Origin of the sequence: Enhygromyxa salina (assembly GCF_002994635.1) — a bacterium.
GTDB classification, from domain to species: Bacteria; Myxococcota_A; Polyangia; order Nannocystales; family Nannocystaceae; genus Plesiocystis; species Plesiocystis salina_B.
The window spans coordinates 56,643-171,985 of record NZ_PVNL01000147.1; the positions used below are offsets into that span (position 1 = coordinate 56,643).

Genomic DNA, 115,343 nt, shown 5'->3' on the forward strand with positions numbered 1-115,343 from the left:
ACCGTCGCGTTCACGCTGTTCTTGGACCTCATGGGGTTCGGGATCATCCTGCCGATCCTGCCCTTCTATGCAGAGTCGATGCACGCGAGCGCGACCATGGTCGCGCTGCTGTCGACCGCGTTCTCGGCCGCGCAGTTCGTGATGTCACCGGTGCTCGGGGGCATCAGCGATCGCTACGGTCGACGCCCCGTGATGTTGGTGTCGATCGCCGGCTCAGCCGTCGCTGCGCTGGTCCTGGGGTTCGCCCACGCGCTGTGGCTGGTGTTCCTCGCCCGGATCGTCGCGGGCTCGTCCAAGGCCAACATGTCGACGGCCCACGCCTACGTCGCGGATCTGATCCCGCCGGATCAGCGCGCCAAGTACATGGGCCGGATGGGCGCGGCGATGGGCATGGGCTTCGTGTTTGGTCCCGGGATCGGCGGGCTGCTCGGGCAGGTGTTCACCGAGCTCCCGTTCTTCGTGTCGGCGGCGCTGTCACTGGTCAACTTGATCATGGCGGCGCTGTGGCTGCCCGAGACCCACTTTCGCGACGTCAAGGACAGCGGCGATCATGTGCCCGCGACCAGCCAGACCAACCTGCAGGTTCGGGCCAAGCTGCTGAGCGCCGAGGGTCTGTCCCGCGCGGTCCGCAGCGTCCGCGGCACGCACATGGCGTGGCTCGTCGCCATCGTGTTTTGTTTCTACCTGTCGTTCTCCGCGATGGAGTCGACAATGGCGCTGTTCGGCGAGCAGGTGTTCGGCTGGGGCTATGGCGAGACTGGGCTATTCATGACCTACATTGGCGTGAACATGGTCGTGTTTCAGGGCCTGGTCGTCGGCCGCGCGGTCACGCGATTTGGCGAGGGCGGGACCCTCTCGATCGGCTTGATCATGGTCGCGGCCGCGCTGATCCTGCTCGGTGGCGTCGACCACTTCTCGCGGTGGCTGGGGTTCTCGCTGGTCGACGCCGAAGGGGCCACGAGCGTGGCCGCGCTGGGGTTCTACGCGGTCGGCGGCCTGTTGCTCGCGGGCGGCAACGGGTTCACGAGCGCGACCACGAGCTCGCTGGTCTCGCGGATCTCGAGCCGCGAGGAGCAGGGCTGGAACATGGGCGTGAAAGAGTCGGCGTCCTCGCTCGCGCGGGTCACGGGACCGATGGTCGGCGGTCCTCTGTTTCAGCATGTCGACCCTGGCGCGCCGATGGTCGCGGGTGGCGTGATCGCGCTGATCACGTTCAAGGTCTCGCTGTTGTTGCGTTCGCGCCTCAAGCGAGACGGGTTACAGTAGGCGCGGATGCAGATGTCGGACGCGGCGACCACGGAAGGTCGCGAGCCGCTGTGGAGTCGGGCCTTCGTGCTCGCATGGATCGCCAATTTCATGCACAGCACGGGCTTCCACGCCTATGTGCATTGGCCGGGCTGGCTCGAGCAGCGCGGCGCCGGAGAGGTGATGATTGGGGTGCTGGTCGCGGTCATGGCGATCGCGGCGATCCTCGCCCGTCCGGTGGTCGGTCGGGTCATGGACACCCGCGGACGCAAGCTGATGCTGGTCGTCGGCGGGCTACTGCACGTCGCGTCCCCGGCGCTGTACCTGCTCGTCGACACCGTCCCCGAAGCGGGGTGGGCCGCCGTCGTCGGCGTGCGCATCGTCCATGGCCTCGCGCAGGCGGCGATGTTCTCGGTGCTGTTCACCGTGGCCGTCGACCTGGTGCCGGCCGATCGCCGCGCCCAGGGTATCGCGCTGTTTGGGGTCTCGGGCATGATCCCGATGGCGGTCGGCGGGCTGCTCGGTGACTGGGTGATCGTCGACGGGGACTATCGGACCCTGTTCATGGTCACCGGGGCCTGCGCGCTGGCGGGGCTGCTGCTGACCCTGCCGCTGCCGGAGACCCGTCGCGGCGGGCCCTCGCGCAGCTTCTTTGCGGCCTTGCTCGCGCCCGAGCTGCGACCGCTGTGGTTCGTGGGCGCAACCTTTGCGATGGGGCTGGCGGCGTACTTCGTGTTCCTGAAGACCTACCTGCTCGAGGCCCCGCAGCTCGGGACGATGGGCATGTTCTTCTCGACCTACGCGGTGTCGGCCGTGCTGCTGCGCGTGTTCTTCGGCTGGGTGCCCGAGCGATTTGGGCTGATCCGCGTGCTCATCCCCTCGCTGCTGGCGGGTGCGGGCGGGCTGGCCCTGGTCGCGCTGGCGAGCTCGCACGTGCACCTGATCGGCGCGGCGGTGCTGTGCGGGATCGGGCATGGGTTCGCGTTTCCGATCATCTCCGCGCTGGTGGTCACCCGCGCGCAGCCGGACGAGCGCGGCAGCGCGATCGCGCTGTTCACCGCGATGTTCGATCTGGGCGTGCTGCTGGGCGGCCCGAGCTTTGGGGTCGCGGCCCACGTCGCTGGGTATCCGGCGACGTTTGGATTGGCGGCCGGGCTGGTCAGCGTCGCCACGCTGGTGTTCGTGGTGTGGGATCGTCGGCTGGTCGGAGCCTCGTGAGGTCTCGGGCCTACTCCTGCTCGCAGCAGCACTTCACCGCGCCGTTGAGCTGCCAGTCGATTGGCTCGTCACATTCATTCACGAGTTGGATACCGTGTAGAGCACATGCATATGTCCTGCATCGAGTGCTACGGCGCGGTGTTCCGCAGGCAAAATGGTGTATAGATGACCATGGAGCTCACGCTCGTTCGCCACGGGGAGACCGTCGGCCAGTCTTCGATCCGACTGTACGGGGCAACCGACGTCGCGCTCGCCCCAGAAGGTGAGCAGCAAGTCCGCGCGACGGCCCGGCGCCTGCTCGATCACCGCTTCGACGCGGTGTTCACCAGTCCGCTCGCGCGGGCGCACCGATCCGCGCAGGTCATGCTGGCGGCGATCGAGCACCCCCAGATCGACATCGAGGTGGTCGAGGGCTTCCGTGAGATCGACTTCGGCACCTGGGAGGGTTGGACCTGGGACGACGTCCGCGAGCGGGATCCCGAAGGCCACGCGCGCTGGGCCAGCGAGGGTCCCGCGTTTCGGTTTCCGGCCGGCGAGGCTCGGCAGGCGTTCGTCGCTCGGGTCCAGGCTGGGGTCGGCCCCAGCATCCGCGCCCGGTTCTCGGCTGGCGCCACGCGGATCCTGACGGTCGTGCACAAAGGCGTGATCAAGGCGATCGCGGCCGACCTGCTCGGCGTGCCGTTCGCCGAGCTCGACCAGCTCGATCTCCCGCTCGGGGCGCTCGCCCGGCTGCGTGGCGACACCAGCGGCTGGACGCTCGATCTGGCGTCCGCGGAGCCAGCAACCGGAAACAACCCGACCACCACCAACGAACAGCGCACGGAGCCAAGCACTTGAATTTCTTTTCACACGCTGTAGTCGCCGCGCGCCGGTCCGAAGATCCCCGCTGGATCCTCGGCTCGATGACGCCCGACTTCGTGTCCATGGCTGGGCTGCGGCTGGAGTCGGTGACCGGCGACACCCCGCTCGAGCGCGGCGTCGCGTTTCATCACACCTGCGACGACGCGTTCCACGGCGCGCCCATGTTCATCGACATGATGGAGCAGGCCCGCGAAGAGCTCGAGCAGCAGGGTCTCGACAGCGGCCCGGCCATGGCGATCGGTCACGTCGGCGTCGAGCTGCTGCTCGACGGTCACCTCGTCGAGCAAGGTGGGGTCACGTCGGGCTACCGGGCCGCGATCGAAGAGGCCGGCCACGTCGGCATGCTGCTACGATTTCAGGGCCTCGACCCGGAGCAAGGCGCCTCGCGCTGGCGGCAGATGGTCACCCGCCTGGCCGCGGCGCCGGTCCCCGAGCGCTACACGGAGCCCAGCTTCGTCGCCAACCGCCTGGTGTTCATCTTGGCGACGCGCCCGCGGCTGGCCGTGCCGTTTGGCCGCGAGCCGCTGGTGTACGCCTGGGCCGAGCGGGCCGCACCGCAGGTCGCCAAGCAGGCCAAGGCGCTGTTCGAGCAGGTCGAGGCCAGGCTCGCGGCCGCCGGGGCGACCCCGCCTGTGTGACCGCGTCCCATTCGGGTCTCCGCTGCATCCGGCTTGGTCCGCTCTCCCCCAGATGCGCCCGAATTACCCGCCAGACGGTCCAAAGTCGACCGGCGGCCACAAACCACTGTCGTGATTGGATCCCAGCCCGTAGTATGGGCTGATGCTGCGTCTTGATACCCGTGTGCTCGCATTGAGCTGTCTCGCTGTGGCCGCGTGTGCCAGCGGCGGGGACCCCAGCGCCGACACGCTCGATCCCACATTTGGAGATCAGGGCAACGACACCACCGGGGATGGGGACCCGGGCGACGGCGACGGCGACGGTGACGGCGACGGCGACCCGGGTGACGGCGACGGCGACCCGGGTGACGGCGACGGCGACCCCGGTGCATGCGGCAACGGGCAGGTCGAGCTGGGCGAGGACTGTGACGCGGGCGACCTCGGCGGCCAGACCTGCATGACCCAGGGCTTTGGCGGCGGCGGGTTGGCTTGCAACGACGATTGCAGCTTTGACACCAGCAATTGCAATGCATGCGGCAACGGCGTGGCCGAGGAGGCCGAGGAGTGCGACGGCGACGACCTTGGCATGAGCTCGACCTGCGCGGATCTTGGGCTCGGCAGCCCCGACGAGCCGCTGGGCTGCACGCAGGCGTGCATGTATGACTTCGCGGATTGCAGTGGCTGCGGCGACGGGGTCGTGACCGCGCCCGAGCAGTGCGAGCCGGCCGGCGAGCTGCTTGAGAAGGCCGAGCTCGACGGTCAGACCTGCGTGAGCCTGGGCTTTGACGACGGCCTGCTCGACTGCACGCAGGGCTGCACCTTCAACACCGACAGCTGCTACGCGTGCGGCGACGCGGTCCAGCAGGGTCAAGAAGAGTGCGACGGGGCCGACTTCGACGACGCGATGTGCTCCGACTACAGCTCGATGTCGGGTGATCCCTTCGCGTCCGGCTCGCTGGTCTGCGAGGACGACTGCACGATCAGCACCGACAATTGCGCGCTGTGTGGCGACAGCGTGATCTCCGGGGCCGAGGTCTGCGATCCTGGCAACCTCGGCGGAGAGACCTGCATCTCGCAGGGCTTCGACGGCGGCGCGCTCAGCTGCAATGACGACTGTAGCGGCTTTGACGACTCGGCCTGCACCGATTGTGGCGACGGGATGATCGAGGGCGCCGAAGAGTGCGACTTCAACAACCTCGGCGGCGAGACCTGCGTGACGCAGGGGTTCCCCGGCGGCGGCAATCTTCAGTGCACCTTGAGCTGCGTGCTCGACACCAGCATGTGCGCCAACAACTTCTGCGGCGACGGCCAGGTCAACGGCATGGACCAGTGCGATTGTGGCAACCAGGGCCAGAATTGCACGGCCGCCCAGCTCGACAACCAAAGCTGCGTGGGCCTGGGCTTTGACGGTGGGTCGCTGGCCTGCAACAGCCCCAACAACTGTAATTATAATGTCAGCGGCTGCTACGAATGTGGCGACGGGAACATCGACCCCGGCGAGCAGTGCGACACCAACAACCTCGGCGGGGAGACCTGCATCTCGCAGGGCTTCCCCGGTGGCGGGCAGCTCGGCTGCACCAACAGCTGCGGGCTCGACACCAGCGGCTGCGTTCAGGTCAGCAACCCGTTCACGCTGTGCACCAGCCCCAACCTGGGGATCCTCAGCAATGCCACGGTGATGTCCATGATCAACGTGCCTGACAATGGGACGATCACCGACGTCAACCTGTACACCGACATCCTGCACACCTGGGTCGGCGACGTTCACTTCACGCTGAACCACGGCGGCAGCACCCCGATGATGCTGGATCGGCCCGGGGTGCCGGGCAGCACCTACGGCTGCGCCAACGACAACATCGACGCGACCTTCGATGACGAGGGGGCGGGCAACGCCGAGGTCGCCTGCGCCGTGAACCCGGCGATCTTCAGCCCGCCCAGCTATGATCCAGTCAACCCGCTGACCGTGTTCGACGGCCAGAACATGGCCGGGCCGTGGACGCTGGCGATCACCGACAACGTCGCGGGCGACGACGGCACGCTGCTGCAGTGGTGCGTGACGATCGCGTGGCAGTAGTTTAGGGTCCGGTCGTGTCCAGCACCCTCGCCCGCGTCCGCGATCGCTTCGAGGCGACGCCCCGCTCCCTCGACGACGAGCAGCTGAGCCGGATCGCCCGGGGAGATCGCGGGTGCCTCGGTGACCTGGTGTCGGGCGTCGGCGCGGTCTCGCTGGTCGTCGCGGTGATCCTCGGCGCGATGGAGACGATCTCGTTCACGTGGACCTACGTGGGCGTGGGGCTGTGGATCGCCGGCTTCGTGTGGGGCACCGTCAGCCAGTCTCGCTCGGGCGCGCGCCGCAAGCAGGCGCTCGAGTCGGGTCCGCTGGTCGTCGCCGTGGTCCTGCGCAGTGAGGCGTGGCTGCAGCGGCCGGGTAAGCGGGTCGGGCGGGCGGTCGTGGTGTTCACGACGGCGCAACCGCACCGGTTCGATCGAGACTGGGTCGAGCGGGCGGCGCTGGCTGTCCAGGACACCCTGGAGGCCAAGGCTGGCGGCTCGACCTGGGTGCCGCTGCGCGCGTTGCTCGTCGATCAGGACTCGTTTGGGATGCACCGGGTTCCGCCAGAGCTGCTGCCCGAGGCCGATCCAGACGCCGAGCCCGCGCCCGTGTACATCGCAGCCATGCACGTGGATCCCGAGCGGCTCGACAGCGCCTATCTCGGCGGCGATGACGATCGTGAGGCGGGAGAGCTCGACGTCGACATCGACGCGCCCAGGCGCGCCCCGCATGTGCTCGTGATCGTCGACCCCGAGCATTCGTTCATCGAGCATGTTCCGCAGGTGCCGCAAGCGGCCGAATAGCGCGGAAAAATCTACCCGTTGAGGCGGCGCGTTCCGCTGATATCTTGATCTCGATGGGACGCCCGCTCGCACGAGCTCAGGCCCGGGCTCGGCAGCCGCTGCGCTTCGAGCTGCCGCTCGCCCCCGAGCGCGTGATCGCCGAGCTGCTCGCCGACCCCCGCGTGGCCGAGGCCCGGCTATCGACCCTCGGCGCCGTGCGGGGTGCGAGCACGCGCTTCGTGCTCGAGCGAGCTGAGCAGGGCTTCGTGCTCGCCGGTCGTGCGTCGGAGCCGGGGGTCTGGGAGCCGGGCGCCTACGCGGTGCTCGATGGTCGGATCACCCACCGCAAGGGCGGCGGCAGCGAGCTGACGCTGCGCTTTCGGCTGCACCCGCTCACGCGCGCCGCGTACCTGAGCGTGGCCAGCATCGCGCTGTTGATCATTCCCCTGCAGTTTTGGACCACGGGGCTGTTGCTGGGAACCGCGATGATGTTCCCGATCGTGCTCGCGGCGATGGTCGTCGGGCTCGACAGCGGCCGGCTTGGGGACCAGCGCGCGAGCTTGCAACGGCTGGTCGAAGAGGTGTTCGCTCCGCTCGCGCTCGCGCGCGAACCCGGCGAGCGCTGTCCATTTAGGCGCGACGCCGAATGTCGCCCCAATGTCTTGATTTCGCGGTCTTGACGACATTCACCCGGTCGTCGCGGGCTCGAGATCGAGCTCCGGGTAGCGACGAAAGATGCCGCTCTCGTTGAACGGCAGGCAGCGAGTCGACGCGCGGTAGGCCGCGATGTTGGGCAGCGCGTCGACGTGATCGCGCAGCGCCAGCAGCCCCGGGGTGGTCGCGGTCACGCTGGCGAACGCCCGCGGAAACGCATAGTCCAGCCCGCGCAGCAGCTGGTTCATGGACAGGTCGACGTAGCTGAGCGCGTCACCGATCAGGCAGCGCCCGCCGCCGCCCGCGTTGGCCTGCAGCACCGCCTCGAAGTAGCGCAGGAACTTGCCAATGCGCTGATCGACGAACCCCCGAGCGTAGCGCAGCGCCTCTGGCTTCTGATCCTCGTAGTACGCCCCCTTGGCGACGGGGTGGTGCGTGTCGTGGGCCTCGGCGACCAGGTCGGTGATCGTGAGCTGCAGCTGCATGGCCTCGGCGCGCCCGGCCGGCTCGACCGGCGCGAGGCCGTGGCGCTCGCCCAAATACGCGCAGATGTTGGGCATCTGTGCGAGTCGGACCTCACCATGGACCAGCACGGGTGGCGCGAGCACGCGCAGCCCAGGCCCCGCGACGCGCAGCTGCTCGACCACCGCCGACGGGCCACCCCCGTCTTGTTTGGAGCGGCGGGCGACGTCGTCATAGGCCACCCCCGCCTGCTCGAGCACGAGCCGAACAAACTCACCGCGCCCGGGCAAGAACGGCCAGTAGTAGAGCTGATAGGGCTGCGCGAGCGAGTCAGAGGCCTGGTCCGAGCTGAGAGGTGCTGACGTCATCGCGTTGATACTCCACTACACGCAGGGAAGATCCAAGTTGAAGCGGGTCCACTCGCCAAGCTTGGTCTCGACCGTGAGATCGCCGCCGTGCTCGTTGGCGATCCCGTGTGAGACCGACAGACCCAGACCGGTGCCCTGGTCGCGGCCCTTGCTGGTGAAGAACGGATCAAACACGCGCGGCAGCACGTCGGGGGGGATTCCCGTGCCCTGGTCCTCGACGATGATCCGAACCCAGCGCTGCTGCTCACCCGGCTTTGGCTCGCGCACGCGGGCGCTGATCGTGATCGTCTTGCGCTCGTCAAACCCGCGGTAGACCTCGTTGAGGGCGTCGCGGGCGTTGGCGACCAGGTTCATGATGATCTGCTGGATCTGCTGCAGCCGGCAGTGGACCAGCGGCAGATCGTCGGGGATGTCGAGCTTGATCTGGATGTGGTCCTTGCGGATCACCGCCCGCACCAGCGACAGCGTGGCCTCGATCAGCTTGCAGATGTCGGTGTCCTCCATCCGAGCCTCTCGCTCCTGCCGCGAGAACTGCAGCAGGTTGCGGACGATCGAGGCCACGCGATTGGACTCGTTGGTGATCTCCCCGGCGAACTCGCACACCAAATTGTAGTTGTCGAGGTTCTCGGTGATGAGCTCGGCGTAGTTGAGGATGCCCTGCACGGGGTTGTTGATCTCGTGGGCGACGCCGCTGGCCAGGGTTCCGATCGACTCGAGCCGCTGTTGCTGACGCAGCTGGTCCTCGAGCGCGTGCCGCTCGAGCTCGGCTTGCTTGCGCTCGGTGACGTCGGTTGCGACCGCGACCGCGCGACGGGTCCCCACACCCAGCTCCCCGCCCAGTCCCTCGCTCCACCCGGCACCGGAGCCTTCGCCCGACCCGACGGCGCTCGGCGAGTCGACCTCGATCGGCGCGAGCCGGGCGACGTACCAGCGCCGGCGTGACTGTTCGTACTCGACCTCGATCTCGAGCTCGCGCTCGACACCATCGCGCAACACCTGGGCCACGGCCTCGCGCCACTGGGCGCCCGCGGCCGAGCTCAAGAACAGCTCGAACAGCTGCGCGCCCCCGCCCGCGACCGACAGGTTGCTGCGATTGACAAACTCGACCTCGCCGCGCTCGTTGAGCAGCGCGATCGCGTCGGGGGCCCCGTCGACGAGCGAGCGCCAGCGGGCCTCGCTGCGGCGCAGCGCCGTGTAGAGCCGGGCGTTGTCGAGCGCGGTCGCGGCTTGGCCCGCGATCAGGCTCAGACCCTCGAGCCGCTCGGGGGTGAAGCACGACGCGCTGAGTCGGTTCTCGAGCACCAGCGCGCCGAGCTGGCGCTTGCCCTTGAAGATCGGCATCCCGAGCAGCGACTGCACGCCCGTGCGAACCACGTAGGGATCGCCCGAGAACCGCGGATCCGTGCGAGCGTCACCGATCACCAGGGCCTGCTCGGTGCGCGTGACGAAGTTGATCAGCGTGGTCGGGCACAGCTGCGCGGCCTCGCTCGCGGGCGGCGGCGCGGCGAAGATCACCAGCTCGTGGTCGACGCTGGCTTCGGCGACGATCCCGAGCACGCCGTCGCGCTCGAGCAGCAGCAGGCCCCGGTCGGCGCCGACGTTGGTGATCGCCGCGTCGAGCACCCGGCCCACGACCTCGTCGAGCCGAAGATCCTCCGTCATCGCGCTGACCGCTTGCAGCACGCTCTCGAAGTCGAGCGACTCGGCGCTGGTGGCCCCGTTACGCGGGTGCAGGATGTTACGCGGCTGCAGGATGTTACGCGGCTGCAGGATGTTACGCGGCTGCCCGTTGCGCGGGTGCATGTTGCGAGGGCGCGTGATCGGGCGCTGGCGAGCTCGCGGAACGTCGTGGGTCCCGCTGGCGCTCGCGGGGTCCTCGAACTGCTCGGGATACGCCACGCACAGCTGCGCGAGCTTGGCCCCGGCGCCCCAGACATCGTAGGCCTCCCACGCGCGCGACCGGGCTCCAGCGGCGAACGCCAGCAGGCCCTCTCGCGCTGCCACGTCGCCGAGCCGCTCGGCCGCGAGACCCTCGACCCACCGACACCCCTGCGCGCCCGCGTGCACACGCGCGCGCTCGAGCAGGCGCATGGCCTGGTTGGGTCGCCCCTGCAGCGAGGCGTACAGCCCCTTCACCAGATCATCGTAGTGGGCGTAGTTGTCTGGGGCGTGGCGGACCCAGCGTTTGATGATCCGCATGCCCTTGATCATGCCCGCGTGGACCTCGGGCGGGACGGACCCACGCGTCTCGATCTCGCTGGCGGTCGCGACCACACAGATCAGCGCGACGCGGGGCACCATCCAGTTGGCGAGCATGACCTCCTCGACGTCGTCGATGACCTCGAGCGCGAGCTCCATGGCCGCCCGCGAGTCGCCGAGCAGCACGCTACACAGCGCCTGGTTGATCGTCGCCGCGTAGACCGAGACCCGGCTGCCCCCGCGACGCGCGATGACCTGAGGGTCGAGGGCCATGTGCACGTCGCTCGCGTCGGCGCCCGCTGGCTGGCGCCCATGCTCGGACTCGCTGCCGGCCAGCGCGACCGCGAGGCCACGCACCATCCACGTGACCAGGACCATGTCGTGGGAGCCCCAGCGCCCGATGTCGTGCTCGAGCCGCCCGCTCAGGCGCTCGAGCACGCGCAGGTGCGTGCCGACCTCGAAGTGCATCGACAGGCCCAGCGCGCCCATGAACCCCGCGCTCTCGAACTCACCGGCCTCGAGCGCGCGCCCGTAGGCGTCGTCGAGCGCCGCGATCAGGCCCGTGAACGGGCGCCCGAGGTGGCCCATGAACAGGTGCGCGGCGGCCTCGGTCGGCGCGACACCGGACGACGACGACAGCCGCTGGGTCAGGGCCAGGCCCTGCTCGCACAGCCGCTTCGCGTCTTTGACCTGCCGCAGCCCCGAGCCCACGCTGATCGCCAGCTGCGCGAGCGCCTGCGGGCAGCTGGGGTGGAACCCGGCGCGCAGGAACAGGCGAACCTGGAGGCTCGTCAGCAGCGTCGACAGGCCCGGGTCGACCGCATGGGCGGCGCTCGTGCTCGCCAGCGCGATCTCCTGGGCCGCGCTGGCGCGGGGGTCTTCGCACTCGGGCAGGGCCATCAGCTCGGGGAGCGTGCGTCGGCGCATCGACAGCCACGCCCGGACCAAGGTGACGCTAATGCGCAGCTTGCCGGGCTTGCGCGGGAGCTCGTGGCCACAGCGGGCGAGCGCCTCGAGCCCGAGCTCGACCGCCTCGTCTGGGCGCTCGGCCAGGCTCAGCAAGCGAATCCGTCGGGCCGCGACGCGCCCGTAGTTCGCAATGTCCAGGCGCCACCCCAGCAGCTCGGCGAACGCGTCGCGAGCCTCCGCGTTGCGTCGCGCCAGCGCCAGGGCTTGCGCGCGCCCAAACGCCAGCCCCACGACCAGGTCATAGTGCGGCGCACCCGGGCCCTGCGCCGCGACTGGGCCCCGGTGCTCCACGGAGAACTCGATGCCGATGTCGAAGTAGCGCAGCGCGGCGTCGTACGACGCGGCATCGAGCGCGCGGTTACCCGCCCGGAGATTGAGCGTGGCGAGCTCGAGGCACGCGGCGGCATCGAGCTCGTCGAGCGCCTCCGCGTCGCCCTCGCTGGGGATCCCCGCGTCGAGCTGATCGACGACCTCGAACAGGTGCTCATCAGACACCTCCCCCGCACGCTCGACCGCGGCCCGACCCAGCCGCCAGTGCAGCTTTCGCCGCTCGGCCCCTGGCAAATAATTGTGCGCGGCGTCCTGGATGCGGTCGTGGACGAACCGGTACTCGCCACCCACGACCGCGAGCAGGCCCGTGTCGACCAGCTCGTGAAGCAGCGCGGCCTGCTCGGCGCGGGGTTTGCCCGTGACGACCTCGAGCGCGGCCAGGTCGAAGCGCGTGCCAACGCAGGCCGCTCGGGCCAGCAGCGAGCGCGCGCGCGCTGACAGCCGCTCGAGCTTGGCGGCCATGACGTCGAGCACGTCATCGGGGATGTCCGCGGCCTCGATCGCGGCTTCGTCCCAGATCCAGCCGTCGGCGCCTGGACGCAGCAGCTCCTGCTGGGCGAGGTGGCCCAGGAACTGCTCGATGAAGAGCGGGTTGTTGTCGGTCTTGCGGCCGACGATCTGCGCGAGCTGATGGACCTCGGCCACGGGCCGGGCCAGGGTGTCGGCGAGCAGGGTGTCGATCGCCTCGAGCTTCAGCGGGCGCAGCCGCACGAGCCGAACGCGGCGGTGCTCGAGCAGCGCGTCGATCAACCCGCGTAGCGGATGATCTGCGCGGACGTCTCGATCGCTGAAGCTGCCGAGGATCAACAGCGCGCCACGCCGACCGCCGTTGACCAGCGCCTGCAGCAGCGCGAGGCTGCTGCGATCCGCCCAGTGCAGATCGTCGAGGACCAAGACCAGCGGTCGCTCGCTGTCGTAGAACGCCGACAAGAACCGACCGACGGCCAGGTGCAGGCGGTTGCGGGCCTCGTGGGGCTCGAGCTCGGGGACCGGCGGCTGCGGGCCTATCACCAGCTCGAGCGTGGGAACCAGCTCGCACATGATCCGCCCGACCCCGCCCAGCGCCTCGGTCAAGCGGGCGCGCCAGTGCCCCAATCGCTCCTCGCTCTCGGTCAACAGCTGCTCGGTCAAGGTCCCGAACGCGTCGACAAAGCCCGAGTAGGGCAGCTCGCGGAAGCCGTCGAACTTGCCCCGCGCCAGGTACCCGCCGAACCCGGCGACCGGACCCTCGAAGTCCGCGAGCAGCGAAGACTTGCCGACGCCCGGCGGGCCCTCGAGCAGCAACACGCGTCCGGTCTGGGTTCGCATGACCCGCTCGAGCTCGTCGACCAGCTCGTGGCGCTCTTGCATGCGCCCGTAGAGCTGGTGCGGCAGCTGCAGCGTGCGCGAGAAGTCACCGCGCCCCAGGATCAACCCGCGACCGTCCTGGCCGATCTCGACCAGCTCACGCAGCTTGCGTAGATCGACCGCGAGTCCGACCGCGCTCTGATAGCGGTGCTCTGGCGCCTTGGCGAGCAGCTTCATGACCAGCCGCGACAGCCCGGCCGGCAGCTCGGGGCGCAGCGAGTCGGGCGAATCGGGGCTGCGGGCCAGGTGCGCGTGCAGCAGATCCAGGGGCGCGGAAAACTCGAAGGGACGGCGACCCGTCAGCAGCTCGTAGAAGGTCACGCCGAGCGAGTAGAGATCACTGCGCGAGTCGACGCTGCGCCCGGTTCGCCCGGTCTGCTCGGGCGATATGTACGGCAGCGTGCCCGTCAGCACCTCGGGGTCGTAGATGCGGCGGCGCTCGGCGTCGAGCAGCGTCGAGATCCCGAAGTCGGACAGGCACACCCGCCCCGTCTCGCCGTCGACCAGGATGTTGGCCGGCTTGATGTCGCGGTGGATGATGCGTCGCGCGTGGACCCTGCCGAGCACCTCGGAGATCTGGATTGCGATCGAGAAGAACCGCTCGAGGTCCAGGGGTTTGCGCTGGGTGAGCGCGGCGAGATCCTGGCCGCGGAACCGCTCGAGCAGCAGCACCAGGTGTTCGCCGACCTGCTGAAACCCCAGCGCCTTGACCACGCCCTCGACATCCAGGGCCTTGATCAGCTCGAACTCATGCTCGACGCGGGGCTCGACGTCGCTGGTGCCGAGATCGAAGACCTTGGCGATCACGACGACGCCGTCGGCCTCCCGCACGGCCTCGTAGACCCTCGCGTGCTCGGAGGATCGCAACAACCGTGTCGTTCGGTAGCCGGTGAGCGATACCCCCATAGGCGCGTAGATTGTACTCTCTGGATCGGGCCTAGAAATCGCCGACCAGCTGGAACACGAAGCGATCGTTGTAGAGCTGGTTGGCGCGGCCACCGTCCTCGCGGATCAAGGTGTAGTCTGCCTTGATCGTGAAGCGCGGGACGACCAGCCAGCGCAGGCCGAAGCTGTGGCCGAGCTGGGTCTCGTCATAAACGTACGCGTCCGCGTGATTGGACACCAGTGGCACGCCCGCGACCCGCCCTGGAACGGCCGAGTCTGGGTCGGCCCAGTCGATGCGATACTGCAGCATCAAGCCTGGCAGGTTGCTCCGCTTGCGGCGATACAGCGGCTGGGCGATCTGAGCGTAACCGCCCATTACCCAGCGATCTGCGAGGGTTTGTGGCTGCCCCTCGCGCGGCTCGGGGGCCGCGTCGGATCCAACGATGAACTCGCCGCGCAGCATCGGTAGGGGGTAGGCACTCGAGACCATGCGGTCCAAGTCGAGCGCCAGGTGAGCGCCAGCGCGCCAGCTCGCGGCCTGGGGCACGTCGATCGTGGTCCGGCCCGCGGCGCGCTCGTCGAAGTCGAGCAGGCGCGGGTGCCTGCCCCACGCGAGCGAGCCGCCGAGCTGGAGATCGGCCAGCGGGAACACGCTCAGCCGCGCGATCAGTGACTTGTTCTGATTGTTGTCGGGTCCGACGCCCAGGAACCCGAGATCGGCTCGGGGATCGGCGCCACCACCACCGGCCCCGACTCCGTCGGGCAGCTCCTCAGGGCGCCGGACTCGCTCACACGGGGCGACCAGCCCGGTGGGGTTGTAGAGCGAGTCGGTCCAGCGGGTCTGGGTGCACGGATCACCGTTGACCAGGCCGATGTCGATCTCGAGCGGGCGGATCGGTCGGTGTTCGCGAAAGCTCGGGCGAAATTTCAGGACGGCTCCGATGTCGCTCCACGTGCCAGGGTACACCCGGCCGTTGGTCATCGAGCGGGCCCGCGTCGTGAACCAGTTGACGGGGGCGGCGTGCTCCTCGTCCTCGATCCCGAACGGCACGATGAACACGCCCGCGGTGACCTTGAACCCCTCACGAAACCACCGAGGCGCTCGCTCTGCCCAGAAGAACGGGTTGATCTCGAGCGCCGCGGACTCGACGAGCAGCTGCCGGTTGGCCGGCGCGAGGATGTCTTCGGTGCCCGAGGTGACACGCGGGATCGCCAGGTACTCGAGCGAGATCCGAGCGTAGATCGCGTCGGCCCAGATCGCCGCGCCCACGTAGAGCGTCGCCGTGCCTGCGCCAAAGAACGGCAGCGGCGCGACCCGCTCGAAGTTGCCCGCGTCGGTCAGCTGGCGAAGGTTGGTGCGCTCGGTCGTGATGAACGACGCGCCGACGAACCCGCGCAGCTGAACGATGCCGCCGCCGCCGGGCCCGGTCTCGCCGAGCTTGCCTGGATCGAAGAAGCTGCCGCCCTCGCTGCCCGCCGGCTCGCGCGCAGGGTCGAACACGATCACCGGACGCTTGCCCGCGGGCCCGGGATCGCTGGCTGACGCGTCCGCTTCCACGCCCGGCGCCGAGTCGGGATCGCGCGACGGCAATTGCTCGATCTCCGGCATCGGGGGCGCGCTGGACTGACCTGATTCGACCTCGCTCGCGAAGAAGCCGGGATCTTCACTCGCCGCGTCCTCGACATCGGGCAGCGTGGTCGGCTCGGCGGGGGCCGGGCTGGACGAGGGGTCGGGCGCGGGCTCGGGTGGCGCCTGGATCAGCAGCGCGGTCAGCAACAGCGTGTAGATCGGCATTCGCGGGCCGCGACTCTACCCCACGGGCGCGCGGCTGTGGTATCCGCGAGAGGTGAGTCGAGCCTACGTCAGCGCGGTCGCTCGTCGTGCGTGGCTGCGCGGCAGCATCGCCAGCATCGCCATCGCCAGCGCCTCGTCGCTCGGGTGTCGCTCGAAGCCCGCCGAGCAGGCCCCCGATGGCACCATGCTCACGCCGTATCTGGGGATCGGTGAGATCCTCGCGGAGGATCAGCTCGACGGCGTCGCGCAGCTCGGGGCCCAGCTCGTCATCGCCAGCGAAGGCCACGGCGACGAGCCCGGGGTCGCCGAGATGCTCGCCGCCGCCGGGCGCATTGGCGGCGCCAACATCTCGACCGCGCGCCTGGCCTTTCGCAAGCTGAGCGAGGGCATGATCGCCTGGCTCGCCGCCCACCCCGATCAGCGCGCGGGCCTGCTGCTGGTCCACTGCCCGATGGCGTTCACCAACGAGGGCGCGTACTGGGTCCAGCGCAGCGGGCAGCTGTTCAACCCCTACGAAGGTGCAATGATGCTGCGCTGCGGCGCCAAGCTGGCCTGGAGCGATCACCGTCGGGGCGCCCCCCCGGCCGGCGACGTCACGCTGGAGGGCATGGACGAGTGACCGCGATGGTTCGATTGCGTGCGCTCGGCTTCGGGCTCGTCGTCATGCTTCCAGCTGTCGCCCACGCGGGCAACGGCGCGCACCCACGCACGCCGGTCGACTGGTCCAACGCGCCGTGCATGACGATCGTCGATCGCAGCCAGGACCCCATCCACGCGCTCAGCTACGCCATCCCGCTCGAGGACGTCGACGTCACCCCCGACGAGGTCGTCGACAGCCGCACGCATCAGTTCTTTGGGTTTTGTCGAGATCGCCACCTCGAGGACATCCTCCCGGGCTGGATCACCGAGGCCGAGGTCATCGCCGCCGGGGCCAAGGGGCTGGGCGATCCAGGCGTCGTCGATCTCGAACTCGAGGTGCTGGAGAACGCGCCGGACTGGGCGGACTGCTGGGTGCGGATCACCGACGACGACGAGCGCCGACCGATCACCTTCGCCGCCGCCGCGCAGCCGGTGTTGTGGGACACGAGCATGCTGGCGCCGGGGACCTGGTCGGTCGAAGGCTACACTTATGAGCCGTGGTTCAACCTGTGGAGCCCGCACCCGGGGGTGTTCAAGATCGTCGACGATCCCGATCCGGCCGCGAGCCCGCCCGCGGCGGCCTTGACCTTTTTTGAGCAGACCGTGTCGATCAACGAGCAAGCCAGCATCACTGGTTGCGTTGACGCGATGGCCGGCTCGACCATGAGTTTCTCGTGGTCCAATGGTAATATTAATGGTGAGCCTAATTGGGAGGTGTTCAGCGCGGACATTCCGGCCGAGCGCGGCAGCTTTGATCTGCCGTTCGCGCCGCCGCTCGCGGCTGCTTCAAATTCTGTGATGATTCGGCTGGAGATCGTCGATCCGATCGGGCGGGAGTGGACGGCGTATAGTCGTCACTATATTGCGGTGGTCGACGATGTTGGCGAGACCGGGTGTGACGATGGTGGCGGCTTTGTCGGCAACCCCTGCGACGACGGCGGGTCTGACACTGGGACTGGGACCGAGGGTGGGTCGGAGAGTGGGGATCCGGGCGCGGACTCGGCGAGCTCGACGGGGCCCGGGGCGAGCGACGCGGGCGACGGCGGGGGGGGCTGCAGCTGCTCGAGTCGCGGGGCACCTGGGTTTGGGCTCGCGTTCTGGAGCGTGCTTGGGCTGGTGTTGGTCGGTCGCGCTCGGCGTCATTGTTCACCTTCGAGGTCGTCGAGCAGGGCGACGAAGCGCGAGGGGACTCCGTCGGGCGAGACGATGAGCCCGCCGATGTAGGTGTCGACCTCGCTCACGGCCAAGGTGGGAACCGTCAGATGATTGGCGTCGATCGCCAGCGCCACGGTTCCCAGTGGCTCGCCGTCGAACCCAAAGTCAGCGATGATCGGCATGTGCTCCTTTGCCCCGGTTCGAACGGTGACGATCGCCCGCAGCCGGTCGCCCGCGGCCGCCACAGCGGTCAGTGCACTCGTGACATTCTCACCACATACCCAGTGATCCCGCTCCCACAGCACTTCACCGCTGCTCGAGACTGACGCCAACCACGGTCGCACGTCGGGCTCCGACCTCCATCCTGCCAGAATGACCGTGTCCGCGTGACCAAACAAACCCTTGAGGATAGGGAATGTCTCGAACGGCAAGACCACATCGATTTGAGCTCCCCCCAGTCCCCGGAGCCAGACCCGATCTCCGGTCGGAGAGTCCGTGCCCCCGGCGGCAACCCAGCCACCCAGTACACCTCCTACAATGATCTCACCTGTCTCGTCTTGCTCCGGCAGACCGATGATCTCACCCCAGACCGGGTTCGGCGGCTTTGTCGTCTCGTAGCCGGCAGTGAATGCGTCCTCAAACATCGGATCGCCCTGCTGCGCCACGAAGGTGCCCACCATACCGACGACCCCATCGGCGATGTCGAGCCCGCGAATGGTGTCGAGCTCGATGACCCAGTCATCGACGACGCCATCGGGGGTAAATCGCCGGACGTCCTTGTTCAAGGCTGCGTAGAGATACTCGCCGTCCCACGCGAGGTGTGACCGGGTGAACTTCTCGACCTGCTTGGTCCAACGCACGGTGCCATCGAGCGCGCGGGCTTCGAGGAAGCCCGGCCACGAGAGGCTGCCTGCATCCTCGAGTCCGGCGAGGTAGAGCGCGCTGGGGGTTAGCTCGAGTTTCCACACGATGGACGCTGCGCCCTCGACCGTGCTGCCGGTTGTTTCGAGCCACTGCACCCCGACCTCAGCGAACTGAGACAGATCGCAAAACGCGGGCTGGTCGGCGTCGCCGTCGCCGTCTCCGTCGCCGTCGCCGTCGCCGTCGCCGTCGCCGTCGCCGTCGCCGTCGCCGTCGGCGTCGCCGTCGCCGTCGCCGTCGCCGTCGCCGTCAGCATCGTCACCGCCAGCACTGCCGTCGTTCGACGAACCATTCGGACGGCAGGCCATCACCTGCCCCGCCAACCCCAGCAACAGCCACCAACGCACGTTCATTGTCCACCTTCAATCGCTAGTTCGAGTTCGAGATAGCGGCTGCATCCTTCGTCACTATCAAAATAGTCCGAGCGCGCCGCTGACAAAATCATCATTGCATCCTCTCGCCGCGCCCGGCGTGCGCCGTCGGCGGCCGTCGCGTCGATCTCGGCGAGCATGGCGACGGCTTTCGCGTCGGTCTGCGCGGCCCGCTCGTGGGGCGCGAGGTCGTCCCACGAGCCGCTGTCTTTGCCCTCGTAACCCCCTGACGCGGGATCCACCGGGCGCGCCGGGACCCGCCCGAGGTTGACGGTGACACCTGAGGCTCGAGTGCGCGTGAAGCTATCCGCGCCCTGTGCATCACCCACGCGCTCTCCTGCCGAAGGTCCGACCTTCAGCGCCACGCACACACCGAGCACCGCGAGGATCATGACGCCGAGCGATCGGCGTTGACTGGTTGGGCGCTTCATTCGTTGAGCTCCCGGCAGGTCCAGACGTTATTTAGCGGACTGAGCCCAGTGCCGCCACCATAGATGTAATTGAATCCCTTGTTGCCAGCACCGCACGGGTCTCCTGGGGACATGATCGTGAGGTCGTCAAATCCGTCATCGTTGCGGTCCTCGACCCACAGCCGAGTCGCAAACCTCTCGCTGGCGTCGATCGTGCCCTGGAGGTTGCTGCGGACAACCGTCCAATCACCACTGTCGAGCCCTGCTTGACCACCGTAGATCGCGTAGGCGTTGCCAGCATCCGTGACCGCCTCCCAGTCTTCGAACGGCGCACCAATCACGAGGTCGTCGCACGCGTCATTGTCGAAGTCCCCGATGACCAGCGTGTCTCCAAACCGGGCCCCGGCCTCACAGGTCCCGCTGGCACCAGAGTCACCCTGCAACCAAACGTCATTCACCGCCGACACGCCGCCGCTGGACCCGTACAAAACATGTACTGCGCCCGCCTCGACGCGGCTCCCAATCGCTTCATCTGGCGCGCCGATCACCAGATCCGCGTACCCATCACAGTTGAAGTCACCCACCGCGAGCCGTGCACCAAAGCGGTCGTTGATCTCGGAGTCGCCCTTGATGTCGGTGCTGTCGCTGGTCCAGAGTTGATCGGCGACGGCGGTGAGCCCATTCGGCGAGCCATAGATCACGTGCACGGCCCCCGAGTCGGTGGTGGTGGCGGTATCGTGGCCGGGGACACCGACTGCGACGTCGTCATAGCCGTCACCGTCGAAGTCCCCGACGACGACCGCCGCGCCGAACTGATCATGAGATTTGAGGCTTCCAATGATCCCGACGGTGTCCTCTGTCCACTCCTCGACCGCAGCTTGTCCGGTGTACTTGACCTGGATCCGGCCACCTTCCAAAAAATGACTCGGCTCTCCCCACACGAGATCCTTCAGCCCATCTCCGTTGAGGTCCCCCACGCCGTACCGTCGATAGGCGGTCGGATCGTCGGGGTCGTAGTCCGCGCCGTCGATCTCGCCGTCGTCATCCGAGTCACGGTCGTGCTTGTCGATCTGGCCGTCGCCGTCCGTGTCCTCGAACGGCCCGTCGAGTCGATCGGGCAAGTCATCGCCGTCGGAGTCCGAGTCGCAGATATCGGGCCATCCGTCGCCATCGCCATCAGCGACCTCGCTCTCGTCCGCGTTCAGGATCCCATCGTCGTCACAGTCGTGGTCACGCGGCTGCGTTGGCATCAGCCCGTCCTCGAACATGAAGTGCGTCCACACGATCCGGTCAAACCCCGCCGGGACGAACTCGAGCGTGTGGTCATTGGGATCATTGCCGTCACCAAGCGCATACGTGGCCGTACGCGCCACATCGCAGGTCACCGTGACCCTGTACCCGCCGTCCATGTTGTAGTCATCGAAGCTCCCGTACCCCAGGCCGTCTTCACCGTTGACCATGGGGACGGCGATGACGCTCCCGTCAGGCCGCCGCACCGACGCGGTGAAGGTCACCCCATCGCCGATCAAGCCATCCCAGGCGGCCTCGGCGATGATCTCGATGGCGTCACTCTGCGACGTGATCTTGTCGAGCGACGTCGACGCGAAACAGCGCGGGCCATCATGCTCGATATGAGCGAGGGCGAGCTGAGCTTCGGGCACGACCTTGGGGGTCTCCGAGACGGGCGCCGCCAGCTCGAGCGTCCAGGTGCCGGGCGCTGGCGCGGGTACGCGAAGCAAGAAATAGTAGCCGTCAGGGTCATCGGTCACGAAGCTCGCGTCAGACGGCTGAATTAGCTCGTTGTTGGGCCCCGTGAGGCTAAAGTCCAAGTCCCACGTGGGCTGACTGTCCCTGTCTGGCGTGAGCAGCAAGACCATGCGTTTCGCCGACGGCTCGACGTTGATGTCATAGCTCACCGTCCCGGGGAGCTTGGGGTCGCCGTCCGACAGCACGCTCCGCGCGTCGAGGGACAGCTGCTCGCCCCGCATCTTGGCGCGCATCCAGAAGAACGTAGCGGGGATCTCGTCGGGCGGGATCTGAGCGAACAGTTCGCCGCCCGACTGACTGGCGAGGTCTTGCAGCGTAGAACCGTTGAAGTCGCCGATCGGGGAGATGTAGACTGGGATATCGAGAGCCTTCGACGTGTCGGAGACGTCCTTCAGCGAGATGGTGCTCGAGTTGTCCTCACCATCGGTCAACATGAACACGGCGCTGTTCGCCCCTGCCGGAAGTGTCTGAAACGCCGCATCGACCGCGTCATGAATGGCCGTCATTCCCAGCGGATCGATGCCCTTCACGGCCTCGATGATCTCCCACGGGCGGACGACCCCTGGTGTCCCGACCGGCTGCCCGGTCTCGACCGTACTGAGCGGTACCAGGATATCGTGCTGCTCAGCGAACTCCATGACGACGACGTCAATCCCCTCGTCCACGGCGGCGTCTGCGAAGCCGGCAACGCCAGCCCGCGCCCAGTCGATTCGGCGCTGCGTCTTGCCTCCGACCTTCCACTTGTTGCCCATGGAGCCTGAACGATCGAGCAAGATCGCGATCGTGTCGTCAGCCGAGATCTTGTCTGTGTTGACCTCGATCGGATACGAGCTGCACTCCGCGCGGTTGTCAACGGTCGGGGTCGCCGACTGGGACTTGTTGTCGTGATCGACGGGACTCAGCCACGAGAGGTCGACAGGGGCGAACCATGGGTACTTGTTGGGCCACCGGTGCGCGAGGTTGTACTCCATCAACTCCCAGTCCGACCCGCCAACCTCGCTGGGTGTGCCCTGAAGGATCTCGTACTCGAGGTCACCGTCGACGAAGCCTTCCTGAGCGATCAACGCCTGGACATACCTGTACTGATCGCTGGTTTCCCAGCGCTGCGTGGAACGATTCCAGCGCTCATCCACGTCTTTGGCGGGGCAGACGCCGAGCTGCTGATAGACCGCCGTGGTCAGCGGGGCACCTGGTCCGAGCGCGCCAAAGTACGCCCCGCGGCCGCGGCCGTCGAACTGCCAATCGAAGGTGTTCGGCCTGACGTCGACGACCGAGTTGGCCGTTCGTCGCTCACATAGATCCGTCGTCGACACGTCAATCCGCACGTCCTCTTGCTGCCCTATCGCATAGCCTGGGATGATCAGGTCGACGACGAACACATCCTCACCGTTGACGGCTTCGACCCAGTAGTTGGCGCTGGTCTGACCGGGTGTATAGTTCCCCATGCTATTGCCGCAACCCGGGGTGGCGCCGAAGGTCAGCGTCAGCGCTGGCGTCGTGGGTGCATAGTTGACCCCCCAGGTCAGCTCGGCCCCCTCCATGAACGCGCGCAGGTCCCAGTCGCTGGCCAGCGGGCGGCGGTAAGCCTCGATCGTGACCTCATGCGATGTGCCTTCCAAGTCAATGTACTCGATCGTGCGGTTCGCCTCGACCCAAACGTCGGGATCGACGTCCTGACCCAGCCACACGTCGAGCAGCAGCGAGGTGCCGCTGCGCGGGCCTTGGTAGCCGAGGCCATCTCCGCGGGTTCGATCGAACACCAGGGGGGTGTTCAGCTCCGAGGCTTCTGCGGAAAACTCGTAGCACCGGTACGGAAACGTACATGAATTCTTCTGCTTCCCAGCGAGTTGGCAGTTGATCGGACCGCCGAACTGAAGTTTGGGCATGAGCGGATCTGTGTCGTCCACACACTTGGCGTCGTACCGCTGCATGATCGAATGATTAAACTCGTCCCAGTCCGCCTCATCGATCGCCACGCCGATCCCACACCCCGCCCCAAACCGGCGTTGCTCATCGTACTGATCCCTCAGTCCTGTCACCAGATGACCAAACTCATGAGCGATCACCCGGAACTGGATGCTATCGGTCGCGTAAAGGTGCTTGCTCGGGTGCCCAAACGGCCCAGAGCCGGTCACCGTGAACCGAGTGAACAGCGACGCAGGCTGCCACAGAATGTCCGCGCGAGCCGCCGAGAAGCCGTTGCGCTCGAGCGTGAACTCATTCATCTGAATCGCACCATCAGTCGCGTCGCAGAACATGCGAGACGCGTGCCTCAGTTTGTCTGCAATCAGGTCGAGGTTCGCCTGAGTTGGAGGATAGGCAATATGAACGGTCATGCTGCCGGTCGTCGGCCCGTTGTCACCGGGAACCAGCCTCCCCTCCCCTGCGCGCGCCTCCGAGGACGGGCCGAGACTGAGAATGGACAGGATCACGAGGGTGCCGCTCAGGGGTTTATGCCCGTTCATGATCCGAAGGTAGACGGTGGGCGCAGCGCGGCAAGACGTCGATGAGCCGGCACCGCGCCTGGCGTTTCGCAGCCCTCAAACCAGGGGGGACTGCATTACATTGGGCAATGCTTGTTGACACCGAGACGCACATCGGGTTTTCGTTCAGCCCGATTGGCGCCAGCAGTTGGGGTAATCAACAATCGCTCACGCTACCGCATTCAGGCGATACCACGTCGATTCATCAGATATCGAATGACGGGCGGCGACTCGCCCCCTCTACCCGCGGAAGGCGAAGCGACAACAAAACCCGGAACTACATGCGGGTTGTGGCACTTCGATCCCGCGGAAGTTTCAGGGTCGTTTCCATACCGTGGAGGCGCCCACCGGGCGAGGTCTCGACTCGCGGGCGTCGATGTGGCTGCGCATCAAATGTTCACGGCACGCTGGCGCTGCTCTCGACGGGAGCCAGGTTGAGTCAGATCCCGCTGAGTAGAGTCAGGACCATCAGCAGGAGACTCACGAGAAACGCGACGGGCAGCAGCCTCTTCATGCATCCAGCTCATACGAGTTTCGGGCCACTCCCAGTCGACGCAAATGAACAATAAAATCAATCACTTACATGAATAGAGCCACGCCCTCGGCGTGCAGATATGGCAACCCGCGACGTTGCGATGCACGACCGTCACTGTCGCTCCCGTCGTAGACTTCGCGCACGTGATCGCCCTCGCCCTCGTCCACAGCGTGGCCCTGCTCGCGCTGAGCCCGGCGCCAGAGTCAGCGCCAGCGCCAGCGCCCGAGCCAGCACCTGGCGGGTTTGGCAGCGTGGAGTCGATCACCACCGACTCCAACGTCCACGGCCTGCCGCCCCCCGAGCTCGAGGACGACGACGACGACGGCCCGCGTCACGAGTTCTCGGCACGAGCCGAAGCTGGCTATGCCCAGACCAACCTCGGCAACGCAGACGGCCTCGACCATCACGGCCTGTTCCTGCGTCTGCACGTGGCGGTCTATCCGTGGGTGTCCAAGTCCCGCCGGGTCGCGGGCGGGATCGGGCTGCTCTACAGCTACGCGGGCACCAACCGTCGCTCGCTCCCCGACAGCGTCGAGCTCGACGCCAGCAAGGCGCAGCAGCAGCAGATCATGGTCAGCGATGTCCTGCTGGTGCGAGCGCACCCCGAGTGGTTCTCGATCGAGCCCGCAGCAATGATCGGGCTGGGCTTTTACAGCAACGCCAAGGTGTTCGCCGCGGATCGTGCAGCGGTGATCCGCAAGGACGAGTACGCGTTCGTGGCTGGCGGCTCGCTCGCGCTGTGCACTGCGTGGGACATCGCCTGCGTGACCGGGGGCGCCAGCGTGCTAGTCGCCGTCGAGACCGTGGGCACGCAGGCGCCAACACTCGACGCGCGGGTCATCCATCCGTGGGGGTGGCACGTCGGCGTGGGCGTCGACATCTTGCGGATCATGGCGCGGGCCAACCGAACGGCCGCGTGATCCGACCGCACGTGTCAGGCGTCGAGTTCGATGTCGTACCAGGCAGCGTGGCGGGCTCGCTCGCCCTCGACGCTGAACTGCTCGAACTCGTCCCAGCGCTCGCCATCGAGGATCCGCGAGAGCGCCGCTGCGGCGGCCTCGCTGGTGTGCTCGCGCAAGTATGCCTTGGTCGCAGCCAGGCCCTGGCCGCACAGCATCTGGACGTCGATCGCACCGTTCGCGTCCATGCTCGCCGATTTTGCCGACCAGATCAGCGGCGCGTCCGCCAAGGTCCCGGCAAAGAACAGCTGCACGCAACAGATTCGCATCAGCTCCGTGTCGCCCTGGCCCTGACTGGCGCGCTCCTTTGCTGTCTCGACCGCGAGCAGCTCGCGGATCTCGGCGAGGTGTTCGGCCCGGGGGTGCAGCCCAAACCGGGCGAGGCTCTCGTCCTCCGTCACGACCACAATCTACCAGCTCATGACCCCTATTCGGCCGGCTCCGTGCTTGCCATGGCGCACTGACGCGGGCACGATCCCCGGACTCTTCGAGGACGAGATGCGCTTGTTCACTCGCTGAACCCCCCACGCGCCCGGAGTTCCCGGGCTCAACCCCTCACTGGGTGCGCAGGCCTGAGTCTTCCGGGCGGCGCGCCGCCGCAGAAGACTCCATGCCAGACAAACTACTCGAGACCCTCGACCACGCGATCACCGAAGTGATCGGTCCCCAGGCTTCGGTCGTCGATGCGACCGCCGCTTTCCCTACTGCCACGATCGACGCGCTCCGCCAGCAGGGGCTGCTCGGCCTGATCAGCGCCACCGAAGTGGGCGGCATGGGCCACACCTGGGGCGACGCGGCCCGGGTGGTCGAACGCCTCGCCCGCTCGTGTGGCAGCTCGGCCATGGTCGTGTGCATGCACTACTGCGGCGCCGCGGTGATCGAGCGGTTTGGCGACATGGACACGCGCCGAGCGGTCGCCGCTGGCGAGCACCTGTCGACGCTGGCGTTCTCCGAAGCGGGCTCTCGCAGCCACTTTTGGGCGCCGCTCTCGACCGCCACGGCCGACGGCGACGACGTCGTGCTCGACGCCAACAAGAGCTGGATCACCTCGGCCAGCCACGCCACGGCCTATGTGTGGTCGAGCCAGAGCGTCGCTGCCGACGGCACCATCACGCTCTGGCTGGTGCCCCGCGACGTCACGGGCCTCGCGATCAAGGGTCCGTTCGAGGGGCTCGGGCTGCGCGGCAACGACAGCGCGCCGGTTCGGGCGAGCGGTGTCCGGGTCCCGGCCTCGGCTCGCCTGGGTGACGACGGACAGGGTTTCGACGTGATGATGGGCACCGTGCTGCCGATCTTCCAGCTGTGCAACGCAGCGGGCTCGCTGGGCCTGATGGAGGCGATCACCGCCGCCGCGATCGCCCACTGCGCTGGCAACCGGTTCGAACACCTCGACAGCGCGCTCGCGGATCTGCCCACGATCCGCGCCTATCTGGCCCGCATGCGGATCGAGACCGACAAGACCCGCACCCTGTGGGAGGACACGATCGCCGCGATCGAGGGCGGCCGCGAAGACACGATGCTCCGGGTCTTGGAGGTCAAGGCCGCCGCAGCCGAGGCCGCCATGAGCGTGGCCGCGCTCGGCATGCGCGTGTGTGGTGGCGCGGCCTACCGCAAGGAAGTGGGCGTCGAGCGGCGGTTCCGCGACGCGCAGGCGGCCTCGGTGATGGCGCCCACCACCGACGTGCTCTACGACTTCATTGGCAAGGCGATCTGCGGACAGGAGCTGTTCTCATGACAACTCAAATCGTGCTGGGCGCGGTCGCCTACGACCCCAAAGTCGTGACGATCTGGGAGGGGTTCAAGGCGTGGTTCGCGGACCAGGGCCTGGACTTCGACTATGTGCTGTTCTCCAACTACGAGCGCCAGGTTCAGGCCCACTTTGACGGGGTCTGCAATGTGGCGTGGAACAGCCCGCTCGCGTGGCTCGAGGCGGAGCGGCTCGGGGCGCGCCTGGGTCGTCGAGCTCGCGCGGTTGTGATGCGTGACAGCGACTGCGATCTGACCTCGGTCGTGGTCGCGCGGGCCGGGGCCGGGATCGCCAAGCTCGAGGATCTGCGCGGCAAGACGATCGCGGTTGGGGCGTCGGACTCGCCCCAGGCCACGCTGATCCCGCTTGGGTGGCTGGCCAGCCACGGCCTCGAGCCCGGCCGGGACTTCGAGGTCGTGAAGCACGAGATCGCGGTCGGCATGCACGGCGATCACGTCGGCGGTGAGCGACACGCGGCGCGTGACTTGATCGAAGCTCGGGTCGACGCGGCCGCGATGATCGACGCCAACCACCTGGCGTTCAGCGCCGACGGAACCCTGCCAGCGGGGAGCACGGTGATCGTCGGCCAGACCCCGACCTACGATCACTGCAACTTCACCGTGCTCGATGGGATCGACGCCGCGCTGCTCGAGCGCTTCGTCAGCCTGCTGCTGGGTCAGTCGTTCGAGGATCCACGGGTCCGCCCCTTGCTCGAGCTCGAGGGGCTCAAGCGGTGGCTGCCCGGCCGGACCAGCGGCTACGCGCTGCTCGACGACGCGATCACCCGGTTCGGCACGATCGACAGCTGGCTCGACACGGTGAGTCGGCGCCCTTGAAGACGCTCGACCTCGGCGGGCTCGGCCTCGATCGCGGGGGGCACCTGTTGGTGCGCCGGGCTCTGGCCGAGGTCGATGTTGGCGGGCGCGTGCAGGTTGAGGGCGCCGATCCGGCGCTCGGCGTCCACCTGCGCGCGTGGGCGCGAGGTCGCGGGCACGGCTTCGAGCCTGGGCCGCCCCCGATCGTAATTCGCACCAGCCTCGAGGATCAGCGCTGGTCGGGCGCGGTGGCGGCTGGCGACGCCGCGCGGCCGAGTGAGCGCGCGTCGGCGAGCTGGGGGTTGGCCGCCCGCGGCGCTCGGGTCGAGGCGGGGCTCGCTCCGCTCGAGTTTCCGCTCGCCACCCGCGACCAGATCTGGACCGACGACGCGGCCCGGCTCTACGCCCGGGCCGCCGCCGCCCAGTGGGATCCCGAGACCGCGATCGACTGGGGGGCTCCGTTCGAGCTGCCCGACGCCGTGGAGACCGCCGTGGTTCAGGTGATGACCTACCTGATCGAGAACGAGGTGGCCGCGCTGATCGTCCCCGCTCGGTTCTTGGCCCGGATCCACCCCCACTTCCGCGAGATCCTGCAGATCCTCGCGGTCCAGGCCGCAGACGAGGCCCGCCACATCGAGGTGTTCACTCGCCGCGCGCTGCTCAAGCGGCCGGCGCCCGGGCTGTCGACGGTGGGCGGCCAGACCTCGCTGCGGACCTTGCTCGAAGAGCCCGACTTTGCGCTCGCGTCGTTCTTGCTCAGCGTGCTGGGCGAGGGCAGCTTCCTGAGCCTGCTGTGGTTTCTGGCCGAGCATGGCCCCGATCCGATCACCCGGCAGATCACCACCTTGGCCGCGCAAGACGAGGCCCGGCACGTCGCCTTTGGGCTGTCGCATCTGCAGCACCACGCCGAGCGCGAGCCAGGGCTGCGCGCGCGGATGGCCAACGCCGTCGAGCAGCGGTTTGCCGCGCTGCAGCACACCGCGGGGCTGAACGAGGAGGTGTTCGACGCGCTGGTTTTGCTGGCCGCGGGCAGCTGGGAGCCGGGAGCGATCGCCCGGGGCTTCGACGCCGTGGTCGCGCTGCGTCAAGACATGGATCGCGGACGCCGGACGCGGCTGGCCCGACTCGGGTTTGACGCCGAAGAGGCCGAGCGGCTCAGCAGCCTGCACACGCGCAACTTCATGTAGGCGGGCTGCTAGCATGCGGGAGTGAGCCTCACACTGCGCCCCCATCCGCACCGCGTCGCCCCGGACGGCCCGCTGATCTTCGTGGTCATGGACGGCGTCGGCATCGGTCGCGGCGACGAAGGTGACGCCGTCGCGCAAGCCTACACGCCCACGCTCGACTGGCTTCGCAGCTTGCCCTCGTCGACGTCGCTCGCCGCTCACGGCACCGCGGTCGGGATGCCCAGCGACGGCGACATGGGCAACAGCGAGGTCGGCCACAACGCGATCGGGGCCGGGCGGGTGTTCGAGCAGGGGGCCGCGCTGGTCGAGCAGTCGATCGGCTCGGGCGCGCTGTTCGAGGGCGAGGTGTGGCGGTGGCTGATCGAGGGCGTGCGGGCTTCGGGCGAGCCGCTGCACTTCATCGGTTTGCTCAGCGACGGTAATGTGCACTCGCACATTGATCACCTGTTGGCGATGCTGCGGCGCGCGGCCCGAGACGGGGTCGCGAAGGCGCGTGTGCATGTCTTGACTGATGGTCGCGACGTGCCCGGGCGCTCGGCGTTGGGGTTTATCGAGCGGCTCGAGGCGGTGCTTGGCCAGCTCCGCACGCAGGGGTTCGACTATGCGATCGCCAGCGGCGGCGGGCGCATGTATTTGACCATGGATCGCTACGAGTCCGACTGGGCCATGGTCGAGCGCGGCTGGAACGTGCACGTGCGGGGGCGCGGCCGGAAGTTCGCCAGCGCCAGCGAGGCTGTGAAGACGCTTTATGAAGAGCACCCCGAGCTCGATGACCAGTCATTGCCGAGCTTTGTGATCGCGGATCAGCAGGGCGCAGGCGAGCCGCTGGGTCCGATCCGCGACGGGGCCTCGGTGGTGTTTACGAACTTCCGCGGTGACCGGGCGCTCGAGATCACCCGGGCGTTCGAGCAAGAGGAATTCGAGCCGTTTGATCGCAGCCCTCGGCCGGAGGTTCGGTATGCGGGGATGATGCAGTATGACGGCGATCTTGGCTTGCCAAGCCGGTTTCTCGTCGCGCCGCCGGAGATCGACAACACCATGGGCGAGCTGCTCGCCCGGGCCGGGAAGCGGCAGCTGGCGATCGCCGAGACTCACAAGTTTGGGCACGTCACGTACTTTTGGAACGGCAACCGGAGCGAGCCGTTCGACCCGGCGCTCGAGCGCTATGTGGAGGTGCGATCGGACATCGACCCGCTCGCGGAGCGGCCGTGGATGAAGGCGGCCGAGGTCACCGATGCGCTGCTCGAGCAGCTGCGCGCGCCGGGGCCGAAGTTTGACCTTGCTCGGCTGAACTATGCGAATGGAGACATGGTTGGGCATACGGGGGATCTGCGCGCGACCATGCTCGCGGTCGAGGCTGTGGATCTGTGCCTGGCGCGGCTGGTGCGTGCGACCAAGGTGCTGGGGGGGGTGCTGATCGTGACCGCGGACCATGGGAACGCGGATCAGATGTTTGACGGCGCGGGGCAGGCCCGACAGGTGCGGACCAGCCACAGTCTGAATCCGGTGCCGCTGGTGATCTTTGATCCGCGCGAGGCTGACGGGGGGCCGGTGTTGACGCTGCCCGAGCGGCCGGGGCTGTCGAATCTGGCGGCGACGTCGCTGGCGATCTTGGGGTTTACACCCCCACAGCAGTACGATCCCAGCCTAATCAGCTAGCCAAAAAGGTGCCCCTGCCCGAAGGTCCTGTACATGCTTGTTTGTGCAGGTGAGCTGACGCTCACCTGCACAAACAAGCATGTACAGGACCTTCGGGCAGGGGCACCGCTCTGCACCGAGATCGAAGAGCAGCCAGTCATGGTCCTCGAGCAGCTCGAGGGCTGGACCCTCCGCCAGATGCTCGACAACCGCGTCGCGATACCATGGCGCGAGGCCGTTGGCTACGCCCAGCAGATCGCCAGGGCGTTGAGCGCAGCGCACTCGCACCATCCCCCGGTCATCCACCGCGATCTCAAGCCCGAGAACATCATGTGCCTCGCCGACGGGCGGGTGAAGGTCATGGACTTCGGGATCGCAAAGGTCATCCAGACCCTGGCCGGCTCCACGACCCAACCAGTCGGGACGATGCAGTACATGAGCCCCGAGCAGATCGACGCCGAGCACATCGACGCTCGCGCGGATCTGTTCGCGCTCGGGCTGATCATGTGGGAGATGCTCGCCGGCCGGCCCCCGTTCGCCGCCTCGTCGCCGCGGCTGCTGTTCGACAAGCTGTGCAACCACGCGACGCCGACGTTGCCGGACCACGCCCGCGAGGGGCTGCCCCCGGTGCTCGAGCAGCTGATCTACCGGATGCTCGAGAAGGACCGGCGCGCGCGGCCGTCGAGCGCGATCGAGATCATCGCCTCGCTGCAGGCCTTCGTCGATCCCAGGTCCGCCACGCCCGTGAGCGCCCCGCCGCCACGCGTGAGCACGCAGCCAAAACCGCCCCCCGTCGACCCCGCGCTCAACACCGCGCAGATCGTCCACAGCCCACGCAAGGGTCCGTTTCGGGCTCAGGTGGACGAGGCAAAGGAGATCGTGGAAGACGCCGCCGACCTGGTCCAGCGGTTTAGTCAGACGACCGCGACCTTGATCGTGCAAAGCCTCGTCGCGCTGCTGCTGTTCCCCGCGGCGGCGGTGATCTTCGTGGGGATTCCGCTCGCGCTCGCGACGATCGACGTGCGCTTGCTCGAAGAAGCGGGAACGCGGCTGCAATGGCGCGACATCGAGTCACTCGTCACGCTCGAGCTCACGCTGCTGCCCGTGCTCGGCTCGGCGGTGATCTTCGTGCGCGCGTGCTGGGCTCACCGCCGTCCGCCGAGCCAGGGTGGTGGCACCGCGCTGCGACTGTGGTTGATCGTGGGCGGGCTCTGCATCGCGTGCAGCGTGGCGACGACCGCGATGCAGCTGAGCGGCAGCGATCTCCTCCCATCGATCCACTACGCGTGTATCGCAAGCAGCTTCATGTGGCTGATGCTCTCGCTGTGTTGGGCAACCGGCCGCGTGGTCTCGCGCCTGCTCGGGCGGATCGAACGCAACCGAGCTTACACGGCTGGAGCTGCTGGGTTGCTCGCCCGTGCAGACCTGCGTGGTATCGTGGCTAGGCCTCACCGGCCCCCACGCTCCCGAGGGCCCCGAGAGCCCCGAGAGCCCCGAGAGCCCCGAGAGCCCCGATCATGACCGCTGCCCGCACCCCGTGGCCGTTGAGGATCGCGCTGATCCTGAGCCAGATCACCCTGCTGTCCGTGGCCTCGTGCGCTCCCAATAGTGAGCCCGACGCGCTCACGGTGACCGAAGCCCTGTTCGCCTGCGAGCTGATCACCGAGGGGCAGCTCGGCGGATTGGGGACCCCACGAGACCCCTACGAGACCTGCGCCGCGCAGTGCGTCGCAGCTAGCGACTGCGAGGCGCTCGCGCGCCTGGTGTGTGGCGGCGGCCAGGGCCTGGTCGACGCTTGTTACATGCAGTGCTTGCAGCCGCAGGGCCACGCGTGCGGCGGCCAGCTGTTCCCGCCCAAGTATGTGTGCGACGGCTACAACGACTGCATGGACGGCTCTGATGAGGCCGACTGCCCGCCCGCCTTCGTCTGCGACGACGGCGAGTCGCTGCCGCCTGCGTATCGGTGCAATCAAGAGCTCGACTGCGATGACGGCTCGGACGAGACCGACTGCCCCACGACCACGACCTTCACCTGCGCCAACGGTGAGCGAATCCCAGCCAGCTTTGTGTGCAACTTCAGCGAAGACTGCGAAGACGGGTCGGACGAGGCCAGTGAGCTCGGCTGCGTGCAGCTGACTTGCCCGCCGTGACCCGTCAGCAGGAAATCGCCTGTGGATGGCTCAGACGCCCGGCGAGACCGGATCCATGCAGGCGGTCACCAAGTCCAGCCGCAGCTTGGGCAAGCGTCCACGTCGGCGCCGATCCTGGTCCCACATTCGAAGCAGTCCATGGCGTCCTCGCCCCGTTCACCCCGCACGAGCACGGTCTCGCAAGATCCACAGCGATGGACGACGCGCCCGAGCAGCGCGGGCGTGGCCTCGCCGGTCTGCCCGTCCACAAAGTAGACCTGAGCGCCGAGACCATGGTCGCCGGTCAACACACGGACCGCGGCCCGCGTTCGCTGCTCGAGCCGTCCTCGCGACATGGCGCACTGGCATACCGGACAGTACATGAGCGCCAGGCTAGCACCGTCGAGATCGTCTGGTGGTCCGAGGCCCACCGCTGAATTGGTTGGCGGAGGCTGGATCCCGCGGCCGGGCAAGATCGACTACCATCACCCCAATGGCTTCGCCCGCTCGGTACCTCTCGATCTGCCTCGTCACAGGACTCCCGCTCGCGTGTGGTGATGATACCCGCGCGACCGACGAGGCCTCGGAACAGGGAATCTCGACCAGCGATACGGCCGAGACCGCCGACAGTGGTGACGGCGACCACGGCGACGGCGACGGCGACGGCGACCCCGGCGACGGTGATGGCGACTGCGCGGATCCATGTGGTGACGAGTGCTGCGGGGAGCAGGAGTCCTGCGACCTGAACAGCGGCACGTGCAAGCTCGACTGCGGCGACGACGAGCCCTGTGGTGGCGATCCAGCGATGTGCTGTGAGGAGGGGCAGCTGTGCTACGGCGGCGGCTGCATCGTGCCCGGCGATCCCTGCCAGGTCGGCGTGTGCGCGACGGACACGGACACCGGCTGCGGTCCAACCGAAATCTGTGATCCCGACCTCGGCCTGTGCGTCCCCAATCTCGCCGACAACGGCTGCACGTATCAGCCGGAACCCGGCGTGTTTGATCCAATCCCGCGCTTCACCTGGGGCAGCCGGCAGGCTCGCATGTGTGATGTCGACGCCGACTGCCAAAAAGAAGAGATCTGCGACAACGGCTCGTGCGCGGTGACCTGGCCACACATCGCCCCTGCACAGGACGATCTACCAACCTTCTACCAGGCGGTCTCAACCCCGGCGGTCGGCGATCTCGATGGCGACTGCATCCCCGAGATCGTGTTCAACACCTACCAGAACAGCAGCTACACCGCGAACGGGGTGCTGCGTGCGATCCACGGCGACACCGGCGAGAAGCTGTGGACCTTCTCCGACCCCGACCACGAGTCGGACTCGGGCGCGACCCCGGCGATCGGCGATCTCGACGGCGACGGCTCGCCTGAGATCATCAACCCCGGCGAGGGGGCCTGGCTCTACGCCCTCGACGCGCAAGGCAACTTGCTGTGGAAGTCCGACAGCTACAGCGGCTCGGGCAAGTCGGGCTCGCCTTCGCTGGCCAACATGGACCTGCAAGGTCACGCCGAGATCGTCTACGGCCGCGCGGTGTTCGACTCGAACGGCGCGCTGCTGTGGGAGGGCAGCGACCACAACGGCAACAGCGGCAGCGTCGGCAAGCTGAGCTGCGTCGCCGACGTCGACGGGGATCTCCGACCCGAGGTCGTCGCGGGCGGGACGGCGTACACATTCACGGGCACCGTCGGTGTCGACTTCGACGGCTCGGTCCTGTGGAAGAACGGCGCAGACGGGTACTGCGGCATCGCGGATTTCCAGCTCGACGGGGTGCCCGAGGTCGTGGTCGTGCGCACCGCCACCATCGACGTGCTCGACGGACCAAGCGGCACGTTGTTGGCCTCGATCCCGATCGCGGGCGGCGGCGCCGGCGGTCCACCGAACATCGCCGACTTCGACGGCGACGGGTTCCCCGACATCGGTACGGCGGGCGGCAACAACTACGTCGTCGTGCAGTTCGACGGCGTCGACCAGCTCACGCAGCTGTGGCAGGCCGACACCAAGGACGGCTCGTCCCAGCGGACCGGCTCGTCGGTGTTCGACTTCGACGGGGACGGCCGCTCCGAGGTCGTGTACGGCGACGAGTGGTACTTGCGGATCTACCCAGGCACGGAGCCCGACTGCGACCTGATGATCCCCGGCCCCAACTGCGACGGCGACATGACCGACGCCGAGATCCTGTTCATCGACATCAACTCGTCGCGGACTCGGGCCGAGTACCCGGTCATCGCCGACGTCGACGGCGACTTCAAGGCCGAGATCATCGTCACGACCAACAACGAGTCGAACCAAGGCGCGATCGGTGACGCCGGCGTCGAGGTGTTCGAGGATCGGCTCGACAACTGGGTCGGGACCTCCCCGATCTGGAACCAGCACACCTATCACGTGACCAACGTCGACGCGAAGGGCGGCATCCCGATCGTCGAAGAGAACAACTGGCAGGTCCCGGTCGAGAAACCCGAGAATTCCTACCGTCGCAACGCGCAGGGTGCCGTCGAGAACTGCGCGCCCGACCTCGTGCTCGAGGATCTCGTCCAGGTCGGCGCGTGCGTGAACGACATGATGACCATGCGCGTGCGCGTGTGTAACCAGGGCTGCCTCGGCGTCGGACCGGGCGTGAAGGTGACCTTCTCCGAGCAAGACGCCGGCGTGCTAGGGACAGTCTCGACCGCCGCCGCGATCGTGGCCGGGGCATGTCAGACCGTTCAGCTCACCGTGCCCACGCCGAATGACAGCGCGCCCTACTTCATCAACGCGAGCGTCGATGACAACGGCATGGGCGTCGGCGCGCTCAATGAATGCATCGAGGACAACAATGACGCCGGGCCCGTAGAGTTTTGTGTTTCGATCGGGTGAGGCTGCTGGGCCGCTCGGGCCACTACCTGAGCCTCACTGACTCATCCACGCCACGACCATCGCGTAGGCCGTGTCCTCGCTGACCGCCGCCGGCTCGACCAGGTGCGGGCGCATATACGTGTCGGCGAACGCCCGCCGCCGCTCGCCGGACGCGTTCTCCAGCACCAAGCCCAGGGCCCCGGCCATCGCCAGGATCCGCGGATGCAGCACGCTGTCGCCGTGGGCGAGCTCAGCCTCGACGGCCGCCCACAGCCTGGCCCCATCGCGCCGCTCGACCAGATCCAAGATCTCGACCCCACGCCGAACTTCGGGCGTGACCGCCTCGGACCGCGCCGTCTCGAGCACCTCGGCCCAAAACCCCGTGTCATCCAGCGCGATCCAGGGCGCGGTCGCATGAAACACCCCGTAGACCCCCTCGAACCAGGCCTTGGCGTGAGCCGGATCTCCGGGCTTGGCCGCCAGGTTGTCGCGCTGGGTGTAGTAGCTGTGCAGCGTGCTGGTCCCCGGGTAGGGCTCGCGGTTGTCGAGCTCCCACAGCCGCATCAGGAACAGCGCGCGCTCGGACTCGTGGAGCACGTGCTCGTCGACGCGACGATCCGGGATCCGGGCCAGGTACGGCGGCCGATCGACCCCACCAAGCACCTCGAGCAGCGGCAGCGGGTAGGCGCGCAGCTCGAGCAGCGCCTCGGCCGATCGCTTGAAGAACCGAGCTTGCTCCGCGCCGTTGTCGAGCAGCGGTCGCGCGTCGGTGTTGGGCTGCAGCCCCCGCAAGTATGGGCGCAGCAGCGCCGCGTTGGCGACCTGCAGCGACTGGATCTGGCTGAGCGCCTGGATCCCGAGCAGCGCGGCGTCGTCACGCAGATCCGGCCACGCGAGCGCGTCGGGGTCGAGCTCGCCGACCCCGTCCGGCTGCTGGGAAGCCAGGATCAACCAGTCGCGCCCGCCGACCCGATACACCCGATAGTCCGCGAAGCTCTGGTCCACGGCGGCGAGCACCGAGAGCATCAGCGGGTCCGAGAGCTCGTACCCGTGCACCCACTGACCGAACAGCCCGTCGTCGGCCAGGTAGCGCTTGATCTCGGCGTAGAATTCGATCGTGAACAAGCTCGAGACCCCGGCGACCCACGGGTTCGAGGGCTCCGAGACCACGAGATCGTACTCGGCCTCGGCGGCCGCGAAGTAGGCCTTGGCGTCGTCGAAGATGATGTTGCTGCGCGGATCTTCGAAGGTCCGGCGGTTGACCGGGTGAAACAGCTTGGCGCCCTCGGCCATGAACGGCTCGATCTCGACGGTGTCGAGCCGCTCGAGCGTGGGCGAGGCCAGCAGCGTGTGCGAGGTGACCCCCGAGCCCATGCCGATCGTCGCGGCCAGCCGCGCGTCGGGCTTGCTCAGCAGCGGGATGATCGCCAACAACAGCTGCGTGGGCTCATCGCCGGCCAGCATCGGGCCTTCACTGGGATCGCGGCCCTCGGGCCAGCGGACCGTGTAGATCGACGCGTCCGGCTTCCCATTGGTGAACAGCGTGTGGTAGCCCTCGCGCGCGCTGTCTTCGGTGACGGTGACCGTGGCCGTGCGGCCGTCCTCGTGCAGCGCGACGATGTAGTCGTCGTGCATCTTGACCGTCCCGCGCCGAAACACCCCCGACGCGAGCGTGCGCGGATCGATGTCGAGCACGCCAAACCCGATCACGGCGACGGCGACGGTCGCCAGGGTCGTGGAGGTCACCAGCTTGCGGACCGTGGGGCTCGGACGCAGCGACTGCTCGCGCACGACCAGCCACACCCCCAGGCACATGTCGATCAGCGCGCCCATCACGATCACCGCCTTGATGCCGACCAGCGGCAGCAGCAGGATCCCCGCGCTGGTCGCCCCGATGATCGCCCCGAGCGTGTTGACGCCGTAGACCTTGCCGACCGCAGACTCGGGCCGACCGCGGCGCAGCAGCACATGGGTGACCAGCGGCAAGGTCATGCCCGCGCAGAAGGTCGCGGGCAGCATGATCACCAGGCACACCAGGTAGCGGACCGCGTTGAACAGGTACCACAGCTCGATCGTGCGCTCGCCGTCGAGGTAGTTGACGCTGACCCAGTAGACCCCGCCGATCGCGAGCACGCCCAGGCGGTACAGCGGGATCGTCGCGACCGCGGCCGCGCCCATGATCAGCTGCACGAGCCCCAGCGTGAGCTCGGGCCGCTTGAACTTGTCCATGCGCTTGCGGACCCACAGGCCACCCAGCGCGAGCCCGAGCACGAATACCGACAGCATGACCTCGAACGAGTGCGAGGCCGAGCCGAGCACCATCGAGAGCATCCGGATCCAGGCGATCTCGTACATGAACGAGCTCAGCCCGGTGCCCAGGGCGATCAGCAGCATCAAGGTGAGCAGCGACGGCCCCCGCCCCGCGCTGGCGGGCGCAGGCTTGGACGTGGCTGCGGGCTCATGGTCGTGGTCGCCGTCACCAGCACCAGCGGCGAGCGGCGGATCGGCGTCGCGGCCCCGCTCGCGCAGACAGATCGCCCCGATCACCAGGTTGAGCCCCGCCGCGGCCGCCAGCGTGCCCGGTAACCCCAGCATCGGCACCAGCAAGAAGCCCGAGAGCAGCGCCCCCAGCGAGGCGCCGAAGCTGTTCGAGAAGTACAGGAAGCTGAGGATCTCGCCCGAGCGCGCGCGATCACGTCGCAGGATCCCCACGCTCATCAGCGGGAAGGTCATGCCCAGCAGCACACACGAGGGCGCGATCAACATCGCCGCCGCGCTCCACTTGGCGACCGAGACCCCGCCGCCGCCGACCGCCGGAAACACGACGTCGTAGCAAAACCGCGTGACCCCGTCGTAGAGGTAGGGGAACGCCAGCGCGTAGAGACCGATCAGTCCCTCGATCAGACCGTAGGCGAGCACGGGCTTGTCGATGCGCGCGCTGTAGCGCCCGGCCAGCAGCGAGCCGAGCGACATGCCGCCCATGAACAGCGCGAGCACCAACACCTGGGCCGTCGCCGCGCTGCCGACGAACAGCTTGAGATAGCGCGACCACAGCGACTCGTAGACGAGGCCGCTGATGCCGGAGAGGAAGAACAGGAGGAAGAGATGCCGCGAGCGGCCCATGGCGCGGGAGGATAAGGTTTTTCGCAGGGCAGCACGCCTGGCCTGGCCCGGTGTCCAGTATTTCCCCGATCCACGCGCGCAGGCGCCCGCGCTTGCCGTTTTCTGCCAGCCCGGCCACGATGGCGGTGACCGCTCGCTTGCGTGATTGACGACATGACCAGCCTCAGCCCGACCGGCCTCCAGACCGACCTCTACCAGTTGACGATGGCCCAGGGTCACTGGGCGCTCGGGCGCACCGAAGAGGAGTCGGTCTTTCACCTCGGGTTTCGCAAGCACCCGTTCAAGGCCGGGTTCTCGCTCGCGTGTGGGCTGCAGCAGGCCGTCGAGCTGATCGAGGACTTTGGCTACTCGGAGCCGCAGCTGACCTACCTCTCGCGCTTGACCGGCAACGACGGCAAGCGGCTGTTCGATCCGGGCTTCTTGGAGTGGCTCGGGCTGCTGCGGCCCAGCGTGGATCTCGACGCGATGCCCGAGGGCACCGCCTGCTTCGCTCACGAGCCCCTGCTGCGCGTGCGCGGTCCACTTGGCCAGGCCCAGCTGCTCGAGACCGCGCTGCTGACGATCGTGAATTTCCAGACGCTGATCGCGACCAAGGCCGCGCGGATCGTCACCGCCGCGCGCGGGGGCACGGTGCTCGAGTTCGGCCTGCGCCGGGCCCAGGGGCTCGACGGCGGGCTCTCGGCCAGCCGCGCCGCGTACATCGGTGGCTGCGCCGCGACCTCCAACGTCGCCGCCGGGATGCGCTACGAGATCCCGATCAAGGGCACCCACGCGCACTCGTGGGTCATGTCCTTCGCCGAAGAGACCGAGGCCTTCGCTGGCTACGCCAAGGTCATGCCCAACAACTGCGTGTTCCTGGTCGACACCTACGACACCCTGCGCGGGGTCGATCGGGCGATCGCCGAGGCCGTGAAGCTGCGCGACCGGGGCTTCGAGATGGTCGGGATCCGGCTCGACTCGGGCGACCTGGCCGCGCTCAGCAAGGCCGCCCCCGAGAAGCTCGACGCCGCCGGGTTTCCCGACGCCTCGGTGGTCGCGAGCAGCGACCTCGACGAATACCGGATCACCGCGCTGCAGCAGGCCGGCGCCCGGATCGACGTGTGGGGCGTCGGCACCCGCCTGGCGACCGCCTACGATCAACCGGCGCTCGGCGGCGTGTACAAGCTCTCGGCCCTGCGCGCGCGCGCGGAGCAACCGTGGCGGCGCATGGTCAAGCTGTCGGACACGCCGATCAAGACCTCGATCCCCGGCATCTTGCAGGTCCGCAGGCTCAGCCGCGGTGGGGTCGCGCTGGTCGACGTGGTCTACGACGAGGAGTTCGGGCCACCCGCCGCGGGCGCCCCGGCCAGCGACATCGATCCGCGCAGCGACACGCCGCTGAACCTGCCCGCGGGCGACGACATCACCGCCGAAGATCTGCTGGTCCCGGTGCTGCGCGCGGGCAAGCGCGTGACCGAGCTACCCAGCGCCACGCAGATCCGCGCCTACGCGCAGGCGCAGCTCGAACGCTTGCCGCCCAGCCTGCGCCTGCTCGAGGGTCACACCAGCTACCCCGTCGCCCTCGAGCCTCAGGTCGCCGCGCTCAAGCGCGAGCTGATCGCCCAGGCAGACAAACCCGCCGCCGGCCAGGCCCCTGGCCCGACCTGACAGACCTGATAGAAGCTGACCGTGGCCTACGCCTACGAGTACCCCCGCCCCGCGCTGACCGTCGACTGCGTGGTCTTTGGCCTCGACGAGGGCGAGCTCGAGGTCTTGCTGATCCGCCGCGGGATCGAGCCCTTCGCCAACCGCTGGGCGCTGCCGGGCGGGTTCGTGCGCCTCGACGAGACCCTCGAGGCCGCCGCCCGCCGCGAGCTCGAAGAAGAGACCGGGCTGAGCAAGGTGTTCCTCGAGCAGCTGTTCACGTTTGACGCGATCGATCGTGACCCGCGCGAGCGCGTGATCACCGTCGCCCACTACGCGCTGGTCAAGCTGTCCGATCACAAGGTCCGCGCGGCCACCGACGCCGCCGACGCGGCATGGTTTGCGATCAGTGATCTGCCCGAGCTCGCGTTCGACCACGCGCAGATCTTCGACGTCGCGCTCGAGCGCCTGCGCGGCAAGGTCCGCTACCAGCCGCTGGGGTTCGAGCTGCTGCCGCGCAAGTTCACGCTCACGCAGCTTCAGCGGATGTACGAGGTGATCCTCGATCGCCCGCTGGACAAGCGTAATTTTCGCAAGAAGATCCTGGGCATGGAGCTGCTCGTCGAGCTCGACGAGGTCCAAAAAGACGTCGCTCACCGGGCGGCGCGGCTCTACAAATTCGACGACCGGCGCTATCGCAAGCTGGTCAAGCAGGGCTTCTCCTTCGAGATCTGAGCATGAGCACGAAACCCAAACGAGCGCTGATCATCGTCGACCTGCAGCCCGACTTCTTGCCGGGCGGCCCGCTCGGGGTCTCGGGTGGCGACGAGATCATTCCCACGGTGATCGAGCTGATGTCGCGGTTCGAGATCGTCGTCGCTACCCAAGATTGGCACCCGCCGGATCACGGCAGCTTCGCGGCCAACCACCCGGGCCGCTCGCCGGGCGAGGTGATCGATCTAGACGGGCTGCAGCAGGTCCTGTGGCCGGTCCACTGCGTGCAAGCCAGCGACGGCGCCGAGCTGGTCCCCGAGCTGCGCGCGCTGCCGCCTGGGGCCAAGCTCGACGCGGTGTTTCGCAAGGGCACCGACAGCCAGATCGACAGCTACAGCGGGTTCTTCGACAACGGTCACCGCAAGCCGACTGGGCTCGCGCAGTGGCTCGCCGAGCGCGGGGTCGGCTCGGTCGCGGTGTGCGGGTTGGCGCTCGACTACTGCGTGAAGTTCACCGCCCTCGACGCGCTCGAGCTCGGGCTCGAGACCACGTTGATCCGCGACGCGACCCGGGCCGTGAACCTGCAGCCCGGCGACGACGAGCGCGCGATGCAAGCGATCGCCGCCGCGGGTGGAAAATTGATCGACAGCGCGGCGATCCTGAGTGAGCCTGCAGCGGCCATGCCCGAGTACCCCGAGCCAGAGTTGATCGCCGCGGGCAAGTGGCTGCGCCTGGTTCGGCGCGGGCGCTGGGAGTACTGCCAGCGCACCGTCGGCGGGACCGCAGCGCTGATCGTCGCGGTCACCAGCGACAATGAGCTGATCCTGGTCGAGCAGCCCCGCCCCGCCGTCGCGGGTATGTGCATCGAGCTCCCGGCCGGGCTCGTCGGTGACAACGCCGGGTCCGAGCACGAAGCGCCCGAGCTCGCCGCCGCGCGCGAGCTCGAAGAAGAGACCGGCTACACCCCCACGCGGCTCGAGCTGGTCGCGCAGGGCACCAGCTCGCCCGGGCTCAGCGACGAGCACCTGATCTTCTACGTCGCTCACGGGGTCACCAAGATCGGGCCGGGCGGCGGCGATGCCCACGAAGACATCACCGTGCACCTGGTCCCGCTCGACGAGGTCGAGGCCTGGCTCATCGCGCAGCAGGCAGCCGGGCGGGTGATCGATCTGAAGGTCTGGTCGGGGCTGTACTTCGCGCGCCGAGCCGCCGCGGGCGGCTGAGCCTCCAGTCGCTCGGTTTACGCAAGATTGTCGGCACCCGATGCCAGGTGCAGGTACACTCGTGAGCGCTCATGGTGTCACGCTCGCCTGCTCGGATCGCGCTGATCGCCTCGCTGGGGTGGCTGGTGTCATCTTGCTCGGCCGGCGGCGAGGACGAGGGCGGGTTCTCGACCTTCGGCAACACCTCGTTCACCACCACCGCGAGCACCACCGTCGAGCCCGAGACCACGGGCGACGGTGAGCCAGGTGATGGCGATCCCGACCCCGGTGACGGTGACGGCGACGGCGACCCGCCCAGCTGCGGCGACGGGCTGGTCGACCCGACCGAAGCTTGTGACGGCAGCAACCTGGCCGGCGAGACCTGCGTGTCGCTTGGCTACGCGAGCGGCACCCTCGGCTGCGCGCCCAACTGCGCAGACTTCGACGTCAGCGGCTGTTCATCGGCGACCTGTGGCAACGCGGTGATCGACGACGGCGAGCTGTGTGACGGGCCCGAGCTGCAGGGCCAGACCTGCGCGAGCATTGGGTTCGCGGGCGGGCAGCTGGGCTGCAACCCCAACTGCCTGTCGTTCGACGTCAGCGGCTGCGTGGACGCCACCTGTGGCAACGGCGTGATCGAGGGCAGCGAGGTGTGCGACGGCAACAACCTGGGCGGCCAGACCTGCGCGACCCAGGGCTTCGCGGGCGGGAGCTTGCTGTGCAACGGCAGCTGCACGGGCTTCAACACGGCGGGCTGCACCAACGGCTCGGGCGACTGCTGTACGGACAACGGCTACCCGGGCTGCCAGGTCCCCTCGATCCAAAATTGCGTGTGCGCGCTCGACCCGTACTGCTGCGACACGCTGTGGGACTCGCTGTGTGTCGACGCGGCGATCTTCGACTGCGGCGCGGTCTGCTGAGCTCGATCAGCTGCCCCCCAATCAGGTGGGGCCGCTTGCGTGATCGCCAGATTCGCGCCATGAGTCGCCAGTGCCAGAGGCGCTCGAGCTCGACATTGGAATCGCAAAGCTAGCCGCGCTCGCGTGGGGTCCACCCGACGGGCGGCCGGTCCTCGCCAGCCACGGGTGGCTGGACAACGCCGCCACGATGACCCGCCTGGCCCCGCTGTTGTGCGAGGCCCTGCCGCTGCGGATCGTCTGCCTCGATCTGCCCGGGCATGGATTGTCGGAGCACAAGCGCGGGCCCTATCACTTCATCGACTCGGTCGCCGACGTCATCCACGCCGCCGACGCGCTCGGCTGGGAGCGCTTCTCGCTGCTCGGTCACTCCATGGGCGCCGGGATCTCCACGCTCGTGGCTGGCGCCGTGCCCGATCGGATCGAGCGCTGTGTGCTGCTCGAGGGTCTTGGGCCCATGGCCGACGATCCCGCCCAGGCCGCGCGTCGGCTCGGGCGATCGCTGCGGCTCGAGGCGACCAAGCGTCACAAGGCCAAGCGCTCGTTCGAGCACCCCGACGTCGCCGTCGCCCGACTGCGCGAGGTCGCCAAGATGGACCTCGAGTCGGCGCGGATCCTGCTCGCGCGCGGCCTGGTCCAGCGTGAAGACGGGTGGACCTGGCGGGCCGATCCCAGCTTGCGCCTGGACTCGCGCATGCGCTTGACCGAAGCGCAGGTCCAGGCGTTCTTGCACGCGATCAGCTGCCCGGTCCTGTTGGTCTCGGCCACGGAAGGCTGGCCCCACGACGCCAAGCTCATGCGCGCGCGGGTCGACGCCGTGGCCAACCTCGAGACTGTCCAGGTTCAGGGCCGGCACCACGTGCACCTCGACGATCCCGAGGGTGTCGCGGCGGTGGTGATCCCGTTCGTGAGGCCGCTGCTCGAGGGTGTGAGCGCATGAACCCCGCCCTCGCGTACTGCCCGTTCTACTGCGAAGAGAACATCTGGCAGCTGTGCGGGGACCAGCGTGAGCGCCTGGGATCCAGCCAGGATCGAAAGGTGCTGATCATCAGCAACCCCGCCCGCCGCGTCGCCATGTGGGGCCAGCGAAGCAGCCCCGATCCCGCGCTGCCGGTCGTGTGGGACTACCACGTGGTCATGCTGGCGCGGGGGCCCTCGGGCTGGGAGGCGTGGGATCTCGACGCCGTCGGGCCGGTCCCGCGTCCCGCCGCGCAGTGGCTCGAGGACAGCTTTCGCGGGACCGGGCTGCTGCCGCGCAGCTTCGAGCCCCGGTTTCGAGTGGTCAGCTGCGCGGACTATCGCCGCTACCTTCGCAGTGATCGCCGACACATGCGCGACGTCGATGGCACGCCGATCCAGCCGCCGCCCAGCTGGCCCCCGATCATCGGCGAGTGCCCCCCGGGCACCCAGGACGACGGCAGCAACCTCGACCGGTTCCGGGACTGCGAGGATCGCGAGTTCATCGGCGAGCTGCTGGAGCTGTCTGCGCTGCGTCGGTGGTTGGCCCAGAGCGACGCGGTGGACCGTGCGTAGAACAGCCCCGTGCATCGACCCGCCCGTGCCGATAGTCTCTCGTTCGTGCGCACACGATCGGTCCTCGCCTCGGGCTCGCTGGTCTGGCTCTGCCTCACGTCGGTCGCGGCTTGCGGCGGTGAGCCGCACGACGGCGGTCACGAGGCCGTTGCTGGGGTCGAGCCTGGGTTGGCGCCGCGGGCCGAACCCGCGCCTGCGCCCGCGCCCGAGCCCACGCCTGAACCCGAGCCCGCGCCTGAACCCGAACCCGCGCCCGAGCCCGACCCCGAGCTCAGCGAGCGGAAGCAGGCGCTCGCCAACGTCGGTCGCTCGGCCTTCGACGCGCTGCAGGCTGGCGAGTTTGATCGCCTCGCGCAGCTCACCCCGCTCGTTGAAGGGTTCTTGCGCGACAGCTGCTCCGCGCTCCCGATCAGCCCCCGCAAGGAGCTGGAGGCTCGGTTTCGGCACTGCCACGAGACGATCGAGTGGGCGGCGGTCGCCGAGGCCCAGGTGTTCGCGGGCAAGCCAAGCGGAGCGCCCGCGGGCGGGTGTGCGGCGGGGATCGAAGACTATGGGCGGCTGCAGCTGTTCTTGCATATGAACGACAAGACGATCTGGCGCGTGGACTTCTTGGGCGCGGTTGGGCAGGAGGGGAACGCGATCGGGGTCAACGGTGAGGTCACCTGCACCAAGGTCGACGAGGCGCCGCCGTTGAAGTGAGGTCGTGGCGTTGTCTGATCGATTGGTTCATCCCGGGCGGCAAGTCGTTGGCGAAGACCGGGACGAAGCCTCTCATGTGTCCGTGAATCCCGGGGATTCCACCTTGTGGTGCCGGTCCAGGATCTGACGGCGAAGCTCGAAATTTGTTGGTGAGGTATCCCGCTGCCGGTCATGCGCCTGGCCGCGTTCGAACAGGGATGTCGGCCCGCAATGAGGGGACTGTCATGAAAACCTCGACAGCGACCACGACCACCCTGCTCGCCGCCTTCGCCCTCCTCACCGCCTGCGACAGCTATGACCACGACACCGACCTCGACGACGAGGCGCTCATCGGAACCGTGACCGAGACGCTCGAGCTCGAGATCCCGGTCAACGAGCTGAGTGATGAAGAGCTCGAGCAGCTCGGGCTGGAGGGCGCGGGTGGGGCCGAACAGACCGTCCTCAACGCGATCTACCAGTGCGACGTCGACGTCGGCAACGGCTCGACCAACTGCGACCCGGCGATCGTCGATGCCAACGAGTTCGACCCCGGCGAGTGGACCGGCGCCGTGCACATGGACGCCAACGGGTTCCGTCGCATGGACATCTACGCGGAGATCTGTGACCCCACGCTGTACGCGTTCTCGATCTCCGACTCGCCGACGACCAACGGCTGGGGCGGCGACTCGGGCACGGCCGATCACGACGCCGAGCTGCACATGTACAACAGCAGCATGCTCTACTTCTCGAGCGTCGACGTGCTTCACAACGTGTTCGCCAACACCACCAACGTCGCCAACGCGCACGGCGGCGGCTGCCAGATCGTGCACACCATCACCTATCACAAGGCCGGCGCACACCTTGGCGTGATCGGCTTCGACGGGGGCAACGGCTCGCCGATGACGATCAGCGACAACCACGGGCCCAAGCTCGACTACGTCAAGTGCCAGTTCGGCGCGGCCGATCCCGCGCGTGGGATCAGCTGCGACTACGAGGACGCCGCGCGCCACGACGAGAAGAACTGGTACTTCGGCCTCAACCGGACCGTGGGCTCGGGCTCGCGCGACGGCACGGGTGTCGAGCGTGCGTGCGTCGTGGTCAGCGACGACGTCAGCCACACCCCCGCCAACTGCCTGACGCCCGCGCCGATCTCGGTCCCGCCCGAGGGCACTCGCAAGATGTGCATGGTGGCCGGCACCCAGGCCCAGATGCAGGCCGACTGCGAGAACGGAGCGCAGGTCAACCTCGACTTCTACCTGAACGGGACCTGGTCGACGCAGGACTACATCAGCCATTGGGGTGACCCGTGCCCGGTCGGCACCTCGATCGTGCCAAACAGCCAATACTATGTGGCCAACTCCTGCAGCCCGCTGCCGCATGTCGGCGCGGGGTGTGGGGGTCCGGGGTCCTACAACTGGGAATTCCAGATTGGGGTGCAGTGCCAGTAACGCCGCGCTGACGATCCCCGCGCCCCGGCCTGGTCACGGATGACCTCGGCCGGGGCGCAGTCGTTGGAGTGCCGCGGCTTCGTTGCCCGAGCGCTGGGTCGGGCAACCACCACCCCCTGCGGCGAGTTGTCAGGGCACGCGGTTCAGGGCCAAATGAGCAGGAAAGGTCGCTGGTCGGCGCCCACTCCTGCTCGGAGGCCGAGACGCCGAATCGATCGGCGGCGGCAGCCGAACTCGGGCGCGATCGTGCCAGCGCTGTGCTGCGATGGACCGCACCCCCGACGCGCTGTTCGAGATTGTCTGGACCCCGATCGAGCCCTCATCCGCCGCGCCCCCGCGGCGTGATCGAGCGTTGATCCTGGCCGGCGACGAGCAGCTGGCCGACGCGCTGCAGTGGGCGGGCGAGCAAGCCGGGATCAGCGTGAGCGTGATGGGGTGGCGCGAGACCGATCTCGACGATGAGACCACGCTCGACGCGAAGCTTCGGGCTTGTGCCTACGACGAAGTCTGGCTGGTGGTCGGGCAGCCGCGCCTGCAGGGGCGGGCCCTCGCGCCCGCGCAGCTCGACGAGCTCCTGCGCCGCGGGCCCGGGACCTTGGCCGCGTGCGCGCGCAGCTTGGTAGGTCTCGCCGCCGAGGGTCAGCCGACGCCGCGCCTGCGGGTGATCAGCTGTGGCGCCTGCGCGGTCGAGCGGTCGGCGCTCGATCTCGCCGGAGCGTTTCAGGCGCCCGCGTGGGGGCTGGCGCGGGCGATCTGGGCCGAGCACCCCGAGCTCGACCTCGCGCTGGTCGACCTCGATCCGCAGCTCGATCCCGACCGCGCCGCGGCGGCGTTCGTGACTCGCCCGGTCATGGCTGACGACGAGCGCGAGCTGGCGCTGCGCGGGTCGTCTCGTCTGGCGCCGAGGCTGGTGCCGACGCTCGCGGGCACGAGTCGAGTCGAGCTCGATCCCGACGCCGCCTACCTGGTGGTCGGCGGGCTCGGTCGGCTTGGACGCGAGATCGCCCGCGGGCTGGTCGAGCGCGGCGCGAGGCGGCTGGTCATGGTCGGCGTGCGGGTGCTCGCGGGCAAAGATCGCGAGCTCGAGTTCATCGCCGAGCTCGAGCTGGCGGGCGCGACCGTCGAGCTCGCGCGGGTCGACATCCGTGACCGCGCGGCCCTGACCGCGCTGCGTCGTGAGCGTGAGGCGGCTGGCCGACCGCCGATCCGCGGGGTCGTGCACGCGGCGATGGGCGACGACGCGGGCCGACTCGTGACCCTCGAGCCCCGCACCATCGGCGAGTCGATGGCGCTCGAGGTCGCCGGGACCTGGAACCTCCACGCGGTGTTCGGTCAGCTCGTCCCGTTCTTGTCATGTACGTCCGTCGCGTCGCTGGTGCCTGGGCTCGCCCAGGGCCGCGGGTGTCAGGCGGCCGGTCACGCGTTCGTGCACGCGCTCATGACCGCCCTGCGAGCGCGCGGATCCGTGGCGGCCGCGATCGCGTTTGGGCCGTGGCACGACAGCCCGCAGCTGCATCCGCTCCCGCGTCGGTGCATTCAGGCCGGGTTTGGTGTCGTCGATCGGTCGCTGGCGGCCGAGGCGGTCGACGCCGCGATCACGACCGCGCACGCACAGCTGGTGTGTGCGCCGATCGATCATGCTCGGATCGACCGCAGCGCCAACCCGCGGCCGGCGTTGCTCGAGAGGTTGCTCGCGGACGCGCCACCTCGGCCCGCCGGGTCGCTGGTCTCGTTCGCGATCGGCCAGGGTCGCCCGCTGTTCCTCCTGCATCCCCAAGCCGGCGAGACGAGCTGCTATGCCGCGCTCGTCGATCGGCTCACGACGACGCGGCCGCTCGTGGGTGTGCGCGCGTCATCCCTGGTCGACCGCGAGTGGCGTCCGCAATCGCTCGCGGAGATCGCTGCCGAGGCGCGCCGAACTCTGCGTAGGGTGCAGCCCGCGGGTCCGCTCGATCTGCTCGGCTGGGGCTTCGGCGGCGCGCTCGCGTTCGAGATCGCCCGACAGGAGCTCGAACAGGATCGCGGCGTGGGTCTCGTCGCCATGCACGACAGCCACACGCCTTCGCCGCGAGCTGGGCAAGACGAGCTCGATCTGCTGGTCGCTTTCCTCGCCGATCTCGGGCAGCTCGACGCGGGAGATCGACGCAACCTCGCCGCCCGCAGCGAGCTCGAGCACGCCCCACCGGACGTACGCCTCGATCTGCTGTTCAGGCTGGCGCACGCCAGCAAGCTGGTCCCGGCCACCCTCGAGCTCGACGGCTTCGTCAGGCGCGTCGAGGTGTTTGTCGCGCACGCGCGGGCCCTGGCGGACTGGCGGCCACGCACGCTGGACGCGACCGTGCACTACTTCGCGCCCAGCGGCCGCGCGACGGATGCGACCGACCACGCGCACGGCTGGCTGCCGCGCGTCGCCGAGCTCGTGACCCATCGCGTGCCGCGCGGTCGCTACGCGCTCACCACTGATCGCGGGGCGGCAGCGGTCGCGGAGGTCTTGCTGGGCCTGCTCTGACACCTGCCGTCGCAGCTAGGATCACGCTGGGGCCTGCGAGCGCTGCCCCACCAACAAATAATTGATCACCGCCCCAAACCCGAACACCGCGACGATGAAGCTGAACAGCCCGCCCACGTAGGGCAGCTCGGTCAGCACGGTCACCAGCCCCAGGCCGAGCAGCAGGCTCCACAGCACCCGCCGCCCCTCGAGCACCGGAAACCGCAAGACTCGGCGACCGAGCTCGGCGGCGATCACCAGCTTGCCGATATACAGCGCGATCAGGTACCCGGCCATCGCGACCATCGCCAGCGGGATCCCGACCAAGGTCACCGCGGCGACCATCGAGCCGACTGGGATTGCGAACAGCGCGAGCAACCCAATCCCCACGACCCGCAGCCACTGGGTCTGGCGCTGGGGCGCACGAAACAGCCCCGGGAACAGGGCGAACGCGACGAGCCCGAAGATCAGCCCGGCGATGATCGTGAGCAGCTGCCACGCGTAGAAGCTGAGATCGTCATAGCGGTTGTCGTCCGCGAGCGCCCCGACCTGGACGCTGGTCGTGCCACGCACGGACGCGCCACCGTCCACCACCACGTCCTCGGCCTCTCCAACCTTCGCGGTCAGGTCACGGCCGACCGAGGCCGTGCCGCCAACCCGCAGATCTGGGCCGCCGATGACCAGGTCGCGCTCGGTCGTTGCGTTGACGTCGACATGATCACCCATCGCGTACACGTCTCGGCCGATCGTGCCCGCGATCTCGATCTCGTTGCCCGTGAGCATGGCGTCCCCGCGCAGATCGACCGCCGGGCCGACGTTGACCCGCTGCCCCGCCGCGTACAGCTGCGCGCCCATCGAGGCGCCGACCTCGACGTCTTGGCCCGCGGTGATCACGTTGCCGTGGACGGTCCCGCGAATGTCGACCCGCTCGGCCGCGGTCATCAGGTTGCCGTCAATCGTGCCCTCGACCGTGACGGAGCGCGCAAACGCGACAGCGTCACCACGGACGTGCCCCTTGATCACCACCGCCTGGGCGAGCGCGATCAGGGTGTCATCCACGATCTCGTCGGCGCCGACCTCGACCCGGTCGCCCCTGCGGATCTGCGCCGCGTGCGACACAGCTGGAACCGCGAGCACGGTGAGCGCAACGAGTGCCAGGCACAGGGCTTTGATGATCGGCGAGACCGGCATGCTGGTGCATGTGGATCGCCGTCGGTGGCTCGTCGAGCGCAAGCTTTACCCGGCCTGCGGGCGAGTTCGCGCCCTCCGCAGTTCCCGCCTTCGTCGAATGCCACCACCTCTGTGGAAGTTCATGATAGTCGATTCCGTGCGCGTGAATCGTTCGTCGTGGTCCCGCCTGACCCTCGTGTTGTTTGCGGCCACAGCTTGCCCGAGCGAGGGCGGCGACCGCAGCAACGCGCCGGGGTCTGGGGCCGCGTCCGGTCCGGTCGGCGCGTGTGCGGCTGGTGATCGATCCGCGGGCCACGAGTACGTCATGCAGCTGCGAGCACAGCGGCTCGCGTCCGACGGCTCGGCCGGCTACGCCCAGCACCGCAGCACCTTGCGCGACGCCTGCTCGCAAGGATGTGGCGCGGCGTGCCTCGAGTTCGCGCGCAACAGCTGGGCCGAGGCCGAGGCCGACGAGTTCAACGCCCTCGCCTGCACCCACGACGAGCCCGACGGCTGCGCGTGGGGGTCGAGCGAGGGGGAGGCGGCGCGCGGCGAGCTGTGTGAGCGCGGTGACCTGCTCGCGTGCGTCGACCCGGCGCCCGAGCGCCTGTCCGAGCTGGGGGCCGCCGGCTGCGACGCCAACGACGGCCGCTCGTGCAGCGTGCACGCGTGGGCCCGGTGTGGCGGCGCTGGCGAGTGCGACGAGGTTGCGATCGAAGCGGCCCGCAAGGCCGCGCAGCTGGTGCCGGAGCCCGAGATCTTCGAGATTCTCGGCGCGGTGTACTGCCACGCGGGCGAGGCCGAGCAAGCCGACGCGAGCTTCGCCGCGGCCTGTGAGCGCGGCGTGCAAGCCAGCTGCGAGCGCCGCTGCGAGCAGCTTCGACCGGCGCGCGTGATCGTGGTCCACGAGGGTTCGCGCGCGCGCTACCTGGAGATCCTGACCATGATGGCGCTGCAGTCGGACGTGCGCGAGGACTGGTACACGGCGCTGTCGCTGATGAGCGACGACGACCTGCAGGCGTTCGAGGCGGTCTTGCAGCGCTTCACCCCGCCGCTGTCGGAGCCCGGCGCCAAGGCCAAGGTCCCCGAGGCGCTTGGTGAACAGTATCCTGAGCTCGTCGCCGCCCTGCTTCGCGGGCCGCAGCTCGATTCGAAGAAGCTCGTGTACTGGTTCAAGCGGCTGCCCGACATGACCGACGAGCAGCGCAGCAACCTGCTCGAGAGCCTGCGATCGCAGTGGTGGGTGATCCCGGGTGATCCCAGCAGCTCGCCCGTCGCGTTCGTCGACCGCGTGCACCAACGCCAGATCCGAGCCCGCGACTGAGCGCAGGGATGTCGCCGGTTTGAAGCCCCAGGCTCTCGGCCTGTCCCGTCCAGATGTTGCCTGGATAGGGGCTGAACTCGATCGCGTAGCCGGCTTCGAGAGCGTTGTTCAGCCGAATCCAGCAGGTTCCACAGGGCCGCTTGACTGCGGCAATATGGCTTTGTGCCTTGTACTTCGCGGCCTCGAGGACATCGATGAATTTCTCCTCGATGTGGCGCCCATGGTTGTTGCCCTCGATCACGTAGTAGAGCTTGTTGATGCCGCCGATCCCGAGCGCCGCCGTGGCGGCCTTTTGTCCTTGCAGTGCAGCTCGGTCGCGTATTTGGACCTCATCAGGTCCAGGATGTTCTGGGCCTCGCTCTTGGACAGCAGGTCCGCGAGCCCATCGACGTCGAGCGTCTCCGGGTCGACCTCGCCCGGGTTCCAGTTCCGCAGGCGTGTGAGCTTTCGAGACGCTCGCAGCGTCCGCTGATACCTCTCACCAGACTTACCCCAGACCTTCTTCAGCGCGACAGACCGAGAGAGCCGCCGCGGGATCAGCGGGCGCCAGGTAGGCGAGCGGGCGCGAGGCTGATCCACACGCTCCCTCTGGCCGTTCGCGCAACAGACGCACCGCAAGAACACTGGTCAGCGGCTTCTCCAGCGGGTTCGAGCCGCCCCCCTTACCGGTAGCCGTTCGCGCGCCGTCCCTGTACAATCGCGTGGTGAGTGCGTCAGACGAGTCCACGCAGGAAACCGAGCGAAGAAACAACACACGAGCCCTGGTAGGCGTCGTCTTGTCGGTTCTCATTGTCCTGTTGACGTTTGCGTTTGCGACGCGGTCCAACGCAGAGCTCTCGCCGCAGGCATGGAACCTCATCAGCTTCTTCGTCCCGCTGGTCCCCGCGTTTCTCCTGTCTGGTAGCGCAATCTTGAAGTGGCGGAGTCCAGGCGCGCTCATGGCCAGCTTCGGGGGCAGCGTCGCGGTGTTCTTCTTTGGCGTGATGTTGCTGCAGAGCAAGGGCCTGTCGACCCCTCGCCTCTCACTCTATCGGGTCTACATGCAGGACACCGAGGACCCCGCCAGGATCCTGCACGCCGAGGTCTTTGGCGTCAACGCGGCCGACAGCGGCGTCGACTACTTCCTGACCGAGGACCACCACGTCCTCGTGGTGAGTTACCCGCCGAACACATCTTCCATCGAGATGCGCCTCGAGCTCCCGAACGACAAGCGGGCGAAGTGCAACATTGCGTACTCGCGCAACGCTCAATCGGTGGTCTATGTCGGAGAGGGGGACGACGCAACATGCAAGCTCATCCACGCTGGCGAGTGAGGGCGACGCGGTGTCTCAACGGACTGACGTTGCTGGCCCTCGCGGTGTCCTCGGCGTTCATCCCAGCAACCGTGTCTGCCGAGCTGTGCACACCGTGCCTGAGCACGGGCGACTCCGGGTATTTCGTATTCTACAACAACGTGGCCAACCTGGAGGATGTCCTCGTCCGCGCGCCCAGCAACAACGAGGTCATCACTGGGTTGAAGCAGCTGATCTCGGATCCCACGAAGTTCGCGTTCATCCGGATCCAGCACGCCAAGTACGATGTCCTTCGCACGTCAGACCCCAAGGACGTCGTCGAGATCGAGCTGGCAGCCTGGGCCTACCAGCGCAAGGATGAGACCGCGAGCTTGACCCCGACGCTCCTGTCCGCCTCGCGCAAGGTCTGGACAAAGCGAAAAGACCCGTGCAACTGCGACCGACGCCAGCTGGTCGATGGCGAGACTGCGCTCGAGCACCTCGCGGCCGAGTGTTTTGTGCTCGAGAAGCTGAAGAAAGCGACAGAGATGAAGCAAGCCCAGGGCCAATTTTACAAGATCTACTACAAGCTCCAGGGGCGTCAGAAAGAAGCCCAACGAAGCAATCCTTGCTACGGCGGATGAGCCTGAGTGATGCGTCTTCGGCACCTGGCAATCTCCGTCCTCCTGGCCGCTGAGGTCAGCGGCTGCGCGTGGGGCCGGCCGCTCTATGGCTCGATCATGGCGACCAGCATCGAGCCCATCTACACGCTTCAGCGAGAGTTGGATGACTCCCCGCTGCTGCGGGTCATCTACGATGAAGACGTCGTATATTACACAGACATCGAGCTCGAGTCGGCGTATTGCACGGCTGCGCGCTCGGTCGACGGCTTGCGGAGGTTGCACAGCGCGCTCGATACTGCGGAGCAGGCCCTCGACGACAATGATGTGAGTCGGGCCATTCGGGCGCTGGCGGTGGAGGGGCCTCAGCTGTTGCGGCTGCTCGAGTCGATCCCGAAGGACGGCGTATTCATGGAGTTTCTGCGGCCACCGGGTACTCTGGAGTCGGCCCCGCAGACCACGCCCTTCGTCGTCGCGCTCGAGCAGCTGTTGGATCGCTGGCGAGATGGCGCTTCTTCGGCGCCAAACGCCGCGCCCAACACCACCGAGATCATGGACGCGTTCGCGGACTCGCTGTTCGCGGTCGGGGCGAACACCGACTTCATCGCGCAGATCTTGGCGGACGCTGACGCGGCGCTGGGCGGGGCGCCCGACGCCCTCCGTCAGACAGTCGCGAGGCTCAACGATATCGCCAAAGGGGTGATCGACAAGCACGACGCCGTGGATATGCGTAAGCTGCTCGAGCTGGGCCCCACCGGTGTGGTCGTTCGCGTCACGGTCGTCGCCCCAGAAAAATCGGCGATCGCGGTCAACCCCGTGGCTGAGTTCCAGGCGTGCGGCCGGGACACCATAATTGGGCAGTTTACGCGGGTGGACACGGCGGGCGCTGCGGCCGATGTCGGCGTGACGCCCAAGACCGAGGCGCGCGACTTCGAGTTCCTGGCGACCCGCGGCGTCGATCCAGGAGGCTGCTACGAGATCATCTTCAGGATCGCCACTGGTGAAGGCGTCAAGCGGAATCCGGTCCAGGTCAACCTCGAGAACCCAAAGCGATCGACAGCCTACGGGGTGCAGCGGCCCATAAGTGAGCTGTTCGCGACTGACGGGGAGACGTCGAGTGAGGTGGTGGCCGCGCCTCGAAGCCGAGACTTCGAGTGTAGTGACGCTGACGCGGCGCCGTGATCAGCTGCGCGAGCCCCTCGAGCGCGGTCGGAGCGTCCGCGAACGACAGCATCTGGACCATGCGGTCGCGCGCGTGACGAAAGCCGAGGCCGCGGGCCAGTGCCTGCACATCGTCGTCGCGGAGCTCGGCGACCCAGCCGCCGCTGCGCCGTACAGATACGTCGACACGCTGGCTCCACCCGTTCCCGAGCCTCATGAGGGGCGCGAAGTCTGTCACCGACGCAACCGCGCTAGACTTGGCAGCCGTGCTGCTGCGCGATCTCTCTGAGACGTCGGGACGCGTTCGAGATACCCGCGCGCGCAAGAAGAAGATCGCGCTGCTCGCCGACCTCCTACGGAAAGCGAGCCTGGAGGAGCTTCCGGTCGCGGTGGCCATGCTGGCCGGAGCGCCGCGGCAGGGCAAGATCGGGATCGGGTACGCCGTCGTGGGGCGCGTGCGCGAGGCCTGCCCCGCCGCGTCGAGCCCGACCCTCAGCGTCATGGAGCTGGACGGCGCGCTGTCAAACATCGCCTCGATGTCGGGCTCGGGGTCGGCGAGTCAGCGCGAGGTCGCTCTGGGAGCGTTGCTCAGCCGCGCAACCGCGGACGAGCAGGAGTTCATCGTCCGCTTGCTGCTGGGCGAAATACGACAAGGTGCGCTCGAGGCGATCCTCGTCGAGGTGATCGCCGAGGCGACGGAGACCGACAAGATGCTCGTGCGCCGCGCGGTGATGCTCAGCGGCGACCTTGGACGTGTCGCCGTCGGGGCCAAGCGGGGCGGGGACCCCGAGCTATCGCGTTTCTCGCTGCAGCTGTTCCGTCCGGTGCAGCCGATGCTGGCCCAGCCCGCGGAGAGTGTCTCCGCCGCACTGTCAGAGCTCGGCGATGCGAGCCTCGAGTACAAGCTCGATGGCGCGCGCGTGCAGGTACACAAGGACAACGAGCGCGTCGAAGTCTATACCCGCAACCTCAACATCGTGACGCCCGCGGTTCCGGAGATCGTCGAGGCAGCGCTAGCGATGCCCGTGCGCGCCGCGATCTTCGACGGCGAGGCGATCGCGTTGCGCGACGACGGATCGCCGCACCCTTTTCAGGTCACGATGCGGCGGTTCGGGCGGCGGCTCGACGTCGATTCCATGCGCCAGGCGCTACCCCTGACGGTGCGGCTGTTCGACTGCCTGCGCATCGATGACGACACCCTGATCGACGACAGCAGCTTGCGACGCTGGAGCGCGCTGGAGTCGACGGCGCCGCTTGATCTGCTCGTGCCACGCATCGTCGTGTCCACGGTCCAGGAAGCCCGCGACTTCATGGCCAGGGCGCTCGACGAGGGCCACGAGGGCGTGATGGCCAAGGCGTTGAACGCCCCCTACGAGGCGGGGAAACGCGGCAGGGGCTGGCGCAAGCTCAAGACCGCCCACACGCTGGATCTCGTCGTCATCGGTGTCGAGTGGGGCAGCGGACGGCGCGAGGGCTGGCTGTCCAACCTGCACCTGGCGGCACGGGATGAAAAGACGGGGAGCTTCGTGATGTTGGGCAAGACCTTCAAGGGGCTCACCGACGAGCTACTGAAGTGGCAGACCGAGGCGTTGCTCGCCCGCGAGATCGGTCGCGAGGGCCACGTGGTCCACGTTCGACCCGAGCTGGTGGTCGAGATAGCCTTCAACGACGTCCAGGCTAGCCCGCACTACCCGGCCGGCATGGCGCTTCGGTTCGCTCGGGTCAAGCGCTACCGCGAGGACAAGAGCGCCGCCGAGGCCGATACACTGGACGCAGTTCGGGCAATCTTCGCGATGACGGCGGGATGAACTGAAACAGCCTCGCCGAGGATGCAGCGCTTCGACAGCGTCGTAGAGATCGAGACGAGACCGAGCAGCAACGAGCAGCAATGAGAAGGTGCACGTGGAGAGGAGGCGTCGCGCGGGGGAGCCTCGCAAGTTAGACTCCCCCGACCGGTATCCGTCAGCTGTTCGGCTTTGGCGGAAGCACGATGACCGGAATCTCTAGCCGAAATGCGGTCGGCTCCTTGCCCTGGTTTTGAATGGCCTCGGGATTGACGACCAAGGTTTGGGGATCGAGGGTCAGGCGCGGGCCGTCGGGGTCGGCCTTGCCGTCGGGCGCGGGTTGAAACAGCGCGTAGCCCTCGATGATGCGGTAGGGGTCAGTCTCGCTCAGCTCCTTCGCCGCCTCGCGGCACTGCCACAAAGACAGCGGGCAAAACACGCCGGACGAGCCGTCCGCAGGCTGGTAGCCATCCGCATCCGGGTCCGGGGGGGCTTCGGCGTCCGGGGCGATGTAGACATGTTGCCTTTGGGTCGGCTGGTGGTTCTCGTCGAACTTTTCATTGACGATGTGCTCGCCGCCGTTGGCGTCGACCTCCGAGTGCGAACGGTAGCCCGAGCCGTTCTCAAACGTGATCTGCCAGGTGGTTTGCACGACCCGCTCGCCATCGACGACCATCTCCTTGTGGATCAGGCTGCCGTCTTCGCCGACGCCATCGCGCTCCCAGTATTCGCGACCGTCGGGGTCCGTGTGGGTGCGCGTCCAATTGCTGCCTGCGAGGTCGCCCGGCTTGGGGAAGGTCGGCGAGAAATCTCCGTCGGGTGCGCCCTCGACCTCCCAGGCCGTGGAAGGCCAACCAGACTCGTCAATTTGACCGGTGGCGGCCGGCATGAAGTCCTCGATCGCGTAGAGACTGAGCATCTCGACGAGATCTCGGAGCTGCTCGATCGCGGCCAGGTCTTCGAGCAGCCCGGCGGACGCCAGCACGTCCACGAGCCGCTCGAGCTGCGAGACCTTTTGGTCGGTCAGGTAGTAGGCATTCAGCGCGATGGCGTCGACGTCTTCGATCCCGTGGATCAGGTAGCCGGCCTCGTCGAGCTGCTCGAGCGAGGCGTCTTTAAGGAACTCTTGTTCGGGGTCGCCGGCGCGGGCCTCGACGCTCAGCGCGAGGGCGGATACGAACACGAGCGCGGTCGCGCAACGTACGTGAAAGGCTGAATTGTCCATGACAGCGTGGTAGAGCCGGCACGCCCTGTAGCGTTCCGGACTTTTTTGCGCCCCGCTACCGACCGGCACGGCCAACGCCCACTGCGAGCTCTGCGAGTCGTGGGTTACGCAGCCGCGTTCGCCCTTTGAGCGCCGGCAGCGGGTCTTCGGCGGTTAGGTCCATGTTGCGGATGAGCAGCGCGAGGCCCGCGACGATCTCTCGCTCGAGCTGCACGAACACGCGCGCGTTCTCCACGACGTCAACGGCGTCCGCCCGCACGTCACCCTGGCCCTGTTCAGCCTCGGCAAGATCGTGGGCAAGCAGAGCCTCCGCCGCGTCTCGCATGGGGGCGTCGAGGGTGCCGAAGAACAGGCCCCGGCCGACCTGAGCACCGGGGTCGTCGCGGGGATCCATCCCGGCAACGATGCGACCGAGCATTGCGAAGTCGAGCCCGACGAGCACCGCGACGAACGGCGTACACGAGATCCGACTGGCGACCGCCAGGGGCACCGGCGTGGCCGTGTAGTCGCCCGCGCCCAGGCTATCGGTCGCCCCCGTCGACCGCCGCGGAGGCAGCCCGAGACCTTCGGGCGTTTGTAGACACGGTTGAGCCCCCGCCAGCGCCCAAACACAAGTCTCCGTTTTGCTCCCCCTCCTACTCGTTTGAGCTCGCACCAGAGCTAAGCCAAAAGATCGCAGTCAGCATGGGCGCGGACGACGTCGGTATGATGGGCCGTGCCCTACCTGGTCCTCGGCCTGCTGCTCGGCGCTCTGGTCTCGCTGTGGGTCGGACGTGCCTGGCAAAGAACTCGGATGCGTCGGCGCTTTCGCCAGGCACGCGCGGGCGAGGTCGCGGCGGAGGAGCTGCTGAAAAAGCAAGGCTTTCGGATCCTCGACGAGCAGGTACGTCGGCGACAGCACATGTTCGTCGACGGCGAGCGGCTCGACTACGAGGTTCGGGCCGATCTGTTGGTCTCGCGGTGGTGGCGGACCTACGTGGTCGAGGTCAAGACCGGAAAATCCGCGCCCAATCCCAAGACCACCGCGACCCGTCGGCAGCTGCGTGAGTACGCCGCGGTCTACGACGCCGATGGCCTGCTCCTCGCGGACATGAGCGCCCGGGAGCTGTACGAGATCGAGTTTCCCGCGAGTGGGTCCCGACGCCAAAGGACGCGCACGGCGACCGCCTTCATTCTTGGGGCCATGGTCGGCGTGGCCCTGGCCGTGCTCGTGGGCGGCTGATGCCCCATCGGCGAGCGCCTCGCCAGGCGCAGGCCTGCGCGGGGCTTCGCCGGCCTCGCACACGCCACCGAACAGGCTGTAGGCCCGGGGGGTAGCTCGCGTCCTTTTGCTGACCGTAGAAGCGGCTTCGTGAGCGGTCGCTGACGTTCCGGCCGACGCCGTGATGTGTGTTCGTGGCCATGCTTTCACGCTGGCGTGGGTCGAGGCGCGGGTCGCTGCTGGAAAATCCGTACTCGTGCACGCACGCCCTACGTCGGTCGGGGATCACCCCATCCCCGCGCGACTTTCGACCCCGACTAGTAATTTTGCCAGGTGTATAGATCGTAGTTTTATTGATAGCACACCTGTTGATGAGGGACCGTCCGACGCTGAGCTGAGCGACGTCGCCGAGGAGAACGCAGACGCGGGCCAGCTCGCCGCCGACCCGATCTGCGTCACGATGTTGGTCCACGTCGAATACCAGACCGACGAGAAGCTCAATTGGCTGGTCAGTGAGTTTGACGTGCTCGAACACGCCGACCGTGAGAAGGGCTATGTGGCCATGTTGGTCGAGCCCGAGAGCTACGAGCGGTTGCTCGACGAGGGCTTCGCGGTCGAGATCCAGCACGGACCGACCGAGGAGCTGGCCAACGTGATCAGCGGGTTCCGCTCGATCGGCGGCTACGCCTGCTACCGCACCGTCGAGGAGACCGCCACGACGATGAGCACGCTGAACACGGACTACTCCGACCTGGTCGAACTCGTCGACATGGGGGACTCGTGGAACAAGGTCACACCCGGCGGCGCGAGCGGCTACGACATCGCGGGCATGATCGTGACCAACGAGAACATCGCCGGGCCCAAGCCGCGCTTCTTCTTGATGGGCTCGATCCACGCCCGCGAGTACGCGCCGGCCGAGCTCGCGATCCGCTTCGCCGAGCAGATGGTCACGGACTACGGGACCGATCCCGACGCGACCTGGCTGCTCGACAATTTTGAGCTGCACGTGCTGCCCCACGCCAACCCCGACGGCCGCAAGATCGCCGAGCAGGGCTATACCCAGCGCAAGAACCGAAACACCAGCAAGGGCTGGTGCTCGTATCCGCCGACGTCGTACAGCCAACACGGCGTCGACCTCAACCGCAATCACTCGTTCAAGTTTGGCGGCGCGGGCTCCAGCTCCAGCTCGTGCAACCTGACCTATCGCAAGAGCTCGGCCTCGGAGCCCGAGACCCAGGCGCTGCAGACCTACATGAGCTCGATCTTCGCGGATCAGCGCGGTCCCGACGACTCCGACGCGGCGCCCGACGATACCACCGGCTTGATGATCACGCTGCACTCCTATAGCCCGCTGGTGCTGTTCCCGTGGAGCTGGAGCGCGAGCGGGGCCCCGAACTTGGCGGAGCTGCGCACGCTCGGGCGCAAGTTCGGCTATCACAACGGCTACCCGGTCTGTCAGACGCCCGTCTGTCTGTACGCGGCGAGCGGCACGACTGACGACTGGGCCTATGGCACGCTCGGGGTCGCGGCCTTCACGTTCGAGCTCGGCGACTCGTTCTTCCAGAGCTGCGCGACGTTCGAGTCGACGATCGAGCCCGACAACATCGCGGCCCTGCGCGACGCGTTCAAGGCCGCGCGCCGCCCCTACCAGACCCCGGCGGGGCCCGACGCGGTCAGCGTGGCCGTCTCGGCCTCGCCGGTGACCGCCGGCACCAGCGTCACGCTGACCGCCAACGTCGACGACACCCGCTACGACAGCAACGGCTGGGGCAGCGAAGCGACGCAGAACATCGCGGCCGCGCGCTACACAGTCGACCAAGCATCGTGGTCGGGCGCGACGCTCAACGCGATGGCGGCCACCGACGGGACCTTCAACTCGACCGTGGAGGGCGTGACCGCCACGATCGACACCACCGGTTGGGCGGTCGGTCGGTATCTGCTCATGGTCGAGGGCCAGGACGCCGACGGCAACTGGGGGGCTCCGAGCGCGGTGTTCCTCGACGTGCAGTAGCCATCACGCGCGCGGTGGCGGTCGCGGGGTCGAACCTCGCGGCCGTCATTGCCTGATCAGACCGCGCGAGAGCGAGTGCAGCAGCAGCTCGGCGTTGGTGCGGACACCCAGCACCTCCATGATGCGGTACTCGTGAAACGCGACGGTGCGCGGGCTGACGCCGAGCGAGGCGCCGATCTCTTTCATCGTCTGTCCGCCGCCCAAGAGCCGCAGGACCTCGAGTTGGCGGGGGGTCGAGGGCTGACGTCGTGACGGCTGTGGACCGGCCGCACTGCAAGTTTCGGCAACACTGCCCTCGGCGAAAAAGCCAAGCGAGGCGGCGCGAGGCATTGCACCACGGGCTCCTAGGCCCTAGGCTTCGGGGGCTGCCCAGAACGGGATGATCGGACCGGCTGAGATCCTGCACGCGCGCGCCCCCTCGAGGGCGATCATCTCACCATCGAGGGTGTAGCCCTCGGTCAACTCCAGGCCCAGCTCGCCAATGTTGGCGCGGGCGACCAGGGGATGCTCCACCGCGAGCTCGCGCTGGTCTCCCTGGCCGAACAGCAGCATCAGCGAGTGACGAAACACGACAGCCGGCCGCATGCCGTTGCCCGAAATGTGAAACCGATGCGCGCGGATCGGCTCGGGCGGGAGCGCGCGCAGGCCCATGGTGCTGCGCTCGAGCACGCCGACGATGAGCGAGTGCAGCGCCGGCTGAGATGGACCGAGATCCTCTCCATCGACGCACAGGCGCAGGCCTCGGCGCGAGAACAAGGGAGTGTCCATGGCGTTGGGGTTGAGGCTCTGGGCGAAGGTCTGGGCCATGACCAGGGTCGCGTCGGCGATCGTGGGATGCTCCCGGCGAGCGTAGTAGGCCTCGAGCACTCGGTAGATCACGCCCCAGCCGAACATGAACCCGTAAATCGGCGCGTGGCCCTCGACCTCGACCTTGAGCGAGGGTATCGATCGGCGCACGAGCTCGCCGCGCTCGGCCATGCGCCCGAGGGTCTCGAAGGGAGGCTCGGACAGGCCGAGGTACTCACCCATGACGTTGATGGTTCCGGCCGCGACCGGGAGGATCGTCGGCAGCGGGGCGTCCTCGCCGAGGCACGCGAGCATCGCGCTGAGGCCCCGAGCGATCGAGCCGTCGCCGCCGTAGAAGCAGACAGTCTGCGACGCGTCCACGGGCTTGGTTCGAAACAGCTCGGTCAGCTCGTCGAGGCTCGAGGTCAGGTGCAGGCGGGGGTTGAGCACGGCGGTGGCGGTGGCGCTCCTGGCCATGCGCTTGCGAACCCGGCCGGCGTTGGGGTTGAGGACCAACACCAGCTCCGGCGCCTGGAGGAGGTGGCGGTCGAGGATCTCGGTGAAGGCCTCCATGGCGGAGATTTTCGTCGGGGGTTGACGGCTGTCAACTCGCGAGGTCCCGGCGACGCCCATCGCTGCGCGTGCACGAGCGACGGCTACGTCTGCCACCGCACCGTCGAGGGGACCACCACGACGATGAGCACGCTGAACACGGACGACTCCGACCTGGTCGATCTCGTCGTCAAGGGGACTCGTGAGGCGCGAGCGGCTACGACATCGCGGGCATGATCGCGACCAACGAGAACATCGCCGGACCCCAGCCGCGCTTCTTCTTGATGGGCTCGCTCCACGCCCGCGAGTGCGCGCCGGCCGAGCTTGCGATCCGCTTCGCCGAGCAGATGGTCACGGACGCGTTCTTCCAGAGCTGCGCGACGTTCGAGTCGACGATCGAACCCGACAACATCGCGGCCCTGCGCGACGCGTTCAAGGCCGCGCGTCGTACCTACCAGACCCCGGCGGGGCCCGACGCGGTCAGCGTGGCCGTCTCGGCCTCGCCGGTGACCGCCGGCACCAGCGTCACGCTGACCGCCAACGTCGACGACACCCGCTACGTCAGCAAGCAACGTGGTCGGGCGACGCTCAACGCGATGGCGGCCACCGACGGACCCTTCAGCGGCCGTCATTGCCTGATCAGACCGCGCGAGAGCGAGTGCAGCAGCAGCTCGGCGTTGGTGCGGACACCCAGCACCTCCATGATGCGGTACTTGTGAAACGCGACGGTGCGCGGGCTGACGCCGAGCGTGGCGCCGATCTCTTTCATCGTCTGTCCGCCGCCCAAGAGCCGCAGGACCTCGAGTTGGCGGGGGGTCAAGGGCTGACGTCGTGACGGCTGTGGACCGGGTCCGGCCCGAGCCGCAGCGAGCTCGTTCGCGCGGGCGAGGGCGTCGACGCGGCCCACGTTCGACGTGTCGTCGAGCTCGAGGACGAGGACGACCGCGCGAGCCACTCGCGGCTGGCCGTCATCGCTTCGCCAGACTCGTCCGCGGCATCGCAGCCTGCGGACCTCGCCGTCGCCGTCGCCGTCGCGCACGTCGATTGGCGCCGCGTCATGTCCGAGCATGAGGGCCGCCACGAAATCCTCATAGCGGCCGCGGTCGTCCGGGTGGATGCCGGGAGCGCAAGCGCGCAGGTCGAGCTCGGCGTCCGGGTCGATCCGCAGGATGTCGCACAGCTGCGCGGACACGCGGGTGCGTCCGAAGACGAAGTCGTGAGTCCAGTGACCGAGCCGAGCCAGCTGCTCGATCTCGTAGTACCCGAGTGCGATCCGCCGAACGGTGTCGGTGGCGAGCCCGGTCAGCTCCGCCACCTTCTCTCGGGTGAGTCCGCGGCCCTCTCGGAGTTCGCGGACACGAGCGCCGAGATCCTCGGGTGTCACGATGGCCATGACGAGTCGTGCCAGAGGTGGGCACCTTGGGGTGCCAACGCTGGAGGACAAGCTCGTCCAACGCGCGAGCGGATAGGACATCCGATGTGGGGTCGCGGGATGCGTGAACATCGCGCCACCCCGCGCTCGGCGTGCTTGTCGGCCGGCGAGGTGCATCGCGGACGGGTCAGGTGTCGTACTCGAGCCCGTTCGGCGCGATGTCGCCCCCGAACATGGCCGGCCCCGTGAGCCCGAGGCACAGCTCGACCATCACGGCCCGAGCAAGTCGGGTCGGTCACGCGGCGAAGTCGAGCTCGAGCTCGAGCTGGCCAGTCGGAGCTGGCCTCGGTCGCGGAGGCGGACGGGCACCGAGGCCAAGGTCGGCGAGCACTCGCGCGATGTCGTCGGGCTTGTTGGCGATCTTCACCAAGCGCATCGCACCGCGGCATCGCGGGCAGGTCATTGAAGGCTGGAGCTGTCTTCAGCTCTGGCAGGGTGTCGACCGCGAACACCCGCGAAAGCAGCCACGCCCATGGATGTCGAGCGGATTGTTTGGCGAGCCCCTCGTGCGCTGTCGGAGCGCCCGCGAACGACAACGGTATCTGCGTCGGCTCAGCGCGCTTGGGTTCGGGGCCTGGCACGACCTCCGGCCGCGCTCTGGCGTGAGCTGCGAGCACGCCGTGGTACCGCAATGTGTGGAACCATGGTGGCGGGATCAGGGCACACAGCCGCGCGAGGAGGTCCAGCGGAGCGAGCAAGACGGCGTGCACACCCCTGAGAAGCTCGCGCTGGATTAGCCGCCGCTCGCCGCTTGCTACGGCGCGGAACAAGGCTGGCAGCTCCGCGGCCTAACCCCGCTCGGACGCGAGGAATGCCTTCGTTGCCAGCGTGAAGACCGCTGCGGTCTCGCTGTCCCGCACCATGGTACCTTTGCGCTAACTTGACTGCAGTGAGTTCCGCGTCGTTCATCGCGCCAGTCTCGATCGCCGTCACCGCGGCCTGCGGCGCCTGCTCGGTCGCAGTGTCGCATCCATCCGGTGACGTGGCTGTGGCCAATTCTGGGCTCGACGAAGTAGCGACATCCGATGACGAGTTGACAGATGCCCTCCCGGACCCGGTCACGTGCCAAGGGCGATCCGTGGCATTGGCCTCCGCGGCGCCCTCGGTGCGTGCGAGCTGGGAGTGGCGGTGCGTCGAGAACTCTCCAATCCTCGAATGGTGGGTCCAACCCGCAGGCGCGCACCACTCACAACCAAATCCACAACAGATTGAGGTCTCGAGGGAGGCGTGGGAGATGCTGTGGGCCGAACTCGACGCCGCCCGCTGGAGTGACCTCTACGACGAGTGCAACGAGGACCCGTCAACCTTCGAACGGGGCACGAGCCATGAGTTCGAGTTTGTCGACGGCGACCTACGCAGGACGTTCTTCTGTGAAGGGTCGAACTTGCCGGCGCCGTTCTCGCGGATGGCTCGTGCGATCAGCTCGGAGGCGCCCGAGGCGAATGAGCTTCCGACGTCCTTGACCGTAGCGACTTCGCAGCGGGCGGTACCCCGACCGAGTGAGCTGGGAGATGGGCAGATCGGCGACTGTGACGGGATGGAGGTTCGCTGGCAAACCAGCGAAAAGTATGGCGCCGCAGAGTTCGTGGCGCATTGCGACGGCGATCGGCCCGTGTACTGGGATAGGTACGCCGGATTCGAGGGCTGGGGCAAGAAGTCCTCCCCCGTACCCATTTCGCAAGAGGCCTGGGCTCGATTGTGGTCGACGCTCACCTCGCTCGACTGGCGCCACCTCTCCTCGAGTTGCCCAGCGCCGGCTCCAGGTGACAGTCGTGCATCCTCGAAAGCGTCGGGTGTGCTCTCGATCACCGACCAACACGGATCACGGACTATGTCGTGTCATGGGTGGGGCATCTTGCCCGAGCCATACGCGACGTTCGTCCAGGCTCTCGAGGCCGTCAGTCGTTGAGTTCTCGGGTGATCTGCATGATCTGGCGCATCAAGTCGGGCCAACGCAGACGAGGGACCCAGGTCCAACCGATTCGGCGTAGCTCTAACTTCGCGCCAATCCGCTCGCGCTCGGGTCCATCTGGTGGTGTACCCACTTTGGGCCCAGCCTTCGGTGGCTCGTCGTTGAAGCCCGCCAGCGGTGTGAACATGACCTCGGCATTGGCTTTATTCTTGAGCGGTATGTTATTGATTATATTGTCAATAAACTGACCCCAGGTCGGGCCTTTTTGAAGTGGCCCTCCAGCCATGACTTCGTGGCGGCGGGAAACAGCTGGGTGTCATCGCCTACTGCACGAGAACGAGCGGCGAGCTTATACAAGTTAGTACGAACACTGGTCTACTATGGCGATCCTCTTTTGGGCGGGCTCGACTGGGAGTACTACGGCGATTTTCTGGATGACATGGAAGACGCGAGTGCCTACGCACTACTACAATACCTTCTCGGTGAAGAAAAAGTGAAGTGAAGAGGATAAGGGCGTCAGTGATCAGCTGATCCGAATCTTCAGCGCCGCCGCCCGCAGCTCGAACTGCGCGGGCAGCCGCCCGACCTGCTCGCCGTCGATCTCGATCGGCACATCCGCCTCCGCCGAGATCGGCGAGAACTCCACACGAGTCGCGTGCCGATGCGAGATCCCCTTGGTCCGCATGTGATTCCCACCAAACACCTTGGCCAGCGTCGCGGTCAGCTTGGTCCGCGACATCCCCGTGACGGTCACGGCGTCGAAGCGCCCATCGTCGATCTTCGCCCCCGGGGCGACCCACATCCCGGCCCCAAAATACTGGCCGTTCGCAACGATCCCAAGCGTCAGATCGACCCGCTCGCCCTCGGCCTCGCCGTCGAATTTCATGGCCACCTGGACGTTGCGCCAGGCCCGAATGCCCCTGAGCGATCCAAGCACGTACTTGAGCGTGGGCCCGAGCTGCGCGTCCGAGCTGTTCACCCGGCGGACGACCTCACCGCTGACACCCACGCTCGCAACATTCAAGAATGGCCGGGCCCGGGTCTGGCCTTGCGGATCTGTGAAGTGCGCCACGCCGTAGTCCACGGTCCGCGGCTGCACACAGCACAACTGCTCGACCTGGCGCCGCATTCGACGACGGCCAAACATGCGCTGGAAGTCACCCCCGGTGCCCGCGGCCAAGATCGCCAGGATCGCGTCGGGGAACCGGTTGCGCCCGTGCTCGTCGACGAAGCCCGAGAGGACCTCGTTGGTGGTCCCGTCGCCACCGACCGACAAGATCGTGTCGGCCCCAGCCTCGAGCGCCTCGCGGCACAGCACGGTGGCGTGCCCGGCGGCCTCGGTGAAGCGGACCTCGAGCCCGGGAAAGTGCACCGCGAGCGCCTCGTGGACGTGGTCCCACCGCTTCTTGGCCGCACCGCTGCTCGCCGTCGGGTTGATGATCGCCGTGGTCTTGCCGGCGGCGACCGTCTCGAGAGGGGGCGTTGGCGCGGCGGTGTTCATGGTGGGCTGTCCGGTCAGGTGGCTCGCATCATGACCACCCCGCGCTCGCGCAGATCCGCGACGGTGTCGGCGAGGGTGATCATCGGGTCGCGGGCCCGCCAGCCGAGCTCGTTCTCGGCCAGGGTCGAGTCAACGTACCAGTAATGTTGAGCCATCTCGATGCTGATCGCATCGGGCAGCGCGTCGTCCTCGCCGAGCACCTCGTGGGCGCGGCGGACCAGCCATCGCGTCGCCCGCTCGACCAGCTGGTGATCGGGCAGCGCGAACACGCTGCCGTCGAGCCCGGCGACCCGGGCGATCCGCGAGTAAAATGTGCGGATCGGACAATTGCAGGAGACCAGCAAGTAACGCTGCCCGGCGCGGCCCTTGTCGAGCGCGAGGATCATGCCCTCCGCCGCGTCACGGGCGTCCACGAAGGTGTACCCACCCGCGGGCACGACCGGCGTGCGCTGCTCGAGCGCGCGGCGAACGTCCTCGGTCGAGCTGCCCTGGTGATCCCCCGGCCCCAGCAACAGGGCCGGATTGACGATCACGACCTCGAAGTCCGCGCCGTCATGCTCGAGGGCGACCTGCTCGCCGTAGTACTTGCTGCGGTAGTAGGGCCACTTGTTGATCAGCTCGAGCGGCGCGGGGGTGGTCTCGTCGGCGATCGCGTCTGGGTCGGTGCTGACCCCGAGTGTCCCGCTGGTGCTGGCGATCACGGCCCGCTTCACGCCCGCGCGCTTGCACGCCGCGAGCACGTTGCCGACCCCGCCGACGTTGACCTTGGTCATGAGCACCGCGTCGGCGCCGTCCCGCGAGACCTTGCCAGCGCAGTGCAGCACCGCCGAGCAGCCGGCGGCCGCGGCCTCGATGCTGTCGACATCGAGCACGTCGCCGGTTGCGAGCGTGGCCCCGAGCGCGGCGACGCGCTTGGCCCCCGCGGCGTCGGGGTTGCGAACCAACGCGACCACCGACCTGCCCTGCTCGCGCAGCGCCGCGACCACGTGGGCGCCCAGAAACCCGGTCGCCCCGGTGACCAAGATGGCTTGGGTATCGCTCGCTACTTCAGTCACAGATCGAACGCCTTTTGAAAGACCTGCAGCAACGCGATGTCGTTGCTCTTGACCTTGCCGGCCATGAATTCCGCGACCGAGGGGGTGTAGCTCTCGCGCACGATCTTCTCGAAGATCTCGACGGAGGTCTTGAGCACACAGTCGGCGCTGCCGCCCTCGGGCCGACCCGGGCTGAAGCTCGCGGCGGTCGGGCTGAGCGCGAGCGTCCACTTGCCGTCGCTGGCGCTGCCCAGCGAGAAGTAGAAGCTGGTTGGCTTGTCGATCGCCCCGGGCACGAACCGGCCCTCGAGGTGCTCGAACAACACCTTGATGCCCGAGACCCCCGGCCGCGGCGAGGTGCCGCCCGGTCGCGCGGCGACGCTGGACTTGCTCGTGGTCTTGGACCCGTCAGCCTGGCCGGCGGCGGCGTCGAGCGCCTCCCGCTCGAGGTCCAGCTGCCACCCGTCGCGCAGGGCCGCGACGGCGTTGTGACTCAGGCGCGCGACCTCGCGGTACGCGTCCGAGCGCTTCATGCCGGCGACGCGCTGCTCGAGCTGCTCGAGGTTGAGCGGCGGCCCGATCCGGACGTCGACCTTGCGCTGACGCGGGATCGGGACCTTGACGCCCTTGGGCAGCGCCTTGTGGGTGCCGCCGAGCCACAGCGGCAGCACGTCGACCTTGTAGTTGAGCACCAGGTGGCCGATCAGCGGCATGAACTCCCGCATCACGCCGTCGGTGCTGCGGCTGCCCTCGGGGAAGATCAACACCGTGCGCCCGCGCTCGATGTGCTCACCGGCCTGCTCAATCGCCTTGCGCAGGCCGGAGCGCCGATCGAGCGCGGCCATGTTGGTGAAGTTCTCGAAGTACGCCCGCATCCACTTGTTCTTGAAGAAATAATCTTCAGCGGCGAGCGCGACCAGCTCTTGCCCGTAGCTGCCGAGCGCGTACTTGGCCAGGCCCATGTCGAGGTGCGAGGCGTGGTTGGCGACCACCAGCGTGTGGCGGTTGTAGGGGATGTTGGCCTTGCCGCTGACCTCGACCTGCATGAAGCGGTCGTAGAACGACAGCTGCCCGACGGTCAGCGCGGCCTTGGCCGGATCCCGGATGAACTCCGGGACATACAGGTCTTCGTCGTCGCGCTCGATCTTGCGGGTCTTCGAGGGCTCGATCTTGCGACCCTCGGCGGCCCGGGCGGCGTCCTCGAGCTGCGCGACCGTGCGCAACGCCGACAGATCCACGCTCGACAGCCGCGGCGAGGCGGCCTCGAGCGTCGAGGTCAGCTCGACGACCATCAGCGAGTCGAAGCCGAGATCATTTTGCAGATCATGGCTGTCGAGCAGGTCCTCGGGCTTCTTCTTGGCGATCGACGCGATCGCGCTGCGCACGAAGCCGACCCGATCCCCGTTGGTCGCCGAAGCCTTGGCGGCCGCCACCGCTTCGGAGGCCTCGCGCAGGGTCTCGAGGATCTCCTGCACGCGCTTGCGGGTGACCTTGCGGGTGGCCGTGCGCGGCAGCTCGACGTCGGTGAAGTGGATCACCGTGGGCCGCATGTGGCGGGGCAGCGCGGCGATGTCCTTGCGCAGCTCGAACTCGGCCTCGCGGCGGCGGTCGGCGCGATCGACCTTCTGGTCGTTGTCTTGATCGAGCCCGCGGTTGGCGTAGTCGGGGACCGCGAGCACGGCGACGCGCTCGGCTCCGTCTTTGTCGCGATCGGGGATCCCGACGATCGACAGCTCCTTGATGAACTTGGGCAGCCCGAGCATGACCTCGACGTCGTCGGGGTACACGTTCTCGCCCGAGGCCGAGAGGATCACCTCTTTGGACCGACCGACGATCTTGAGCTGCGACTTGTTGTCGAGCTTGCCGAGGTCGCCCGTGCGCAGCCAGCCGTCTTCGAGCGCCTGCTGGGTCGCCTCGGCGTCGCTCTCGTAGCCAACCATGACGTTGGGACCGCGCGCGAGCACCTCGCCGACGCCCTCGTCGTTGGGGTTGTCGATCTTGATGTCGACCCCGGGGATCGCCTTGCCGACGTTGCCGCCCTTGTTGCGAGCCGAGGCCTTCGACAGCGTCAGCACCGGCGCGGCCTCGGTCAGGCCGTAGCCCTCGGCGAGGTGCAGCCCGAGGCCCTGAAAGGTCCGGTGCACGTCCTTGGGCAGCGCCGCGGCGCCCGACACCAGGTACTTGAGGTTGCCGCCCAATTGCTGATGGATCGGCCCAAACAGCACCCGGCCAAGGTCGACGCCCAGCGTCTTGCCGATGTTGCGGTTGAGGTCGAGGGTGAAGTCGAACAGCTTCTCGGTCAGCTTGCCGCGCTCGCGGACCTCGTTGAGGATCCGCCGCTCGATCAGCTCCCACAGCGCGGGCACGCCGATCATCGCGGTGACCTGACCCAGCGCGAGGCCGTCGATCATGCGATCGCCGTTGATCTCGTCGAGGTAGATGACCCGCGCGCCGCGAGACAGCGGCAGCAGCATGCCGCAGGTGAATTCGAAGGTGTGATGCAGCGGCAGCACCGACAGCACCCGGTCGTCGTGCGCGAGCGGGAACAACGGCGCGAGCGCGGCGATCAGCGCGGTGAAGTTGGCGTGCGTGAGCATCACCCCCTTCGGATCACCCGTGGTGCCCGAGGTGTAGAGCACGCTCGCGAGGTCGTCGTCGCTGATCTCCACGTCCGGGGCGACCGGCTCGGGATCGTTGTCGGGGTGGGTGGCCGCGGCGGTCTCGTAGAGATCCCAGCGCGGGCACAGCTCGTCTTGGTTGGCGAGGCTGACCACGTGCTCGTCGAACACCGCGACCTTGGCCTTGGACTTGCGCAGCACCGTGGCCAGCGACAGCGCCTCGAAGTCCTTGTCGACCGGGACCGCCGCCGCGCCGCAGCGCAGGATCCCAAAGTAGACGATGCCCCACGACGGGTGGTTGCGGCCGCTGAGCGCGACGCGATCACCCTTGCGCACGCCGGCCGCCCACAGCCGCTGGGCGACCGCGGCCGAGCGCCGCTCGAGGTCGCGGTAGGTGATCCGGGTGAGCTGGGGCGGGTCGCCCTCGAGCCGCTGAAACGCGAGGGCGTGCTCGTGCCGCTCACACAGATCCAGCAGCATCGCGACCAGGTTGTCGTGGCGCCGCAGGGCCTTGGTCTCTTTGCGCAGCCTGTCTTCGAGCAGCGGGATCGAGAACTCCTCGACGCCCTTGTGGTGGACCTCGAGCCAGTACTCGCGCCAGTCGATGTCCTCGGGGTTCCACGCCAGCTTGGCCTGGTCGGCCGGGCTCAGGCTCTTCATCAGAGCCCGCGTGTTCTTGGCCGAGAACCGATACTCGTTGGCCGTGATGAACGGAATGAAGGCCTCGAACACCGCCTCGATGTTGGTCGCCGTCTTGGCCAGGCTCGCGGCCTGCTTGCGCAGCGGCTCGGTGTAGCGGGCGCTCGGGGTGTCGGTGAAGCGGCCGAGCAAGCTCGCGACTTGCTCGCTGCGCTTGCGCAGCTGCGGCGAGGACCAGCGCTGGTAGTGCTCGATCGGGACGATCGCAGGCTCGGTGTGGGCCTGCAGCATGTTGACGATCGGGTTGCCCTTGGTCCGGCGGTTGTAGTACCGGCGCTTGGCCAGGCCGATCAGCTCACCCGCGCGGCGAGTCTTGAGCGGGTTCGCGTCGGACGTGCACAGCTGGTAGCAGACCTCGTGGCGCTCGGCGAGCAAGGCCGCGAGCGCGCCGATCATGCCGGCCGAGCACATGTCGACCGGGATCGCGTCGTAGTAGCAGTGCTCGCCAACCGGGATGTTCTGCTGACCCTGATAGGTCAGATACATGATCGGCGTGGACGTGGAGATGCCCTCGCACCAGCCGACCTTGGGGAAGCTGGTGGCCGACTCGACGATCGACGGCCGCACGATCGTCAGCGGCAGCCCCGACGCCAACAGCACCTGCTCACCGATGCTCTTGGTGTAGGTGTAGATGTTGGGCCAGCCCCAGAAGGTCGCCCGCTCGGCGCCCGCGGCGATCAGCCGCTCGCGGACGAAGCGACGCTTGACCCGATCGAGCTCGTCGTCGAGCGCGGCCCCACGCAGGGGCTCGTGCCGGTCTCGCAGGTTGCGCTTGGCCTCGTCGAGCAAGTGCGACTGGCGGGGCGCGTCCTCGGCCCGGCGTCGGGTCGACGCGACGAGGTCACCGCACTCTTGGATCTCGCGCTCGGCCGACCAGTGACCGACGTCGAGCTCGTCGGCGCGCGGGAACGGGAACTCGAGGGTGTTGCGCTCCTCGGTCACGCCGTCGCGGCAGCCGACCACGAAGCAGGTGCTGGTGTGCATGATCGGCACGTCGCCGAGCGCCCGGGCCAGCGCGATCAGGTGGCGGGCACCGTAGGCGTTGACGTTGAGCGCCTCGTCGAGCGGCGGGTTGAAGTCGACCACGCCGGCGACGTTGACGATCGCGTGGATCTGCTTGGCGGTGCCGCTGGCGGCCGCGAGCTCGCTGACCAGCGCTGGATCGACGCCGAGCAGATCACGGGTCACGTCGCCGTCGATCGCGACCACCTTGGTCTTGATCCACGCGTCGAGGTTGCCGTGCTGCTCGCGGAGCGGATCGAACACGGGCGACGGCACGATCTCGGACCACCAGCGCTCGTCCGAGGTCACGGTCTTGCGCGAGCGCACCACCGTGTAGATCGTCCCGACGTTGGGGTAGCGATGCAGCAGCATCGCCAGCCAGACCTTGCCCAGGAACCCGGTCGTGCCGATCACGATCAGGTTCTTGCCCGCGAGGGTGGCCTCGACGTCCAGGGGACCGCGCTCCGTGGCTTCGCCCGAGGCGAGGGCGAGTTCAGCGTTGGTTTGTTGCTCGCTCATGATCGCCTCAGCGCACGTCGGTCATCATGATCGGTGCAAAGTTGATGCTGGTGATCTGCGGGTCGCGAGGCGCGGTCTCCTTGGCCATGCGGATCGCCTCGGTCATGTTCGGGGCGGTCTCGTAGCCAAGGATCTCCGGCACGTACTCGTTGTCCGCGCCCACGACGATGCACCGCCCCTGCCACGCCCGCCCGCGCTCGCCCCAGTACCACATGTAAAACGGGTGGTTGGGGTGGTAGGCGATGCCGGTCCGGTACATGCGGATGTACGCGGGGTTGCGCGAGAACTCCTTCTCGAACCGCTTGTGCAGCTCGATCGCGTCGCGGGTCTGGGGCAGCAGCTTGTGGAAGAACTCCACGTAGCTGGCGTGCTGATCGTGATCGAAGCGATCGCTGCACGGGTGCGTGATGATCAGCGTGCCGCCCTGCTTGAGCAGCGGCTTGTTGCGGTGCAGGTTGTGCAGGTAGCCCTGGGCCATGACCTGGACCAGCAGCGGGTTCAAGAACGCGTGCACGTTGTAGGGCGAGATGTACGGGATCCCGGTGACCTGGATGTCGGCCTGGCCATCGACTTCCACGCAGTACTGCTCGTAGCACTTCGCGATCGTGCGCTTGTGGGTCGGCTCGGTCGCGCCAGCGAACACCCCGGTCACGCCGTAGGGCGCCGGGTAGCGGGTGAAGATCTCTTCACGGAGACCGGTTGGGCACTTGTCGAGCGCGAACAACACCGCGCGCAGGGCCAGCTTCTCGCGGGTCGTGTACTCGTCTGGGTTCTTGCCCAGGAAGTCCAGGTTCCGGTCGAACATCCGGTTGTTGAGCGTGGTCTCGATGTGGAAGATGTCGACCTTCTCGTTGACCAGCCGCCCGATGCGGTCGAAGATCCCCTGCATGTGGGACTTCTCCGGCTGCATGTAGCTGGCGGTCTCACGCGTGACGAAGGGGTTGTGGTGGGCGGCCAGGGTCTTGCCGCCGCACAGGCCCACGCCCACCGACTTGTGGCCGCCGTCCATCGGGACCAGGTTGATGTTGCAGTAGATCACCAGGTCGGCCTCGACGGCCGCGCGGCTGAGCTCGACGACGTCGCCCTCGGGCGTGGTCCCGAGCTCGAGCATCGCGTCGGCGTCCTCGGCGTCGTGGTGGTACAGGCGGTCGGGCCAGAACCGATCGAAGATCCTCTTGCCGACCATGCGCTCGACCTCGGCGTCGCTCAGGCGCCGGTGGTAGGCGAGCGCGATGATCAGCTCGATGTCCTCGACCCCGTGATCGGCGAGCATCTCGAGCACGATCGTGAGCACCCGCTCGCGCGCGTCGGGGGTCCGCATCGGCGGCAGCGGCAGCGAGATGTCGTCGAGCGCGATCACGACCTTCATGCCCGGACGCAGCTTGGCGTAGAGCGGCTCGCAGCCGTACGGGTGGGTGATCGCGTAGCGGATCGCGGCGTCGAGATCCTTGATCGGCTCGAGCGGCGGCTTGGGGTAGATGCAGCGCGTGCCGACCGGGAGGTCGACCTCGATCAGGTTGTCACCGCTAAACTGCACGCGCGGAGCGCTGTGCTTGTCGAGGTAGACGATGTTCGGGCTGGTCATGAAAGGTGTCTCAGGTGAGCTCGATGATCGGCCACTGGTAGGTACGGGCCAGACGCAACAGCTTGGGATCGGGGTTGATCACCGCGGGACGACCGACGACCGAGAGCATCGGCACGTCGGAGTAGGAGTCGGAGTAGCCAAAGCACTCGGCCAGCTCGTGGCCGTGATCGCGGGCGTGGTTGGCGATCAGCCGCGACTTGTTGGGCCCAGCCACGACCGGGCGCAGCAGCTTCCCGGTCGCGCGGCCGTCGTGGATCTCGAGCCGGTTGCCGACGTAGTGATCCGCGCCCAGCTCGGTCGCGAGGCGGGCCAGCAAGAAGTCGAGCGCGCCAGACACGAACACGACCTCGTGCCCGAGATCCTTGGCGCGGGTCACGATGTCCCGGGCGCCCGCGTAGATGTTGGCCCGCATGCACCACTCGAACGCCTCGTCGGCGAGCACGTGCAGGCGGTCCTCGGTGGTGCCGCGAAACGCCTCGAACAGCAGCTCGTTGAAGGCCCGGCGATCGGTCAGCTCTGCGACCAGCAACTTTGGCGCGCGCAGAAGTAGCCGGCCGAGCTGCTTGGCCGAGCGCAGCGGGTTGATGTCGTTGGCCATGTACCAGACGGCCGTGTGCATCAGGTTGCTGCTGACCAGGGTTCCGTCGACGTCGAAGTAGCTCGCGGTCATGGGGGGACCTCGTCGGCGTGCACGGGTCGTGTGCGCCCGGGATGCTGCCGTGATCACGCGCTTGCGTGAATTCCCGACAGATCCATTCGAGTGCGGCTGGTTACCCCGGTTGCGAGCTTGGGTCTAGTGCGCGCCGGCCTGAGCGGGTGCGAACTCTACTGCGCGGTGCGTGAGGCCCTGAAACACGGGTCTCCTCGCACAATGCGCGGAGTCGCTTGCGTGACGGTCGTTCACAAGGACTGCCGAGTCTCTGGCGAGCTCGTCCCTTCGCGCAAGTTCAGCGGAGGCACGCGGCCGTACAGGACTCCCCAGCTGCGGGCGAAGGCTTGTTCGCGACGGGACTCCAGGAGTCGGAGCTCCCGTTCTTCGCGTGGCGTCAGAATCCACCCTAGCAACAAGAGGGGCATGAAGAGTGGAACCAGCAGCAACGCCATTGATCGATCGTAGCGCGCCGTCGACACACGACAACCGACGCCCAGTCAGTCGGCGTCACCCGTACCGCAGCTCACGACCACGGACGGAGCCTCTAGATCGAGCGTGGCGCTGCGTCCGGCGAGCGCGAGCTTGACATGCGCTCACTCGACGAGGCCGAAGTGGCGAGCGGGCAAGCCTGACTCGCCAGGCGAGGAGACGGCGGTGGTGGACCTCGGGCCCGCCGGGTAGGCTTGGCGTGTGCCCGCGCCGTTCGTCTCTGCCAAGACCCTGCTCGAGGAGCGGCGCATCGAGTCGTCTCGCCTCGAGTTCAAGGCTGGCTGGGACGAGCAGACCAAGCCGGCCATCATCAAGACGATCTGCGCGTTCGCCAACGACCTGCTCAATCACGACGGCGGCTATGTCGTCCTGGGTGTCGAGGACGAGGGCGGAGAGGCCGTCCTGCCGCCCAAGAGGCTCTCGCCCAATTCGCTCGAGCGGGTGAGCAAGGAGCTCCTGGGGCAGGTCAGGGGGTGGATCGACCCGGAGTACGTCCCGCAGATCTACTTCGACGAAGTCGATGGGCGCCACGTCGTCGTGGTCCGCTGCCCCACCGGGTACAACCGCCCCTATTTGGCGCCAGAGCGGCTTGGAAAAGGACCGCGGCTGGCGTGGGTGCGCGTGGGTTGCGAGACCAAGAAGGCCGTCGGCGAGCTGCGTCGACAGCTCGACGAGGTCGTCGTGCGGATCCCGTTCGACGCGCAACCGTGCCGCGAGCTCACGGCGAGTGACCTCGACAGCGACGTCGTCGAGCACTTCCTCAGGCAGGCCAGGAGCGGCCTCGTCGGCGACTCCTACACGCTCGAGGACAAGCTTCGGGGCATGGACTTGCTGCAGCGGGTCAATGGCCACGAAGCGCCGCTCAACGCCGCTGTGTTGTTCTTTACCAGCGAGCCGCAGCGGCGGTTCAGGGGCGCCGAGATCGACATCGTTCAGGAGCGCGAGGCGGGCGCCGACGAGGCCCGCAGGCACACGATCGCCGGCCGCCCGCAGTACCTGATCACCGAGACGCTCAATTGGCTCAACGCGCACAATCCCACGCTCGAGAGAAAGCACGAGGATCGAGCCGAGGCCGACCGCGACCGAGCGTGGCCGCTGCCCGCCATTGAAGAGGCGCTGGTCAACGCGGTCCACCATCGTGGCTATGACCCCGCGAGCCCCGACCCCATCCAGATCTTCATCCACCCGGATCGCATGATGATCATCAGCTATCCAGGTCCGATGCCGGGCCTCACGCTCGAGCAACTCCAGCGTGGTGAGTTCGTGCGGGTGCCAGCCCGGAATCGGCACATCGGACGATTGCTCAAAGATGTCGGTCTCGCAGAGGCACGCAGCAGCGGACTCCAGAAGATTCGTCAGGCAATGCAGCGAGCGGGCAACCCTCCGCCACAGTTCGAGTTTGATGAAACGCGCAGCTACTTCAAGGTGACATTGCCCGTTCACCCGGCTCACCTCCCGCGCGCGCAGGCGTTGCCGTTGCGGGTTGGCGTGCCGGCACCCGCGAGCGAGCTCGTCGGTCGTGCGGCCTTGATCGAGCAGGTGAAACGCAGGCTCGAGCGACGCAGCGTGTGCCTGTTCGCGCCGCCGGGGCGTGGGGTCTCTTCCTTGCTCAACGGACTGGAGCTGCCACGAACTGGTGAGCGGCGGCATCGCCTCGACATGAGTCGCGTCAGCGGTGCGAGCTTTGACCGCTACGTCGACGAGCTGATCGGAGGGCGAGCGGAGGGTGAGCGGCTGGTGTTCTTGCTCGACCACGTGCAGGATGCGTATGGCGATGATGGTGTCGATGAATCATCGATCCTGCGGCTGCTCGAGACCACCGACACGCGGGTCGTCGCGGCGCCGCTCGGCCTGATCGCAGACGACCACCCGTGGTGGTGGGTCCACTTCGATCCCCTCGTCGTCCCGCCGCTCTCGTCGGCTGACGCTGTGTCGCTCGCGGCCCGGTTGTTGGCTGGGCAGGGCCTGGTTCGCGCCGACGCGCTGGCGCTGGCGATCGAGCAGGCCAGCGCGGGAATTCCTCGCCTCATTCACTTGCTCGTCGATCGTGTGCTGGTCGGTCCGACGCTGGCCGAGCCACGACGGGTCCCCGAGCTCTTGGACAAGCTCGTCGCGGAGCGCGGCGATCCCAGCGGACTGCGGCGGCGAACCGAGCAGCTGCAAGCGAGTTTCTTCGACGTCCTGGAGCAGCGCGCGTGCGATCAGATCGCCGACGCGCCCATGGGGCTCTCGCCCGACGATCTTCGCGCCGCGCTGCTCGACCAGCACGTCACCCCGGCCCAGGTTCGCCATGCGATCGCGCGGCTCCTCGACCAGGGCTGGTTGGTCGAACGCGAGGGTCGCGTTTCGTTCGAGCACCCGACGCTGGCCGACCACTGGAAAGCGGCGCGCGCCTTGAACGACCTCCGATTCTGACCGCGACCGAGGGCGCCTGGCGCTCACGGGAGACCCCAGGTAACTTGCCCGCGTGCGCAGCTGGAGCCTGTCTGACCTCGCGCTCGCCCGACCCGTCACGGTCGCGATGCTGTTGGTGGCGGTGTTCCTGCTCGGGACCATTGCGATGGCCAAGCTGCCCCTCGCGTTCTTGCCCGGTGAGTCGGTCTCGCGCGTGCGCGTGCGCGTGAACCTGACGACGACCTCGCCGGAGTTGCTCGAGCGCGAGGTCATCCGTCCGCTCGAAGAGGCGATCGCCGGGGTCCGCGAGCTCGACACGATCCGGGTCTCGAGCGGGTCCTGGGGCGTGCGCATGGACCTCGAGTTTCAGGCCGGCACCGACATCGACGCGCGCAAGCTCGAGCTGCGCGAGCGGATCGATCGGGCGCGCGCGTCGCTGCCCGACACGATCCAGACGATCGAGCTGAGCTCCTCGCAGGGGCCCGCGGACGAGCCGATCATGCGGGTGCGGATCGCCAGCGACAAGGCGCTCGACGGCGAGTACTACCTGATCGAGCGCCGCGTGGTCCGGGCGATCGAGCGCATCGAGGGCGTGGCGTCGATCGAGCTCGAGGGCGTCGAGCCGCACGAGCTCGAGGTCGCGCTGGATCTCGACGCCGCGCGCAGCCAGGGGATCGCGCTGGGCGACGTCGGCGACGCCGTGCGCCAGACCCAGCGCGGTCGCAGCCTGGGCAGTCTGCGCGAGCGCAGGTACGACACGGGCCTGCGCAGCCCCGGGGCGCCCGCGCGGGCCGACCACTTCGCCGCGCTGCCGGTCGAGCGGGGCGCCGCGACGGCCGAGCTCGAGCCCGACACGCTCACGCTCGACGAGACCGAAGCGACGAGCGAGGCGGCCAGCGCCGACGTGTCCTTTGCACGGGTCGGCGAGGTCGCGCGGGTGGGCATGCACCCCAAAGAGCAGCGCCGCGGCAGCCGCCTCAACGGCCGCCCAGCGATCAACCTCGAGGTGTTCGCCGACGCCGGAGCCAGCCCGGTCGACGTGTCAGCGGAGGTCCGCGAGGTCGTCGATGGCCTGCGCGGGGATCCGAGCCTCGGCGGCATCGACGTGGCGGTGTTCGAGGATCAAGGCACGATGATCCTCAGCACCCTCGGGGATCTGCGTGACACGGGCATCTATGGCGGCCTGATCGGCGTGATCGTGCTGTTTGGGTTCCTGCACCGGTGGCGGACGACCGTGACGGCCGCCGTGTGCATCCCGCTGAGCGTGCTCGCGGCCTGCGGCGTGCTGTTCCTGCGCGGCGGCGAGCTCAACTGCATTGTCCTGCTCGCGCTGGTGCTGTGCGTGGGCATGCTGATCGACAACGCGGTGGTCATCGTGGAGTCGATCCAGCTGCACCTGCAGCGGGGTGAGTCGCGGATCCAGGCGGCCAAGCAGGGCGCGCGCGAGGTCGGGCTGGCGACCGTGGCCTCGACGATGTCGAGCGTGATCGTGTTCTTGCCGATGATCGTGGGCGGCGGCGGGAGCGGCAACATGTATGCGTACATGCGGCCGCTGGGAGCCACGTTCGTGACCGCGCTGGTCGCCAGCTTGCTGGTCTCGCAGCTCGCGGTGCCGCTGTTGATGTCGATGAAGCTGCCGCGATTGGGCCAGGGGCTTCGAGCCGCCGCGCCAGAGTCGGACTCGGACTCGGACTATCGCAGCACCCGCAACTACCTGCTCGAGCCGGTCGCCCGGCTCTACGCCCGGTTTGTGACGTGGACGATCGAGCGCCCGCGGCTCACCTTGGCCGTCGGGCTCACCATGTGTGTCTCGGCCGTGTACCCGGCCAAGAACATGCAGGTCGACATGGGCATGGACGAAAAGATGGTCTCGATGCCGATCCGGCTCGAGCTGACCGGCAGCCGCGACGTCGAGGAGGTCGAGGCCCGGGTCATGGTCGCGGAGAAGGCCCTGCTCGACGACAAGGACGCTCTCGGCATCGACACGCTGACCTGCCGCTACCGTGACTGGGGGGCCTGGTGCGACGCGTTTCCGGGCACCGAGATCGAGTCCGAGCAGCAGATGTCGGACTTCAAGCAGCGCCTGTCCAACGCGCTGCCCGAGCAGCCGGGGGTCCGCTATCACGTGGGCGAGCGGGACGGCTGGTGGGCGCGAGACCGGGATCCGCGGGAGGTCCAATTCGTGCTGCGCGGCGAGGACATGGCGACGCTGTTCGAGCAGTCCGAGAAATTCGCCGCGCACCTGGCCAAGCGGCTGCCCAAGGGGAGCGCAGACGACCCCGAAGCTGGGGGTTACGACACGATCACCGGGCCGTTCAACGAGGGTAACCAGGAGCTGCACATTCAGCTCGACATCGATCGGCTGCGACGGTTGGGACTGCGGGCCAGCGACGTCGCGCAGATGGTCTCGCTCGCGTTTCAAGGCGTGCCGCTGGGCAGCATTCGCGGGCCCGAGGGCGAGGTCGAGCTGCGACTGTCGACGGGGCGGCTGCGGGACCCGGTCGCGGGGCAAGCCGACGAGGGCCCGGATCTGAGCGATCTCGAGGATCTACGCATTCCGCTGCCGCAGCCGACGGCCGGGGGCGCGCGCGAGGTCCCGCTGGCCACGCTCGGGACGATCGCGCTGTCGCGCAGCCCCTGGTGGGTGCAGCGGGTCGATCGGCAGACCGAGCTGCGCATGAAAGTGCGGTTCTTCTCGGCGGACTCGGAGGCCAACAACGCCGCGATCGAGCAGGCCAAGCAGGGCTTCGTGCTGCCCGAGGGCTACTCGTTTGGTGAGCGGACACGCTGGGGCCGCGACGAGGCCGAGATGGTCCAGCTCGCGATCAACCTGGGCCTGTGCCTGATCTTGGTGTACGCGGTCATGGCCTCGCTGTTCGAGAGCTTCTTGCAGCCGGGCGCGATCCTGGCGACCGGGCTGTTGGGCTGTTTTGGGGCCCCATGGGCGATGTGGGCGACCGCGACGACGTTCGATCTCATTGCGATGATCGGGCTGTTCATCCTGATCGGGATCATCGTCAACAATGGGATCATGCTAATCGACAAGGTCACGCAATTGCGGGCGCGGGGCGTGGGCCGTGACGAGGCGCTGGCCCTGGCTGGGCGGGATCGGCTGCGACCGGTGCTGATGACGGCGTTCACCACTGTGTTCGGGCTGATCCCCATGCTGTTTCATCACCCGACCCTGGCCGGGGTCTACTATCACTCGATTGCGATCATCATCGCGGCCGGGCTGGCGACCAGCACCGTGATGACGCTGGTGTTCTTGCCCTCGGCCTATGTGCTGGTCGAGAACTTCTCGCGGACCTCACGCGAGGTCTGGCGCTCGATCGCGAAGAAGACCGGACGCTGAGCCCGGTCTTCGCTGGCCTGGTAGTGCTCAGGGGAAGATCGAGTACGCGATCCCAAACACCCCGAGGCACATCTCGTCGAGGGTCTCTTCGCCCAGGTACACGTCGATCGGCGCGTCCAGGCCCTGATCCGCCAGCGCCGCGGCGACGTAGGGGTTGGACATGCTGTTGTTATAAGAACACCGCATGTACAGGTAGTCGCCCGCCTTCGCGGTCGGGACTTCGTCGAGCGGAGCATCGAACGCGTAGCCCCGCTGCCACTCGAAGCTGTAGTGCGGGGTCTGAACCAGGCACTCTTGCTTGATCCCGGTCCCCTCTTCCGGCTCGAGCCGATCGAGGCCGATCAGCATGTCAGTGCCCACGTAGTGCATGTGGGTACCCGTGGAGAAGATCTTGATCGGCGGGACCTGGTTGGGCAGCGCGAAGATCATCGTCTCCGTGTGATCATCGGCCCCAGCGGGGATCCGAAACTCCGGGTTGGACCCCGAGTCGTTTGGCCCCGGCTGCAGACCCATGCCGCCACCGAGCGCGCCAAAGTTACCGATCAGCGCGAGCTCCCCGAAGTACTGCGGCGCGCCCTTGGCGAACCGGATATCCAGCGATGTCCCGCTGTCGACCTCGTCGGCCCCCGTGGGGTGGTAGTGAACGTTGACGACGATCTTGGCCCCGGCGGCGACGTTCATCGCAACCTGCTCGGGCATCCGGCTGGGCGGGACGCCGGGGGCCCACGCGCTGATCAGCGTGGGCTGGCCCAACCCAGGTCCGCCAAAGCACTCGTAGCGCCCGTCATCGCCGGCCAGTTGCTCGGCCTGGCCGCTCTCGTCCACGTACACGAGCACGTGGTGCACGACCTTGTCGTTGCCGGCCACGACCTGCGTGGCGTCGATGAACGTGGTCTCGGTGAACCCGGGGTCGAGCACGAAGCACAAAAATTTATCGGGCCCGGGGCCGACCTCGATGTCGCCGGGGATCGTCAGGCGCAGGTCCGCGTCGGCGAGCTCGATCGAGGCCAGCTCGGGGATCGGGGCCGCGGTGGCCGGGTCGCCCTCCGGTGTGCCGTCGAGGATCCAGTCATTGAACAGCGCGAGCTGGTCGTCGGTGAGCCGGGGATCGTCCTTGAAGCCGTGACGCGGAACGCACTCTTCGGTCTCGTCCGCGCCCCACGGCGGCATCTGGCCCGACTCGACAGCCTCGAGCGCGAGCGGGGCCCACGACGCGGCCGCCTCATAATCGACCATCGAGAACGGACCAATGCCATCTTGGCGGTGACATTGACCACACTTCTCCATCATCAAGGGCGCGATGTGCTGGTGCCACGTGGTCTCTTGCGCGAGCCCGTCACCGTCGCCATCGCCATCGCCATCGCCCCCGGTGTCCGTCCCGGTGCTGTCGCCATCGGCTGCGCTCGGGACATCGGCGCAGCCCGGTGCGAGCGAGAGTAGAGCGAAGCCAAGAGTGATCCGGTTCAGGCGCAGCATGGGTACGTGCCCACGGTATCAGCGCAGCGGCTAGCTGCAAACGCATGTCGTGTATGCTCGGCGTGTGTTGGCGCCCAAGGCCCTGTCCGCGTGCCTCGTGTTGCTCGTCAGCTGTGAAGGCGCGGTCGCCGAAGACAGCCTGGACTCCATGAGCATGAGCATGAGCGCGAGCGCGGGCCCGACCGAAGACAGCGGATCTAGTGGAAGTAGCGAGTTCGTGCCGATCGTCGACAACAGGCTGTGGGAGGCGCTCGACGACGTCGCGGATCCTCTGGCTGATCACCGCCCGGCCACGGTCGATTGCGGGCCCGCGGGCTGGTACCTCGAGGGCGAGAAGCTCGAGATCGACACCAACAACTGCAACTACCTCGGGCTGCGACAGCCGAGCCTGGTCGCGCTCGAGGTTGGCCAAGCACTGAAACTGGGGCTCTACCACTTCGATCTCGTCGCCCCGACCCCGGCGTCTGCTCACCTCGCGGTCTTGATCGATGGTCAGCTCGTGTGGGAGGACAACGTGGCGATCCCCGGGGAGGCGCAGGTCTACTCGGAGGAGTTCACGTCGCCCGTCAGCGCGCCGGCTGGGGCGGAGGTCGTGCTTCATCTGCACAACCATGGCCAGAACACGTGGGCGCTGCAGCAGCTGCTTGCTGAGGAGTAGTGAGAAGCAGGATCAACCGCAGTGGTCGGCCACGCGCTGCCGAACGTCCTCGGCGCAGCCCCACGACAAGGTCACGCCCGAGCCGCCGTGCCCGTAGTTGTGGACGATCAGCTTGCCGTCGTGGACCTCGTGATCGAGCCGGACCTCGTCCCGACACGGCCGCAACCCCACGCTGACGCCGAGCTGCTCCGCGCCGACCAGTCGCGGCTCGACCCGGGCGCAGCGCTGAACGATCGCCACGGTCTGCTCGGGATCCTCGGCCAGCGACTCGACGTGATCTTGGGCGACGCCACCGAGCACCACGTCGCTGCCTCGCGGGATCACGTAGGTGATCCCGTGGGGTCCGTGCTCGTCGATCAACACCCGGTCGAGCGCGCCGCGACGGAGCCGAACCGTCTGCCCGCGGACCGGGTACACGCGGGCATCACCAACGAGCTCGCGGGCGCCGAGGCCCGTGGTGTTGACGACGATCGGCGCGAGGTCCAGCGCAGGCGCGAGCGAGTCGACCCGGCGGATCACGATCTCGACTCCGTAGCGGTCCAGCTCCGAGACCATCCACGGCAGGTACACGGGCATCTCGATCACCGGGGCCTCGAACACGATCCCGTGGCGGTAGCCCGGGGGCAGCTCCTCGGGGGTCGCGTGGCGAAACATGTCGACGTAGCGCGACCACGGCGGATCGGGCACGGGCTCGGTGAACAGCTCGATCGCCTCGCGCATGTAGACGCCCACCTTCGGGCCGAGCGTCAGGTTGTTGGCGATGCTCGCGAAGCGCTCGTAGCCGACGGCCGCCCACGGCCCCACGCGCTCGATCGGATCGACGCGGTAGGGGTACCAAAACGCCGCGGCCACGCTCGAGGTGGTCTGCTGGGGAGCGGTGGCCGTCCACACCTGCACGCGGCGACCGGCTCGGGCGAGCTCGGTCGCGCAGCTCAGGCCGGACACGCCGCCGCCGATGACGATGATCTCGGGCGTACTCATGCGCGCTGCGAGGGGTTCTCGGGGGCACTCGCCGACGGCCGCAGCCTACTGGAGACGCGCCAGTCTGTCCCGCGCAGCCAGATCACGGGTATCGCGCCAATCTGGGGGTGCCAACGGTCCGCGATGCCCGGCGAGGAGCCCCGAGCGTGGGCGGCGGCGTCGAGTGCGCATTTGCCCGCGCCGCAGCGCCAGACTATGTCCGTCGCTGGTGGAGGATTACCTCCAGACCGTCCGGGACGGCTGCTCTCCCGCCCAGTGGTCGCGCGCGGTCAAGGCGGCGCGCGCGGGCAAGGTGCACGGGCTGCGGATCCGCGGCGACGAGCTGGATTTTCGGGTCGAGTCGGTGCCGGGGCTGCCGGCGAACACCGTCACGCTCGAGCCGACCGGCGACGACTGGGACTGCGACTGTGACGCGCGAACCGAGGCGTGCGAGCACGTCGCGGCGGCGGCGATCGCCCTGGCCGAGGCCCGCAAGCGCGGGCAGTCGCTGCCCGGGGAAGAGCGAGCGCCGGTCGCCCACGTCGGCTATCGGCTGCGCAGCCGTCGGGGCCCGCTCAAGCTGCGGCGGGTGCTGGTCAGCGAGGCCAGCGAGGTGCTGATGCCGGCCTCGCTCGCCAAGCTCGAGCGCGGCAAGGTCCCGGGCGCGCCGCCGTTCACCGCCGACAAGTCCGACCGCGCGTTCGAGCAGCGGTTTGGGCCCGCGGTCAAAGCCAAGATCCCGCCCAAGCTGATGGCGGACGTGCTCGAGTATCTGTCGCGAGTGACCGACGTGCAGCTCGAGGGTCGCCCGGTCGAATTCGGCAAGCCGTCGTCGGGGCTGCGGCTGCGCGTGAGCGAGACCAAGAGCGGCGAGTTCGTGGCCCGGATCGAGCAGGATCCCGAGATCAACGAGCTGTTCGAGAACGGCGCGCTCCGTCGCGGTCGCACGCTCCACGCGATCGGTGCCCACGGGCTCGCCCCCGAGCTGTTCGAGGCCCTGCGCAAGGGCCAGATCTTCGCCAACGCCGACGTCGCCACGCTGGTCGGGCAGCTGCTGCCCGAGCTCCGCAAGCAGCTGCCGATCACGATCGACACCCCGCGGCTGCCGGGCAGCGTCAAGATCCGACCGCGGATCCAGCTGACGACCGCCCGCGATGGCGACGCGCTGCAGGTGCTGCCGACGATCGTGTATGGCGATCCTCCGATCGCGCGGGCCGACGGTGATCGTCTGACGCTGCTCGAGCGCAAGGGCAACCAGCGAGGCGCCGACCTGCCGGTTCGTGATCTGCGACTCGAGAAGCTGCTGCGCACGCGGCTGCGTGAGAAGTTCGAGCTCGAGCCCGGCGTGCGCAAGAACCTGGGCGCGACCGAGGCGATCGAGCTCGGCCGGCTGCTCGAGCAGAGCGAGCTCGAGCTCGCGGGCGACGGCCACGAAGACTTCTTCGAGGCGGCGCCGCTCGAGCCCAAGCTGATCCTGGGCAAGGACGGGGCGTTCGAGCTGTACTTCGTCCCAGTTGGCGGCGACGCGGTCCCCGTTGGCGGCGACGCGGCGCTCGACGACGAAGACGTCGACGAGTTCGGCAGCCTCGACACCGATCAGCACCCGCACGATCTCCGCGGGGCGCTGTCGCGGGTGCGCCGAGGCATGCGTCGCGCCGACGGGCTCGCGGTGGTCCGAGCCTGGGCCGGCGGTGAAGAGTTCGCGCCGCTGCTCGGCGGCGGCTTTGGTCGGATCCCGACCGACTTCATGTCCAAGCACGGCCACCTCGTCGCGGACCTGCTCGCGGCCCGCGAGGCGACCGCGGCCGAGCGCGACACCACGGGCAAGCGAGCGGCGATCCTGGACCTGGCCGCGCTCGCGCAGGCGCTGGATCAAGCCCCGCCGCCCGAGTTTGATCGGCTCGCGGCGCTGGTCGGCAACTTCGATCGGATCCCGTCCGCGCCGCTGCCCGCTGATCTCGACGCCGAGCTGCGCGACTACCAGCGCCGCGGCGTCGACTGGCTGTCGTTTCTGCGCGAGGTCGAGCTCGGCGGCCTGCTGGCCGACGACATGGGCCTGGGCAAGACCATTCAGACCCTGTGTGTGCTCCGCAAGGGGGTGCACGACGGCGTGCGGCGCCAGACCCTGGTGGTCTCGCCGACCTCGGTGCTGCACAACTGGAAGGCCGAGATCGAGCGCTTCCGTCCTGGCCTGCGGGCGAGCGTCTACCACGGGCCAACCCGAACGCTTGACGCCGAGGCCGACGTGGTCCTGACCACCTACGCGATCTTGCGGCTCGACATCGAGCTGCTCGGCGCCCGCGTGTGGGACACCGCGGTGCTCGACGAGGCCCAGGCGATCAAGAATCCAACCAGCAAGGTCGCGCGCGCGGCTTACAAGCTACAGGCCAGCTTCAAGGTCGCGCTGACGGGGACCCCGGTCGAGAATCACCTCGAGGATCTGTGGAGTCAGTTTCACTTCTTGCAGCCGGGCCTGCTCGGCGGGCGCGGCGAGTTCAGCGATCGCTACGTCAAGCCGATCTCGATCGGAGACGACGACGCGGCCGGGCGCCTGCGTCGGCGGATCCGGCCGTTCGTGCTGCGTCGGCTCAAGTCCGAGGTTGCGACCGAGCTGCCCCCGCGGACCGACGTGGTCCTGCGCTGTGAGCTGAGCGCGGACGAGCGGCGGACGTACGACGCGGTCCGGGCCGCCACCCAAGAGCAGGTCGTCGAGAGCCTGTCGAGCGGGGCCAACGTGCTGCAGGTGCTCGAGGCGCTGCTGCGGCTGCGCCAGGCCGCCTGTCATCCGGCGCTGCTGCCTGGCGGGCGCGGGCGCGCGGTCCAGGCGGGCAAGGGCGCGGGTAAGGCCAAAGATCCGCTGGCCCCGAGCTCGAAGCTGCTGCTGCTGCTCGAGACCCTCGACGAGGTGATCGACGAAGGTCACAAGGCGCTGGTGTTCTCGCAGTGGACCAGCTTGCTGGATCTCGTCGAGCCGCCGCTGCAGGCTCGCGGGATCGCGTTTGGGCGGCTCGATGGATCGACGCGGGATCGCCAGGCCGTGGTCGATGCGTTCCAGGATCCGGGCGGCCCCCCGGTGATGCTGCTGTCGCTCAAGGCTGGCGGCATTGGCCTGAACCTGACCGCGGCGGACAACGTGTTTTTGCTCGATCCGTGGTGGAATCCGGCCGTCGAGGATCAGGCCGCCGATCGGGCCCACCGGATTGGTCAGGACAAGCCGGTGTTGGTCCACCGCTTGATCGCGACGGACACCGTCGAAGAGCGGATCTTGGGCTTGCAGGAGCGCAAGCGAAAGCTGGCCCAGACCGCGGTCGGGGACGCCTCTGGGGCCCACGCGATCACCCGCGCGGAGCTGCTGGCGCTGCTCGATTGAGCGGTGGTCGACATGATCGCGTGTATCGACGTCGACTATCGGCAAGCGGCGGACGGGGAGCCGACGGTTGCGATCGCGGCGTGCGTGGTGCTGCAGAGCTGGCTGGCGTCGGAGGCCGTCGCCGAGGTCGTGCATCGAATCGACAGCGTGCCGGTGTATGTCCCGGGCGAGTTTTATCGGCGCGAGCTGCCGTGTGTGCTCGCGGTGCTCGAGCAGGTGGTCCAGCGGATCCACCTGGTGGTCGTCGATGGTTATGTGGTGTTGGACGAGGCGGGCACCCTGGGGCTCGGCGGGCACCTGCACGCGGCGCTCGGGGGTGACGTCGCGGTGGTCGGGGTTGCGAAGAGCCCGTTTCGCGGGAACGAGGCCGCGATCGAGGTCGTGCGCGGCGAGGGCAAGCGACCGCTGTACGTGACGGCGCTCGGGGTCGAGCCGGCCGTGGCGGCGGAGGATCTACGCCGCATGCATGGCCGGTTTCGGCTGCCGACGATGCTCAAGCGGGTCGACCGGCTGTGCCGTGACGCCTGAGATCGGTTCAGCCCTTGTTTCCAGAGTTGTTTCCAGAGTTGTTTCCAGAGTTGTTTCCAGAGTTGCTTCCAGAGGCAATGCCCCGCAACAACGGTGACCGCCAGCGGCTCGCGGCGCCCGACTCGCCCGTCTTCGTGGTGGCTTCCCTGCCCGCATCCGTGGCAGCCGTCGTGCCGGTCTCGCGACCCCTGGAGTTGAGCCTGCCCTTGAACGGGCTAGGCGTGGGGCCGGGGGTGGGCCCGGCGTCGACACCCGTGGCCGGGCGGGCCCGGGGCACCGGCCTGCGCAGCCACAGCTCGGCCTCTTCGAGCTCGTGAAACGATCGCATCTTCACGCCGACCGACAGCGCCCGCATGTTGCTGGCGATCCGCTTGAGGTCCGACTTGACCAGCAGGGCGACCTTGTCGTGGAGCCGCCCCGCGTCGACCCACCAGCGCAGGATCGCGTTGACGGACTCCGTCGGCGCCTCCATCTCGCGGGTGTCGAACAGCACGGCTCGGTGCCCGCTCTTGCGCAGCGCTTCGTCGACGGTGGCGAGGATCTGTCGGGCGCGGCGCTCATCGGGCACCGACGCGTTGCGGACGAGCACGTATCCGTCTGCGTCCCTGACTTCGCCCCCGAGTAGCTCCACCGCTTCCGAGCATTGCCTACACCAGGCGCCCCGTCCAACAAATTGTGGGCCAGCCCCGCCCGACAAACCGGTGGTCAGGCGAGCGCTTGCAGGCCCGCGGCCACCCGCGACAAACCCTCTTCGAGCACCGCTCGCGACGTGGCAAAGCTGATCCGGATGTGGCCTTCTGCACCAGGCCCAAACCACCGCGCTGCGCCCGGAACCACGGCGACGCGGTGGTGCTCGAGCAGGTGCTCGGCGATCCACTCCGAGCTGCGCCCGGTCTGCCGGATCGACGGGAACAACACATAGCAACCGTCCGGCGCGCGCAGCTCGACACCCGGGATCTCGCGGAGCCGCCGCACGGCGAATTCACGCTGGGCGTGGAGATGATGCAAGAACCCCTCGGCCCAGTCCCAGCCCTGCTCCCACGCGGCGACAGCGGCCGCCTGCGAGATCGTCGCGGCGCCGTTGGCCGTGGATCGGGCCCCAGACGCCTCCAGCAAGCCCTCTACGACCGCCTCGTCGCTGGCGTGGAGCAGGCCGATCCGCAGGCCCGCGAGCCCGAAGGTCTTGGACAGCCCAGTCACGGTGACCGTGCGCCCTCCGACGCCAAAGTGATCGCTGGCGATCGACACATGCCGGGCGTCGCCGTACACGATGTCGCTCCAGATCTCGTCGCTGAGGATCCACAGGTCGTGCTGCTCGGCGATCGTCGCGAGCTGCTCGAGCTCGGGCGTGGTCCAGACCTTGCCGACGGGGTTGAGCGGATTGCACAGACCGATCATGCGGGTCCGGGGGGTGATCAGCCGGGCCAGCTGCTCGAAGTCCACCGCCCCCGTGGCCGGGTCGCAGGCCCAGCGAACCGCCGTGCCGCCAGCCTCCTGAACGGAGCGCTGAAACAGGAAGTCGACGGGATCGGAGATGATCGCCTCGTCGCCTGGCGCGAGCATGAACCGCGCCGCGGTCTCCAGCGCCGCGGCTGCCGAGTTGGTCGCCAGCACCTGCGCCGCGCTGGCGCTGGCGAGGCCCTTGCGGGTCCGCAGCATGGTCGCGGCCGCGGCTCGAAACTCCGGCAGCCCCTCGGCCGGTCCATACGAAAAGTAGCCACGATCGATCCAGGCCTTGACCGCCTCGCGGATCTCCTGGGCGACCGGAAAGTCGATGTCGGCCGCGGTCAGCGGGATCACGTCGGCGGGCAGCGTGGCCCAGCGCAGGTTGAAGGACCGCTCGCGCAGGACCTCGAGGTTGACGGCGTCATCAGCGAAGCGAGGGTCGGGTCCACTCATTACCCGACTCTACTACTTCACGAGCGGCAGCATCACGCCCTTTGGCTGCTTGTGCAGCGGCAGCAAGAAGCGCTCGAGGATCTCCCGGCCCTCGACTACGATCCGCTCGAACATGTCGCGGCGGACCATGCCGAACGCGGCGGCCGAGCTGGCCCGCTCTTCGTCGTCCTTGGCGTCCGCGAGCAGCGGGGCGAGCAACACCGCGTCCTCGAGCGCTCCGGTCGCACCGTGGCTGGTGAAGCTCAACACCGGGTGCGCGGCGTCGCCGATCAGCACGATGTTGTTCTGGACGTAGTCGAAGTCGGGGTACAGGTCGCGGGTGAACCACAGGTGCGACTTGGTGAACTTGGTCATCGCCCACAGCGCGGGGATCGGCGCGGGCCAGCGCGAGACCTTCTCCCAGATCGCCCAGCGCAGCATGCCCGGGCTGAGCCCGGCCCAGTCGTAGCGATCGGCGTCGTGCTGCACGAACCACACGACCTGACCGCCGCCGACGTTGAGCATGCCAACCCCGAACCCGCCGTCGGGATCGTAGTGCTTGATGAAGGTCGTGCCGAGGATCTCGGCCACGTGCGGCGCGTCGAAGATGCTGACGACCTCGCGGACCCGGACGTCCTCGAGCTGCACGTCGGGATACAGGAACTCGCGGGTCGCCGAGCGCAGCCCGTCGGCGCCGATCACCATCGAGCAGGGGATGACCCGGCCGTCGTCACAGATGACCGCGCGGACCCGACCGTCGGCCCCACGTAGAAATTCGGACACGCCCGCGTGGTCGATCAAGGTCCCCGGGGGCAGCTGATCGAGCATGGTGTTGAGCAGCGTGCCGCGACCGATCGCGTAGGCGTCGAGCGTGGTGTCGCTGAGCAGCTCGGAGCTGCTGTCCATGATCTTCGCGCGCAGCACTGGTGCACCGACGTCGCCCCAGCGCACCCGTGGAAACAGCTCGTGGAGCGCGTCGAGACCGGTGCGCAGCACGATGAAGCCCATGCCCATCTGCCACGGGAGCCAGCCGCGATCGAGGATCTTGACCTCGACACCTCGCTGGATCAGGCCGGAGGCGAGCGCGAGCCCAGCGACACCACCTCCGATGATCACGATGGGTGCTTTGAACTTGGGTGCCTTGGCTTTCCGCATCGGAGACGGGGAAGATGTCTGAATCTACATCGAAGCAGCACGGATGTCGCGCCGCGTCCAAGCGCCCCATGCGAGCGCCACCGCTGTCGTCACGGTCATTGCGCGACGCAGTAGGCCTCGTAGACCACGACGTCCTGCTCGGGGATGTTCGTGAGCTGAAAGCCGGACCACGCGACCGTGGTCACGGGTACGCTCGATATCGCGTCGAGGACCTCGGTCCCGTCCGCATCGATCAGCGCGCCAAACACGACCCCCGACGCCATCGCCGACGGTGAGGTTGGACCGACGGTCATGTAGAACTGCGGACCGACGCGCGTGCCGTCAGCGCTGGGCAGCAGCGCGATCACGCCTGGTTCGTGGGCCAGCGTGGATGGCGTGAGCAGCTCGACCGGCGCGATCTCGGAGCTCAGCAGCGTCGGGCCTGGCCCGTAGCTGCCGCCCTGAATCAACACCCCCTCGACGACGCGGTGGATGATCGAGTTGTCGTAGTAGTCGGCGGACACATGCTGCAGGAACACCTGCGTGGCCTCGGGTGCAGCGACGCTGTCGAGCCCCAGACGCATGACCCCGAGGCTGGTGTCGAGCACGACGTCGGGCGTGTCGTCGGACAGGCAGTCGTCACCGCTGCCACCGGTCTCCGTATCGGTGTCGGTCTCGGCCGCGTCCCCGCTGTCGTCGTCACCGATGTCGCCGAGTCGCTTGCGCGCGCAGTAGCCATCTACGCAGCTCGCCGCTTCAAACCCCGCGCAGTCGCTGTTGCGCTCACACGTGCCGCAGCTGGACAGCCCAATCGCGAGCGACGCTTCGTTGAGCGAGTCGATGGCCGCCACGCACGAGTCGCGGCACGCCTGCCAGTGGTAGTGCCCCGAGTTCCAGCACGAGCCGTCCTCGCCGTACGCGGCCAAGTTGCTGGCCTCGAGGACTGGATCGTTGCTGCGCTGCGCTGTGCACTCGATCAGGATCGGGCAGCTGCCCTCGTAGGGACCGTCTGGCTCGGGTGGCGGTGTGCAGCCGACGGTCGTCAGCACCAGGCACACGATGGTTCGGCGGGTCACATCGCTACAGTAGAGCACCGGGCCCGGTCCGAAAAGAGCCGCCGACGTCAGCGCGAACACGAAGGTAGCAAGAGACAACTGTGACGGTCTGCGCTACGAATAAAGGGTGAAGTTTCTCGAGCGTTGGCGGCGTGCGCGATCGGCGAAGGTGACCGCCGTGGAGCCGGCTGCGACCGAGCGGACGCCGGTTCAGTCGGTCCAGAACCACGCGGCCCAGACCCACTCGACCCCCCGGGGGCGTCGGCCGGCGACCATGGGCAAGAGCATCGCCGAGCAGGCCTACCTCGCGAACGCGGCGAACCGGGCCAAGCACGGCGGGTAGACGGTCGGCTCTGGGTACATGGCTCGCCGGAGCACGGCTGTGGGCGCGCAGGTCAAGCCATCGCCGAGCGAGCTTCGCGTGGTCGGTAGAGTACAGCACGTGGCGCTCGATCATCGGGCGATCACCGACGAGGTCGCCGTGCGACCCTGCTCATCGCGTGGACGATGCCGCTCTGAAGCGAGCTGAACGTGAGGAAGCGGTCGAGATCGGTGCCCATATTCATGAGCGAGTGCACCACATCCGGTCGGATCCCTGTCAGCAGCACCTCTGCCCCGACCAGGGCGGCGGACCTCATCGCGCGCGCGATCCCGATCACCGCCTCGAGGTCGATCGAGCGGACACCGGTGATGTCGAGGATCGCCACGCTCGCGCGCCTCGCGACGATGCCCGCGAGCAGGACCTCGGTCATCTGCCTGGCCCGATGCTCATCCATGGGCCCGATCAGCGGCACCACGAGGATCTCGTCGGTGATCGGGATGAGCGGCGTGGCAGCTCCTCGACCAGGACGGCCTGCCGTTGGACGGCCTCACGCAGCCGCCAGCGCTCCGCGTCGAGCCGCTTGCTCTGTGTGACATCTCGGACGACACACACCAGCCCGTCGGTCTTGCCCCGATCGCGCAACACCGATGCCGAGAGCGAGGCCGTGATCGCCTCGCTTCCCCTCGACAGCACGAGCTCGACATCCCGCGCGCCGCCGGTATCCAGCAGCTGCCCCACGGCAACGCCGGGCAGGATCCCCGAGAGCGGCTGCCCGAGGAGGTGCTCGTCCGGGCAGCCAGCGAGCTTGCCCGCGGCGCCGTTCGCTGTTGCGATGACTCCGGCCGCATCCACCACGAAGACCGCGTCATCCATCGACTCGAGGATGTTGGTGACATGAGCCCTAGAGACGGTAGAAACAGACAGCTCCTCACCGAGCATGTTGAGCCCGGCGGCCATGCCGTCAAACACATCATTGGTGTCACTGATGGCGGCTTTCCGCGCATAATCGAAGGACACCAGGGCGACGATGACCTCCATCAATTCGTTGAGCCGTTGCTCCGCCTTCGCGCGGGTGGTGTTGACCGCACGGGTTGTGGCGCGGAGCTGCTGCGCGACCGCGAGCAACTCCGCCACCGTGTCGCCTGCGACCTGGTCGGGTAGACTGGTGAGCTCACTTTCCCGCTCCGAGAGCGCTTCGAGCAGAATGTCTCGGATCGCCTCGAGCCTCGAGTCCGCGCTCCCCGACGCGCTCATTTAGCTGATAAATCCTTTGAGCCATTTAATTGCATCGGACTCCGACCGAAAGAACCGAGTCGGTGTGTCGCGGCTACCGTACGCCGCGAGGAAGATGTTTCCGATGATGCTCGCAATTGGGGCGCCACCGATCAGGGCCAGCGCCCCAAACGCCTTACTCTCGCCGTAATATGCCCTCGCGGCGTGGTCGACAGACTTGGCGCCGGCGATGTCGACGAGGATGGGGATCGGTTTGCCGTTGGCCAGTTCGACCTGGACCACGACGTTCTGCTTGGCGTCCTCGAGCCCGCACTCTGCCCCGACCGCATAGACGAAGCGGAGGATGCCATGCTCTTCATCCAGCCAGGTCACGCCCGTCTTGGTTTTGACTTGCTTGGATGGCATGTCGCTTCGTCCCGCCCTCGACCGTTTCACGGCGCATCGGCTCCACGCGCGCCGCGTGTGGCAACGCTGTAAATGCGCGCCCTTGCTTGACGATCTTACGATCTGGTCATCCACGTGCGCAAGCAACATCTCGCTTCGACGCGTGAGGGGGGTGTCGCGTATGCACGCCTCACAAGCGGCCTGGCACGCGCTCCCGGTCGCGGGCCGCGTCCCGAGCGAGGGCTCGGGGTGCACCAAGTGTCTGCTCTACTTGCAAGCCAGGGGGGTCGCGTCGTTGGGGATCGACGCGCCGCCCATGAGCTCGGCGACGCGCTCGTTCTCTTCGGCGAGCGCCTTTGCGTCGTCCCACGGGAACTCGCCGCCGGTGTCGTGACCGAGCAACGCACCGTCCATGTCGAACACCAGGTTGCCCATGTCGGCGATGTCGCGGGTTGGTGTGACGACGACGCGTTGGATCGTGCCGCTCGCGTCGCGGGCGAGGAACACCGTGGAGCTATCGTCGACATTCTCGGCCGCACAAACTTTGGCGAAGAGCTCGTCCGAGATGCCGTCGGTGTTCGCGGGTGCGGGCTGTTGCTCGCCCGCGCCGGCTAGCAGCCCGTGGTGCAATGCCTCGCGCCGCCTCGCTTGGCCTTTTCGCCGAGGGCAGTGTTGCCGAAACTTGCAGTACGCCCGGTACAGCTGCGTTTCGGCGCCTCGCCCTCGACGAAAATTCCGGCGCGAGGCGACACGATGCATTGCACCACGGGCTGCTAGGCTAGGAGCTCCTTCGCCTGCGCGTCCGGCTTTGCGCCCGTTTCGTTGGACGATGTCGGTGCGCACGCGAGCGGCACCAGCAGCGCGACGACGAGGGGGTACTGGACGAGATGGGTTTGCGAGCGTGGTCAGGGGGTCTGGCGGTCGACGCAATGTGTCGCCGCCGGCACGAGCTCGTCGAGCGGGGTCGTGGCCCAGCCGAGGTCCCCATCGCTCCAGGCCTCGAGCGAGCGGGACAGCGTCCGCACTCGTCTGTCGAGGCAGCGCTCGAGCTCGGTGCGGCGCTCGGTGCAAGCTCGCATGCGCAGCTCGGACCAGCTGTGCAGATAGTCATCAAGGTAGCCGCGCAACGCTTCCCAATCTGGGGCTCCCGCAGGCAGATTCGGGGCCCGTGTACGCTCTCGCAGCTGGAGGCGCGTGTCCTTGTCAAACACGTCGGGGCCGTACTCGGCCGCCCGCTCGCACGATTCTCGCCTGCGCGCGCAGGCCCGCTCGTCTCCCTCGTCGCATAGATGCGCGTCGGAATCTGGCAGCGTGATGGGGATGTCTGGTGGATTGTGCACCATCCAGACCACCCACAGCGCGGGGAGCATCAGCAGCAAGGGGAGCAGGAGGACCCGCGCCGCGGAGCGATCATCTGATCGCTCGAGCGCTGACTTGGCGGTCCGCCCGCGGGGCGCTGGTCCGCGAACTCGCGGACCTTCGGGTCCCGGTGGCGCCGCGGTCACCAGCCCAGTATGGCACAGCCCTTCGTCAATCGCACGCCGGGCGACAGCCACCTCGAGCTTCGCCTACAGACCTCCGCCGTCGTCGATCGGACCGTCGAACTCGTCGGGGTCGTATCCGTAGGGATCGACCTCCTCGAGCACGCTCTTGTCGAGGACCAAGCTAGCCTGTCCAGGCCCGAGGATGTCGAGCAAGCTGCCCATCGGCTCCGACTCGAGCTTGTTGAGGAATCGATCCGCTGCGAGGCGAATGGCCGCTTCGGTCAGCGTCGAGGTCTCGCCGGTGTACTGGTGGAGCGAGTCGAACATGGCGGACTTGGTGTCCAGCGCCAGCCTCGCCTCCTCGACAATCTTCAGCGCCAACGAGGCCCAGCCCGCCTGAAACTGAGGGGTAGCGAGCATCGTGGACAGCTTGACCGAACCACCGTCGTCGGCCTTCCAGTTGAACGGGCTATGGCGATTGACCGCCTCTGGCATCAGGCCCTCGGCAGCATAAAAGCCGGCCGAGAATGCATCGGTCAAGAAGTGGCCGGCGCCGGCCTCCTGGCCGTGTGCGTCATCGAACATCGCCGCCTGGAGATCGAGGGTTTGGTTCGTGTCGCCCGAGAAGAAGGCGGACTCGAGGGCTATCTCATGATAGTAGCGGTAGGCTTGGGCGCCGTTTTGTGGCCCGCTGGCCGGGCTGTCTCGGACCTTCCTTCCGCGCGACCGATTGATGTCGTCTTCGGTCGCGTTGAGGAAATGGGTTTGGTTGTCGGCCATCAATTTCGTGAAGCCATTCTCCGCCTCCTCGACCGCCTGTTTGTCGATGCGAAGATACTGCGCGCGGGTCATTTTGTTGTGGACCTTGACGTCCCGAACGAAGCTGAGCATGTTTCGCCCTCGAGTCGTTTGGGCTAGCCGCTTCATCTCGTCGAAGGATGCGAAGTAGTCTCCAACCATTGCCACGATGTCGCCGTAGGTCAACGTGTAGGGGGGCTGGTAGGAGAGCGTCACGACCTGGCTGGCGGTGGCTTCATCCCCGATCTTCTTGTGCTCGTCAGATAGGTAGTACTTGGGCTCGAGCGCGGAACGTGGCCGCGCCATCAGGCGCGACACCGGCGCTCCTTCGACGAACCTGTCAGCCGCGGAATTGGCCTCGGACTCTAGCGCGAAGGTCGACCCGATGCCTTGGAGCCCAGGGCCAGCCGAGCGGTTCTGGACGACGTGGGCGAGCTCGTGACCGAGATAGTGGCGGTCCTCATCCGAGCTCATGCGGAGCTCGGACGAGCGAAGGTGGATGTCTGCACCGAGCGTCGCCGCGGGAGTGCCCGGACCGTCGAGCGTACTCGAGTTCGTCATCACGCGTACGTCTGCGAAGCTCTGGCCGAACAGCTGCTCTGCGTGAGAACGAATCGGTGCTGGCAGACGTCCACTTCCCATGACCGAAGGGCCATTTGCGCTCCACGGACGGCGGTTGTGCTGACGTTTTGTGCTGTCTCCACGGCGAGCTTTGTGCTCGAGGGGCGCGAACATCAATGCATGATGCGGGGACGATCATGCCTGTCAAGCCGCAGACGTCGAGGGACTGCGATCGTTAGCCGAGAAGCCCGTCGCCAGTACAGGCCGGTAATTCTGCGAGTGTCGACTCGTCCGACGGAGTGCGCTGCGAACCGTTCACAAGGACGGCTCGCAGCTTTAGTTACTCGTAACGCTGTGGGTCCGGGGCGTGGGTGCGGACGGACGCCTGCGCCACGGTGCGCGTCACGCTCAGCGGCGGCGGTCCTCCTTGGGCGTGCCCGACTCGAGGTCGGCGAGCGCTGGGGTCGAGGCGCCGAGCAGCAGTCACGAACAGGGCGGGGACGAGGCGTCCGAGCTTGATCGACATCATCATACCCGTCAGTCCCGCTTGGGGAGCAAGGCGAATACGGTGGCGCACAGCCGCCTGTCGTAGCTCATCGTCCGCTGCGATCACTCCGGCTGCGCCAGCAGGATCGCCCCTCGCAACCCGCTAGTCGAGCCGGTCATCAGCAGCGCTCGCGACCCGAGCGCGTAGCCGCGCGCCCACGAGCGCACCGACAGCACGCCAAACAGCGCGCCACTGGCCGCCCCCACGTCGCCCCAGCAGTCGACCGGTGCCTCGTAGCTGGACGAACCAAACGCCTCGGGCGCGCGCAGGGCCACGAAGCCCCACTCTTCGCTGCGGTACCGCTCGCCGTTGATGTCACTGAAGATCATGCCCGCTGCCTCGGCTGGCAGCCGCAGCCCCGCGAGCGCGCCGAGCACCGAATCGCAGCGGTCCCGGATTCATACGACCTCGCCGCTCACGGCCAGGTCTCGACGCAGTACGCCGCGTTGACCAGCACGTCGGTGACCGGCACGTTCGTGAACTCGACGTTCATGAACGGGACAGTGTGCACGGGGACGCTGGCGATCGCGTCGCGCACCTCGAGCCCGTCGATCACCACACCGAACACCGCGTACAGACCGTCGAGATCAGGCTGAGCGCCGTCTGTGATGTACCACTGCGACTCGGCGGTGTCGGGCTCCTCCCTGCGCGCCATGGCGATCGCGCCGTCGACGTGAATCAGCGCCGGATCCAGCTCGAGCGGGATCGGGCCCATGGTCGTCTTGACCTCCAAGCCTGGCGTGTAGCCGCCGCCCTGGATCACGAAGCCGTCGATCACCCGGTGGAAGATCGTGCCGTCGTAGAAGCCAGCGCTGACATAGCTGATGAAGTTCTCGACGGTGATCGGCGCGCGCACGCGATCGAGCTGGACGACCATCGTGCCAAGGCTGGTGTCGAGCACGACGATCGGATTGTCGACCATGCACGCCTGCGCGGTCTCGGTGTCGGTCCCGGTCTCCGTGTCGGTGGTGGACGGGTCCGCAGTGCCAGACTCCGCAGTGCCAGACTCCGAGTCACCGGTGGTGCCGGTCTCGCCCGACTCGCCGGCCGGATCGGTGCCACACCCAAGACACCACACGAGAGCAACAGCCACGAACCGTCCGCGCGTCATCCCACGAGCCTAACCCCGCCGCCGCGGGGAGTCGACCGGCTGGGTTTCGAACTCGCCCGCTCGGGGTATGCTCTGCGCGATGTCCCAACCGGCACCAAAGAGCTCGCGGATCCGCGACCTCCTGACCAAGCCGATCCGGCTGCCGCAGTGGTTCGCCGGTCGCCCCTCGGCCGGTGATCCCCGCGTGTTCTCGTTCAACGACGAGCGCGAGTCAGTCGTCAACGAGGTCGCGGCGCGGGTCGTCGCGCAGTGTCTTGGCGCTCGCCTCGAGCTGCTGATCAACGACAGCGCCCACCGGGAGATCGAGCGGCTCGAGAAGCAGCGCGACGACGAGGCCCGCGAGTGGCTGGGGTTCTGGCGCACGGTGGTCCGCAAGCTCGCGCGCATGAGCGAGACGGAGCGGCACGAGACCCTGCGCCAGATCGTCGAGCCCATGGCCCGCGACGTGGCCGGCAACTTCGACCCCCGGGTGTATCGCTTCGCCCAGCAGGTGATCCCCGGCCTGATCGCGGGCGTCATGAACCCCAAGCAGCTCATGGTCGACGCCGCCAGCGTGCGCAAGCTCGGGGCCGAGCGACTGGTCAGCTTGACCGGGCACCTCGACGAGATGCACGCGCTCTCGCAGATCGGCACGGTCGTCGTGGTCCCGACCCACTCGTCCAACCTCGACTCGCTGGCGATCGGCGAGAGCCTGGCCCGCGAGAACCTACCGCCGGTCGTGTACGGCGCAGGCAAGAACCTGTTCACCAACCCGATCATCTCGTTCTTCATGCACAACCTGGGCGCCTACCGGATCGATCGGCGCATCAAGTCGCAGATCTACAAGCAGGTGCTCAAGACCTACTCGTGCGTGATGATCGAGCGCGGGTACCACTCGCTGTTCTTCCCCGGCGGGACCCGCAGCCGCTCGGGCATGCTCGAGGGTCGGCTCAAGCTCGGCCTGGCCGGGACCGCGGTCGAGGCCTACGCACGCAACGCGATCCGGGCCAAGAGCCGCGGCGAGGCCCCCCGGCCGATCTTCTTCGTGCCCGTGACGATCAACTACGCGCTGGTGCTCGAGGCCGAGAGCCTGGTCGAGGACTACCTCAAAGAGAAGGGCCAGGCCCGCTACATCATCGAGGACGACGAGTTCTCGCAGCTGGATCGCTGGCTCGCGTTCTTCCGCCGGCTGACCAGCTACGGGGCCGCGTGTGTGCTGCGCTACGGTCCGGCGATCGATCCCTTCGGCAACCGCGTCGATCCCCAGGGCCGCTCGCTCGCGCCGGACGGGCGGGTGATCGATCCGGTCAGCTACGTGACCCACCGCGGCGAGCCCGTGCTCGACCCGGCCCGCGACGCCGCCTACACCCGCGATCTCGGCCGCGAGCTGGTCGAGCACTACCGGCGCGAGACCGTGATCATGACCACCCAGCTGGTCGCCCACGTGTTGTTTCGCAAGCTCGTCCGCGAGACCCCCGGCGTGGATCTGTTCGGCCGCGTGCGTCGGCGCGGCGAGATCACCTGGGCCCACGCGGAGTACGTGACCAGCTACCGCGAGACCCTCGATCGCCTGCGCGCGCTGCAGGACCAGGGCGAGGTCCACATCAATTCCTACCTCGAGACCGACAGCGCCGAGCGCTCGCTCGAGCGGGCCCTCGAGGCCTGGGACGGCTACCACACCCGCACCATGGCGCGCATCACCGACGGACAGATCGTGATCGAAGATCCTGCGCTGCTGCTCTACTACCAAAACCGGCTGGTGCCGTTCGCCGAGCGGATCGCGGGCGAGGGCGACGAACGAGCCGCGATCGAGATCGCGGCGCTGGCGGGGGCGCTGTGATGTCCGGTGTCGCAACCTCCAGCGACCCCGGATCTGACGGCGAGCGTCCGCTTGTCGCCGTGCTCGGCGGCGGGCCGTTTGGGCTCGCGCTGGCCAAGGCCGCGGCGCGCACCGGTCAGGTGTTGCTGCTCAGCCGCCGCGACCCTGGCCTGCAGCTCGACAATGTTCGCGTGACCGCGGACCTCGCCCAGCTCGCGGACGCCGAGCTGATCTTCATGGCCGTGCCTTCGCGCTACGCCAAGGAGGCCCTGCGCGACGCGGGCCACCACCTCGACGGCCGCCACCTGCTGGTCCACGTCAGCCGCGGGTTGCTCGACGACGAGCTGCGGACCATGAGCCACCTGCTGCGCTCGGTCACCCCGTGCCGACGCGTCGGCGCGCTCGCGGGGCCGATCAGCGTCGACGTGCTGACCAACGCCTCGCCGGGCGGCGGGGTGGTCGGCAGCGAATTCCCCGAGGTCGCCGAGGCCGTGCGCGGGGCCCTGGGCGGGCCAACCCTGCGGATCTACGACAGCATCGATCTGCGCGGGGTCGAGCTCGCGGCCGCGCTCACCGGCTTGCTGCTGTTCACGATCGGCTTCGCCCAGCGGATCGGGTTTGGGCCGGCCACGATCGCGACCGTGACCACGCGCGGGGTCGCCGAGGTCAGCCGGATCGGCACCGCGCTCGGGGCCCGCTCCGACACCTTTGGCGGGCTGGCCTGCTTTGGCGATCTGCTCGCGGCCGTGGCCGGCAGCGATCGCCCCGAGCTCGAGCTGGGCCGGGCGCTGGCCGAGGGCGCGACCCCCAACGCGGCCCTGCTGCGCGCGGGCGGCAACATCGAGGGCATCGAGGTCGCGCGCCGGGTCTCGACCTTCGGCACCCGGCGAAAGATCGAGACGCCGCTCGCCGACGTGATCGCGAAGATGGTCGGCGGTGAGCTGAGCGCGTCGCAGGCCGTGCGCACGCTGATGGGACGCGACGTTGGCAGCGAGTAGGCCGTGGCTGCTGGCGCTCGCCCTGGCGGGGCTGCCGAGCGTGGTCGAGGCCGCCCCCGCCCCCGCCAGCACCACCGGCCAGCAACCCGAGCGCGTGATCCCGCCAGGTCGCGAAGACGCCGCGCGCGAGCTCCTGCGGCCCGTGCTCGACCAGACCCCCGCACAGCTGAGCTGGCTGGGTCCGCAGATCGAGGTCGACCGCATCAAGTGGTGGCTGATGCGTGGCGACTCAGCGCAGGTGATCCTCGTGCTCGCGCCGCGCGAGCTGGCCGTCGCCGACGAGCCGCTCAGTCACAGCTTTGCGATTCAGGTCGCGTGGGCGCCGTCCGCAGGGTCCCCCAGCGCGGTCGAGCGCGAGCTGGTCGACGCCGCCATCGCGTCGGTCCAGGCCCGCGACACCGGGCAGTTCTATCTGGTGTTGCTCGACGTGTTCTCCGCCGATGGATCGCAGCAACCCCTGCCCTACCTGGCCAAGCCCGCGGACGACCCGGCCCACGTCCACCGCGTGTGGGCGCTGAAGCTGGCCGGGGTTGGCCTGCTGTGGTTGTTCGCGCTGGGCGTTGCGATTCGTGGCCGCGGCCGTGGACGCCGGAAAGCTTGAGCGCGCTCGCTCAGCCCTGTTGCGTGCACTGCTGGTCTTACCTCGCTGCCAACGAGCGCTCCGGTATATAAAGGCGTGCGAGCGGGTCAGAGCCTGCCCCGAGCTGAAACCCACCATGTCTATTCGACGAACGCCTCTATTCACGTGTGTCTGCCTGCTCGCCAGCGCGTGCGCGGCCGAACCCGAGGGACGCGACAGCGACACCGCCGTCGCCACCCTCGAGTCCGGCATGTCCGAGACCGAGACGAGCGCAGAGTCGAGCAGCGGGGTCGAGTCCGGCGGAAAGCTCGACTTGCCCGAGGACCACGACCTGCCCAGCGCGACCACGGGCGAGTGTGCGGCCGAGACCATCGACCCCGAGCTCAGCTCGATCCCGGTCGACATCTTACTGGTCGTCGACACCTCGAACTCGATGGGCTCGGCGATCATGGCGGTCGAGGCCAGCATCAACGTCGACTTTGCCCAGATCCTCGCCGACAGCGGCGTCGACTATCGGCTGATCGTGCTGGGCGCCCACTCCAACAGCCAGGTACCGATCTGTATCTCGTCGCCGCTGTCCAACACCGACTGCAACCCGCCGCCGCCCGCCCCGGCGATCAACGCCACCTACAAGCACTACGACGCCGAGACCGGATCGGGGGCGTTCCTCGCCAGCATCCTCGGCTGGTACGCGACCCCCGACAAGCACAACCTCGCTCCCGGCGGCTACCAGGACTTCCTGCGCCCCGAGGCCCGCAAGGTGTTTCTGGGCATGACCGACGGCACCAGCGCCTCGGGCAACACCGACGACGGCACCAGCTTCGACGCGCAATTGCTCGGTCTGATGCCCTCGGCGTTCGGGACCCCCGGCGATCGTCAGTATGTGTTTCACCTGATCGTGCAGATGCCCGCCAACACACCCGCGGATCAGCCGTGGTTGTTCGACGATCCAATTCAGGGTCAGGGTGGCTCGCTTCAGCAAGTCGCGATCACCACCGGTGGATGGCGATTCCCGCTGTCCGAGACCGACAGCTTCAATGTCCTGTTTCAGGAGATCGCCGAGGACGTCGTTGCGACCACGCCGGTCGCCTGCGCGTTCCCGATCCCCGTGCCCGACATGGGTGAGATCGACCCGGACACGATCGAGATCGACTACTATCCCGGGGGCCAGCCCCCGCCGATCGCGTTTCACCAGGTCGTGGATCTGGCCGCGTGCGAGCCCGAGGCGTTCTATATCGCCAACGACACCGTGCAGCTGTGCCCGGAGGTCTGCGCGCTGGTCCAGGCTGACATGGCCGCGCAGCTCGACGTTCGCTATGGCTGCGACGTCGGCTTCGATCCGGCTGGCTGAGCCCTTGGGTGCTGCGACCGGGCGATCACTCGTGCACGTGCACGGGTATGCGCTCGCGCGCGCAGGCAGGATCCCGCTCGCCGCACTTGGCCGCCAGGTGCGGCTGATCATCGGGCTCGCGATGGACAAAGTACGCGTCCATCGCCGCCTGTGCCCGCGGATCCCCCAACGCCTGCAGCGCCAACCCCTGCGTGCGCAGCAACGCTGCATCGCGCGGCCGCAGAGCCAGCGCCGCCGAGGCGACCTCGAGCGCGCGACGGTGCAGGCCCGCGCTCCCGCACGCCGTCGCAAGCTCGGCCGCCAGCTTCGGAGATCCCGGGCTGGCCGCCAGCGCCCGCTCGAGGTGCGGCACGGCCTGCGCCCACCGCCAGACCTGAGCCAGCGCGCGGCCGCGAAGCAGGTGCGGGTAGGGATGCCCAGGGGCGAGCTTGGCCACGCGGTCGGCGAGCGCGAGCGCCTCGTCGACCCGACCCTGACGCGCCGCCACGGCCCCGAGCGCGGCGAGGATCCGGGCCTCGGCGTTGTCGCGCTCGGCCGGCGGCAACCCGGCTCGCGCGAGCGCAGCCTCGGCGGCGGCGAGCGCCTCACGGGCCTCGGGCAGCCGCTCTTGAACCTGATGGTAGAGCGCCATGCCCAGCTCCCACAGCCGCTCGTGATCCGGCCGCGCCTGCGGTTCCGTACCGCCAGACAAGCTCAGCGCAGCCCGGGACACCTCGGTGACCGGCAGCTCGACGCAGGGGTCCAGGCGCTGCCCGATCAGCTTCGCGGTCGCTTGCAAGAACGCCTGGCCCCGCTCGGTCTGCGACTGCTTGCAGGTCTGATCCGCGAGCTCGAGCGTGCGACTGCGGTGCAGCAGCTGGGCCTCGACCCGCAGCGGACCAACCGCGCCGGGCGGGAGCTGCACGGCGTAGCGCACGACCACCGCATCGCGTGGGCCCACGGTCTGGTCAAACGCGACAGCGCGCAGCCGCTCGACCTCACGCGCGTCGACCAGCTTCCCGTCCTCGTCGACGACGCCCGTGCGCAACCGGTGAACCTCGCCGTGGGTCTCGTCGAGCGTGGCGATCACGTTGCCGCCCGCGTCGAGCACCTGCAGGGCGATCCAGGTGTCCTGAGCGTCCCGCGTGCCGCCTGGGAACCGGTGACCCACGGCGAGGTTGCGGACCACCAGATCCACGACCATGCGCCCGCCCGCGTCGCCGAGCGCGTCAGGATCGGCGCCGTGACCAAGCAGGTGACGCTGCCCACCCAGCTCGATCGCCGCGATGTCGACGCTCGCGACCCCGCGCAGAAACGCCTGGATCCGCGCGAGCGTGCTCGCGTCCCCGCGCATCGCCGCCAGGTAGGTGTGCCCGCCCAGGAACCGGTGCGATCGCAGCTGCCCCTGCTCATCGATCGCCGGGTCGGTGGCGTTGTCGACCGTCTCGCGCGGCATGTGGCAGTCGGCGCAGTGTTTCTCGGCGATCGGGGTGTCGAACCGCAGCTTGTTGCCGGCGTAGCTCGAGTCTTGCCATGGCCCCGGCTCGTCGGTGCCGCCGAGGTGGTGCGGGTGGCCGGTCGCGACCCCAATGAACGCGCGATGGCAGGCGCTGCACTGCTCGCGGGCCGGCCCCATCGCGCTGCGGTGTCGCTCGATGCTGGCCTCGTCGTCGAGCTCCGGGATCGGGATCTGCTCGGACGAGAGGGTGTAGCTGCCGTTGCCGTCTCGCGTGGAGCTGGCGACCCCGTGACAGCTGACGCAGCCGACCCCAACGTGGGCACGCGGCTCGCTGGTTGCGATGTCCGCGTCCATGTCCCCATCGACGAGCAGCGCGGGATCGTGGCAGCCCGCGCAGAACCGGCTGCGGGCGCCGCCCTGGTCTTGCTCGCGAAACCGATCGATCGACACCCGGTAGATCGGGTTGTTGAAGCTGGCGAACGAGTGCGCGCTGATCCGCCACTGCGCGGCGATCTCCTCGTGGCAGCTGGCGCAGTTGTCGTAGTCGGCCACCTGCGCGCCAGTCGGTGGGTGCTCGCCAGCCGCGATCGCCGTCAGCGAGGGCGCAAATCGAGTCGGCGCGGCGTGGACGAAGGGCGCGACGATCGGTCGCTCGGCGTCCGCGACCGGCGGCTCACCGTCTATCGCGGATCGAGGCTGCTCGGGATCCGGTCGATCACGTGGCTCCTCGATCGGCGCCTGATGACAGCCGATCGCTAGCGTCAAGCCAGCCACCGGAACCCACGTGAACCGTCGGACGCCCGTCATGTCGTGCCCTCAGCCCCGCCGTCGGCGGATCAAGCCGGCCAGACCCAGCAGCCCAAACACCCCGACCGCGCCAGCGCCCCAGCGATTGTCCTGGGTCGTCGAGCAGTGGGCGCAGCCGCCCTCGTTGGCGCCCGTGGTGCCATGCGTGACGGCTCGCTCGCGCTTGGCCGCGTGCGGGACCTTGGCTGGCTCGACCGCACCGTCGAGCCCGAGCTCATTGTGGGCCGCCGCGGTCACGAAGCTGTCGAGCTTGGCGTCGCGCTGCACGAACGCGAGGTCACGCGCGACCTGCATGCCGTCGCCCTCCGCCTGGTGGTTGGCCGGCGGTCCGCCCCAGCGGCCGAACTGCGGGTTGGCGCAGGCCACTGGCCCGTCCCAGTAGTGGCGAATGATGTACCGAGCCTGAAAGTTGTCCTCGCCGTACTCGGCCGGCCGTGAGCTGCGCTCGAGCACGCCATCTTCTTGCATGAATTCCCGGCCACCGACGATCGCCGGGGCCTCTTGAAAGATCAGATCTTCGCCGAGCGAGGTCTTGTCGTAGCGCGCGTGCAAGCGGGTGAGCGTGAACTCCGAGGACACGCTCCACTCGTCGGTGAGGTTGCCCTGCTCGTCAAAGTAGCGGGTCATGCTCGGGAGCACGTCGGCCCCGAGCACCCGCAGCTCCTGACCGCTCAGCGCAGGCACGGGGCAGGGATCGCAGCTCGACGCGGACCACGAGTACTCGGTGATCACCGCCTGGGGATTCTTTGCCAGGGTGTGATCGAACAACGACGCGTAAAACTGCCCAAAGCGATCGCGGGTCTCGTCCTTGACGTCGAGGTTGGTCGGGATCGTGACGTTCTCGTAGTTGGCGACCTCGTAGCGCTTGTGCATGCCCAGGATGTGCACCAGCAGGTCCTGGTCGCCGCTGCTGTTGATCAGCCCCAGGCGCACGGGCAGGCTGAATTGATCGGTGTCGTAGTGAAAGCGCAGCGGCGAGAGCATCGCCTGGCCCTGCTCGTTGAACGCCACCTTTTTTGCATCCACCTTGGCGACGAAGAACTTCATGCCAGACTGGACATAGGGCTCGAGCACCGGGGCCGCGCCCTCGGGGATCTCGTAGCCGTTGTCGTGCAGCCAGGCGTCGAGGCCCGTCGAGTCCTTGGCCCCGAGCACCACGATCTCGTACTCCCCCACGGTGAACTCGGCCTCGATCGTGACCCCGTAGTCCGCCGACTCAGCCGCGGCATCGGGCATTGCCGCCACGCTCTTCTTGCTGCGGCCGCCCCGACTCTTGTACTTGTACACTGGCGGCTCGTAGCAGGGATCTTCCTCCCAATACTCGACCAGGCGCGGAGCCGCGAGCTGATCGACCCGATCGAAGACCTCGCGCTCGAGCGTCTTGACGTCGTCCTCGCCGAGCACGACAGGCACCGGAACGACCATCGCAAAGTTCTCGGGCGGGCCTTGATAGTTGTTCTGCATGGCCAGGACGGTGCGCGTACCGTCGCGCATCATCACCACCATCGTTGCGTTGTTATAGAGCTGCGTGTCGGCACCCGCGACGTAGAACCCGCAAAATGCCTCGGCAGAGGGGGGCGCGCTGAGCAGGGCGAGCGCGCCAAGTGAGAGACAGATACACAGCGAGCCAAGGCCGCCTCGCCAGCGGGGGAGTTTGCGTTCGAACAGGGTCATGGTGACGGGTCCTCGTGGAGTCAGTGTTGGTCGCGGCGGCGGACGCCTGCGAGAGCCAAGAGCGCGAGCAGCCCCATGCCGATCGAGCCGAGCCCGCCCGCGGGCGTCTCGCCGAGCGCACAACGGCAGCCCCCGCGGGCAGCTTGCTGTGGATCGCTCGCGGTGGTCTCGGGACCGACCGCGGGCGCCTGCGGGGGCGTCGCGTCGCTCGCCGGGGGTGCATCGGGCGCAGGTTGGGCCCCGAGTTGCTCACCCCACTGGCCCGACGACCCCTCGACCGCGGTCGCCGTCAGCCCCAGCAGCGCCTGTGAGTCCTTGGTCACGAAGCTGCCCAGCGACGCCTGGCGGTCGACGGTGGTGAGCTCGCGCGCGACCTTGGGTTGCGGCTTGCCCTGCGGATCCGAGGGTGGCCCGCCCCAGATCCCGGGCTGCGGATCATTGCACGCGATCGCCCCGGTCCACGGGTGGCGGATGATGTAGCGGGCCTGGAATTGATTGTCGGAGGCGGGCTGGGTGCCGCGCTCGAGCTGGCCGTCGTTCTGCATGAATTCACGGCCGCCCGCGATCGCCGGGGCCTCTTCGAACACCAGATCCTCCCCGAGCGAGCTCTGGTCGTAGCGCGCGTGCAGGCGGGTCAGCACGAACTCGCTGGGCACGCTCCACTCGAGATCCGGGTCGATCTGCTTGCCGTCGAGCCGGCCCGCGTAGGCCGGGAGCACGTCGGCGCCGAGCGTGACGAGCTCGGCGAGGGTCAGGGCCGGCTCCGGGCAGGGATCACAGGTGCTGGCCGACCACGCATACTCGGTGACCACGGCCTTGGGATGCTGCTCGAGGGTGTGATCGAACAACGACACATAAAAGTGCGCGAAGCGATCACGGACCGCGTCCTTGACCTCCAAGTTGGTCGGGATCGGGACATTCGGGTAGTTGGCGACCTGGTAGCGCTTGCCCCGGGCGAGCACGTGGACCAGCAGATCTTGGGCGCCCGCCTGATCAGCGGCGCCGCCCTGGCCGTCCGGCGGCGCGTTGATCAACCCCAGGCGGATCGGCAGCGCGAACTGGTCGCTGTCGTAGTGAAAGCGCAGCGGGGACAGCAGCGCCCGCTTGCTGCCGTCGGGCCGCCGCGCAAACTCGACCTTGCTGGCGTCGACCTTGGCGACGAAGAACTTCATGCCGTCTTGCACATACGGTCGCAGCAGTGGCTCGGCGCCGGCCGGGATCTGGTAGTCGTTGTCGCGCAGCCACGAGTCGAGCCCAGTCGAGTCCGAGGCCGACAAGATCACGATCTCGTACTCGGCGACGGTGAACTGGGCCTCGATCTGAACCCCGTACGCCTGGGCGCCCTCCGGCTCGGCCATCGAGGTCGGCGCGCCGCCTGGCACCCCGCCCGAGCGCCGCCTGTGCTCGCCCCAGGGCTTGCACGGGTCCTGCTCCCAGTACTCGACGAGACGCGGGGCGGAGAGCTTGTCGACCCGATCGAACACCGCCTTGGGCAGGGTCTTGACGTTCTCTTCGCTGAGCACGACGGGCACGGGCACGACCAGCGCGAAGTCGCTGACCGGACCTTGATACTCGTTTTGCATCGACAGCACGGTGCGCTTGCCGTCGCGCATCAACACGACCATGGTCGCGCCGTTGAACAGCTGTGAGTCGGCGCCCGCGACATAGAAGCCACAAAAGGCCTGGGCCTCCGGCGGGGCGCCAGTCAGCAGGCCGAGCCCGAGCGCGGCCGCGCCAAGCAACATGAGGGTGCGAGTCCGAGTGATCATTGGATACCTGCGTTCTTGCGGCGACGCCGAGCTGCGAGCCCAAGCACGCCGAGCCCGAGCATGCCAGCAACGCCCGCGGGCTCAACCGGGGCGCTGGCGCTGCACGAGCAGCCCTTCTTCTGCTCCGCCTTCGCGGCTCGCTCGGCGGCCTTGACCGTGTGCTTGGGTCGCTCGTCGGCCGGCGGCTCACCAGCGAGCTGCAGGGCCGCGTGCGCGGAGTGGGTCACGAAGCTTGCGAGCTTGGCGTCACGTGGCTCGAACGCGAGCTGCTGGGCGACCATCGGCTCGCCGCCCGACCCGTGACCGCTCGGCGGTCCGCCCCACTGATCCCACAGCGGCCGCAGGCAGCGGACCGCTTGATCCCAGTAGTGCAGGATCACGTAGCGGCCCTGAAAGCTGTTCCAGTCGCCGCCCTCGTGCGGCCGCGGGTCGATCTCGCCGTTGTGGGGCATGCCCTGCCCGCCCGTCAGCCCGCCAGCCTGCTCGAACACGAGGTCCTCGCCGAGCGTGTCCTTGCCGTAGCGAGCGTGCAGGCGGGTGAGCACGAACTCGCCCTGGATCTTCCAGCTCACCTCGTGGTTGGGATCGAGCTGGCCTTGCTCGTCAAAGCCCTCGGCGTAGCGCGGGAGCACGTCGGCGCCCAGCACGATCAGCTCCTCGGTGCTCAGGGCAGGTTCGGGGCACGGGTCACAGCTCGAGGCCGACCACGCGTACTCGGTGACCACCGCCTTCGGGTTCTGCGCGAGGGTGTGATCGAACAGCGACACATAGAACTGCCCGAAGTGATCGCGGACCTCGTCCTTGACGATCAGGTTGGTCGGGATCGTGACGTTGGGGTAGTTGGCGACCTGATAGCGGGTCTGCGGGGCCAGCACGTGGACCAGCAGATCCTGCGGGCCTTGGGCGTTGATCAGCCCCAGGCGAACAGGCAGCGAGAAGTCCGGGGAGTCGTAGTGGAACCGCAGCGGCGAGAGCATCGCCCGCTTGCTGCCGTCGGGCTTGGTCTCGAACTGGACCTTCTCGACGTCGACCTTGGCGACGAAGAACTTCATGCCGCCCTCCACGTAAGGGGCGAGCAAGGGCTCGGCGCCAGCGGGGATGTTGTACTCGTTCCCGCGCAGCCAGGTGTCGAGGCCGGTCGAGTCCTCGGCTGACAAGATCACCACCTCGTACTCGCCGACCACGAACTCCGCTTCAATCGTCACGCCGAAGTCGCCGGGCGCGGCCGACATCACGTCTGCTACTTTGCTGTCGTCGAACCTGAGTCGGCGTTGCTCGAGCTGACGGCGGCGAGCCTCGCATGGATCTTGCTCCCAGTACTCGACCAGGCGCGGGGCCGCGAGCTTGTCGACGTGATCGAACACCTCGCGCGGGAGCGTCTTGACGTCGCCCTCTCGCAGCACCACGGGCACCGGGATCACCAGGGCGAAGTCCTCGGGCGGGCCCTGGTAGTCGTTTTGCATCGACAGCACGGTCCGCTGGCCATCGCGCATCATGACGACCATGGTTGCGTCATTGAACAGCTTGGCGTCGGCGCCCGCGACATAGAAACCGCAGAAGCCCTCGGCCAGCTGCGGGGTGCCGAGCCACGCCCCCACGCCAATTGCGAGGGTCGTGGTCAGGGTCAGGAGCTTCAGTCGGTCGCGCATGATGTACCTGTCGGGTTCGCCGGCCACGGGACCATATCAGCAGGCCGAACAACCCGAGGTCGCCGTCGCTGTACAGCGCGGCGGCTGAGCGTGACGTGGCGAGCGTGAGCTGGGCGCTTCATGATCAGGCGGCGGGTCGCGTGAGCATCGCACTTCATCGCGCCCAGGTGGGATCAAAGTCGCCGCGGCCGTGTGCTTGCGTCAGCGAAACGTGGTCGCGCTCGGACAGCGAAGCGCGTCCTCGAACGCCGAGAGCACCGCGGCGAGTCGCTGCGCGAGCTGGTCGTTCGAGAGCCGCCCACGACCCCGACGCATGCGAGCCTCGAGCAGCGGCTTGACGGCGTCGAGGGTCGCGCCGTACTGCTCGATGATCACGCGGATCTCAGGCCTGGCGCGGTCGACCTCCCCGGCCAGCTGCCACGCGCGAGCCAGCGCGTCGTGAGGCTCGTCGAGGTTCGCCCGGATCGCCGCCGCCTCGTTGACAAATTGCGCGCACGCGCGCGGCAGGTGGTGAAGCTCGGGCGCAGGCTCCAGACTCGGTTGGACCTCATCGACGTGACCGAGCATTCGGGCGTGGAACGACGAAGTCAGCGCGATGCAGACCAGCCACAGCATCGGCAAGATGACGATGCTGGCGTCGGTGCCACACGAGGAGTGCAGTCCAACTTTACACACCGCCAGAATCCAGCTCGGCACCGACGTACCCAGCACCCACGCGGTGGAGATCAGCACCTTACCGGCCGGGCTGATGACCGCGCGATCGTGTCGCTCGAGTTCGGTCGAGCTCACGGCGTCCCCCGATCATCGGTGACGTGCGTGGCCTGTGGGCCCACGATGACGGCCCCGTCACCGACACCAAAATCGACGCAGTTCGAGGCCAGCCACAGCACCGCGCCCGAGAGGTCGCTGGTCGCCCCGCCTCGCCACTCGCTGTCGAGCGTCTGGTAGCGCAGCCACCAACCTGCGGGGATCTCGACCGATCGCTCGGTGTGTCCGGGGATCGTCGACCCGCTCGCGGGTGCGTCGGTGAACGCGGGGGTGAACACGTAGTCGATCGGCTCGGCGCACAGGTTGGCCAGGCGCAGCTCCACATGGTTCGCGCCGTCTTCGTTGGCGCCCCACCGCTCGGGCGCGTCGTCGTGATCGATCGTGAGCGCGCGCGGGTCGGGGCCGCTGGGCCAGCTGTGCGCGTCGCCCTCGAGCTCCCAGTGGATCGCAAACCGGGTCAGCCCGCGCTCGAGCAGATCAACGCTGACTGTGAGGGTGTCGCACTCGGGCGAGACCTCCATCTGCCCGTGTTCGACGGTGGTCACGGCGGCCCCGAGCCAGCGGTCGCCGTCCCACAGGTGCAGCCAGTCGCCCTTCACGACCACCTGGGTCTGGATCGTGTGGGCGTCGAGCGCCCGCCGTGGCGCCTGGACCTCGTCTGGCGCGGCGCTGGGACCGAACGCGTAGTCCAGCTCGACGGCGCACGCGTTGCGCAGCTCGATCTGTGTGACCTCGACGTCGGGCCCGTCGAGCTCGGCGTCGATCCACGAGGCGACGTCTGTCGCGGCGACCATCGCAGCGGGTGCGAAGCGATGCTTGGCGAGCTTCGAGGCGGGTGCCGAGCCTGCGCCGTCGCCCATGTCGACCACTGTCGGCAGCTCGGATACATCGACGACCCCGTTGGGCTTGGCGCTGCGGCTGCTATCGAGCGAGGTCTCGGCCGTCAGCGCTGCCGCGCCCGCGACCTCGACCTCGACCTGATGCCGAGCTCGGGTCGCGCCAGCGTGGGTGCAGCCGCTCGAGCCGATCGCGGCGAGGCCCAACCACAGCCCGGTAACGAGTGAAATACGGGTGAACGTGGCCGACCAGGTCGCTCTCATCGTGTGGCCGGCACAAACGGACGTCGGCCTGGACTGTTCCTAATAAAACGAGCCCGGAGACCAAGGGCCTCCGGGCTCGCCGGGGGAGGACACGAACTCAGCCGGCCGCGCTGTCGTCGTGGCCGCGCTTGGCGTCGCGCTTGCCGTGCTTGCCGCCGCGCTTGCCGTGGTGCTTGCCGCCGCGCTTGCCGGTCAGCGCGTGCACGCCGTGCGCCTCGATCTCGGCCGCGACGATCGCCCGCTGGGCCGGCGTGAGGATCTGGTGGACCTCGCTCACGACCGCGCCGAGCTGCTGAACACGGTCGCCCTTGCGCGCCATGTGGTCGGTCTTCATCTCGCTCATCGCCTGCCGCAGCGCGGCGGCGTCCAGCGTGTCGGCTCGGAACGCGTCGGCGACCGGCTTGAAGTCGGGCTTGTCATCCGCGGCGTCTTCACGCTGGTCACGACGGGCCTCGTGGGCGCGCTCGAAGGTCGCGGTCAGCTGCGTCTTCTGATCGTCGGTGCAGGTCACCTTCTCGCAGAACCCATCCACCTTGTGGGCCAGCCGCTCGCTGGGGTCGGGCTTGTCGGCTCGCTCGGAGCTGTCGTCGTGGCGCTTGTCCTGCTTGCCGTGCTTGCCGTGCTTGCCGCGCTTGCCGTGCTTGCCCCCGTGACCGCCGAAGAACATCCCACCGCGGGTCTCGAGCTTGTCCGCCAGCTTGCTCCGCTGCTCGGGCGTCAGGATCCCGTGCAGCTCGGTGGCGAACGCGATCATCTGATCCGCGCGCCCGGTGTCGTCGCGCTCGGGCTTGGCGCGCTCGAGCACCGAGGGGTCGAAGCTGTCGGCCGCGAACGCGCTGGCGATCGCCTTGTTGGCCTCGGCGCGGGCGGCCTTGTGTGCCTCACGGGCGGCGGGGTCGCGATCCTGACCGCGAGCTTCATGGCGACTGGCGAACAGCTCGCTGACCTGGGCGGCTTGAGCCTCGCTGCACTCGACCTGTGCGCAGAGCTTCTCGGCTGCAAATTTCGCACGGTCACCGCGCTTACCGTGGTGACCGTCATGCTTGTCGTTGGAACTGTCCTCGTCGAGTTCAGCGGCGCGGTCTTCGGCGACCGGCTCCTCGCCAACATCACAGGCGAAGGTGAACAACATCGAGGCGGCGAACAGGAGCGAGATGGGCTTGGTCATGGCGAAGGGAACCCTAGCCGCAGTTCCGCGGCAATTGCGTCACGTCGCCGCTCGATTCTCGTAAAGCTCATGCAAAGCCGGTGACGATCTGACAAGTCTACCTGCTCGGCGGGCAGTCGCGAACGAGCTGCAGGCACTCCAAACCCGGCGAGAAGAATTCATGGTCATGCAGCACACACGCAGGCTTCGCGCGAGCAAATTGAGCCGTTTCGGCTGCGCACCCGGCCGAATTCCTGCTACCCATGGGTTGTGAACGCGCGCCGCTTCTCGTACCTGCTGTCGACCGTCATCGCTGCGGTCGTGCTCTTGATCGCGTCGCCAGCCCAGGCCGGCAAGCAGGCCACGCTGGCCAACCCGCCGCCCGCCATGCGACCGGGCCAGACCAGCTCGGTCCACGAGATCGGGGTCAGCTTCAACGGCAACTTCAACCCGGACGCGTTCATGCCCACGTTCAACTGGCGCTTCCACCTGCCGAACACCGGGCGGGTCGGCCAGCTCAGCGGGTTGTTCATGGGCTTCAATGCGGGGCCCGCGGTCAGCTTCCACGGCAACGGGCGCGGGTACTACCACCGGGGCGGCTACGGTCGCGGCGACCGAGACTTCTACCGCGCGGTGTGGGGTCGCGCTGGGTTCGAGCTCGGCTACGAGATCGACCCCTGGTCGAACCTCGCCCTGACCTTCTCCCCCACGGTCCACAACGACTTCCACTTCTCGCCCCACTTCTTCCAGTTCGAGCAGACCTTCGGGCCCACGATCCGGCTCTACATCGAGCGGCACTGGGTGTTCTACTTCGAGCCGGGCTTCATCGGCTGGAACGTGTGGACCGACGGCCGCAACAACACTGGCGCGTGGCTCTCGGTCCGCGGCGGCGTGGGGTTCGCGTACAAGTTTTAGCCCGCCAACCAGTTTGAATTCACGACGCCAGGCACATCTGGGGCCGCTCCTGCCGTCGGCGACTTCGATCCGAGCGACGCGCGCTCGGGGCTGAGGATCTGGTCTTGCTGAGCCTCGCGCAGGACGGCGCCTGAGTCGTCCAGGCTCAGCGCTTGGCCTCTTCGGCGTCCTCGACCCAGTGCTCGACGTACTGGGCGATGCGCAAGGCCTCGGTCACGGACTTGCGCATCGCCGGCGGCGACGGTGCTCTGAGGGCGTGACAGATCAGAGGGCGGCGAGCTTGGCCCGCAGCTCGTCGATCGAGCCGGAGGTCAAGTCCTTGTTCTCGGCCTCCGCGAGGGCGGCGAGGATCAGCTTCTTCTTTTCCTGGCGCTCGGCCTCGAGAACGGCCGCGTCGCGTTCGGCCATGAGGACCGAGATCACGTGCTTGACGACCTCGAAGGCCACGCTGAG

At 68.0% G+C, this 115,343-nt stretch carries 88 protein-coding genes and 1 pseudogene (2 of these 89 cut by a window edge); 45 read left to right on the forward strand and 44 right to left on the reverse strand.

The features are described from left to right. The 7 genes from ENSA7_RS40080 to ENSA7_RS40115 form a co-directional block, all read left to right on the forward strand. On the forward strand, nt 1-1,266 hold the 3' portion of the coding sequence (locus ENSA7_RS40080; RefSeq protein WP_181234595.1) for an MFS transporter. Its footprint begins 72 nt before the window's first position; 1,266 of the gene's 1,338 nt are visible here — the last part of the coding sequence; its start codon lies off the left edge, out of view; the stop codon is at nt 1,264-1,266. 6 nt (nt 1,267-1,272) lie between these two features. Then, on the forward strand, nt 1,273-2,463 hold the full coding sequence (locus tag ENSA7_RS40085; RefSeq protein ID WP_106094723.1) for an MFS transporter: 1,191 nt from the start codon (nt 1,273-1,275) through the stop codon (nt 2,461-2,463). Between the two features lie 165 nt (nt 2,464-2,628). Next, complete coding sequence (locus tag ENSA7_RS40090) at nt 2,629-3,300, forward strand: histidine phosphatase family protein (RefSeq protein ID WP_106094724.1); 672 nt, start codon at nt 2,629-2,631, stop codon at nt 3,298-3,300. Next, a complete protein-coding gene (locus ENSA7_RS40095; protein WP_146158702.1) occupies nt 3,297-3,962 on the forward strand; it encodes a hypothetical protein in 666 nt (221 codons plus the stop codon). The genes ENSA7_RS40090 and ENSA7_RS40095 overlap by 4 nt, the downstream gene beginning before the upstream one ends. 142 nt (nt 3,963-4,104) lie before the next feature. After that, nucleotides 4,105-6,015 (forward strand): proprotein convertase P-domain-containing protein, encoded by a 1,911-nt coding sequence (locus ENSA7_RS40105; RefSeq protein ID WP_181234596.1) that lies wholly within the window; start codon nt 4,105-4,107, stop codon nt 6,013-6,015. Nucleotides 6,016-6,029: 14 nt separating this feature from the next. Continuing rightward, entirely contained in the window at nt 6,030-6,797 is a 768-nt protein-coding gene (locus ENSA7_RS40110; RefSeq protein ID WP_106094727.1) for a hypothetical protein, read from the forward strand. Nucleotides 6,798-6,850: 53 nt separating this feature from the next. Continuing rightward, the gene (locus tag ENSA7_RS40115; protein ID WP_106094728.1) at nt 6,851-7,456 is read left to right on the forward strand and encodes a hypothetical protein; all 606 of its coding nucleotides are present in this window, start codon (nt 6,851-6,853) and stop codon (nt 7,454-7,456) included. 6 nt (nt 7,457-7,462) lie between these two features. Here the strand turns inward: ENSA7_RS40115 and ENSA7_RS40120 are convergent, their stop codons facing one another. From ENSA7_RS40120 to ENSA7_RS40130, 3 genes are read right to left on the reverse strand one after another with little or no spacing between them, the layout of a single operon-like run. Continuing rightward, a complete protein-coding gene (locus tag ENSA7_RS40120; protein ID WP_106094729.1) occupies nt 7,463-8,260 on the reverse strand; it encodes a glutathione S-transferase in 798 nt (265 codons plus the stop codon). A gap of 15 nt (nt 8,261-8,275) precedes the next feature. Continuing rightward, nucleotides 8,276-14,011, reverse strand: a complete 5,736-nt coding sequence (locus tag ENSA7_RS40125; protein ID WP_106094730.1) for a protein kinase domain-containing protein — start codon at nt 14,009-14,011, stop codon at nt 8,276-8,278. Between the two features lie 31 nt (nt 14,012-14,042). After that, nucleotides 14,043-15,785, reverse strand: a complete 1,743-nt coding sequence (locus ENSA7_RS40130) for a hypothetical protein (RefSeq protein WP_106094731.1) — start codon at nt 15,783-15,785, stop codon at nt 14,043-14,045. A 52-nt stretch (nt 15,786-15,837) separates the two neighbouring features. Here ENSA7_RS40130 and ENSA7_RS40135 point away from each other — a divergent pair, with 52 nt between their 5' ends. Together ENSA7_RS40135 and ENSA7_RS40140 are read left to right on the forward strand one after the other, a co-directional pair. Beyond that, nucleotides 15,838-16,404, forward strand: coding sequence for a rhodanese-like domain-containing protein (locus tag ENSA7_RS40135; protein ID WP_106094732.1), 567 nt, complete (start codon nt 15,838-15,840; stop codon nt 16,402-16,404). A 5-nt stretch (nt 16,405-16,409) separates the two neighbouring features. Further along, a complete protein-coding gene (locus tag ENSA7_RS40140) occupies nt 16,410-17,648 on the forward strand; it encodes a hypothetical protein (RefSeq protein ID WP_146158703.1) in 1,239 nt (412 codons plus the stop codon). Here the strand turns inward: ENSA7_RS40140 and ENSA7_RS40145 are convergent. From ENSA7_RS40145 to ENSA7_RS40155, 3 genes are read right to left on the reverse strand one after another with little or no spacing between them, the layout of a single operon-like run. Next, nucleotides 17,564-18,853 carry a hypothetical protein gene (locus ENSA7_RS40145; protein WP_106094734.1) on the reverse strand — a complete coding sequence of 430 codons (1,290 nt, stop codon included), beginning with the start codon at nt 18,851-18,853 and terminating at the stop codon, nt 17,564-17,566. The genes ENSA7_RS40140 and ENSA7_RS40145 overlap by 85 nt on opposite strands. Beyond that, the gene (locus ENSA7_RS40150) at nt 18,850-19,263 is read right to left on the reverse strand and encodes a hypothetical protein (protein WP_106094735.1); all 414 of its coding nucleotides are present in this window, start codon (nt 19,261-19,263) and stop codon (nt 18,850-18,852) included. The genes ENSA7_RS40145 and ENSA7_RS40150 overlap by 4 nt, the downstream gene beginning before the upstream one ends. Nucleotides 19,264-19,298: 35 nt before the next feature. Then, nucleotides 19,299-23,273: a VWA domain-containing protein gene (locus tag ENSA7_RS40155; RefSeq protein WP_181234597.1), complete on the reverse strand. Its 3,975-nt coding sequence runs from the start codon at nt 23,271-23,273 to the stop codon at nt 19,299-19,301. A 936-nt stretch (nt 23,274-24,209) separates the two neighbouring features. Here ENSA7_RS40155 and ENSA7_RS40160 point away from each other — a divergent pair. After that, a complete protein-coding gene (locus tag ENSA7_RS40160; protein WP_106094737.1) occupies nt 24,210-24,986 on the forward strand; it encodes a hypothetical protein in 777 nt (258 codons plus the stop codon). 14 nt (nt 24,987-25,000) lie between these two features. On the opposite strand, the gene ENSA7_RS40165 is transcribed toward ENSA7_RS40160, so the two are convergent. Continuing rightward, nucleotides 25,001-25,426 carry a hypothetical protein gene (locus ENSA7_RS40165; protein ID WP_106094890.1) on the reverse strand — a complete coding sequence of 142 codons (426 nt, stop codon included), beginning with the start codon at nt 25,424-25,426 and terminating at the stop codon, nt 25,001-25,003. Nucleotides 25,427-25,635: 209 nt separating this feature from the next. On the opposite strand from ENSA7_RS40165, the gene ENSA7_RS40170 reads away from it, so the two are divergent. From ENSA7_RS40170 to ENSA7_RS40195, 6 genes are read left to right on the forward strand one after another with little or no spacing between them, the layout of a single operon-like run. Continuing rightward, nucleotides 25,636-26,760: an acyl-CoA dehydrogenase family protein gene (locus ENSA7_RS40170; RefSeq protein ID WP_106094738.1), complete on the forward strand. Its 1,125-nt coding sequence runs from the start codon at nt 25,636-25,638 to the stop codon at nt 26,758-26,760. Beyond that, nucleotides 26,757-27,608, forward strand: coding sequence for a phosphate/phosphite/phosphonate ABC transporter substrate-binding protein (locus tag ENSA7_RS40175; protein ID WP_106094739.1), 852 nt, complete (start codon nt 26,757-26,759; stop codon nt 27,606-27,608). Before ENSA7_RS40170 ends, ENSA7_RS40175 begins: the two co-directional genes overlap by 4 nt. Continuing rightward, nucleotides 27,605-28,774: a ferritin-like domain-containing protein gene (locus ENSA7_RS40180; protein ID WP_106094740.1), complete on the forward strand. Its 1,170-nt coding sequence runs from the start codon at nt 27,605-27,607 to the stop codon at nt 28,772-28,774. Before ENSA7_RS40175 ends, ENSA7_RS40180 begins: the two co-directional genes overlap by 4 nt. Nucleotides 28,775-28,795: 21 nt before the next feature. Next, nucleotides 28,796-30,433, forward strand: coding sequence for a 2,3-bisphosphoglycerate-independent phosphoglycerate mutase (gene gpmI, locus ENSA7_RS40185; protein WP_244924067.1), 1,638 nt, complete (start codon nt 28,796-28,798; stop codon nt 30,431-30,433). A 33-nt stretch (nt 30,434-30,466) separates the two neighbouring features. Further along, a complete protein-coding gene (locus tag ENSA7_RS40190) occupies nt 30,467-31,933 on the forward strand; it encodes a serine/threonine protein kinase (protein ID WP_106094741.1) in 1,467 nt (488 codons plus the stop codon). Then, nucleotides 31,930-32,562, forward strand: a complete 633-nt coding sequence (locus ENSA7_RS40195; RefSeq protein ID WP_106094742.1) for an LDL receptor domain-containing protein — start codon at nt 31,930-31,932, stop codon at nt 32,560-32,562. The genes ENSA7_RS40190 and ENSA7_RS40195 overlap by 4 nt, the downstream gene beginning before the upstream one ends. Before the next feature lie 65 nt (nt 32,563-32,627). Here the strand turns inward: ENSA7_RS40195 and ENSA7_RS40200 are convergent, their stop codons facing one another. Beyond that, a complete protein-coding gene (locus tag ENSA7_RS40200; RefSeq protein ID WP_146158704.1) occupies nt 32,628-32,897 on the reverse strand; it encodes a hypothetical protein in 270 nt (89 codons plus the stop codon). A gap of 137 nt (nt 32,898-33,034) precedes the next feature. Here ENSA7_RS40200 and ENSA7_RS40205 point away from each other — a divergent pair, with 137 nt between their 5' ends. Continuing rightward, nucleotides 33,035-35,398: an FG-GAP-like repeat-containing protein gene (locus tag ENSA7_RS40205; protein ID WP_181234598.1), complete on the forward strand. Its 2,364-nt coding sequence runs from the start codon at nt 33,035-33,037 to the stop codon at nt 35,396-35,398. Nucleotides 35,399-35,431: 33 nt separating this feature from the next. Here ENSA7_RS40205 and ENSA7_RS40210 read toward each other — a convergent pair whose 3' ends face one another. Beyond that, nucleotides 35,432-38,500 carry a spermine/spermidine synthase domain-containing protein gene (locus tag ENSA7_RS40210; RefSeq protein ID WP_106094744.1) on the reverse strand — a complete coding sequence of 1,023 codons (3,069 nt, stop codon included), beginning with the start codon at nt 38,498-38,500 and terminating at the stop codon, nt 35,432-35,434. A gap of 153 nt (nt 38,501-38,653) precedes the next feature. Here ENSA7_RS40210 and ENSA7_RS40215 point away from each other — a divergent pair, with 153 nt between their 5' ends. The 9 genes from ENSA7_RS40215 to ENSA7_RS40265 all read left to right on the forward strand — a co-directional run bounded on the left by ENSA7_RS40215 (nt 38,654) and on the right by ENSA7_RS40265 (nt 49,124). After that, nucleotides 38,654-40,147, forward strand: coding sequence for a nicotinate phosphoribosyltransferase (locus ENSA7_RS40215; protein ID WP_106094892.1), 1,494 nt, complete (start codon nt 38,654-38,656; stop codon nt 40,145-40,147). 21 nt (nt 40,148-40,168) lie between these two features. Beyond that, on the forward strand, nt 40,169-40,858 hold the full coding sequence (locus ENSA7_RS40220; protein ID WP_106094745.1) for an NUDIX hydrolase: 690 nt from the start codon (nt 40,169-40,171) through the stop codon (nt 40,856-40,858). 2 nt (nt 40,859-40,860) lie between these two features. Next, entirely contained in the window at nt 40,861-42,060 is a 1,200-nt protein-coding gene (pncA, locus tag ENSA7_RS45650) for a bifunctional nicotinamidase/pyrazinamidase (RefSeq protein WP_244924068.1), read from the forward strand. Between the two features lie 74 nt (nt 42,061-42,134). After that, a complete protein-coding gene (locus ENSA7_RS44795; RefSeq protein ID WP_181234599.1) occupies nt 42,135-42,959 on the forward strand; it encodes a hypothetical protein in 825 nt (274 codons plus the stop codon). Nucleotides 42,960-43,029: 70 nt separating this feature from the next. Next, nucleotides 43,030-43,896, forward strand: a complete 867-nt coding sequence (locus ENSA7_RS40245; RefSeq protein ID WP_106094748.1) for an alpha/beta fold hydrolase — start codon at nt 43,030-43,032, stop codon at nt 43,894-43,896. Next, complete coding sequence (locus ENSA7_RS40250; RefSeq protein ID WP_106094749.1) at nt 43,893-44,489, forward strand: protein N-terminal glutamine amidohydrolase; 597 nt, start codon at nt 43,893-43,895, stop codon at nt 44,487-44,489. The genes ENSA7_RS40245 and ENSA7_RS40250 overlap by 4 nt, the downstream gene beginning before the upstream one ends. A gap of 45 nt (nt 44,490-44,534) precedes the next feature. After that, complete coding sequence (locus tag ENSA7_RS44800) at nt 44,535-45,188, forward strand: hypothetical protein (protein WP_181234600.1); 654 nt, start codon at nt 44,535-44,537, stop codon at nt 45,186-45,188. Between the two features lie 224 nt (nt 45,189-45,412). Beyond that, nucleotides 45,413-46,615 carry a hypothetical protein gene (locus ENSA7_RS40260; RefSeq protein WP_106094750.1) on the forward strand — a complete coding sequence of 401 codons (1,203 nt, stop codon included), beginning with the start codon at nt 45,413-45,415 and terminating at the stop codon, nt 46,613-46,615. 265 nt (nt 46,616-46,880) lie between these two features. Beyond that, a complete protein-coding gene (locus tag ENSA7_RS40265; RefSeq protein WP_106094751.1) occupies nt 46,881-49,124 on the forward strand; it encodes a KR domain-containing protein in 2,244 nt (747 codons plus the stop codon). A gap of 21 nt (nt 49,125-49,145) precedes the next feature. On the opposite strand, the gene ENSA7_RS40270 is transcribed toward ENSA7_RS40265, so the two are convergent. Continuing rightward, nucleotides 49,146-50,294 (reverse strand): bactofilin family protein, encoded by a 1,149-nt coding sequence (locus ENSA7_RS40270; protein ID WP_106094752.1) that lies wholly within the window; start codon nt 50,292-50,294, stop codon nt 49,146-49,148. Nucleotides 50,295-50,430: 136 nt separating this feature from the next. Between ENSA7_RS40270 and ENSA7_RS40275 the strand changes: the two genes are divergently transcribed. From ENSA7_RS40275 to ENSA7_RS40300, 5 genes are all read left to right on the forward strand, one after another. Next, a complete protein-coding gene (locus ENSA7_RS40275; protein ID WP_146158705.1) occupies nt 50,431-51,597 on the forward strand; it encodes a hypothetical protein in 1,167 nt (388 codons plus the stop codon). Between the two features lie 776 nt (nt 51,598-52,373). Further along, a complete protein-coding gene (locus ENSA7_RS40285) occupies nt 52,374-52,910 on the forward strand; it encodes a hypothetical protein (RefSeq protein WP_106094755.1) in 537 nt (178 codons plus the stop codon). Nucleotides 52,911-52,939: 29 nt separating this feature from the next. After that, nucleotides 52,940-53,512 carry a hypothetical protein gene (locus ENSA7_RS40290; protein ID WP_106094756.1) on the forward strand — a complete coding sequence of 191 codons (573 nt, stop codon included), beginning with the start codon at nt 52,940-52,942 and terminating at the stop codon, nt 53,510-53,512. Nucleotides 53,513-53,521: 9 nt separating this feature from the next. Further along, entirely contained in the window at nt 53,522-54,670 is a 1,149-nt protein-coding gene (locus tag ENSA7_RS40295) for a hypothetical protein (RefSeq protein WP_106094757.1), read from the forward strand. A 245-nt stretch (nt 54,671-54,915) separates the two neighbouring features. Further along, nucleotides 54,916-56,457, forward strand: a complete 1,542-nt coding sequence (locus ENSA7_RS40300; protein WP_106094894.1) for an ATP-dependent DNA ligase — start codon at nt 54,916-54,918, stop codon at nt 56,455-56,457. Between the two features lie 154 nt (nt 56,458-56,611). Here ENSA7_RS40300 and ENSA7_RS40305 read toward each other — a convergent pair whose 3' ends face one another. Further along, a complete protein-coding gene (locus ENSA7_RS40305; RefSeq protein WP_106094758.1) occupies nt 56,612-57,658 on the reverse strand; it encodes a hypothetical protein in 1,047 nt (348 codons plus the stop codon). Between the two features lie 55 nt (nt 57,659-57,713). After that, nucleotides 57,714-58,148 (reverse strand): hypothetical protein, encoded by a 435-nt coding sequence (locus ENSA7_RS40310; RefSeq protein WP_106094759.1) that lies wholly within the window; start codon nt 58,146-58,148, stop codon nt 57,714-57,716. A gap of 225 nt (nt 58,149-58,373) precedes the next feature. Between ENSA7_RS40310 and ENSA7_RS40315 the strand changes: the two genes are divergently transcribed. Beyond that, complete coding sequence (locus tag ENSA7_RS40315) at nt 58,374-58,880, forward strand: PD-(D/E)XK nuclease family protein (protein WP_146158706.1); 507 nt, start codon at nt 58,374-58,376, stop codon at nt 58,878-58,880. 439 nt (nt 58,881-59,319) lie between these two features. Beyond that, entirely contained in the window at nt 59,320-60,870 is a 1,551-nt protein-coding gene (locus ENSA7_RS40320) for a M14 family zinc carboxypeptidase (protein ID WP_181234601.1), read from the forward strand. A 45-nt stretch (nt 60,871-60,915) separates the two neighbouring features. On the opposite strand, the gene ENSA7_RS45975 is transcribed toward ENSA7_RS40320, so the two are convergent. Both ENSA7_RS45975 and ENSA7_RS40330 read right to left on the reverse strand, forming a co-directional pair. Then, nucleotides 60,916-61,200: a response regulator transcription factor gene (locus ENSA7_RS45975; RefSeq protein ID WP_106094762.1), complete on the reverse strand. Its 285-nt coding sequence runs from the start codon at nt 61,198-61,200 to the stop codon at nt 60,916-60,918. A gap of 21 nt (nt 61,201-61,221) precedes the next feature. Further along, complete coding sequence (locus tag ENSA7_RS40330; RefSeq protein WP_181234602.1) at nt 61,222-62,229, reverse strand: diacylglycerol kinase family protein; 1,008 nt, start codon at nt 62,227-62,229, stop codon at nt 61,222-61,224. Nucleotides 62,230-62,441: 212 nt separating this feature from the next. Here ENSA7_RS40330 and ENSA7_RS45655 point away from each other — a divergent pair, with 212 nt between their 5' ends. After that, on the forward strand, nt 62,442-62,927 hold the full coding sequence (locus ENSA7_RS45655) for a hypothetical protein (protein ID WP_244924070.1): 486 nt from the start codon (nt 62,442-62,444) through the stop codon (nt 62,925-62,927). Here ENSA7_RS45655 and ENSA7_RS40340 read toward each other — a convergent pair. The 8 genes and pseudogenes from ENSA7_RS40340 to ENSA7_RS40375 form a co-directional block, all read right to left on the reverse strand. Then, nucleotides 62,837-63,601, reverse strand: a complete 765-nt coding sequence (locus ENSA7_RS40340) for a LuxR C-terminal-related transcriptional regulator (RefSeq protein WP_181234603.1) — start codon at nt 63,599-63,601, stop codon at nt 62,837-62,839. The genes ENSA7_RS45655 and ENSA7_RS40340 overlap by 91 nt on opposite strands. Nucleotides 63,602-63,875: 274 nt before the next feature. After that, the gene (locus ENSA7_RS45980; RefSeq protein WP_280524072.1) at nt 63,876-64,007 is read right to left on the reverse strand and encodes a hypothetical protein; all 132 of its coding nucleotides are present in this window, start codon (nt 64,005-64,007) and stop codon (nt 63,876-63,878) included. Between the two features lie 244 nt (nt 64,008-64,251). Further along, nucleotides 64,252-64,350 (reverse strand): annotated as a pseudogene (locus ENSA7_RS46255) (transposase); the annotation flags it as partial. A gap of 1,725 nt (nt 64,351-66,075) precedes the next feature. Beyond that, nucleotides 66,076-67,053, reverse strand: a complete 978-nt coding sequence (locus ENSA7_RS40355) for a diacylglycerol/lipid kinase family protein (RefSeq protein ID WP_106094767.1) — start codon at nt 67,051-67,053, stop codon at nt 66,076-66,078. A 14-nt stretch (nt 67,054-67,067) separates the two neighbouring features. Beyond that, complete coding sequence (locus tag ENSA7_RS40360) at nt 67,068-68,108, reverse strand: NAD-dependent epimerase/dehydratase family protein (RefSeq protein ID WP_244924071.1); 1,041 nt, start codon at nt 68,106-68,108, stop codon at nt 67,068-67,070. Further along, on the reverse strand, nt 68,105-72,925 hold the full coding sequence (locus ENSA7_RS40365; RefSeq protein ID WP_106094768.1) for an AMP-binding protein: 4,821 nt from the start codon (nt 72,923-72,925) through the stop codon (nt 68,105-68,107). Before ENSA7_RS40365 ends, ENSA7_RS40360 begins: the two co-directional genes overlap by 4 nt. A gap of 7 nt (nt 72,926-72,932) precedes the next feature. Next, nucleotides 72,933-74,510, reverse strand: coding sequence for an NPN-dependent hydroxyacid isomerase, LarAH14/15/16 family (gene larAH, locus ENSA7_RS40370; RefSeq protein WP_106094769.1), 1,578 nt, complete (start codon nt 74,508-74,510; stop codon nt 72,933-72,935). Nucleotides 74,511-74,520: 10 nt separating this feature from the next. Beyond that, a complete protein-coding gene (locus tag ENSA7_RS40375) occupies nt 74,521-75,180 on the reverse strand; it encodes an HAD family hydrolase (RefSeq protein ID WP_106094770.1) in 660 nt (219 codons plus the stop codon). A 672-nt stretch (nt 75,181-75,852) separates the two neighbouring features. Between ENSA7_RS40375 and ENSA7_RS40385 the strand changes: the two genes are divergently transcribed. Together ENSA7_RS40385 and ENSA7_RS40390 are read left to right on the forward strand one after the other, a co-directional pair. Next, the gene (locus tag ENSA7_RS40385) at nt 75,853-78,066 is read left to right on the forward strand and encodes an RNA-binding domain-containing protein (RefSeq protein ID WP_106094772.1); all 2,214 of its coding nucleotides are present in this window, start codon (nt 75,853-75,855) and stop codon (nt 78,064-78,066) included. Nucleotides 78,067-78,118: 52 nt separating this feature from the next. Next, nucleotides 78,119-81,397 carry an efflux RND transporter permease subunit gene (locus ENSA7_RS40390; protein WP_106094773.1) on the forward strand — a complete coding sequence of 1,093 codons (3,279 nt, stop codon included), beginning with the start codon at nt 78,119-78,121 and terminating at the stop codon, nt 81,395-81,397. A gap of 27 nt (nt 81,398-81,424) precedes the next feature. Here the strand turns inward: ENSA7_RS40390 and ENSA7_RS40395 are convergent, their stop codons facing one another. Next, complete coding sequence (locus ENSA7_RS40395; protein WP_106094774.1) at nt 81,425-82,873, reverse strand: monooxygenase; 1,449 nt, start codon at nt 82,871-82,873, stop codon at nt 81,425-81,427. 64 nt (nt 82,874-82,937) lie between these two features. Between ENSA7_RS40395 and ENSA7_RS40400 the strand changes: the two genes are divergently transcribed. Beyond that, entirely contained in the window at nt 82,938-83,531 is a 594-nt protein-coding gene (locus tag ENSA7_RS40400) for a hypothetical protein (RefSeq protein WP_106094775.1), read from the forward strand. Nucleotides 83,532-83,543: 12 nt separating this feature from the next. Here ENSA7_RS40400 and ENSA7_RS40405 read toward each other — a convergent pair whose 3' ends face one another. Further along, nucleotides 83,544-84,512: an FAD-dependent oxidoreductase gene (locus tag ENSA7_RS40405; RefSeq protein ID WP_106094776.1), complete on the reverse strand. Its 969-nt coding sequence runs from the start codon at nt 84,510-84,512 to the stop codon at nt 83,544-83,546. Nucleotides 84,513-84,720: 208 nt separating this feature from the next. Between ENSA7_RS40405 and ENSA7_RS40410 the strand changes: the two genes are divergently transcribed. Next, nucleotides 84,721-87,861 (forward strand): DEAD/DEAH box helicase, encoded by a 3,141-nt coding sequence (locus ENSA7_RS40410; protein WP_106094777.1) that lies wholly within the window; start codon nt 84,721-84,723, stop codon nt 87,859-87,861. A gap of 12 nt (nt 87,862-87,873) precedes the next feature. After that, nucleotides 87,874-88,389, forward strand: a complete 516-nt coding sequence (locus ENSA7_RS40415; RefSeq protein WP_106094896.1) for an endonuclease V — start codon at nt 87,874-87,876, stop codon at nt 88,387-88,389. 7 nt (nt 88,390-88,396) lie between these two features. Here the strand turns inward: ENSA7_RS40415 and ENSA7_RS40420 are convergent, their stop codons facing one another. From ENSA7_RS40420 to ENSA7_RS40435, 4 genes are all read right to left on the reverse strand, one after another. Beyond that, nucleotides 88,397-89,020 carry a SpoIIAA family protein gene (locus ENSA7_RS40420; protein WP_146158708.1) on the reverse strand — a complete coding sequence of 208 codons (624 nt, stop codon included), beginning with the start codon at nt 89,018-89,020 and terminating at the stop codon, nt 88,397-88,399. A 74-nt stretch (nt 89,021-89,094) separates the two neighbouring features. Beyond that, nucleotides 89,095-90,288, reverse strand: coding sequence for a pyridoxal phosphate-dependent aminotransferase (locus tag ENSA7_RS40425; RefSeq protein WP_106094779.1), 1,194 nt, complete (start codon nt 90,286-90,288; stop codon nt 89,095-89,097). A gap of 12 nt (nt 90,289-90,300) precedes the next feature. Beyond that, entirely contained in the window at nt 90,301-91,422 is a 1,122-nt protein-coding gene (locus tag ENSA7_RS40430) for an FAD-dependent oxidoreductase (RefSeq protein ID WP_106094780.1), read from the reverse strand. 95 nt (nt 91,423-91,517) lie between these two features. Beyond that, nucleotides 91,518-92,477 (reverse strand): peptidylprolyl isomerase, encoded by a 960-nt coding sequence (locus ENSA7_RS40435; protein ID WP_146158709.1) that lies wholly within the window; start codon nt 92,475-92,477, stop codon nt 91,518-91,520. A gap of 157 nt (nt 92,478-92,634) precedes the next feature. Here ENSA7_RS40435 and ENSA7_RS44805 point away from each other — a divergent pair, with 157 nt between their 5' ends. Continuing rightward, a complete protein-coding gene (locus ENSA7_RS44805; RefSeq protein ID WP_181234605.1) occupies nt 92,635-92,799 on the forward strand; it encodes a hypothetical protein in 165 nt (54 codons plus the stop codon). A gap of 121 nt (nt 92,800-92,920) precedes the next feature. On the opposite strand, the gene ENSA7_RS40440 is transcribed toward ENSA7_RS44805, so the two are convergent. The 8 genes from ENSA7_RS40440 to ENSA7_RS40475 form a co-directional block, all read right to left on the reverse strand. Beyond that, nucleotides 92,921-93,232: an STAS domain-containing protein gene (locus tag ENSA7_RS40440; RefSeq protein WP_146158710.1), complete on the reverse strand. Its 312-nt coding sequence runs from the start codon at nt 93,230-93,232 to the stop codon at nt 92,921-92,923. A gap of 8 nt (nt 93,233-93,240) precedes the next feature. Further along, on the reverse strand, nt 93,241-94,032 hold the full coding sequence (locus ENSA7_RS40445; RefSeq protein WP_106094783.1) for a PAS domain-containing protein: 792 nt from the start codon (nt 94,030-94,032) through the stop codon (nt 93,241-93,243). Further along, the gene (locus tag ENSA7_RS40450; RefSeq protein WP_106094784.1) at nt 94,033-94,416 is read right to left on the reverse strand and encodes a DUF7793 family protein; all 384 of its coding nucleotides are present in this window, start codon (nt 94,414-94,416) and stop codon (nt 94,033-94,035) included. A gap of 246 nt (nt 94,417-94,662) precedes the next feature. After that, on the reverse strand, nt 94,663-95,025 hold the full coding sequence (locus ENSA7_RS40455) for a hypothetical protein (RefSeq protein WP_106094785.1): 363 nt from the start codon (nt 95,023-95,025) through the stop codon (nt 94,663-94,665). Between the two features lie 275 nt (nt 95,026-95,300). Further along, nucleotides 95,301-95,900, reverse strand: a complete 600-nt coding sequence (locus tag ENSA7_RS40460) for a hypothetical protein (protein WP_146158711.1) — start codon at nt 95,898-95,900, stop codon at nt 95,301-95,303. A gap of 63 nt (nt 95,901-95,963) precedes the next feature. Continuing rightward, nucleotides 95,964-97,412 carry an eCIS core domain-containing protein gene (locus tag ENSA7_RS40465; RefSeq protein WP_106094787.1) on the reverse strand — a complete coding sequence of 483 codons (1,449 nt, stop codon included), beginning with the start codon at nt 97,410-97,412 and terminating at the stop codon, nt 95,964-95,966. Between the two features lie 435 nt (nt 97,413-97,847). Continuing rightward, nucleotides 97,848-98,162, reverse strand: coding sequence for a hypothetical protein (locus ENSA7_RS40470; RefSeq protein WP_106094788.1), 315 nt, complete (start codon nt 98,160-98,162; stop codon nt 97,848-97,850). A gap of 38 nt (nt 98,163-98,200) precedes the next feature. Further along, the gene (locus tag ENSA7_RS40475; RefSeq protein ID WP_106094789.1) at nt 98,201-98,896 is read right to left on the reverse strand and encodes a peptidylprolyl isomerase; all 696 of its coding nucleotides are present in this window, start codon (nt 98,894-98,896) and stop codon (nt 98,201-98,203) included. 79 nt (nt 98,897-98,975) lie between these two features. On the opposite strand from ENSA7_RS40475, the gene ENSA7_RS40480 reads away from it, so the two are divergent. From ENSA7_RS40480 to ENSA7_RS40495, 4 genes are all read left to right on the forward strand, one after another. Continuing rightward, nucleotides 98,976-100,715 carry a 1-acyl-sn-glycerol-3-phosphate acyltransferase gene (locus ENSA7_RS40480; RefSeq protein WP_181234607.1) on the forward strand — a complete coding sequence of 580 codons (1,740 nt, stop codon included), beginning with the start codon at nt 98,976-98,978 and terminating at the stop codon, nt 100,713-100,715. Next, nucleotides 100,715-101,692 carry an NAD(P)-binding domain-containing protein gene (locus tag ENSA7_RS40485; protein WP_106094791.1) on the forward strand — a complete coding sequence of 326 codons (978 nt, stop codon included), beginning with the start codon at nt 100,715-100,717 and terminating at the stop codon, nt 101,690-101,692. The genes ENSA7_RS40480 and ENSA7_RS40485 overlap by 1 nt, the downstream gene beginning before the upstream one ends. Then, complete coding sequence (locus ENSA7_RS40490; RefSeq protein WP_146158712.1) at nt 101,679-102,293, forward strand: hypothetical protein; 615 nt, start codon at nt 101,679-101,681, stop codon at nt 102,291-102,293. The genes ENSA7_RS40485 and ENSA7_RS40490 overlap by 14 nt, the downstream gene beginning before the upstream one ends. Before the next feature lie 115 nt (nt 102,294-102,408). Further along, nucleotides 102,409-103,623 (forward strand): vWA domain-containing protein, encoded by a 1,215-nt coding sequence (locus ENSA7_RS40495; RefSeq protein WP_146158713.1) that lies wholly within the window; start codon nt 102,409-102,411, stop codon nt 103,621-103,623. Between the two features lie 25 nt (nt 103,624-103,648). Here the strand turns inward: ENSA7_RS40495 and ENSA7_RS40500 are convergent, their stop codons facing one another. From ENSA7_RS40500 to ENSA7_RS40530, 7 genes are all read right to left on the reverse strand, one after another. Next, nucleotides 103,649-105,868, reverse strand: a complete 2,220-nt coding sequence (locus ENSA7_RS40500) for a multiheme c-type cytochrome (protein WP_106094794.1) — start codon at nt 105,866-105,868, stop codon at nt 103,649-103,651. A gap of 9 nt (nt 105,869-105,877) precedes the next feature. Further along, nucleotides 105,878-107,542, reverse strand: a complete 1,665-nt coding sequence (locus ENSA7_RS40505; protein WP_106094795.1) for a DUF2330 domain-containing protein — start codon at nt 107,540-107,542, stop codon at nt 105,878-105,880. A gap of 20 nt (nt 107,543-107,562) precedes the next feature. Beyond that, a complete protein-coding gene (locus tag ENSA7_RS40510; RefSeq protein WP_244924072.1) occupies nt 107,563-109,311 on the reverse strand; it encodes a DUF2330 domain-containing protein in 1,749 nt (582 codons plus the stop codon). After that, the gene (locus ENSA7_RS40515; RefSeq protein WP_106094898.1) at nt 109,308-110,960 is read right to left on the reverse strand and encodes a DUF2330 domain-containing protein; all 1,653 of its coding nucleotides are present in this window, start codon (nt 110,958-110,960) and stop codon (nt 109,308-109,310) included. The genes ENSA7_RS40510 and ENSA7_RS40515 overlap by 4 nt, the downstream gene beginning before the upstream one ends. Before the next feature lie 201 nt (nt 110,961-111,161). Next, a complete protein-coding gene (locus tag ENSA7_RS40520; protein ID WP_106094796.1) occupies nt 111,162-111,749 on the reverse strand; it encodes a hypothetical protein in 588 nt (195 codons plus the stop codon). Further along, nucleotides 111,746-112,828 (reverse strand): hypothetical protein, encoded by a 1,083-nt coding sequence (locus ENSA7_RS40525; RefSeq protein ID WP_146158714.1) that lies wholly within the window; start codon nt 112,826-112,828, stop codon nt 111,746-111,748. The genes ENSA7_RS40520 and ENSA7_RS40525 overlap by 4 nt, the downstream gene beginning before the upstream one ends. Before the next feature lie 97 nt (nt 112,829-112,925). After that, a complete protein-coding gene (locus ENSA7_RS40530; protein ID WP_106094798.1) occupies nt 112,926-113,996 on the reverse strand; it encodes a Spy/CpxP family protein refolding chaperone in 1,071 nt (356 codons plus the stop codon). A 249-nt stretch (nt 113,997-114,245) separates the two neighbouring features. Between ENSA7_RS40530 and ENSA7_RS40535 the strand changes: the two genes are divergently transcribed. Next, a complete protein-coding gene (locus tag ENSA7_RS40535; protein ID WP_244924073.1) occupies nt 114,246-114,890 on the forward strand; it encodes a hypothetical protein in 645 nt (214 codons plus the stop codon). Between the two features lie 264 nt (nt 114,891-115,154). Here ENSA7_RS40535 and ENSA7_RS40540 read toward each other — a convergent pair whose 3' ends face one another. Continuing rightward, a protein-coding gene (locus tag ENSA7_RS40540) for a hypothetical protein (protein ID WP_106094799.1) crosses the window boundary here: on the reverse strand, nt 115,155-115,343 show its 3' end. 216 nt of this gene lie beyond the right edge of the window; only the last 189 of its 405 coding nucleotides appear in the window; its start codon lies off the right edge, out of view; its stop codon occupies nt 115,155-115,157.

Bases quoted from the DNA above. Each gene is read 5' to 3' on its own strand.
- ENSA7_RS40085 (WP_106094723.1), top strand. From the start codon at position 1,273: ATGCAGATGTCGGACGCGGCGACCACGGAAGGTCGCGAGCCGCTGTGG.
- ENSA7_RS40090 (WP_106094724.1), top strand. From the start codon at position 2,629: ATGACCATGGAGCTCACGCTCGTTCGCCACGGGGAGACCGTCGGCCAG.
- ENSA7_RS40105 (WP_181234596.1), top strand. From the start codon at position 4,105: ATGCTGCGTCTTGATACCCGTGTGCTCGCATTGAGCTGTCTCGCTGTG.
- ENSA7_RS40115 (WP_106094728.1), top strand. From the start codon at position 6,851: ATGGGACGCCCGCTCGCACGAGCTCAGGCCCGGGCTCGGCAGCCGCTG.
- ENSA7_RS40120 (WP_106094729.1), bottom strand. From the start codon at position 8,260: ATGACGTCAGCACCTCTCAGCTCGGACCAGGCCTCTGACTCGCTCGCG.
- ENSA7_RS40125 (WP_106094730.1), bottom strand. From the start codon at position 14,011: ATGGGGGTATCGCTCACCGGCTACCGAACGACACGGTTGTTGCGATCC.
- ENSA7_RS40130 (WP_106094731.1), bottom strand. From the start codon at position 15,785: ATGCCGATCTACACGCTGTTGCTGACCGCGCTGCTGATCCAGGCGCCA.
- ENSA7_RS40140 (WP_146158703.1), top strand. From the start codon at position 16,410: ATGGTTCGATTGCGTGCGCTCGGCTTCGGGCTCGTCGTCATGCTTCCA.
- ENSA7_RS40145 (WP_106094734.1), bottom strand. From the start codon at position 18,853: ATGAACGTGCGTTGGTGGCTGTTGCTGGGGTTGGCGGGGCAGGTGATG.
- ENSA7_RS40150 (WP_106094735.1), bottom strand. From the start codon at position 19,263: ATGATCCTCGCGGTGCTCGGTGTGTGCGTGGCGCTGAAGGTCGGACCT.
- ENSA7_RS40155 (WP_181234597.1), bottom strand. From the start codon at position 23,273: ATGAATGAGTTCACGCTCGAGCGCAACGGCTTCTCGGCGGCTCGCGCG.
- ENSA7_RS40170 (WP_106094738.1), top strand. From the start codon at position 25,636: ATGCCAGACAAACTACTCGAGACCCTCGACCACGCGATCACCGAAGTG.
- ENSA7_RS40175 (WP_106094739.1), top strand. From the start codon at position 26,757: ATGACAACTCAAATCGTGCTGGGCGCGGTCGCCTACGACCCCAAAGTC.
- ENSA7_RS40190 (WP_106094741.1), top strand. From the start codon at position 30,467: ATGCTTGTTTGTGCAGGTGAGCTGACGCTCACCTGCACAAACAAGCAT.
- ENSA7_RS40195 (WP_106094742.1), top strand. From the start codon at position 31,930: ATGACCGCTGCCCGCACCCCGTGGCCGTTGAGGATCGCGCTGATCCTG.
- ENSA7_RS40200 (WP_146158704.1), bottom strand. From the start codon at position 32,897: ATGTCGCGAGGACGGCTCGAGCAGCGAACGCGGGCCGCGGTCCGTGTG.
- ENSA7_RS40205 (WP_181234598.1), top strand. From the start codon at position 33,035: ATGGCTTCGCCCGCTCGGTACCTCTCGATCTGCCTCGTCACAGGACTC.
- ENSA7_RS40210 (WP_106094744.1), bottom strand. From the start codon at position 38,500: ATGGGCCGCTCGCGGCATCTCTTCCTCCTGTTCTTCCTCTCCGGCATC.
- ENSA7_RS40215 (WP_106094892.1), top strand. From the start codon at position 38,654: ATGACCAGCCTCAGCCCGACCGGCCTCCAGACCGACCTCTACCAGTTG.
- pncA (WP_244924068.1), top strand. From the start codon at position 40,861: ATGAGCACGAAACCCAAACGAGCGCTGATCATCGTCGACCTGCAGCCC.
- ENSA7_RS40250 (WP_106094749.1), top strand. From the start codon at position 43,893: ATGAACCCCGCCCTCGCGTACTGCCCGTTCTACTGCGAAGAGAACATC.
- ENSA7_RS40260 (WP_106094750.1), top strand. From the start codon at position 45,413: ATGAAAACCTCGACAGCGACCACGACCACCCTGCTCGCCGCCTTCGCC.
- ENSA7_RS40265 (WP_106094751.1), top strand. From the start codon at position 46,881: ATGGACCGCACCCCCGACGCGCTGTTCGAGATTGTCTGGACCCCGATC.
- ENSA7_RS40270 (WP_106094752.1), bottom strand. From the start codon at position 50,294: ATGCCGGTCTCGCCGATCATCAAAGCCCTGTGCCTGGCACTCGTTGCG.
- ENSA7_RS40295 (WP_106094757.1), top strand. From the start codon at position 53,522: ATGCGTCTTCGGCACCTGGCAATCTCCGTCCTCCTGGCCGCTGAGGTC.
- ENSA7_RS40305 (WP_106094758.1), bottom strand. From the start codon at position 57,658: ATGGACAATTCAGCCTTTCACGTACGTTGCGCGACCGCGCTCGTGTTC.
- ENSA7_RS40320 (WP_181234601.1), top strand. From the start codon at position 59,320: ATGTTGGTCCACGTCGAATACCAGACCGACGAGAAGCTCAATTGGCTG.
- ENSA7_RS45975 (WP_106094762.1), bottom strand. From the start codon at position 61,200: ATGCCTCGCGCCGCCTCGCTTGGCTTTTTCGCCGAGGGCAGTGTTGCC.
- ENSA7_RS40330 (WP_181234602.1), bottom strand. From the start codon at position 62,229: ATGGAGGCCTTCACCGAGATCCTCGACCGCCACCTCCTCCAGGCGCCG.
- ENSA7_RS45655 (WP_244924070.1), top strand. From the start codon at position 62,442: ATGATCGCGACCAACGAGAACATCGCCGGACCCCAGCCGCGCTTCTTC.
- ENSA7_RS40340 (WP_181234603.1), bottom strand. From the start codon at position 63,601: ATGGCCATCGTGACACCCGAGGATCTCGGCGCTCGTGTCCGCGAACTC.
- ENSA7_RS40355 (WP_106094767.1), bottom strand. From the start codon at position 67,053: ATGAACACCGCCGCGCCAACGCCCCCTCTCGAGACGGTCGCCGCCGGC.
- ENSA7_RS40365 (WP_106094768.1), bottom strand. From the start codon at position 72,925: ATGAGCGAGCAACAAACCAACGCTGAACTCGCCCTCGCCTCGGGCGAA.
- larAH (WP_106094769.1), bottom strand. From the start codon at position 74,510: ATGACCAGCCCGAACATCGTCTACCTCGACAAGCACAGCGCTCCGCGC.
- ENSA7_RS40375 (WP_106094770.1), bottom strand. From the start codon at position 75,180: ATGACCGCGAGCTACTTCGACGTCGACGGAACCCTGGTCAGCAGCAAC.
- ENSA7_RS40395 (WP_106094774.1), bottom strand. From the start codon at position 82,873: ATGCTGCGCCTGAACCGGATCACTCTTGGCTTCGCTCTACTCTCGCTC.
- ENSA7_RS40405 (WP_106094776.1), bottom strand. From the start codon at position 84,512: ATGAGTACGCCCGAGATCATCGTCATCGGCGGCGGCGTGTCCGGCCTG.
- ENSA7_RS40415 (WP_106094896.1), top strand. From the start codon at position 87,874: ATGATCGCGTGTATCGACGTCGACTATCGGCAAGCGGCGGACGGGGAG.
- ENSA7_RS40425 (WP_106094779.1), bottom strand. From the start codon at position 90,288: ATGAGTGGACCCGACCCTCGCTTCGCTGATGACGCCGTCAACCTCGAG.
- ENSA7_RS40430 (WP_106094780.1), bottom strand. From the start codon at position 91,422: ATGCGGAAAGCCAAGGCACCCAAGTTCAAAGCACCCATCGTGATCATC.
- ENSA7_RS40440 (WP_146158710.1), bottom strand. From the start codon at position 93,232: ATGGATGAGCATCGGGCCAGGCAGATGACCGAGGTCCTGCTCGCGGGC.
- ENSA7_RS40445 (WP_106094783.1), bottom strand. From the start codon at position 94,032: ATGAGCGCGTCGGGGAGCGCGGACTCGAGGCTCGAGGCGATCCGAGAC.
- ENSA7_RS40450 (WP_106094784.1), bottom strand. From the start codon at position 94,416: ATGCCATCCAAGCAAGTCAAAACCAAGACGGGCGTGACCTGGCTGGAT.
- ENSA7_RS40465 (WP_106094787.1), bottom strand. From the start codon at position 97,412: ATGTTCGCGCCCCTCGAGCACAAAGCTCGCCGTGGAGACAGCACAAAA.
- ENSA7_RS40475 (WP_106094789.1), bottom strand. From the start codon at position 98,896: ATGACGCGCGGACGGTTCGTGGCTGTTGCTCTCGTGTGGTGTCTTGGG.
- ENSA7_RS40480 (WP_181234607.1), top strand. From the start codon at position 98,976: ATGTCCCAACCGGCACCAAAGAGCTCGCGGATCCGCGACCTCCTGACC.
- ENSA7_RS40485 (WP_106094791.1), top strand. From the start codon at position 100,715: ATGTCCGGTGTCGCAACCTCCAGCGACCCCGGATCTGACGGCGAGCGT.
- ENSA7_RS40495 (WP_146158713.1), top strand. From the start codon at position 102,409: ATGTCTATTCGACGAACGCCTCTATTCACGTGTGTCTGCCTGCTCGCC.
- ENSA7_RS40500 (WP_106094794.1), bottom strand. From the start codon at position 105,868: ATGACGGGCGTCCGACGGTTCACGTGGGTTCCGGTGGCTGGCTTGACG.
- ENSA7_RS40505 (WP_106094795.1), bottom strand. From the start codon at position 107,542: ATGACCCTGTTCGAACGCAAACTCCCCCGCTGGCGAGGCGGCCTTGGC.
- ENSA7_RS40510 (WP_244924072.1), bottom strand. From the start codon at position 109,311: ATGATCACTCGGACTCGCACCCTCATGTTGCTTGGCGCGGCCGCGCTC.
- ENSA7_RS40515 (WP_106094898.1), bottom strand. From the start codon at position 110,960: ATGCGCGACCGACTGAAGCTCCTGACCCTGACCACGACCCTCGCAATT.
- ENSA7_RS40525 (WP_146158714.1), bottom strand. From the start codon at position 112,828: ATGAGAGCGACCTGGTCGGCCACGTTCACCCGTATTTCACTCGTTACC.
- ENSA7_RS40530 (WP_106094798.1), bottom strand. From the start codon at position 113,996: ATGACCAAGCCCATCTCGCTCCTGTTCGCCGCCTCGATGTTGTTCACC.